This window comes from Legionella sp. D16C41, from assembly GCF_048541585.1.
In the GTDB taxonomy this organism is placed as follows: domain Bacteria; phylum Pseudomonadota; class Gammaproteobacteria; order Legionellales; family Legionellaceae; genus Legionella_C.
This window is the reverse complement of record NZ_CP183303.1, coordinates 1,362,741-1,478,083: the sequence shown is the minus strand read 5'-3', so window position 1 is coordinate 1,478,083 and position 115,343 is coordinate 1,362,741. Positions and strand designations below refer to the sequence as shown.

Genomic DNA, 115,343 nt, shown 5'->3' with positions numbered 1-115,343 from the left:
AAGTATAAGTAAGCTAATTTTTAAGATAAACCGAGGTAATGGTTAATAAGTATTAACTATTAGTTAATAATCCCATTGTAGTTGATAACAGCTGTTTGTTGATGACTGATAAAAATTATCGCTGATTGCATAGTCTGCGACTGCTGCTAACTGTTGATTGATATACATCAAAGGAATTTGATCACGCACCCAGGGAGGTATACACCATTCTTGTAATAATTTTTTTAAATTTTTTGTTTGCCGATGCCAATAAAATTTTTCTCCGCCTTGTCGGAAACGTATTTCAACATGAGCATTTTCAGGAATAACTAATCCTGCCGAGGTAGCAATGGCTTTCAAAAAGCCAAGTGAATAAGGTAACTTTAAAGGCTCTGGAAAATTAGGCCACCTGATTGAAGAAGTATTTTTTGAGGTTTGTTTTTTTACTAAATAAAGCGTATTTTTATAACGATAAATACAAGTATCTTTCCAGGAAAGCTCTGGTATTTTATCTTCACTCGCTTCAAGGACTTCATGAATTAAGCGATTAAAAACCTTAGTGTCAGGTAGATAAGTTATATTTTTCTTAAGCCACGCCCTTAAAACATTTTGCTTCCTAGCCAAATTTAATTTTTTTAGTGGCTCAAGCGCAAGCTTGTTTTTAATTTCGTTTAAATTCGGATAATCAGTACAGGCTAAATCATAGAGATTACTTTGTGCTTGTTGGCAATGATGAGCGGTACGTGCCAAATTAGTATTAAGGCTTAACCAGCGTGTTTGTATTAATGGAATAACTTGTTGTCTTAAAAAATTTCTTGTATAGGAGCAATCTAGATTACTTTCATCTTCAATCCAGATTAACTTCTGCTGCTTGGCGTAATCTTCAAGGATTGAGCGTGAATGAGCAAGTAAAGGACGCGCTACATAGCCTTGGCTAAAAGAACGCCAATCTACCATTGCTGATAACCCTTCTATTCCTGCACCGCGAAATAATTGCAATAATACTGTCTCAGCTTGATCATCCTGATGGTGACCCAGTATTAAAACGTCATTGGCTTTAATAAGGGCGTGAAAAACATTATATCTTGCCTGTCTCGCTTGATCTTCAATATTAGCATTCTGCTTAACATACACACGATGTGCTTTAAAAGCCACTCCAAACTGATGGCAAATTTTTTCACAATGAGCTTGCCACTGGCTAGCATTATGGCTTAAGCCATGATCAATATAAATAGCCGTAATTTTACTAGCCAGTGATGGCTCAGAAATTAGAGCATACAGTAATACCGTAGAATCAAGTCCCCCACTAAAACCGACATATAATGAATTACACTGTTTTAATTGATTAATCCACTTTGCAGGTAAAAGTGCGTTAATTATAAGCCCCCATAGCCATAAACTTATTATAACGTTGCTCTAGTAATTCTTCAGTTGGTAATTCTCTAAGAGCTTGTAACTCTTCAAGGTATATACTTTTTAATCGCGCAGCCATCGCTTCTATATTTCGATGGGCGCCACCTAAAGGCTCTTTAACGACTTTATCAACTAAACCATGTTCAAAGATTTTATTTGCCGTAATTCCCATTGCCTTAGCTGCTTCACTAGCTTTCCCTGCATCTTTCCATAAAATAGAAGCACAACCTTCCGGCGAAATCACTGAATAAATCCCAAATTGCAACATTAAAACCCGATCACCTACTCCAATTGCTAATGCGCCTCCAGAGCCTGCCTCGCCGGTTACTGTACAAATTATTGGCGTTTTTAATTTAGCCATCTCTAGTAAATTACGAGCGATAGCTTCCGATTGATTACGTTCTTCAGCGCCAATACCAGGATAAGCTCCAGCGGTATCAATAAAGGTAAAAATAGGTAACTGAAATTTCTCAGCTAATTTAAATAAACGCAGAGCTTTTCGGTATTCTTCAGGTCTTGCCATACCAAAGTTACGATAAACTTTTTCTTTAGTACGCTTTCCTTTTTGATGACCGAGCACTAAAACAGGCTCACCATTTAAGCGAGCAAGTCCACCAATAATTGCAGGTGCTGCTGAATAGTGTCTATCACCATGTAATTCTTGAAAATCTGTGAAAATATTTTCAATGTAATCTGTCGTTTGTGGACGTAAAGGATGTCTTGCCATCTGGGCAATCTGCCAGGGCTCAAGATTTGCAAAAATAGAAGCAGTTAATTCTTCGCACTTCGCTTCAAGTCGGGCAATTTCTTCGCTTAAATTGACTTCATTATCATTTCCAACCATGCGCAATGCTTGAATTTTTTGATTTAATTCTTCAATAGGCTGCTCAAAATCTAAAAATTGTAGGCTCATACATTACTCGTTGGCGAATTACTTCTCGTGCGCTATGATACCTTTAACTGCCTTTTGATGCTACCTTTGGAGCAATGAACTCATCGTTATTTGAAGCTATGTCTATTAATGATTGCCAATTATCTCCCAATCGTATTGATATTTGGCAATTTCCGCTAACCCACGCGCCTTGCGCTATGGAAGCCATTTTAAATGAAGAGGAATTAACACGCGCAAAACGTTTCTATTTCCCTAAACATCAACGACGCTTTGCTGTCGCTCGTATGATGTTAAGATTTATTTTAAGTCGTTACTTACCAATAGCTCCTGAAGCAATAAACTTTTCTTATAATCATTATGGTAAGCCTTCGGTAGCTAATGATCAGCAACTAGAATTTAATATAAGCCATTCTGATGAATTAGCAATTCTAGCTATAGGCCAGAACTCGCCTTTAGGCATCGATGTAGAATTTTTTTCAGCAAGACCTTATCAAGGTATTGCTAAACACCTATTTTCAAATCAAGAGCAAGAACAGTTAGCTCAATTACCCAATTATTTTAAACCTCTAGCTTTTTTTACTATTTGGTCACAAAAAGAGGCTTTTATAAAAACCTGCGGCCTGGGGCTTAGTTATCCCACAGAGCAATTTTCAGTTAAGGCATTAACAAGCGGCCAAGAGAACGTATTTGACCCCCTTCATCACCACTACTTACAATTAGTATCTTTTATGCCGACTATAGGCTGTTGTGCAGCGCTATGCTGTGACTTAAATATAACTTCAATACATAAGCTTACCTTAACAGACAATACCCTTATCTTAGCTTAACAGTATGGTTTAATGATGCTTTTTAATTACAAAGCTAATTTGTTATAAGAAGAAGCAGTGGTAAAATAGCAATTATTTTATAATACAAAATAATTTTATGAAGCAATTTACCCCTATCCAACTACAATTACTTAATTTTCTTGCTATGGGTGATTGTCAAAGTGGTAATGCCATAGCGAAACAACTTGGTGTATCACGCACTGCTATTTGGAAACAAATTAGTCAACTAAATGACTTAGGCCTAGAAATAAAGCGCAATGCAAGACAAGGTTATCAACTAATGCGGCCCTTTATTGCTCTAAGTGAACCAGCAATTCGTGGTTATCTGCAAGAATTAAACTTTGAAGATGAATTTGCTTTGCATTTATTCGCGGAAATTGATTCTACTAATCGCTACCTAAAAGATTTATCTGATAACTCAGCAATAGCAATTTGTTGTGCAGAAACCCAAACAAAAGGACGTGGCCGTTTTGGTCGTACATGGCATTCGCCTTTCGGTGAAAATATTTATTTTTCTGGACGTTGGCAATTGGATTGTTGTTTATCGCAACTATCTGGTTTAAGTTTGGTGGTAAGTTTAGCAATTCTTACAAGCTTAAAATGGAGTAATATTCATGAAGATGTTCGTTTAAAATGGCCAAATGACTTAATATGGCAACATAAAAAATTAGCAGGTGTTTTAATTGAAATTATTGCCGAGACCAATGGCTGTATTCAACTTATTATTGGTATTGGCATCAACGTTAATACTATTAAGCAAAATTCACTTACAACACCTTGGTGTTCTCTCTATGAAATAACTCATAATTATGCTGATCGTAATCAATTGATAGCAAACTTAATCAAGTCACTAGACATTTTTTTGAAACAATTTCTAATACAAGGCTTTAAACCATTTCAAGAACAATGGCAGGAAGTAGATTATTTAGATGGTCATCATATTAGCGTTTTTCAGCATAATAATTCTTTAAGTGGCTATGCTTGTGGCGTTAATGAACAAGGACAGTTACATCTAATTGATGATAAAGGGAAAGAGCATTTCTTATCAGCTGGGGATACGAGTTTAAGTAGTAAGTTTGCCCCGAGCTAAGCTATTTTACTCGGGGACTGGATGGCTGCGAGGAAAATCGGGTTATACAGCTTCGTCACTATCAGAGGATTCTTTTTCTTGCTGAATACGCAAATAGATTTCTTCACGATGAACAGAAACATCTTTAGGGGCATTAATACCTAAACGCACCTGATTTCCTTTTACTCCTAACACAGTGATGTTGACGTCATCACCAATAATTAACGTTTCACCAATACGCCGAGTCAAAATTAACATGACTAATCTCCCTTAATTGCAGCTAGCAACTTTTCCATAGAAACATCCATGGTGACTAAAGTAGCTGCAGTTTGAACAACAAACAATCATTTTTAATTGTTTGATTGTAATTCTACACAATTTTTCTTAACGGAATATTAAGAAATAATGAATTTTATTTAAGCGAAAATAGATAAGTTATACTTTTTCATTTAAAGTAATAGCCTAGGTAAATACTCTAACTACGGCCAAATTAATTATTACATTTGTAATAAAAGGAATTAACTTAGCATGAAACATTTAACTGAATTGAAAACTTGGCGTGCATTAAAAGAGTATGCACAAAAAACTTACGCTAAAAGCCTTAGTGACTTACAGAGAAGTTCTGTATGCGATAAAACGTTATGTATCACTATACCTGAGCTTACTATAGATTTTACACATCAATTAGTCGATGATACAAGCCTTGAATTACTATTTAATCTTGCCAAGGAGAGAAATCTTCCTGAGAGGATTAAAGCCTTATTTTCTGGCGATAAAATCAACCAAAGCGAAAGTAGACCTGCCTTACACACAGCACTACGTCATCCCAATAATCAGCCTATCTTAGTTGATGGTTATAATGTCATGACAGACATTATTGAAACGCGCGAAGAGATGCGTACTTTATCGAATCAAATTCGCAACGGTCATTGGTTAGGGTATACAGAAAAACCAATTAAAGATATTGTTAATGTTGGAATTGGTGGTTCTGATTTAGGCCCTCGATTTTGTATTAACGCCCTTAAAGATTGGACATTAAAAAAATTAAACTATCATTTTATTCCTGACGTTGACCCACAAAGCACAAAAAATGTTTTAGAAAAATTAAATCCCGAAACAACCTTGTTTATTATTTCATCAAAATCATTTACAACTCCAGAAACCCTTCATACATTAACTAAAATTAAAGCTTGGGGTAATTTTACAACATTTGATGAACGACATTTTATAGCGGTTACTGCAAACTCAGTTAAAGCTAAGGATATGGGATTTCAGAAAATTTTACGCCTTTGGGATTGGGTAGGCGGACGCTTTTCAGTTTGCTCAGCAATTAACTTTATTACAGTTATCGCTGTAGGCTATGAATGCTTTGCAGAGCTTTTAGCAGGCGCTCATACTATGGACAAGCATTTTCTTAAGGAAGAATTTGCTACTAATCTACCTGTTATGCTTGCGCTAATAGGTATTTGGAATAATAATTTTTTAAATATTAATAATCACCTAATTTTAGCTTACGCAAGGCAACTTGAATATCTTATACCTTATGTTCAACAACTAGACATGGAAAGTAATGGAAAATCCGTAACTAACCAAGGTGTAAGAGTTGATTATGCTACAGGGCCAATTGTTTGGGGCGGACTCGGCAATCAAGCACAACATAGTTATTTTCAATTACTGTGCCAAGGAACACATCGGGTTACGGGTGATTTTATTAGCCTTCAATCTTCACAAGCTGAACTTATTAATTATTTTTGCCAAGCAAAAATAAAAGTTCTGACGCAGGGTATTCAAGATCAAGTGGATTTTAATAATCATATTCCTGGTAATACCCCTTTAAGTCATATTAATTTAGTCTCTTTTTCACCCTTTAATATTGGCCAGCTTATCGCACTATATGAGCATAAAATATACATACAAAGCGTTATCTGGGATATTAATGCCTTTGATCAGCCCGGTGTAGAAAGTGCAAAACGCCAATATAATTATAAAAATTCAAAAAAGTCTACATTAACTTATTCTAATTAGAGAAAACTGACATAGATAACAGATTTAGTATAAAGCGCATATAGACTTCTATTTGCGCTTTTATTTTATAATAGGTCAATAAGTAAGATTACTATTATTGTGGTCTTGTTTTTCACTCAAAAATAAAGCCATTAAGACAAGAAAAAAGTAACCTGAGCCAGAATAAAATAATAAAGAATCAGATAAGTTTCCAACAGCAATTGAAACTAAAAGTGCAATAGCAGCAAAACGCCATTCTTTTAATTGCAACGCTTCTTTCAACAAGAAACAATAGAAGGCCGCAAAAATTAATAAACCTATTACACCAAATTCTGCAGCAATTAACCAATATTGGCTATGAGGTTCTAATAATTTATGCCCCCAAGCTGGAATTGGATCTTCTTTTTTAAAGTAATGAATAAAACTTCCTGTGCCATTGCCAATTAAAGGGTGTCTTTCGAAAAGATTTTTTGCATAACTGTGAAACTGCAAGCGAAAACCAATAGACGTATTTTTAGACTGCTGAAAATATTTAAAATTATCACTTAAAGCATTAACGCCTATCTGCATGGTTGAGCTTACCTTATAAGCAAGGCCCCAAAATAATAATACACTGACAATACCAATCATTGCCTGCCGCCAATTTAACATCTGAATAATTAGCAGAATCATTAAAATTGCATATAGTAGATATCCTAGCCGGCTGGCATTAATAAATAAAATTTGATAACTATAAATAATAACTAAACTGCCATAAAAAAAGCGTGATAAATTGCCCTTTTGGCGGAAAAGCAAATAGCCTGATAAGTAGGTAGCAAAGACCATCATCATACTAGTCATAATATGGTTACGAAATACCTGATCAGCATCAAGATAGCTTAGTGTTAAAATATTAAATTTTTTACCAATAGATAACAAAGCTGTAAGGGCCATGGCAACTAAAAAGGCATGTAAACCAATCAAGCGAACTTGTTTATTGCGAAAGCCAACTAAAAATATTGGTAAATACAGCAACTTACTATATTTTTCTAAAACAAATAATTTCACTTTGATGTCTGCAGGGCTCCAGAAACAAGCTACTAACGTTAGACCTACAAAAACTAGAAGCGCTCTACACCATGCTTGGCCAAGAACATGTTTTATCTGTAGACGATATTCTGAAAACATTAAAATAGAAGCAATCGTAAGCACTGCAAAAATACTTTTTCCACTTGAGCTGATTGGAATAGTAAACAGCAAACCAGCTAGTAAAAAGGTAACTACATCTTTCAGAGCATACTTAGACCAAGTAAGTTGAGCTATGGCCATTTTTCAATTCCATTAGAATAAAAACTACAAATAGTAATATAATTAAGAAAATAAACAATTATTTTATTTAGCTAGAATTGGTCTAAAAAAGTTTTAGCTTGAATTTAGTACTATTCTTTGCAAAAGATCAGGTTAAAGCACCTGCCCATAACAAGTATTTAAAACTAATAGTCGCCAATTTTGATAAATTCGAGATATACTATCTTGATGTTTAGAAGGTGGATATCGAATGCCTTTTAAGGCTCATTACAATAATATTTCTGATAACTATGCTACAGCTGATATGTTTAAATCAATCAGTTATAGTCATCAGGTTGCAATTAAGCAAATTAAAAAAGCGCATTTAGGACGACGAATTAATTATAAAGTTCTAGACTTCGGTGTTGGGAATGGCGCTTTTTTAGCAAAATTAAAATCTTATATGCCTGTCGCTGACTTTACAGGTATTGATATTTCAAACAAGCGTCTAGCCTTGGCCAGAAAAGCATTACACTTAACAACTATTGAAGCTAGCGCAACCGAAGCAAGTCGTTACTTGCCTCATCATAGTCAAGATTTAGTACTTGCACATTTTATCAACGCTTATATCCCTATTCAGGTATTGTTTAACCAGGCTAATTTATTGACCAAAAAAAATGGTTATTTTTCTTTAATTACTACAACTTATGAGTCATTTCCTGTAGCTCAGCAACAATTAGCTGAGTTTATTGCTGAAGATTCGCTAGTAAGCACTGTGGTTGGCCATTACTACAAAGCTATGGTAAAAAATACTACTGTTTCTACAGGTTTAGATGAGTTATTGGAAGTTTTTAATCAACATCATTTTAAAGTTATTGAGCACCAACGTTTGCGTATACCTATTACCTTAAATAATATTGATGAATTAGCTCGCTTTGGTATTGAAGGGACATGGTTTTTAAATAGTATTTCAGTAAGAATGTTGCCTAAAAATTTTCTGCTTGAACGTTTAAAACGCTTATTTAGTAAAATATTTACTTTTCCATATCATGATACGCATATTATTGACATCATACTGGCAAAAAAGTGACGCTAAAATAATAGAGCTTTTGCATAACCTGTTTATTTAACTATTGACTGGAACTTTTTATAAGGGAGTTAGTGTGCTTTATCAGGCTATTAAAAATTATTTACCCTCTACAGACTTAAGGCAACAGCAAACTAATAACATTGTATTAATTACATTTTGGAGCCAATTTTCTGTCTATGCACTTAACACCGTTTTAATCTTATTTCTAACTCGTCCCCTCCTAGAACATGGTCTTGGATACAATCAAGCTAAAGCGTATGCCTTCGTTGGTATTACCCAAGCAACTGGCTATTTAATGCCAGTAATTGGTGGCTTTATGGCAGATCACATACTAGGCCTTCGAAGAGCTATCTTGTTAGGTAGCATTATGCTTGCCTTAGCTTATTTATTGGTTATGCTAAGTGGTTATACGTTAACTAGCTTTGGTGATAAGCTATTTATTGCAGCATATGCTCTCATTCCTGCTACAAATTCTCTTTTAATGGGCACTGCTTCGGGGCTTGTTTCTCACATTTACAGTGATGATGCTATTAAAGCTAAGTCTGCCATGACCTATTATTATATGGCTATCAATGTTGGTGCATTACTTGCTACGATTATTGCACCTGCACTTTTAGAAAGCACTTATGGTCCTTTATCTATTTTAACTATAGCTTTTATTGGTAAATCATTAGCAGCACTTAATTTTGCTAAACGTTATAGTCTTTATAATAATGTTATTTATGGACGTGACAAGCTTCCTATGCTAACACGTTCCAAACTGCAACTAGCTATTTATATATTAGGTATTTATATTTTTACCTTGCTTGCATACTCGTATGTATACTTAGCAAGTATTATTATTGGTGTTGGTTGTGCCGCAGGTATTCTTGCTTTTTTTATTACAACGATTCGTCTACCCAACCAAGCCCGACTTAAACAACTTATCGCTTTAATTTTAGTTATTGAGGCTATCATATTTTTTATTATTTATAATCAAATGAATAGCACACTTATTTTATTTGCTGAACATAATTCAAATTTAAAATTGTTAAATTTTCATGTATCGCCTGCCCATTATCAATTATTAAACCCTCTTTTAATAATTGTTTTAGGTTTACAATTGCCACGCTTTTATCGGCGATTCCCAAAATTTACTATCCCTTATCAGTTTGCCATGGGGACACTTTTAGCGGGGTTTGCTTTATTGGTGATGACTTTTGCGGCCTTAACGGCGCAAAATGGGTATGTAAATGGTAATTATATAGGTTTAACTTATATTATAATTACTTTAGCAGAGCTTTGGGTGAGTGCGATTGGCCTTAGTATGATAGGTCTTTATTGTGATAGTCAGAATTTAGCTTTTGCCATGGGCGTGTGGTATTTAGCCTGCTCCTTATCTAATGCTATCTCGGGGAGGCTAGCAGAAATGGTAGCTATTCCTAAGAACGCTCTTTCTGCTATTGAAACCTTACCTATTTATACACATTATTACTTTTGGATGGGTTGTTGTGCCCTAATTTTAGGAGTCTTAATGAGCTTAGGTGCTTATATTATGCAAAGAAAACTTAGTAACGCCAATATTACTATCTATTAAGCTAAAGATCTAAATTATTTCTTTTAAAAACTTTATCAGCTCGATAACTAGAGCGTACTAGAGGACCTGAAGCAACTTCAAAAAAACCTTTTGCTAAACCCAGTTCACGAAACTCAATAAATTTTTCTGGAGTTACGTAACGTGCTACTGGTAAATGATTTTTAGTAGGTTGTAGATATTGGCCAAGTGTAAGGATGTCAACCTGCTGAGCTCGCAAGTCATCCATTGTTTTAATAATTTCTTCATCTGTTTCACCTAATCCAAGCATTAAACTTGTCTTAGTTAGAATATCTGGACGATATTGTTTAGCAAATTTCAACACATTTAATGTTTGCCAATAACCCGCGCGATTATCACGTACCGGATGCGTTAACCGTTCAACTGTTTCAACATTTTGGGCAAAAACATCAACTCCACTATCCAGTAGCGTCATGATATCACTTTCAACACCTTGAAAATCTGGTGTAAGCGCTTCAACTTTAGTAGCTGGGCAACGTAATTTAATAGCTTGGATAGTATCTGCATAATGTTTAGCCCCACCATCGGGTAAATCATCACGATTGACTGAGGTTAACACTACATAATCTAACTTCATTAAAGCGACTGTATTAGCTGTGTTTTCTGGCTCTTTTAAATCTAACCAGCCGTGAGGATTTCCAGTATCGACAGAGCAGAATCGGCAAGCGCGTGTACAAACTGAGCCCATTAGCATAATTGTTGCAGTTCCATGGGACCAACATTCTCCAATGTTAGGGCACTTAGCTTCTTCACAAACGGTTGCTAAACGATGCTTAACGACTTGCTCTTTTACTTGATTATAAGCAGGTGTCGTTTGATTAACTATTCTTAGCCATTTTGGTTTAGGCAAACGCTCAGCCTGGGTAGAAACTGATTTAATTCCATCCTTAATAGCGACTATACCTTGTTCAGTTTTATATTTATAACCACTTTCAACCACAACAGGAATATCGATTAACTTACTCATGACAACACCTATTTCTATAAGAGCATTGATGATCCCAAATCATCACTTTAAGATCAAGTAGGACTTATTTATCTAGCCTTTTTTTTCTTTTCGTTCCTTAATTAATTTTAATAGTAATTTAGCATGTGAGCCATCACAAAACGGAGGAGTATTTGTCTGTTTACAGCCACAAAAATAAACTACATCAGTATAAGGAGCATAATACTCTACAGCCATTTTGCAATCAGATCTATCACACAAAGGTTGAATTTTACTCAACCCGCAACTACACCAACGGTATGTTTTACCAGCCTCAACATCAAGCGCTATAGGAAAATAGTTAGCGCTTATGTCATCTTCCATAGATAGTTTCCCTTAAAGTAAAATTTTTACTTACGGTTTTTGCCCTAATTAGGTTATAAAAACTTATAAATTCAACGATAAAATTATAGTTAATTTTTAAAAATTTTCTTTTGTTAAATAAAACTTTGGAAGTAACCAAGTTATTAATAAACTTAGTACAAGGGTTATAAAAATGAAAAATAAATTATTTAAGCCATAAGGATAGATAATCAATATTGCACCAACTACCAGTAAAAAAGCTTTAGTTAGACGCCTAAAAGCTATTAAATACTTTCGCCAACGAGTTCGGTGAAATAATAAAACTACAATTAAGCCAGCTAAAGTTAATGAAAGTAAATAAATTAAGGTATATGCCAACTGATAAAAAATTTGTTTATCAATACTAAACTGCTGATTAATTAACCACTGCTTAACAATTAAAGCAAAATTAGGTAGGCTATTGAATTGCTCATAACTTTGAACAGCAAAAGCTGCTAAAAGTCCACTAAATACTGTTATACCAATAGGTATCTGCTTTATTTTGTTGCCAATAATTAATGTAAAAGCAACCATACCTAAACCAATAAGTATGGCTGGTAACCGAAATAGGCGCATAAACTCATAAAAAATAGGTAAATAAGCTATTTGAAAATAGCGAGCAAGGCCAACTCCAACTATAAAGCCAATTAAAACCAGAAGCTTTGCCCTAAAATTATCAGGCGCGAGCATGAGAAAACCAATAAAAGTAAAAATTAACAAGGTTGCTGAAGGATTTAAAGCATCAATTGCCGCCAATAATAAGATAAAAAATGATGTTGAAGCTGTTGGCTTAATATTACCTTCATACCAATTTGCTAAAGCCATCTGTTGTAAGGTTTGCACCGTCGTTTCTGATAATTTACCTGTTTTTAATACTTGCTCATGACAATAATTTAAACCTGCAGTTAATTCATCGCTAGCCTTAGTAGTATTCTTAAAACCAATCCAGCGGCTATTGCAAAAGAAAATAGCCGGAACAGAAAAATCATTTACACTTTGCTCTTGTAAAAAATTATTAAGTAATAATAGTGCTGATTTATCTTGATTAATTACGTATTGATGAATTTCAACCCAGGGATTTCGTTTAGCAAAGTCATTAAGAAATATCGTAACATTTTTACAATAAGGGCATGTAGAGATAGTAAAAAGATGAACTTGTATCTTAATGTCCTTATTATTTGCTGTAACCCATTGCGATGGCAAGCTATCAGCCCAACTTAAAAAGCTAATTAAGTAAAGCAATAGACTAGCAATTAACTGTTTATACATTTTCCCCAGCCTTCATAGAAGATATATAGCGCTACTTGATGAATTTTAGCAACCTATTTGGTTAACTTTATTTCTTTTAAACTTAGTAAGTAAACGCTATACATGCAATATTAATTTAAAACAAAGACACTATTTATAGGACTATAAGTTAAAAAGCCTAATTCCAGTCCAGTTGTTACTAGAAAGACATAGCCACCTTGTGTACCAGCAAATATATTACTTAATGAGTCAACAAATAAACTATAAGCAGTCTGCGCTACTAAATTCCAATTTCCACTGAAAGACAAACTAGAATAAACAAATTCATTAACGGTATTTACAAATAGATTATTGTTGTTAACAAAAATATTTCTAATTCCGCTCCCATCTGGTTGCGATGTAATAGGTATCCATGTTGCACCATTATTTATTGAATAATAAACGTAACCATTTTGAGTGCCGGCATAGATAACATTATTAGCTACAAAAACACTGTTTACTGTACTACCATCAGGTGAGGTTGTCATATGCCAATTACTACCATTAGTAATGGAGTAAGCGACATTACCGTTTTGAGTGCCAGCATAAAGAGTATTCGCAGTAGCAAATACACTCATAACAGAACTGCCATCAGGTGGCGTCGTATTGCGCCAACTATTACCATTATTACTTGAATAATAAATAAAGCCATTTTGATTACCGGTATATAGAAGACTTGGGGTAGCAAATACACTATTTATAGAACTACCATTTGCTGGCATAGTTGGTGTTGGTGACCAGTTAGAGGTACCGCTGAATGGATTATAAAAAGCATAATATAAAACACCATTTTGTGCGCCACCATAAATAATACTGCTAGACGTAAAATTTACTGCAACATTATGATTTGCTGTTATATTAGGTAATAAAAAAGTTGTACCGCCTATTTGTGCAACTACTCCATCCACAAGCCATTGATAGACGATATAATCCGCTGCAGGTGTTGCTGTAAATAATAAGTTTGCGCCTGCATTAACATTTAACACGCCACTAGGAAAAATATTACCATTAACGTCAGCGTTACTATTGATACGGTATTGGATAGTAGGAAGAACTGTAATATTAAGTAAATTAGTCGGACTAGGCTGATAACATTGTAAAGGATTAGGCGCACCGTTAGATCCTTGCTGACAAACTATAGGACCACCACTATAAGACCCACTAAGCTGATTGGCGTTAATTTGTAGAGTCAATACACAAGACTGCTTCATTCCTAATACAAACGGATTAGGACAATTTCCAGCATTGGTAATTTGGGTCACGCCTATTATAGGCAACATGACCAGAGTATGCGTTTTACTAGACTGATTTTGTACAAGATATTGTACTGTAGCAGCGCCATTAATAGGTAATTGGATGGTAGTAGCGGTTAAAGGAGTTAAAGTAAAAACAGGTGCAGCTAAGCCAATACTAGATACAAGATAGCTAATGAGAAAGCTTAATAAAGAGGTAATTAACCTTATATTTTTCATAGTAAAAATCCCTATACACTCAAAATTTTTAATTATTATTTCTTATAAACGAGCCAGTGTAGACACAAAGTTTGGAATGTTAGGAGAACCAACGCCAACTACATCATTCCAAAATTGATTTTCAATAATGGTTAATGCAGAATCCCAATTAAAACCTACTAGTTGACTAAAAAAGGGATCAGAAAGCTGAAACGCATAGTTAGGCCCACCAGAAATAGGCTCTGCCCCACTAATAATTAAATGAGGTGGTGTAATTAAATTTAAAGCTCTAGTTTGCAGTAAGTTTAAGTTATTAATATATAGGTAAGGCGCTACTAAACCAATTGGGTTTTGAATACCTCCAGCAACTAAAGCTCGAGCTTGATTTACCAACGCAATCGTTCCTGAGAATAAAGGCGTTGCTAAGCTTGCGCCGCCATCATAACAATTCTCACATCCTGGGGCGTAAGTTAATAAACCTGTATAGAGGTCAGCAAGCATAGCTACATCTGGAATAGCACGTTTATTATATTGACCAACCGTACCCAAAGGGTATCCACCAGCAAAAAAACTACCAATTGTAGTTTGTTGCCATAAAGGTAATGCTTGATATTTACTGATTCCACCCATACTACCTGAATAAAATGCATGATTTACCAATGTCCCCCAGCCCGATTCAAAAGCATAATTCCAATTTTGATCAACAAATAAACTGGTACCACCAACGGCGGTAACGTAGGCAGAACTTACAGGGTATTGGATAGAAGGTGAGGAAGATAATATTGAACAAGTCCAGCCACTATTATAGGTTTGATCACCACAATCGCCGGCAGCAAAATTAACACTTAAACCTTGAGCAGCACTTGCTAATAAAGTCGCATCAAGCGGTTCATGTTGAGCTTCATAAGTATTATCCCAACTATTAGAAACAACATAGGCATTTGTAAATCCACCAATGGTAAAATTATTGTTTGTAATATAATTTAGCGCTTGTGCTACTTGAGCGTTATCAACATCATTGGTTAATACTAAAACAATATTTGCACCAGGCGCGATGGTATGCGAGGCTTCAACATCAAGTAAAATTTCGCCATTCCAGCCATCAGGATTTGGACAAACTCCAGTATAAGGACTACCGGTATGAGTCACTACAGTAAAGTTAGTACTATCTAATGAAGGAAGATTATTAACCTGATTATAGTGATTGGCATGTGAAAGTATTTCTGCTGGGGTCACCGTACCACAGCCATCTATAATAACGATAGTTTGTCCAGTACCATCAATACTGGTGCCATTAATAGGTGGAATGCTCGCAAGATTGTAAGCCGTCCGTAATTGTGCTCCTGTAAATCCTGCTAACGATTGCGTGGTTGGTACTGCCGTTGGTTTAAATGAATTCCAAATTATACCTATTTCCTGGGGCTGCCATTTTGCTCTAAGTTTAGCATCTTGCTTATGAGGCTTATGTTGTAGTTGCGACTTTGTATAAGGAATATTGCTAAGGCCGCTTATGCTTGCTAGGTAAGGGGCAATTTCTGGCACTACCCGTGGTGCGGAAGCATTTCCGTAAAAAATCTTTTGTTGGTAAAGATAGTTATTAATTTTTGTTTGAAAAATTTCTTCTATTTGTTTAACTGTAGCTGTTACCTCAACGTTAGAATAGACAGTTTTAGTCTGCATACCATGCTGCTTAAAATAATTTCTAACTGCATTTATTGCTTCTTGTCTGGGCGCATACTGTTTAGCAAATTGAGCTGACGTTAAAAATTTTTGATAATATTGGCTGCTAGGATCATATAGTTTACTAATCAACTTTTCTAATTGCTCTTTATTATGTAATTTAAGCCAAATTGTAAAGGTAATTTTTTTGTTTAAATCTGTAGGCTCAAGTGGGTAGGCCTGCTTCAAAGCGGTTAATTCAATATTCGGTATACTTACATAGGAATGCTCTGTCTGCGCAAAAGTTGCCGCAATCCCTATCGTCCATGATAAACTAAAAGTTATTAGTCGTTTAATAAACATTAATCACCCTCCAAGGCAAAGCACTCTATTTAACATAGATTTATCTGATGAAGTTGTTAGGACCTGTCATCAATTAATTTTTCGCAACAAAAATTAGGATAATTTAGCTCCAAAGTTAATTTAAGCGAAATGAATAGCTAAGCAAATTTAGAAATTAGCCAGAGCAATGCCTGAAAACTTTAATTGATAATACGCCTCTTACCAAATAAGTAATTGATATTTTGAAATAAAAGTAAATACTACAGTAGAATATTACCCTAAAATATTATTTCTATAAATAAATTAAATTAATAAATGCAAGGTAATTATATTGATTGGGGTATTTTAGACGATAAGTTTATGTATTCTTAAACGAAAATATTGTTTGAGACAAACTATTTACTACCTAATACTTGTAGGTTACTTATTTAAGTATAAAAAGTTTATGAATGAATATAAGATTCTAAGTGCTCTATTAAGCGCGATTTATCGTCAATGAGTGAAAATAAAATATCACCAATTGAAACGATAGCTACTAGTTCATTATTTTCATTAATTAACACATGACGTCGTTTTGTCATGGTAATAACTTCCATAGCCTTCTCAACAGTATCGTTTATATCGAGAATGCTTATATCTTTATAAACAACATCAGCTGCGGTAGCCTTATTAGGATCCAAGCCACGATGTATACATGAACGAATAATATCTCGCTCACTGACTAAACCTATTAACTGTGTTTGATCATGAACTACTAACGCACCAATATCTTTAGTAACCATTAAATCAACACAATCAAAAACTGAAAAGGTTGGCTCGATATAAGCAATTGGACGACGTGGTTTTGGTAAAATAGAATAAATGAGATTAGCCATAACATTTCCCTAACAAGCCCAATTTAATAACAAGTATAGTTGATGAATGTTAATTATGGCATTATTTATACCTCTCACCCATGGCAAAAGGTATAAATAAGAAAGAATAATTTTTTAAAATTAATGCACTTAAATTAGAGATTATTGAACAATACGCCAAGCGCCATCAGCTTGACGGCAAGCCTTACCATAAACTTCTTGACTCTTACCACCAATAATTGCGTGAGTGGTATATTCACGACAAGGTTGTTGATTGTTAGAATAATAAGTCCGCGTTGTTTTAACAGTATACCTATTACCGCTATCTGGATTTCTCCAAGTTACAGGTCTACCAGTTGGCGCAGTCTCAAGAGCTCTTTGCATCTCTAAACGATCTAATCTATCCATAGTGCGGCCAATATTGCCACCAAGATATGCACCTAGTAAGGCGCCACCAGCTGCTGCAGCTACTTTGCCTGAACCACCACCAAATTGGCTGCCAACGAGCCCGCCAACAACTCCACCTGTTAATGAACCTACACCTTCATTATTAATAGGCACACAACTTGTTAAAAGAACAGATGCAGTGAGTGTTGCTAATAGTATTTTTTTCATGCAATTTCACCTGTATAACGTTTGAAATCGGTTGGTATTCTAACATCAAGGTTAGATATTATCCACAATTCCGTTGTTTTTATTAGATTCTATAGTTAAGTTGTTTATTTTAAATAAAAAACATAAAGAGACTAAATCGTTCAGTATACAATAAGTGCAGAAAGCATCTAAAAATTTATAACACAATACTATTTAATAACTATGCTGGGCAAGCGGCCCATTTTTATGCACGCGCGGCAATAATTGACAAAGTAATTCATAAGGAATTGTATTGGCTGATTTCGCAATAGTTTCTACGGGAATATACCTACCCCAAAGCTCAACTACATCACCGATTTTAACATTAGGACAATCCGTAAGATCAACTGTTAGCATATCCATAGATACACGCCCTACAATAGGAACATAAGAGCCATTAATCCAAACTAAAGTATTAGGTTTAATATGACGTGGAAAACCATCGCCATAACCTGCGGCAACAACACCAATGATAGAGGGTCGCTTTGTTTCCCACGTACCTCCATACCCAATTGCGGCTCCAGCAGGATAATTATGAATAGCGCTAACAGCAGAGAGAAAACTTAAAACAGGTTTTAACCCTAACTCTGCCGCTGTTTGATTGACAAATGGCGAAACACCATACAGCATAATACCTGGTCGTATAACTTCGGCATGAGCATTCGGTAAAGCAATAATTGCAGCTGAATTGGCTATACTGGTAATAAAATTGCCTTCAGGTAAATTTAGCGTACCAAATTTAATTAATTGAGCTTGATTAGCAGGATCATCAGGCTCATCAGCACACGCTAAGTGGGTCATTAAGCCAATTTCCGTATCTATCCAGGGGCAATTTTTTAATAATTGAACAACTTCGTACACTTGCTCTGGTGCAAATCCTAAGCGATACATACCAGTATTTATTTTGACCCAAACTTTAATTTTAGTTGCTAGAGGCTTTGCCAATAACCAATTTAATTGGTAAGGTTGGTGCAGTACGCATTGCAGTTTATATTCACTTACTTTTGCTAGCTCATCAGCACTAAAAATACCTTGAAATAAAATGCATTCACTTGTAATTCCAAGCCTACGTATAGCAAGAGCCTCCTCAAGACAGGCTACCCCAAATGCATATATTTGCTTGTTTAACACTGGCGCTACTGATTCTAAGCCACATCCATAGGCGTTTGCCTTAACCATAGCAATTACTTTCTTACCAGGAGCATAGCTTTTAACTTGGGCTAAGTTGTGTAATAAAGCTTCACTATTAAACTGAACATATGTAGGCCTTGCCACCGTCAGCTACTCCTGATAACCATTAAAAGCTAGATCTTCAAAGCGAGTATACTTCCCTAAGAAAGCCACTTTTACACGACCAATTGGTCCATTACGTTGTTTTGCAATAATAATCTCTGCAATTCCCTTTTCAGGACTATCTTCATTGTAAACTTCATCTCTATAAATAAAACAAATAACGTCTGCATCTTGCTCAATAGCTCCTGACTCTCTTAAATCAGACATTACTGGGCGCTTATCATGTCGTTGCTCCAAGCTTCGATTTAATTGAGACAAAGCAATGACTGGAACCTTTAGTTCTTTAGCAAGTGCCTTTAAACTACGTGATATTTCAGAAATTTCTGCAGTACGATTTTCTGCTTTAAAGCCAGGTACCTTCATAAGCTGCAGATAGTCCACTACAATTAGGCCTAATTGGCCGTATTCTTTAGCTACTCTTCGTGCTCTTGCTCTCATTTCAGCCGGACTTAATCCTGGAGTGTCATCCATAAAAAGAGGTGCTTCCGATAACATATGTACGGCAGAGGTTACTCGCGGCCAATCATCATCAGTTAATTTTCCAGTACGTAGCCGATGCTGATCAATGCGACCTAAAGAAGACATCATACGCATAGCAAGCGAATCGGAAGGCATTTCCATTGAGAAAACCAAAACTGGCTTGCCACCTCGGATAGCTGCATGCTCAGCCATGTTCATCACAAGAGTTGTTTTACCCATAGATGGACGCCCGGCAACAATAATTAAGTCAGAGGGCTGTAAACCTGAAGTTAATTCATCTAAATCAGTCAATCCTGTTGCAAGCCCTGTAATGGCATCACCATTATGATAAAGAGCATCAATTTTCTCCACTGCTCTAACAAGGATTGATTTAATACTTTCAGGTCCACCATCGCCACCTGTTTGTTCTGCAATAGCAAAAACTTTTGTTTCTGCCAGATCAAGTAGTTCAGCTACTTCACGGCCTGCTGGATTGTAAGCCGCATCAGCAATATCACCGGCTACACCAATTAACTGCCGCTGTACGGATTTTTCACGAACAATATCAGCATACGCAGAGATATTAGCAACGCTTGGCGTATTATTAGCTAACTCAAATAAATAAGTTTCCCCGCCAGCTTGATCAAGTTCGTTACTCGTTTTTAGTGTATTTAACAAAGTAACTACATCAAAAGGCTGACCTCTACGTGCTAATTCAACAATCGCACGAAATAAAGTTCGATGTTCTGTGCGATAAAAATCTGCTTCGCATAATTTAGTACTTACTTTATCCCAGGCCTGATTATCAAGCATGAGCCCACCAATAATTGACTGCTCTGCTTCTGCTGAATGGGGTGGCCTTTTTAAGGGATCAATGGATTGTTTGTTATTTTTTCGCGCTAATGCTTCAGCCATAATTTTTTAATTTAATATAATAATTTAAAATTAGAGGTAGACTCGATATAACCAGCATACCAGGTTAGGATCTATAATGCCTTATCCTACATTTCACTTTTATTTATGAGTTTCAACCTAATTTCCGCGATTTGCTCTTTAAATTTACTACGCTAAGCAAACTATTGTAATGCGAAAAATAAAAAAAGACACACGATTTGTGTGTCTTTAAATAAAAGTTATCTCTATTTAACTGTTTACTTGACCCATACTTGAGTACGGCCTAAAGCAGAGAAACCTACATAGCCACGTACATATAATTTATTACCTTGTTCAGTGATTTTAGCACGATAAATTTTTCCAGTCTTGGGATCTAAAATCTGACCACCGTCCCAAACACCATTACCCTGATCTTTTAAGCCCCACATAAAAGTTAGACCTACAACAGGCTTGTTTTTAAAGCCGCCAGGACAATTTTGACAAACACCAGTATCACCCGGTTGCGGATAAACTTTAACAATAGTCCCATTTAAGGTACCGCCAGAAACAGACAATCTAACTACAGCTCTTTTTTGCCCTGTCTTATCATCAATAGTTGTCCAAGTGCCAGCTGGCGACTGAGCAGCTATTGCAAGAGGCATAAATAACGCCATTATTATAATCGCAATAAACGATTTCCCTTTGCTCATAGTTATTCTCCAAAAGTTTATCCTTAAAAAGGATAAGCTAGTAATTAATGCTTTGCAAATTAAAAATAATTTCATTAATTAGCATTACTGAGAGGTAGGAAAAACTGCTCTATATCTTCTTCTGTTAATAGACTTAAGCCATTAAGGTTTTCAGTTAAAATACCTTCAACTAATTGCTTTTTCCTATTTTGAATAGTAAGCATTATTTCTTCAACCGTTCCAGACGTAATTAATTTATAAACAAAAACTGTATTTTCTTGACCAATTCGATGGCTTCGATCGGTAGCTTGATTTTCAACCGCAGGATTCCACCATGGATCATAATGAATTACCGTATCAGCTTGAGTTAAATTTAGTCCTGTACCACCAGCTTTAAGACTAATTAAAAAGATAGGAGTATTTCCTGTTTGAAATTTTTCAACAAGCTGGTGACGATTAATAGTTTGACCTGTAAGTTTGAGGTAATTATATGAGCGCTTAATTAGTTCTTCTTCAATGAGTTTTAACATAGAAGTAAATTGTGAAAAGACTAAAATACGCCTATTTTCAGTAATTAAATTATCTAACAAAGCCATTAGCGCCTTAAGTTTAGCTGAGCTATGATAGGCAATTTCTGCACCGGGCGTAGAAATAAGCCTTGGATCACAACATACTTGCCTTAATTTAAGTAAGGCATCTAAAAGCACAATGTGACTTCGCTTTATACCTAATTCAGCTATAGCTGTGCGAACTTTCTGCTGCATACTAATCCGAATAGTTTCATAAAGATCTCTTTGTGCACCGGTAATTTCTATTCTATGGGTAGTTTCAATCTTTGCAGGCAGCTCACTGGCAACTTGATTTTTAGTTCTGCGCAACATAAATGGTCGGATACGCTGCATAAGTAATTCACCACGCGCTAAATCTGAATGCTTCTCAATAGGAGTTTTAAAAAATTGACGAAATTGTTTTGCCTCGCCTAACAAACCAGGCATAAGAAAATGAAAGAGCGACCAGAGTTCACCTAGATGGTTTTCAAGTGGTGTGCCTGACAAACAAAGACGATTAAAAGCTCTTATTTGTAAGATAATTTGTGTTACCTTTGCGCGACTGTTTTTAATAAACTGAGCTTCATCAAGAATAGCATAATAAAATTGCTCAGATGTAAATTTAGCTTTATCTTTTTGAATCAAACTATAAGTTGAAATAACAATATCATAATTAGCGAAATTATTTTGTCGTTCGCTACCATGAAAAACTAAGACATTGAGCTCTGGTGTAAAGCGCTTGGCTTCTTCATACCAATTGGTAATAACGCTAGTTGGAGCAATAATTAAGGAGGGATGGCTCATACGGCCCTGTTCTTTTTCTAATTGCAAATGTGCCAATGTTTGTAACGTTTTTCCTAAGCCCATATCATCTGCTAAAATACCACCAAAATTTCCTATTCTTAAAGCCTGCAACCAAGATAAACCTTGTTGTTGATAATCGCGTAAAGTAGCTTTTAAACCCTTTGGCAATACAGTTGTTGCAAAAAATTTATTATTAATAAGCTGTTTTAATTGATGATAAATAACGCTACTTGTTTGCCACCGTAAGGACACTGCCGCAAGTGCTTGTTCGTTTTCAAGCATTAATAGAAGTTGATAACGTGTAATGCACAATTGATCTAATGTCGTATTTTGCTCCATATTATACTGCAATAAGAAACGTAAAAGTGGTTTAATTCGACCTAAAGGAATTTGTATATATTTTTTATTAGGTAGTGATAAAGTAAGCGTCTTATCATCAGGGAGTGCTTCTAAATCGTTATACTTTAATTTGGGTAATAACTTAGCTATAAGTGGTATAATATTGATAGCTTGTCCATCAATTAAGACACCTAAGCTATAGGCAAAAAAATCATGTTTTTGCTCATGAATCTCAGAGAACCATTCCACAGAAGCTAAATCAATAGCTGGCTCAAATATAGGTTGCTCATATCTAACCTCCCACCCTTTGGCTTTTAACTCCGAGATAAGAGTTACTTGTAACTTGGGTAAGTCAGTAGCATAGATATAATCGTTTAAAATGAATGAGTTTTTTAGCTCGAGATTTTCAGTTAATTGATTATTATTTAAACTATAATTTGCTAATATTGTGTCATATTCTGTTAATATGTTTTGCTCTAAGCTTAAGTCTCTTTTTACTTCAATTAAAAAATTCCCTTTTTCATAAAACAACGTAAGAAAGTCTTCGTGACCGGTAATTTCTATATCCGCATAAGTAAAAACTAATTTACAGGTAACGCAATAATTTTTTAGCTCTAATTCCGTAAACGACGAAGCCATATCATGAACTTGTATTTCTTCTGCGTCTAAAATAATTATTGGCTTAGGTTTTAAATTATGAATTACTTTATCTACATAGATTTTAGGTTTAGGTAAATCATTATTAACTTTAGCAATTTTTGCAGCAAGTTCAGCTGCGTTATTTAGTGCAATAGGAGGCAACGTTAGAAGCCATTTGGTATGGTCAATTTCACAAGGACTATCAACTAGACCTAAAACCTGGTTGTAATAATCGTAAAACCAAATTTTATCAAGCAATAAAAGCTTTAGAGCTCGCTGCTTATTGCCAATAGCCAATTGCTGTGTCCCATCGATATTTAAGTGCCAATGAAGCTTTATTTGTTCAGGGCTAAAGCTAATAAGCTTGTCTGGCTCAGACTTAAGACCTACTCTTTGAGTCTCTAGAATCTTTTTTAAGAGGGAGCTTGTATGAATAGTTAAATAATCAAACCAGCCTTGTACGTTGTTTCTTAGGGATAAGGTAGTGATAATTTCCTCATCGACTTCCGTAAAAAACTGTTTGCGAGCTAAAGTAATAGTATGAAAGCTAGCTTTTTTACCCACCCTGTTTCGTTTTAGTTTTTTTGCTAGCGCTAAAGTAACTGTCACTTCCTCAATTGACTTTAACTCAAGTAAATAAAAAATGTCATAATCTTTTTGCAATACTACAGGCGCACTACTTTTAATAGCGTCTGCTGTAAAAGGAGGAAAATTAGCTATATTAATCGTAATATTTTCTTTTACTTGCAAGGCAAAAAGGCTAGCTGCTGCATGTTTACAATTTTTACCAACTTGGCAATTACAACTAGCAGGTTGTTGTGGCCACACTTTTAAATCAATATAAACATTATAAATATGACTTGATAAATCTTTTACTCTAGCCCTCAACAAGCCTTCACTTAAACGAATATTGAGTACAAATGTTTTTCGCTGATATTCTAAACCTTGCATTAAAACGGTAGGTGAGAAAACATCAGCCATCCGTGATAACGCGTCCTTTAACATAATTTACATCGCATTTAAAATAAACCAATCATTATAATAAAATAGTAGAAATATTAAAATTAATTAAAATGTATTTAGAAATATTATTAAAGCAATGCTATCTATTAAAGATAAAATTTATTTTTTACTTGCACAAGTTTAAAGCAAGCTATATTGTTCGAAGTAGACGAGAATTAATTTATATATAACTATTATGACTAAAAACTTAACGGTACTAATGGCACAGATTAATACGACTGTTGCTGCTATTGATGCTAATACTAATAAAGTTATTGAAACGATTATCCGTTACCAAGATACCCATGACATTATTATTTTTCCTGAGCTAGTTATTTCTGGCTATCCTGCTGAAGACTTACTCTTACGACCTGAATTTCATAATCAAATTATGCAAGCGCTAACTAAAATCACCAATGTAGTTAAAGATTGCCATGTTATTCTTGGTCACCCCACCCCGCATGAATCACGTTGTTATAATTCTGCAAGCGTCTTCTTTCAAGGTAAAAAAATTGCTACTTATCATAAACAAGCGCTACCTAATTACGGTGTTTTTGATGAGATTCGCTATTTTATTTCAGGTCAAGCAAAACCTTGTGTGCTGCCTATTAAAGGTTATCAAGTCGGTATTTGTATTTGTGAAGATATATGGCTTAAAAACCCTGTTAATGATTTAATTGCTGCAGGTGCTGATACGATTTTGTGCTTAAATGCGTCTCCTTTTGAGTATAATAAGTACCCATTACGCGAAAACTTAGTTCGTGAACATACAGAAAAAGGTGTATCACTTCTTTATGTTAATGCTATAGGCGGTCAAGATGAATTAGTCTTTGATGGCCAATCATTTGCTATGGATAAGACTGGAAGAGTTTCTGCACGCGCAGGAGCCTTTAAAGAAGAATTTTTAACTGTTGAGCTTTCTGATGATAAGCTATCAGGTCCTATTACGCCTTTACTCGAATTAGATAATTTAATTTATAATGCCTTACTCTGTGGAACTAAAGACTATGTTGAAAAAAATAATTTTCCAGGCGTTATTTTAGGGCTTTCTGGTGGAATTGACTCAGCTTTAACATTAGCCATCGCTGTTGATGCATTAGGTCCTGAGCGGGTGCAAGCAGTCATGATGCCTTCTCGCTATACAGCACAAATGAGCATTGATGATGCCAAACAACAAATTAATGCCCTAGGTATTAAAAGTGAATTGTTATCCATTGAAGCAACCTTTAAGAATATTTTAACAACGCTTGAGCCAGTATTTGCAGGTTTGCCGCCTGATACTACCGAAGAAAATATTCAAGCGCGGATTCGTGGTCTATTTTTAATGGCCTTATCAAATAAAAAAGGCAGTCTCGTATTAACAACTAGTAATAAAAGTGAAACAGCCGTAGGTTATGCTACATTATATGGCGATATGGCTGGTGGTTTTGCAGTTTTAAAAGACGTTTTAAAAACGCAAGTATATGCACTTGCGCATTACCGTAATCAATTATCACCTATTATACCTGAGCGAGTTTTAACACGTGCTCCGTCAGCTGAGCTAGCCATAAATCAAACTGATCAAGACAGCTTACCTGATTATGCAACTCTTGATAACATTATTACGGCATATATGGAAAATAACCTTGATGCACAAGGAATTATTGCTAAAGGATATAGTGCGGAGATGGTTTATAAGGTTATGCGTCTTATTAGGCGAAACGAATATAAACGCCGCCAAGCAGCACCAGGTATTAAAATTAGTTCACGGGCATTTGGTAGAGATTGGCGCTTTCCTATTACCTCAGGATTTAAATAATATTAGTCTTCTTTACACTATCTGCTACAGCAAAAGTTAAAACATGCAAGTTTGACTAAGTTTTGATTAACTCGAGAAAAATCAAAGCTATCGAGACTAATTTGAGCATTCTTAATAGTATTTTAGCGAATAGCGCTTTGATTTAGTGAAGAATTTAAGAGATCCTTAGCAAAAATTTGCGTTATTAATTTACTCAATACAAAAGCTGCTTGCAAAATAAAAGTAAATCGCTAACATGAGATGTCTTAAAGAGATTAATAATAAAAATAATTAAGAAGGGATGTCATGAAAATTGCATTTTTTTCAAGCGCTTTACTAGTTGCAAGTACTGCAATGGGCGCGACACCGATTAACGGTTGGTATTCAAGTATTTTTAGTGGTGCTAACTATATACCTGACAATCTAAGCGTAACTCGACATTTTGCTCTAACTGATACTTTTTTTGATCCAGGATATAAATTTACATTAACTAATGCTGCTTATGATATAGGTTATGATGTCGGCTTAAGATTAGGTTTTCAATGTAATCCAATCCGTTATGAAGCTGAAGTAACTTATTTAAATGCCGAGGTTGAACATTTTTCAATTAATAAGCTTCGTCAAAATCGCGCTAGCGGCGACATAGACTCATTCTTTGCTATGGCTAATATCTATTATGATTTTCCAGATATGGTTCCCGCCATTTCGCCATTTCTTGGTGTGGGTCTTGGCTATGGCTGGATCTCAGGAAATTATAATAAAAATTTTTATTATTATCCTACGTCTTATAGCTTGCCTCTTTACTATGCAATTAATTATTCTAGCTCAAATAGTGTTTTTGCCTATCAAGTAACTGGAGGACTTACATATAATTTTTCTGAAAACTATGCTTTTACACTCGCTTACCGTTATATAGGGACAGACCGGGTAGAAGGTTTAGGTAAAGTTTTTCAAGCCCATTTAGCTACCGCAGGTGTTCTCTACCGTTTTAACGAAATTAATTATAAGTAAGGGACAGGTTATGAATTTAATTAGGCGCTTAAGTATTATAAGCACTCTACTTGTTAGCACTACAACATTTGCTGCCGACCCAGATGATGGCTGGTACGCAGGGTTACTATTTGGTGCAAGTTTTTTAAACAATATTGGCGTTAATTTTGGTAATAACTTTCTCTTCAATACCTTTGGAATTAATTTGCCAAATACAACAGGACCACAAGTAGACTATTCAATAGGTGGCGATATTGCCGGACAAGTTGGTTATCGATGGTGTGGAAATTATCGTTTTGAAGGTGAACTCTACTTTAATTTTAATCCCATTGAAAAATTGCAAATTCCTACTTTACAGCCAATAAGAAAACATCAAAACTCTTTAGGCTATAGTCTTAAAGGAAGTACAGGTTTATTAGCCGGCTTTTTTAATGCTTATTACGATTTCTATACACCAGGTAGTGATTCAAATTTTGTACCCTATATTGGACTAGGAATAGGATATGCTTATTTCCGCACAAGTGTTAGTTTATATTATTTAGGAACTTATGTAGGTGGTTCTCGCTTTCAAGATTCTACAACGACACCTATTGGTCAAGGTATATTAGGTGCAAGTTATTTTATTGATGAAACGCTTTCAATTGGCTTAGATTTTCGCTATTTAACCACTCGAAATATTAGTGATTTAAATGGTCGAGTAACGCTTGAATCTATTAATTTCTTAATTAACTTTGGGTTTGATCAACCTGAGTAAGCTAATATAACTGCTAACAAAATACTGCAACTTAAGTATTCTGTTCTTTCTGCGTAGGCAAAAATCTATCTTCCTACTGGCACTGAGCCTAACTAGAAATGGATACCCGCCTACGCGGGTAAGACAAACAGCGCTGGTTTTAAATTGATACGATTACGAGTTCACATCAACTATGACCATTCAACTTAAAAATTCTGTCATTTCCGCGTAAGCGGAAATCCATCCTCCTACTGGCACTGAGCCTAACTAGAAATAGATAGGCGCCTACGCGGGTAAGACAAACAAGGCTGATTTTAAATTGATGCGATTACAGGTCCACATCAACTATGACCATTCAACTTAAAAATTCTGTCATTTCCGCGTAGGCGGAAATCCATCCTCCTACTGGCACTATACTCAACTAGAAATGGATAGGCGCCTACGCGGGTATGACGGGACTTTTTTAAGTCGACCTACTTAATTGCTCACATAAACTAGTACAATCTAGCTTAAAAATTCTGTCATTTCCGCGTAGGCAAAAATCTATCTTCCTACTGGCACTGAGCCTAACTAGAAATGGATACCCGCCTACGCGGGTAAGACAAACAGCGCTGGTTTTAAATTGATGCCATTAAGTGCTCATAGAATATGCTTGTTTATTGATTAACGGTTACAGTAAAATTAGTTAGTATTCTAAAATAGTATTGCTTAAACTTACTTACCTAAACTAAAATTATTCTAATTCTATTCCATTAAATTCATTACTAGCTGTAATGTACAGTGCGACTATTTCTAACAAAAATAATTAAACTTTGACATAAATAAAAGGTAAAGCTTAGATATAATAAGCTTAATTTATTTCATTTTATAAGATCTCATTATGACATTTTTAATTGCACCTTCTATATTATCTGCAGACCTAACGCGTTTAGGTGACGAAATACAAAATGTAATAGCTGCTGGTGCAGATATGATTCACTTTGACGTAATGGACAATCATTATGTACCTAATCTAACTTTAGGGCCTTTTGTTTGTCAAAGTATTATACAACGATTTCCTGAGTTAATTGTTGATGTACATTTAATGGCTAACCCAGTAGATGAACTTATTAAACAATTTGCAAAAGCAGGCGCGAAACGTATTAGTATTCATCCTGATGGAACTATTCATTTAGATAGAAGCCTTGCCTTAATTCAAGAGCTTGGTTGTAAAGCAGGGCTCGCCTTAAATCCGGCTACTTCACCTGAATGTATTGAATGGTGCCTGAATCGACTTGATTTTGTATTAATAATGACCGTAAATCCAGGTTTTGCTGGTCAGCGACTTATTAGTCAAGTTCTACAGAAAATAGCCTTTATCCAAAAACACTATCCAAATCTCTCAATTTCTGTTGATGGAGGCGTAACAGCTGAAAACATCAAAATGTTAGCGCAACTAGGTGCAACGCACTTTGTTGCAGGTTCTGCTATTTTTAATAAGGATAATTATCAAGATGCCATTGACGATATGCGATTACAACTTGCCTCTTTATAAGTAAGCATAACTATGAAAATATTTTTTCTCTTACTGACATTGTGGCCTTATCTTACTCATGCGATTTCTGGTGAGGCTTATATGATGCGGTTTGCAACTTATAGTAAGTGGGCTCAGAATCTACCAGAGCAGCCTATGCAAGAGTTTTTAGATTTTATTGACAATGATACACCTTTAGCAAACAAACTGCGGGAAAAATGGCTTTATCGTTTAGCACAAAAAAAAGACTGGGTTAATTATGAACATTATTATAAACAGTCAGAAGATAAAAATTTACAATGCTTCTATCATCTAGCGAATTACTACCAAGGCAAAATGGATGTTGCTCTCACTGGAGCTAAAAATTTATGGCTTACCGGAGATTCCGAACCTCAAGCCTGTAATCAATTGTTTAATTTGCTTTTTACAAACGGTAATTTTAATGAAAGCCTCCTGACCAAGCGAATTATTTTAGCTCTTGATAAGTATAACTTACCACTTGCTCGTTACCTGCTGAAACAATATAAAATACCTAGACTAAAAGATGAACGGCAATTGATTGCTATTTATCAAAATCCTCTGCGAATACAACAACTTAAACCTAATGATTTATACAGTCATTTTTATTTATTTGGCTTAAAACGTATGGTTTCTCTTAATAAAATTAGTGAGGCTATTAAATTTTGGGAAAAAGCCAAACATAATAATCTTTTAAACTCTATGCAGAATCAATCCTTTTTAACTCATATTGCTTTATATAAAGCAATGCGTAATGAAAAGGACACATGGATTTGGTTTACTAAAGTTCAGCCTGCTTATTACAATGACGTATTATTAGATTGGCAAATTCGCTTTGCATTAAAGCATAAGCAATGGCAACAAGTGATAACATTAATAAACTATTTCCAAGATAAACAAAATCCATGTTGGCAATATTGGCTAGCTCGCGCAAGAGAAGCTATTGGACAGCGTAATCAAGCAAAAGAAATTTATCAAGAACTGGCAAAAACAAGACAGTATTATGGTTTTTTAGCGAGCCTTAAATTAAATAAGAAGTTTTCTTTTCAAAATGAAAACTCCATTAATGATAAAGCTATTTTAAAACCCTATGAAGCTGTTATTGATAGTATAAAATCACTTTACCAAAATCATCAAACGCTAGAAGCATCTCGACTATTAAATGATTTTACATCTGAGCTACCTAAAGAAGATAAGAGCGCACTTTTATCTTGGGTTGCAAGCGATTTAAAATGGCATGGTAAATCAGTAGCATTAAGCAACACAAAAGAATTAAATAACCAATTATCACTACGTTTTCCAGTACCTTATAATAAAACAATTAATTCTTACGCTAAAAACTATCAAATCCCTCAAGAGTTTATCTATGCCATTATTCGGCAAGAAAGCGGTTTTAGAGATGATGCGGTTTCTCATGTAGGTGCGCGCGGCCTTATGCAAATTATGCCATCTACTGCAACAAGCGTCGCTAGACAAGCTAAAATTGATTATAAAGATAAAGTACAACTGTTTTCTTGGGAAAAAAATCTAAATATTGGGGTTGCCTATTTAAAGCACTTAGGTAAGCGGTTTAATGATCATCCAGTTTTAGTTGCTGCAGCTTATAATGCAGGGCCAAGGCAAGTTAATTATTGGCTTAAAAATCATCCTACAAATGAAATGGATATTTGGATTGAAACACTTCCTTGGCGAGAAACACGTAATTATTTAAAAAATGTTATTTCATTTTATGCAGTTTATCAGTACCGTATGCAGCAAAGGCCTAATATTGGTAGCTTCTTAAAGCCTATTTAATTAAGCTAAAATCTTAGCTTAGTTAATACAGGCTTGATTATTACTTATCAATCTAGTTAACGCCCAAGATAACTGATTTATAATCTATCGAGGACTAAGGGTACTTTCATCGGTTACAACAATTTCGGTCAAGGTTTCAGAATTTTTATCCAATGATAGGTTAAAAAATCCTAAACTAGAATTATCTATAGTTAAGGAGTTCTCTTCAGTTTGCTCTAATTTTTCATCGCTAGTAATTTTTCCATAAAGAATAATATTATGCATAGTAGTTACAAGCTCGTGAGATGAAACTAAAGATAAATGCCCATGTCTTTTAAAAACCAGCATCGATTCAGGATGCTTGTTGACATACTCTTGTATAAATGCGCCTGAGCGAACGACTTCATCACTGCCAGCTATCATAAAATAATGGGGTATGTCTGATTTTAAAATCTCATTCGTCAATTCTTTTAAATAGGCACTACCTACCTCCATTTCTTTTACTGAAGTTGAAAACCAAGTAATAGGAGGAAGTGCTAAATAGGAGCCATTAAAAGGAGTTGCTAAGGAAATCACAGCTTTAACTTTAATACCCAATTTTGCTGCCATCAGGGCTGCTTTAGCACCAACCAAACCACCACGAGAATGCCCTGCTATGATAACGCTCTCTTCCTTATTTTTTACCATTTTGTCTACAAGTTCTTGCGCAAAATCATCAATACTTTTTCCTTGAAAGCGATTTAGAAATGAAACTATAGTAAAATCTTTAATGTTATGTAATTTACCTTTCGCTATTAAATTGTTTACCAATCTTAGGAGTGAAAGAGGAAAATCACCTGTTCCAGGTACAACATAAACACCTGTTTTCTTAGGCTCATCACTTACATCATTGCCTGTAATATTACAAATATAGTCTTCGGTTTTAGACATCAACCAGTAGTAAGGATGAACTAAAGCACCGGTCCAGTTTACAGGCTGGTTTTCTTGAACAAATTTTTTTGCAGTATTAAAAAAATCCCAAATATTTGGCATAAATCGCCTCCCTACTTAATGACACATCCTTTATTTTTCTAATTCAATTCTAGCTCACCTTACTATTACTATTTTAAAAAAATTTCTCAAGTAAATTTCTAAAAAATAGACTTTTTTTATACTGTCTACAAAGGCCAAAGTCAGTTGGATTAAGATATTGAAAAAGGTAACGTAGAAGCCTATTTAAAATACATGCTTATTTAAGATTGGCCATGAATAATTGTGAGGAAAATCCAATAAATAGGCCATTTATTGGATTATAAATGGCCCTAAATTAATTTTATTACTATAAAGTTAAATTAAAAACTAATATTGTTAAGAACAATTACCTGCTTGATGCGCACAAATATTGTTAAGTAAAGTAGTAAAGCGGCTATCAAAAATCGAACTTCCTTGTGCTTTCGGATCTTGACTTACATAACCGTAAGAGGTAACGCCGATGATTCTATTAGGTCCTGAGTTTAGCCCACCTGTTTGTCCAATGGCAAAAGCGCCAAAGTTTTGTATCCATGGGCCACCGCTTGAACCACCAGTCATATCAGATCCATATTCTGCATTATTAGGAGCAACACTACGTGCACTTTGAGCTGTAACTTGATGCATTTTTTGACAACTATCGAAGTTACAAGGATAACCTAACAAATGAGCATGATTAGGAAAAAGTGATTGAGTTTGATAACCTAAATAGCCTGTAACGCTACCAATTTTGCTTGGACTACCATTGATTGTGTTATCACGTAATTCAATCATGCCATAATCAGCAGCATTAGGTACTGTACCATTTCCAGTTGCCCAGGTATTTGTAACCATTACATAGGAAGAGCTCCAAGTCTGAAAAGGTGCTGCGCCATCACGAAATGCTGGTACAAAGCGCCAATTAGTGAAAAAGCCAGCATTTCCTCCAGAACCTTTATGTAGACAATGCCCAGCAGTTACAATAATTCGTTGCGACAATACAGAAGCTGAACAAACATAGTCGCCTTGACCGGGAATAGTAAAAAATAACTTACCAACAGCTCTATAAGGATAGGTAAGATCAGCAGTTAATGGCACTAAACGAGAGCTGGTATAATTATAGTTAAATGTTCCCCTATCAAAATTTGCTACTTTGGATTCTAAATTACTAGTTTTTGATAAGATATCAGGCATATAAAGTTGCTGAGCTTGCGGTGCAATATTTCCATCTAATGGCGGAGCGCCATCAGCTGACTCAACCTTATCTGCAGAAGGCTCTATCATAGGTGCTTCTTGAATGTTTTTTTTATTGACTAAAGGCAGTGGCATCTCTTTAGCATTTTTCATTCGTTCAGGGGTCCAATAATTAATTAAAGAAGATGGCTCATTAATTTCTTTGGCCAAAAATTCTTCGGCATAGCTTTCTATTGAGACTGTACTAATAGCTAGTAAAACACCTGTTGTTAACACTACTTTCAAATGCATATTTAACTCCTTTTAAATAGCTATTTCGATACGATAGTTTAAATACGACATAGTCAATTAAGGTATGTTATAACCAGCATTTAATGCTTAATGTTATGACTGATTAGTTTAAATACCTAGGCAGAATATGAGTATAAAAATCGTCCTTAGTGTTAAGAAAAGATACGCTTAACATGTTTAAACGTAGAGTAGGATTACTACAAAGTCAAAAACTAAATTATTTAAATTTGAGCAAGGTGATGAAATTATTTCAAAATTATTTTGAGAGCTCAGTGAGTAATAGAAATGATTTTTTTAGAGAATAATAAATAAAAACAAGCGCATGTCCATCTCTGGCCATACGCTTGTCCAACCCGTTACACTTATTGTATTGCTTGATTTGAAGCTGCATATTCAACTGTATTAGCAGCATGTTGTAATTCTTGTTCTCTTGCAAGTTCCAGTCTACGGTTGCAAGCAATCAATAAGCCATCAAACATCTTACTAAATGCATCATAGCATCTATCTACCATTTTTAAGGCTTCACGACGAACTTCTACAGGAACAGCCCTTGAAAATAGTTGTTTTTCCATTTCTTCTTCAAATAATGCATGTGCCATTTCAACTTCTAGATGCGAACTTGAGAAGTATTTTAAGTTCTTATCTTCACCAGTTTTTTGTACTTGCTTAACTACTTTTTCAAAGAATACATGTCCTGATGATTCCAGAGTCAGTAATAGGGCAATATTTATAATTTCATCATTTGCTTTATAAATTTCAGACATTATTGCATAAGCTGCATCGCGTGTAAGCTGCGTTTCTTTGCTGTATAACCAAGATACATCATCATTATTACAAGCCTTATTTTCACTGATTTCACCTAGATATTTTTTATCATGGATGAACCATTTTTCATGACCTGCATCTTCTAAGCGGTGATGCCGAGCAACCTTCTTTAAATAAGGATCAGTTACTCTTTCTTCGTTAAGTCTCAAAATATCTTGGAAGGTCATAGCCCAGAAAGTTAATTCAGGTACAAAGTAACTAATCTCTTCGATAGTATCTAACTGTTCTAAAACTTCAAAAAAAGGATGATTCATAAACTCTTGTTGTTTAGAATCGATATATGCTTGTATAGTTTTCATAACTGTCTCCACGACATAAAATTGTTGGACAACTTTAATATTGCAGGAGGCATGCCACTTTTTTTGAGCACTTTTAGCAAAAAAAGCTAAAAATCTATGAATTTCTGCCTGTTTTACTCCTTAAATTCGGGCAAAGTGACAAAAAATTGTCCTTAAATTTCTTACTTTTGCCAAAGTTTTGACAAAAATGCCGTTGTATTCAATATGTATTTTAATGAAAGTTTAAATTCGCCAATTTTTTGTCATAATCATCCATTAAGGTATCAACTTCTTTCCAATCTATATCTTCTATAGTATGCAAATTAACACAAATTTTATTTAAAAAGTTACTTTGTATCTCACCAATTGCTAAAGCCTGGGCATACGGGGTGTTCGTAAACATCACTAGAACGTGTTTAGAGATATAACGTTCTGGATAGCGATTCATTAAAATATGTTCTAATTGTTTTTTTAAATTAAATTGCTTATCACATATATCACTTTGAATTTCATGAAAATTATCCATTGACATTTTCGCAACAGCATCGGTGTTAATTTTGCGTGCTTGAAAAAAAGCAGGCAGCGCTTTATGCCAATCATCTTCATAACGATTCAGAATGTCATTAAAGATTCGACAGTCTTCAAAGGCACTATTCATCCCTTGCCCAAAAAAAGGTACTAAACCATGTGCAGCGTCTCCAATTAATAAACATTGATCTTGATAATACCAAGGCGAGCATTTAATTGTACTCATATTACCGGTAGGATTTTGTAAAAATTCTGTAACTAAATTAGGTGTCTCATCATACGCGTCAGGGAAAAATTTTCTAAAAAAAACCTTTATTGAACCTTCATTAATTAAGTTTGCAAAACTATTTCTACCTTCATGAGCTAAAAATAGTGACCCAGTTATAGAGTGATCACAATTTGGGTTTCCTAATAAAAGAAAGGAATCACGCGGCCATAAATGCAGATGTTCATAGGCCATTTTCTTTGAGGAAGCACACTTATTGAAATTTCCTTGTAACCATAATTTAAGTAATCTCTTGTAAATTGAATTATCTCTTTTTCATGCATAATTTCTCGTACTAGTGAACCTGCGCCATCTGCACCAATCAAATGATCATAGGATTTAGTAAATTTATTTCCTGACTCGTCTGAGAAAAAAATTAATTTCTCTTTAAAATCAATATCTAGCAATCGAGTCGAAAACATTAATTGAACATTCGAGAAAGCTTGAGCTTTATCTAGTAGAAGCTTATTTAAATCAGTTCGTTGTATAGCATTGATATATTCATTAGCATGCCTTCCAAAAGGTTGATATTTAATTTCTCCGTTCATTTCATGAATAGCTCGAGCACGCATAGGGACCATAATTTTCTTAACATCAGGCAATAAACCTATATTAGTTAAGCTTGTTAATCCTCGACAAGACATAGCAAGATTAATAGAACGTCCCTTATCAATTTGGCTTAAACGAATATCTGGGCGCAGTTCAATAAGGTTAAGATTATACCCCCTTTTAGCCAGATATAATCCCAATAATGCACCTGATAAGCCTGCACCAATAATAGTTACATTTCTCATCCTGCTCTCCTTTGAAGTAGGACTGCCTGCAGCTAACAAATTTATAATTTAGGTTAATAAGAACTAACCTTAAATTAATGAATAAGCTCAAACTTATTAATTTAAAAATATAAGATCCTTTTAACTCATAGTGTTACTCCTACGAAATTTATTAACTTAACTAATTTATATAGTATTTTTTCATTCAATAAATTTAAAACAGCAAAAATCATACCTATTCTTAACTATTGTCAAGTCGCAAAATAAAAAAGCTTTTACTTTTTTTGACTTAATTTATGATTAAAGCTTGCTATCAGGTAAATTTATGTGCAGTAAACTTGAGGAATTTTAAATCTTCATACTAACTTCAAAGTCATAACCTTCTCATAAAATTAGAAAAGTTATTTAATTGATACTATTCGAATATATCAGAGTGTTTTACAATCAAAATGCAGCCATTTAATTTCAGAATTAAAACTAAAGATTTGAAGTGGCTGTGTAATCTTAAACAATGTAAGGAAACATTACATGAAAATTATAAAAATAAGTTGTTCACTTGTGCTCGCCTTAACTTTGGCAGTAAAAGGTTATGGTAGTGATAGTAACTATCAAGCTAACTTAGATAAAAATCATGATGCAAATGCGACTCCTCCTCCTGTACAAATAACTCAACGCTTGCTTTTATCCGGTCAGAATAATAATGAGGCTTGGGATAATTTGCAGGCAATTTTAGCAGATGGGCAAACGCCTGATGGCGGTTCTATTTATTATCAATCCAGACCTAATAATGCCTCCGAAACTTCAGGCGACTTATTAAGTAGCGCTAAAGATAACTTTGCATTTTTAGTTAATAAAGCTAATCAAGCAAAAAAAGATATATACATACAATTGGCAATAAGTGTAAAAGATAATCCACCAAACAGTACACGCTGCCCACATGGGGGGTACAGCCAGGTGAGTGTACATCGCTTGAAGCATCTGTTGCTGCTGTTCACGACATTGCAGATGGTAAGAGTGATAGATTATATGATAATTTAATTAAATATATTAATAATAATCCCAAACCTATTTACCTATTACGTCTTGACTATGAGGTTAGCTCAAACTTTTTTTGCGACCCCAATGTAGATCCCAAAATAGGTTGCGAAGTGTATAAAAGAATGTTTAGACATTTACGCGATTTAATTAATACTGGGACTAAAAATAGCGGTGCAAGAGTATATTATATTTATCACCCCGTGAGAGGTGAATATCAAATTTTATATCCAGGAAATGATGTTGTTGATTGGATAGGGCTAAGCGTGTTTGAACATGACTTATGTCTGCCTCACTTTGATGGCTCAGCTTATGGTTACAACGGGTTTCCTGCGACGAGCTTTGTTCCTAATTCGACTTGTAATATTGGCGATGGGCGCTTTATCATTGATGGCAATATTCTAGGCGCAGTAGCTTTTGCAAATGCCATGAATAAGCCTGTTATTATCTCTGAATCAGCCATTACCAATTATGTTGATCGCTCTCAAAGCCATCCCCACGATGGTAGTAGCTTTTCTTGGCAAAGCGCTTATAGACAAGCTTCCAGGACCTGGGTCAATAGATTGTTTAGCTTAATCCATTATAATGGAGTAGTGCCAATAAACTGTAACCCTGCTAATCCTAATCGTTCTCCAGCATGTAAGTCAGACAAAGATAACCCTGTAATTAATTAATTTGTCTTCTACGATTAAAGCGGTAGTTTATATTAATAATGACTTTCGCTATGGTTTCGATGGCTCACAGCCCTCTTCACCAGACTGTAAGCTAGAGACTAAAACTGAGAGTAACATACCAGGTTGTGTACCTTTTAATACGGGCTGGTTTAATGATGCAAGATTGTATAATGACAGTAATGCCTATAAGGGTAATAGCTTTATTTCCTTAAACGCTAAAGCAAAAGATGCTTTTTGTATAGGCTTAAAAAAGTCTAAATTTACAGTGACTTGTAAAGAAACTTACACAGAATAAGCTTATCTTTTAGTTACTTCATTACATGTATTTTTAATAAGTTGTGATGAAGTAACTTTTTAGGTTGCAACGCAAAATTTTTCATTTATTAATAGAGTTAGTATTAAATTTAATGAATTGAATCTATTTAATAATGATTTAATTAAGTTGCATCAAGCTGCGGTAAGCTGTTTTGCTCTAAAAATTCTTTAAGTTCGCTAGGTCTGTTAGGTGGTTTAAAATAATAACCTTGCGCATAATCACAACCATGTCTTATTATAAATTCTCGCTGTAATTCATTTTCTACACCTTCAGCAAGCACTTCCAAATTAAGACTATGTCCTAAATTAATAATTGCTCTAGCAATAGCAGCATCATTTTCTTCGCTAACTAACTCGCTAATAAACGAACGGTCAATTTTTAATTTATTCACTGGAAATTGCTTTAAATAAGATAATAAGTTGAATAGCCTGTGCCAAAATCATCGATAACTAATTTTGCACCCATTTCCCTTAATTGGTACATAGTCTCTACGGCATGTTTCACATCATCCACTAACAAGCTCTCAGTTAACTCAAGCTCAAGATAGGTTGCCGGCAAGCCTGTTTTCATTAAAATTTCCTGAACTAACTCAGGTAGCCTTGTTTGTCTAAATTGTCGGCCTGATATATTTACAGCAATAGTTAAATCTTTATACCCTTCTTTATGCCAACAAACTAGCTGTTTACATGCCTCTTCTAAAACCCATTTACCAATTTCTACAATCAAGCCATTTTCTTCTGCTGTACTAATAAAATCAGCTGGAGAAACTTGGCCTAATAGATGGCTATTCCAACGAATTAAGGCTTCAAAACCTATAATAACATTTTTTCTTAAATCCATTAGAGGTTGATAAACCAAATAGAATTCATTACGTTTTAACGCATCTCTTAAGGCATTATCAAGCTGCATACGATTAATCACGCGTTGATTCATTTCTTGATTAAAAATACGATAATTATTGCGGCCACTATCTTTAGCATGGTACATCGATAAATCAGCATTTTTCATAAGTGATTCGTAATCAAGTCCATCTTTTGGATAATAGCTAATACCGATACTACCTGTGACTTTTAAATTATGTTGACCAATTTGAAAGGGCTTTTCAATCGATTCTAATATTTCGTTAGCTGTTTGCTCTGCTTGCTCTTCAGTATGGATATCTTGTAGTAAAATAACAAATTCATCTCCGCCTAAACGAGCCACTGTGTCAAAATCATTGGTGGAAATAAGCAGGCGATTTGAAACTGCTTGCAGTAACTTATCGCCAATACTATGACCTAATGTATCATTTGTTAATTTAAAGCGGTCTAAGTCTAGAAATAAAAAGCCAAGCATTGAGCCTTTTTTCTTTGCTTGTAAAATCGCTTGCTCGACTCTATCCATGAGTAGGACACGATTAGGAAGCTCTGTTAATGACATGAGTTGCCTGTCTTAGCAACTGCTCTTCCATTTCTCGGCGCTCTGTTATGTCATTAATTATAGATACATAATGCTTAACTTTACCCGAAGGATCAGAAACAGGAGCTACACTCATTTCACACCAATAAACTTCTCCTGAGCGTCTTGAAGTTTCAAGTTCAACTGTTTCCTCACGTAATTCTTTAATAGCTAAAATAATTCGCTTATGATTCGCTTGGTCTATTTTTTTTCCGTGAATATAAGCTAGATTTTGCCCTAAAATTTGCTTTTCATTAAAGCCTGTAATTCTTTCAAAAGCTTTATTAACATAAATAATAGGTAAGTTTTCTTTTAAAATATCGATAATGGCCACACCATGAGTACTTGCCTCAATGGCTCGTTGTCTAATTCTAAGCTCTTCATCGGCCATTTCACGTTGAGTAACATCACGAAAGCTATAAACTCGGCCGACAATTTCAGTGCCAATACGTTGCGGTTGAGTATAACGAGCAAAAATACGCCCATCTTTAAAATAAATAAGCGGAAGCTCTCCCTGCCAATCAGGATTTTCATATAAATACTGAACATCGGAAATAACTGCCTCAGGATTGCTTAGTTGATCTAATATATACTCAAAGCCAATACTTTCTGTCCCAGATTCGAGCATATAAGAGGGTATACGCCACATTTCTACAAATTTTTGATTCCAATCAACCACTTGCCCTTGACCATTAACCATCATGATACCATCAGTTGTACATTCCAGCGTGGCGCGTAATAAAGAGAGTGACTTCTCAAGCTCAACATTTTTTTCAACAATAGCATTCGTGCCCACTTTAATGTTTTCTGATAGCGGAGCAATTTTTTTGCGTTGGAATTCAGGTTGAGTGTGATACCACTTCTCAAGTAAGGTAGGTAAATTAGGGGTAATCGTGACAATCCCTAACTCTTCACAAACGTTGGTTAAAGATGGCTCTTTACCGCGCTTTTTTACTGTCTCAGCCGCTAAGGCAACTTCTGGTAATCAATTTCTTGCCTGCGCATTGATCCCTCACTAAAATAACAACCTTGTTAGCGCTACTAAAATATTTAACAAGATATGCATTGAATATATCAATTAAAGTATATACTGCATTAACAATTTTTGCTTAACTAGCCGAAAGGATAATAATGGATAAGATTCATTTTGACACACGTGCTATTCATGCAGGGCAACAAGCTGATCCCACAACTGGCGCAGTCATAACGCCTATTTACGCGACATCAACCTATAAACAATCCTCGCCAGGGGTTCACTTAGGCTATGAATACTCACGTACTAAAAATCCTACTCGTCTTTCCTATGAGCAATGCTTAGCAAGTCTTGAGTCAGGTAAAGAAGGCTTTGCTTTTGCATCTGGTATGGCCGCTATTAATACGGTAATCGATTTGTTAGATAAGGGCGCCCATGTTATCGCAACAAACGATTTATACGGTGGTACCTATAGACTATTTGATAAAGTCAAGACACGTACCTCTGGCTTAACCTTTACCTTTGTTGATATGGCAGATACTCAAGCTATTGCAGACGCCATAAGGCCTGAAACAAAAATGATTTGGGTTGAAACCCCTTCAAATCCTATGCTTAACTTAGCAAATCTTCAAGAAATTGCTTTATTAGCTAAAAAGCATAATTTATTAGCTGTTGCCGATAATACTTTTGCTACACCCTGGATACAGCGACCTATAGAGCTTGGCTTTGATATTACTCTTCATTCAACAACAAAATATATTAATGGGCATTCTGATGTAGTTAGTGGTGCTGTCGTTGTTGGTGATAATCCTCAATTAATAGAACAACTTGCATTTTTACAAAATTCTTGTGGGGCTATTGCAAGTCCCTTCGATAGCTTTTTACTACTGCGGAGTTTAAAAACTCTATCTGTTCGTATGCAGCGCCATTGTGAGAATGCGTTAGCACTTGCTATATGGCTTGAGAAGCATGCAAAAGTTAAGCAAGTTATTTATCCGGGCCTTCCCTAGTCATCCTCAATATGGTCTAGCTAAAAAGCAAATGCATGCTTTTGGTGGTATGATTTCTATTGTTTTAGATGGTGACCTAGCCTTTACTGAGCGTTTTTTACAGCGTTGTGAAATTTTCACCCTGGCTGAAAGTTTAGGTGGTGTAGAGAGTTTAATAGAACATCCAGCTATTATGACTCATGCCTCTATCCCGCCTGAAACGCGACAAACTCTAGGTATTGTAGATGGTTTTGTTCGACTTTCGGTTGGTATTGAATATATAGAAGATTTAATTGCAGATTTAGATTATGCGTTAACCTAAAGGAGTATTGCATGCGTCAAAAGAAAGGTGGCCAATGGCGTGGAATTTTAGCTATTTTTATACTGACTATCTCTACGGTTATCTTTTTTATACCTGTACTTGTGGTTGGTTTATTGAAGTTATTTCCCAATTTTCGCTGGCGAATTTTTTGTACCAAAATTATTGATAAAATAACCACGTATTGGAGTAGTACGAATAACTGGTATATTAACTTAAATAAAGCGGTGCAATGGGAAGTAAGCGGCCTAAATGAGTTAACTAGTAATGATTGGTACTTAGTAATTGCCAATCATCAAAGTTGGTTAGATATAGTTGTTTTACAATATTTATTAAATCGACGGATTCCTGTTTTAAAATTTTTTATTAAAGATCAATTAAAATGGGTTCCTTTGTTAGGATTCGCTTGGTGGGCTATGGGTTGCCCTTTTATGAAGCGCTATTCCAAAGAGTATTTAGCTAATAAACCACATAAACGTGGAAGAGATTTAGCTTCTACAAATAAAGCAATGACTTTATTTAAAAATACACCCTCAGCAGTTATGAATTTTATTGAAGGTACACGCTTTACTAAAGAGAAAAAAACTAAGCAAAATTCACCTTATAAATTTTTATTAAAACCCCGAGCAGGCGGAATTAGCTTTGTAATAACCACCTTGGGCAATCGAGTTAAGGCTATTACCGATCTTACTATCTTATTCTTGCAAAAAGCCAACTCTCTGGGATTTTCTCTGTCACCGTATAGACACTATTTACGTAAAATTACGTCAAATTCCTATTCCTACTAAATTCTTCGATCAGTCCTTAGCTTTTGACGAGCATAAACAATTAGAGTTTCGTCATTGGCTAAATCAACAATGGGAAGAAAAAGATAAATTAATAGGTAGCCTCCAGTCGTCAGCTTTATAAAGTAATAATAAGTAGTTTACATGGGTTCTTTTCTTGATAAGAGCCCATTTCCATAAACGACTTACGCAAAGTTGTACTCAGTACTAAAATCTCTACTTCATTCTTAAATAAGATTGAGTATACTAAGGTACCTATTTTTTTATAATTTTTATTATGAATTCATTAGAAAAAATCATTAATGAGGGATTTGAAAAACGTCACGAACTAACTTTAAATAATATTCCTGCTACTCTTTTGACTGCGGTTAATGATGTCTTAACTGGGCTGGATGAAGGTTATTACCGAGTAGCTGAATTTATTAATGAGCAATGGTTTGTGCATCAATGGCTTAAAAAAGCTGTTTTGTTATCATTTCGCCTATACCCAAATCAAGTAATTGATGCCGGATTTAGCCAATTTTATGACAAAGTACCACTTAAATTTTCCGAGTATACGCTTGGGCAATGGCAAGAGACACAAATTCGCGTTGTGCCACATGCTATAGTTCGTCGTGGTGCTTATATTGCTAAAAATACAGTTTTAATGCCTTCTTACGTTAATATTGGTGCTTATATTGATGAAGGTGTTATGGTAGACACTTGGGCTACTGTAGGTTCTTGCGCACAAATTGGTAAAAACGTTCATTTATCTGGTGGAGTTGGCATCGGAGGCGTATTAGAACCTTTACAGGCCAATCCTACTATTATTGAAGACAATTGCTTTATTGGCGCCCGCTCTGAAGTGGTTGAAGGCGTTATTGTAGAAAAAAACTCAGTCATATCAATGGGTGTATTTTTAGGACAAAGCACTAAAATTTATAATCGCTTAACAGGTACTATCAGCTATGGCAGAATTCCTGCAGGTTCTGTAGTTGTTGCAGGTAACCTGCCGAGTGAGGATGGCAGCCATAGTTTATACTGTGCAGTAATAGTTAAACAGGTTGATGAAAAAACTAGAGCTAAAGTAAGTATTAATGAGCTATTAAGAGATTATCAATAAATGACGTCTATTCGTACTATATTAAGCAAGCTTATAAAGTTTGAATCCATTACACCTAGTGACAATGGGTGCCAAAAATATATGATGGATTTTTTTAATCAGCTGGGCTTTACTTGTTTAACTTTTAATAATCCACCAGTTGCTAACTTTTTTGCTTATTCGGGCACCGAAACACCTTTATTAGTTTTTGCAGGACATACAGATGTTGTGCCTGTTGGCGATAAACAAAATTGGGATACTAATCCTTTTGAGTTAGAGGAACGCAATGGTTTAGCTTATGGGCGAGGCACAGCTGATATGAAGGGAAGCTTAGCCGCTATGATGGTTATGGCAGAACGCTTTAGTAAGACTAAATTTAAGGGTAGTTTAGGTTTTTTAATTACCAGCGGCGAAGAAGGCAACCTATTTGATCTAGGTACACCTTATGTAATGAGTGAATTAAAAAAACGTAACATTCATATTGACTACTGTATAGTAGGGGAACCTTCAAGTAGAGATACTATTGGCGATGTTATCAAAATTGGCCGCCGAGGCTCATTAACTGGTAATTTAAATTTGCGTGGTAAACAAGGCCATGTTGCTTACCCTCACTTAGCAAAAAATCCTATTCATCAGTTAGCACCTATTTTAAATGAACTAGTAAGCAGACGCTGGGATGAAGGAAATGAGTTTTTTCCTCCTACCTCTTTTCAAATTACTCATATTCAAGCTGGCGGCCATGCGGAAAATATTATTCCTGGTGATTTGCTATTACAATTTAATTTTCGTTTTTCTACTGAACAGACAGCAGACAGTCTTAAAGCTTTTGTAACTCACTGCTTTGAGCAATATGGTATATCTCCTTTATTAAATTGGCGTCTCAATGGTGAACCTTTTTTAACTCGCCAAGGTCAATTGATTACAAGTTGTGTTGAAGCTATTACCAATGTCACAGGCCTTGCACCGGAGCTCTCTACTGATGGCGGGACTTCAGATGGGCGTTTTATTGCGCCTTATGGCGTAGAAGTTGTCGAACTAGGTCCTATTAATAAAACTATTCATCAAGTTAATGAATGTGTTTCACTTGCCGATTTAGAGACCTTAACAGAAATTTATTATGCTATTTATACCAAGCTATTAGGTAATAGCCTTCTCTAAAGAATTTTATAATTGAAATAGCTCTTTGCACCGAGGCCCATCTTAATTTCGAACAAGCTAAGATCAATAATTTATGAACGCCCTCCTAGACATGTTTCTTTTCGAGGGCACTGTAAGTTGAGTTATTAAATGTAGAAGAATACTTCTCTTACAAGAGCTATTTTTTAAATTAATTCTATACTAATAGATAATTCTTTTTGAAATTATAAAACTAATATGCAGGAAAACTTTATTCAGGCTAAAGATGGAAAGCTTTTATTTACTAAAGATTTTTTTGAAAACTGTATGCGAAAACAGTTCAGTGATCCTAATTTAACTGTTACCAAAGCTAACTATATACCTTCTTTAAGTGAAAAAATGACACTTGAATTGAAACATCCTAAAAAAGGTGACCGGCCAATTGGTGTCCAACATTATCAACTTTCCTATATAAGACAAAATAAAAAAGAAATTAGAGAAGTCCTTGTAAAATCTAAAATTAGTGAAAAGAACTACTTACAAGCTATTTCACAAGCATTTGAAAAATGTGGTATTTCAACCGCAGAGCCTCTAATTAATTATCTATCCCAATTAGAATTTATGGGAGTTAATCACAAAGAAATTGCAATTTATAAGATGCAAAAGGATTACTCGGCATTTCAGAAATTTACCCCAGCCTGTTATGGTTATTATTTTAATGAAAAAGAAGGCGCCTGCATTCTTCTACTGCAGTATCTTGATAATGAATATTTATCGCTTGATACTTTTAACGTAGAAAAGTGGAATCAAACAGCTATTGATTACTATATTGATGCACTTAGCCAGTTACATGCGGTCTGGTATGGAAAAACGACTACCCTAATGTCTAAATTCTCATGCTTTCGAAACAGATTAAATGCAGATAAAATGCAAACTCTTATACCTTATTGGTTAGCTTTAAAGTTAGCTGTTGAGAAAGCAGCTTTGCCTTTTTTAAAAAGTGATGATCATGCTTTTCATCAACAATTAATTAATCAGCTACCTACTTGGCGCCCACAGCTTGACTTGATGACACAAACCTTAGTCCAAAATGATTGTGTTCCTAAAAATGTAGGACTTAAATTAAATAATGAACAAAAAAATGTTTACATCTATGATTGGGAAATTGCTACTATTCAAGTCCCGCAACGTGATTTAATCGAGTTTTTGGCCTACGTCTTACCTGATTCTTTCGATGAAGCATTACTTAAACACTATATAGAACATCATCAACAACAAGTAATGAAAAATAGTCAGCAAAATGTTGCTATAAAAGAATGGTATCTTGGGTTTCTCTACAGTGCTTATGATTATCTAATTCAAAGGGTTTTACCACAATTAGTTTTTGAAAAACTAGAAGCAAGAAATATTCAGAAAATTTATAAAAACACCCGCAAAATGATAAGCATTTTAACTCAAGGAGAGTGACGTGACCCATATTCGAGTGATTTTACCAGGTTATAATACTAAAGCTTTGAATATGGATATGTTAAAGCCTTATATGAGCTCTGAACTAACTATAAGTATTGCCTACGTTAATTTAGCGGTTGATGCTGTTCGCCATGAGTTTGACATGGCGCTACTTGCACCTGGATTAATTCAGCAAGCTATAAGAGCTGAGAAAGAAGATGCCTCTGCCATTGTCATTGATTTAATGGCTGAAATTGCGCTAGCTGCTATCCGTGAGGCCGTTTCTATACCTGTTGTGAGCTTACCTGAGGTAACCATGCATGTTGCAGCTATGATGGGCCGAAAGTTCGCTATTATAAATACCACCCATGAGCTAACTGCTATTCAAGAAAATTTAGCAAGGAATTATGGTTTGTGGAATCACTTAGCTTGTGTACAGGGTATTCAACTTCACCCGCAAGATAACTATGCTGCGGATGAAACTATTCAAGGGCTTATTAATCAGTGTTATGACGCTGTTGTAAATAAAGAAGCAGATACTCTTATTTTTGGCTCTGGCCGACTTATCGCTTACCGAGATAAAATTAATCAAGGTTTAAGAAAAAAAGGGATTAACGTTACTATTATTGAGCCCTTACCAACAGGAATTTATTTTGCTAAATTTCTTGCTGATGCAAAAATAGCGCATAGCAAACAAGTTTATTGCTCCCCTAGTGAAGACACATTAAAAACTTACGCTAATATTCTCGCAAGCTTTGACACTTCAAAAATGTAGCTATGTATTAACTTACAATGCGAATTAATCTATGTTAACTGCAATTAAACTTTTCAATTTTTTGAGTAAAACTCATACGCCTTCCCATAATTTCTATATCTTGATTAGTTATCGGAGGTGACACGAGTTTAAATTTTCCGGCAATTGCTGCTTTACGTATTTGCTCACTACATTGGTAAGGAATTAGCCAATGACCTATGGCTGTCCATTGATTACTCCTATTTTTTTTAAACCCAGTGAAGGTAGAGTTTTCTAATACTATGATAAGCGAATTTTTTTGTAAATCTTCTACTTGCCAAGCGTCACATTTACCCATTCCCCTTAAACAAAAGGGAATAGTTATTGAACCATCCATAGATGACCAATGTTGGCTAAGAAAAGAGGATGGTAGTTTACCCTTTGATGTATGCACAATAAGAGAGGTGGTTGTTTCTTTAGCTTTAGCCTGCAAGTATTGTGTACCTTGCCCAGTAGTAGTTTGTAATTTTTGTAATGCTTGTTGGCCAAAGCGTAAGCCTTTAGATTGCAAGGCCGCAAAATCAAATTTCTCTGGTGTAACTTTTCCTGATTGTAAGCGAAATAATTGATTAGCTACAAAAAGACGTGCTGGATCAACAAGGGGTGTATTTAAAGCTAGAAGAATAATAAGAATTAAAAACGCTGTCGCTATATTGCCATAAGTAAATAATATAAATCTTTTTTTAGGAAGCATGGCTGCTAATGCATAACTAATTGCATAAGAGGTACCAATTACCATGCACGCAACTGCATAAATGCGTTCAACCGATAAGCCATATTGCTGTATCCGTAAATACAACGCATAAATAGCTAAGCCTATAAGTGGAACTAACAAATAACAAGACAATATAGCTGCCCAATATTGTCTAGAGAATAACGATTGTTCATAAATACCTTCTCGATAAACTGCATTAATAAGAAGAATTAATATAACCGCTGCTAAAAGTAATAAAGCACCAGCATGGCCTGTTTGCCACAATGGCGCCAGCCCTGTAAAAAAGAGACTTAATAAAAATAAGCTCGCAATAACTGCAACAAGGGGCAAAAACCAAGATAATAAAGTTAAACAAAGCGCCCGAATTCCATGGATAACTCGCACATTTATATCTGTAATATGTAGCGCGATTGCTAAAATAAGCGTTGTGGCGGTAAAAATAAAATAAGTATTCGTGATTATATTTTGGAAAAAGGTTAAATGAATTAAATTAAATAAAGCGCTCCCTAAAAAAAGTAATATCCAAAAGAAACCTACAAAAGCTAGGGTAAATAGAACTTGTACACCTAACTTCCACGCTATATTAAAATAAGTAGGATAAGTTGCTATAAAGCGACGCTCTTGCTCACCACTTAAGGTCAATGCTTGAGTAATAAACAAAGCAATACTAGTGAGAAAAAATAACTTCGGTAAAAAAACAATGCTCACCAATGATACCTGATTATGATTTGTTAGCACCTGCCTATAAATAGCATAATCAGCAATTCCTACGATAGTTAGAGCGATTAAAAGATTTGCAATAATAATAGTTTTAAAACGTATGCTAGCAATACCTTGAATAATAAGCAGCGGAACAAAAACTGTAACCATGAGCATTGGTAAAAAAATAAAAGGCTCGCTAGCTGGCCATTGAATTTTATTTTGACTTACTGTAAATAGAAAATAGAGTATGGTTCCTTGAAATATCCCTATTATACAGCGTTTTGTTACTGTATTTAAAAAGAGGTGTTTCACAATTTCACGCCTTGGCTTAATACAAAATCAAATTGTCCTTAATTTTATCTTATAAGCTTTTCAAAGTACAAGTGAGAAAATATCCTAAGTGTAAAGCAGTGATTTTTGTTAATAATTACTTTTTATTAAATCTCAGGAAACTATCAGCTATCTAACTACATTGCTATTTACAATATAAAGTCGTATTAACAATAGTTTCCGAGGATGTCTAATATTTATAGATAATACTTTAACCTTAGCAGTTTTTATAATTTCAATTATGGTTACTAAAAAGTACGATGATAAATTAAATAACTTTTAATTTTAAATTAGCTTCTTTAGCAATACCTGTATTTACATCAGCTATTCGCAATTTCTCATCGACAACTTTAGCAACACAGGAGTCAGACCAGACATTTAATGCCGTTTCTAACATATCTATTAAAGTATAAAAAGGCAAAATGATACCCATTAATGTAATAGGTACATTCATACTTGCCAGTAAACTTGCACTTAAGAAAAAACAACCCATAGGCACACCAGCATTGCCTATCGCTGCCACCGTGGCAATTACAACCCAAAGTGCCATAGTTGGAATGGAGATGACTATGCCATGATTTTGCATAAGATAAATAACCGTTGCAAAAATAAAAGCAGCACAACCATTCATATTTAAACTTGTGCATAAAGGTAAGACAAACCGACTAACCTCAGGCTTAACATTTAAATTTTGCTCCGCTGTACTCATAGTGACAGGCAAAGTACCCACCGATGACTTTGAGAAAAAAGCAACTGACAAGGCAGGCAACATCCCGCGCATTGCAGTAAAAGGCTTTATACCTTGTAATTTTAACCACAGTGGTAAAACAATAAATCCTTGAATTAAATTAGCTAATAAAATAATGACTAAGTATTCGCCAATTCCTTTAATAGACATGCCGTCACGTAACTGAAAAATCGTAGTTGTTATAAATCCATAAAGCCCAAGTGGAATAACTTTAATTATCCAACTTGTAATGACCATAAACATACTATGCGCACCTTTAAAGAAAGCAGTGATGGCTTGGCGCGAGTCAGGTTCAGGAATAAAGCGAATAGCAATGCCAAAAATAATTCCTAGCAAAAGTACACCTAACACTTGCTGTTCTAAAAAGGGAGCAAAAATGGTTGAAGGAATCAAATGACTAACATAACCCAGATAACTCATCTGATTGCTATCATTTGTTAAGCTTTGCTGAGTAAGAGATTCCACTAAACCCGGTTTAATTAAGATATATAGTAAACAACTTATTGCTGCAGCAACTAACGTGGTTCCTAAAGTGTAGGTCATCGCACGCCGCCACACAGAACGCATAGAGCCATCAGTGCGATAATTAGATAAAGTTACAATAATAGATAAAGCGATAATTGGCAGACTAATGCATTTAAATATGCGAATAAAAACATCAGAAATAAATAAACCAGCTGCTTTTAACTCAGGATTACCTGACCAACCACTTAACAAACCTAAAATTATCGCTAATGAATATAAAAAAAGGGGACTTAACCAAAAACTATGTCTTTGAGTTTGATTTTGAGCACACATGAAGATTACCTATAATAGTTAATAAATTAATTAATGACTTAAAATTTAGCAGCAGCAACAACAGCAACAACAACAGTAAGCAGGTGTGCAAGCAAAATAGTTTGTCATTAAATTAAATTTATCCATAGAAACCTTCTTGGCTTAAATTTGAACATTAAGCCCATATTTTAACATAATTAAAATTGAGATCAAGCGTAATTTTTAAACTGTAACTAATTTAGCTTGTTTTAAATGTTTAATTCGATGGTAAGATTCGGTAATTCTTGCTAATGGAATAGCTTTTTCAATTACTAAACGTTCAATAATATCAATAATTTCTACTGCATCATGGCTACCTAACTGATTAGCAAAAATAAGCATATCAGCACCAGCATTTATTGTGAGACAAAGTCTTTCTTCAAGAGAATAATATTGACTAATAGCATGCATTTGTAGATCGTCACTAATAATAACGCCTTTAAAACCAAATTTTTCACGCAATAAACCCGTAAGTATAAGCTTTGATAAGGTCGCTGGGAGCCCACTCGGATCTAAATGTCGATTAATAACATGAGCAGTCATGACCATTACTGGTAAAGGTTGGGTAGCAAGCACTGAATAAGGATAAAGTTCTTCTTCTTGAAATGTATCGGTTACATCGACAAAATTTTTGTGCGTATCTCCTACTGCGCTACCATGACCTGGAAAATGTTTATAACAGCAAGTAATAGCATAGTTAGCAAAAACATTAACAAATAACTTTGCATAGTTAACAACAATTTTAGGATCAGCAGAAAAACATCGCCCTAACTTACCTATAATTCCTTCATCTTTTTTAAGATTTAAATCCACTAACGGCGCAAAATTTAAATTAAACCCTAAATGTTGCAAAATAGAAGCCATTTGCCTAGCTTGCTCGATAAAATGTTGCTGTGGCAATTTAGCCATTTGCTCAGGCGCACTAGTTAATGGACAATTAACAACATTTTTTAACCTATCAACCGCGCCCCCTTCATAATCAATGCCGATAAACAAGGGTAATTCACTATCTATACTATTATAACTTGCATAGTATTTAAGTTGCTCTGTTAATTTGATAATCTGTTTAATACTTACTAAATTTTTTTGTAAAGTGTTATTGGCAACATCCTTATCAAATAATATAACACCACCTAAGCCATCGCCTGTTAGCCATTTGACGACAGAACTGTCTGAATCTATGGTTAGTCCATTAAAGCCCATAATAAGCATTTGGCCAATTTGCTGTCTTAATGTTAGCAAGCATTATCCTAGGTAATAATAAAATAGCAAAATAATACATAACTCCTCTTGATAAAGCTATGAATTATTCTAAGGAGTTTGTAATAAGGTTAATCAAGTTTTTTAGGCGGTATAGGCGGAATATTTTTAAAATCACATGTACAATTATTTGTCGCTTGTGGAGGAAGTGGTACTTCTGAAAATGCTCTAGGATAGCAAACTGGTATTTCCCAAGCTGATTGACCTGTTTTAATTGCAGGTGGTAAAGTCCAGTAATTTATAGCATTATAAACCTCACCTTTTTGATTTTCCCAAATAGAAGGTTCAAAAGAGGCCTGATAAAGTAATTTTTGGTTTGGTTGGCATGTAAACGGCAATCTACCCCATGCTTGACCTTTAGGTACTGTAATTGTTAATAGATTATTATCATTATTTAAAGCATCCAATACTTTTACAGTAACCGCATAATCAGTCCAGCAAGAATCCTTTACTAATGTAAAATAACACTGAAAAGCGAATAGCTGACTAGAAAATATAAGACCACCTAATCCAAAAAAAATTCGTTTTTTCATAACTATAATCTTTCTAGAACTTTTAAAGTAAGTATAAACTAAAAGTCATTAAGTAGCTTATTTTAGCTTATAAAAATTTTATAAATAAACCTTTATATACATACGGGATTGATTTTAAATAACTAACCGGCTATTCTTTGCGGCAAAGGAGAGGTGGCCGAGCGGTCGAAGGCGCACGCCTGGAAAGTGTGTATACGGTAAAACGTATCGAGGGTTCGAATCCCTCTCTCTCCGCCACTCTTAAATATTTTAAGCTTTGCAATCTAATTAAAAATCTACCTTCTAGTATATTAATAAGCCCTTTTACAACAACTTCAGTAAACCATCATTTAAATAATTTAAATAAATCTTGCGTTCTTGAGATTTTTCTTATAAAAATCACCTTTTAAAGCCGTACTTCAGGAAAATGTGGACAATTTTGATAATTATTGTACAATTTGAACCCCAACAATTCAGAGATTATACAGTTAGTGATTGAACAAGACATATCTATTAAAAAACCACTTAATGATGGCGGCTACAAGCGCGGCTTGAAAGACCGACATGTACAATTAATTGCCTTGGGTGGAATAATCGGCTCAGGCTATTTTTTAGGCACTGGTGCGGTCATTAATCAGGTAGGGCCATCAGTTTTTATTGCCTATATTTTAGGTGGATTAATTATCTACTTAACCATGCTCTGCATGGGCGAATTAGCAGTAGCTATTCCTATTTCCGGTTCATTTATAACCTATACAGCTGAATTTATTTCACCAGCCATTGCGTGCGGAGTTGGTTGGTCTTACTGGATAAGTTGGGTAGCTTATATTCCGGCAGAGTGTATTGCCGGCGGTATTATTATGGAGCATTTTACCGGAATAAATGGTTATCTTTGGGCCGTTTGTTTTGGCTTAATAATTACCTATGTCAATATTGCTAAAGTAGGTACTTTTGGTGAAATAGAGTTTTGGCTAGCTGTAATTAAAATTTTTGCTCTTCTAGCTTTTGTCTTTTTAGCCATGTTAATTTTCTTAGGTATTATTCATGGCCCTCAACCTAATACTATTATTGGTGGTAAATTTATTTTTGACCAAGGTGGCTTATTTCCCAATGGTATTTTTGCCTTGCTAACGGCAATGGTACTTTTATTAGTTAATTATCAAGGTTCAGAAATTATTGGTCTTGCTGCTGGTGAATCTATTGATCCGGCGCGGATGATTCCTAGGGCTATACGCAATGTAACTTATCGAATCCTCTTTATCTATATCATTCCTGTTTTTTGTTTAGTTTTAATCTTTCCCTGGCGCCAAGCAAGTTTAGATAATTCTGTATTCGCTGATGCACTTAATTTCTATGGTCTACATTGGGCAGGTGCCGCTACAAGTTTCGTAACGCTTACTGCTGCACTATCTTGTTCAAATTCGGGCGTTTATGGAATTGTACGTTCTTTAAATGCCCTAGCTCGAAATGGTATGGCGCCCCACCCGCTTAGTAAATTAAATCGTAATTTTGTTCCGCAAAATGCAGGAATAGTGACTTTAATTTCAATTTGGATTTTACTCGCCACAAGTTATTTTTTTGGGCAATCAATTTTATATATTGCTTTGCTCTTAGTTTCAGGCTTTACCGGTGCTACAGCCTGGATTTCTTTATGTTGGGCACAAATTAATTTTCGTCGTCGTCTCTACAAGGCGGGTTATACAACAGATGATCTGCAATATAAAACACCTGGCTCTCCTTATACAGGAATAGTTGCCATCTTATTAATGGTTGCGTGTTTAATCTTTTTATGTATGAACAAAGATCCTACTTACAAAATAGCCTTTGTCATGGGAGTTGCTAGTTTTGTTGTTCCTATTTTAATCTATAAATTAGGTGGCTTTCATAAGCGCAGGCCAGAAATCATGGAGCGTAATCAACATATTCAATTTAAGGATATTTTTCCTGATAAAAATTAAGTATTTGTGAGGTTTGGGCAGGCTCTTAGTCAACAAGAGTTATTAGCCTAAGCAATCCTTGCAGCCGCACTTAATTTTAAGCCTTTTCATGCCTAAAGCAGAGGTGGATTTGAGCACTTTTTGGAATGTTGTTAGATAAGGGCTTCTGGCCCGAGGCGCAAAGAGGGTTTCGGCGATTTCAAATAAAACTCAAATGCGCCTCTGCCTGCTCCGCTCTTAAAGCTTAGCCCAACTTACCTATCAGTAAGAAATTCATTACCGCTCTATAATAACTCCCGCGTGGAAGCACTTTTTCTTTTATGTCGGCGCTCACGTATTCTTTCGATTACTACATAAAACACAGGCACAACTAAAAGGCTTAGAATAGTGGCAACTAGCATGCCGCCTAAAACAGTTGTTCCTATTGAATGACGACTAGCCGCACCAGCACCTGTAGCAACTGTTAGAGGTAAAACGCCTAATATAAAAGCAAAAGCAGTCATTAAAATGGGTCTTAAACGCAAGCGAGCTGCCTCTAGAGCAGCTTCTACAATACTTGCACCCGCTTCGTGTTTATCTTTAGCAAACTCAACAATTAAAATAGCATTTTTAGCAGCAAGGCCAATTAACAAAACCAAACCAATTTGAGCATAAACATCAAGTGCTAAAGACCTTATCATTAAGGCAAGACCTGCGCCAAGTAATGCTAAAGGTACTGCAAGTAAAATCATAAATGGCATGGACCAACTTTCATAAAGTGCTGCTAAAAAAAGAAACACAAACACGAGGCAAAGTATAAAAATAAGTGCTGCCAAATTACCCGCTTGTAATTGTTGATAGGTAATACCAGTCCATTCATAATTAATGCCTGTTGGTAGAACCTTATTTGCTACATCTTCTATTGCAGCTAGCGCTTGACCTGAACTATATCCTGGAGCAGGACTGCCAGTAATCATTGCTGCATTGTAGAGATTATAATGAGGAATATTAAAAGGGCCATTAATTAGTTTCACTTTAACTAGGCTTGATAAAGGCACCATATTACCTTTATTACTTTTCACATATAATTTGGTGATATCAGCAGTTTCTTCACGTGCAGTTCCTTCTGCCTGAATTTGAACTCGATAAGTTTGTCCGTATTTGGTGAATGTATTGACGTAATAGGCACCTAAATAAGTTTGTAGAGTAATAAGTAAACTTGAGATTGAAACATCAAGCGCTTTAGCTTTAGTTCTATCTATGTCTAAGTAAAATTGCGGTACTTTAGTATTTAAATTAGAAAAAAGTGACTTAAGCTCTGGCCTTTTATTTGCTTCAGCTACCATTTTATCAACTGCTTTAGCTAAGAACTCTACACCTTGATAACTTCTATCTTCAACTTCTAATTGAAAGCCGCTTACTGAACCTAAGCCGGGAATAGCTGGTGCATTCGCTGTAAAAATCATTGCTTCGTTGATATTATTAAATTGTTTTTGTAACTTTGCCATAATACCAAATGCACTTAATTCTGCCGTTTTGCGCTCCTCCCAAGGTTTTAAAATAACAAATATCACTGCTGAATCTGGCTCATTAATTGAATCAATCACGTTATAGCCATTCACAGCTATGCTACTAGCTATACCTGGTGTCTTACCCAAAAGAGCTTGCACTTTGCTAATAGTCTGCTCGGTGCGATAAAGCGAAGAACCATCTGGGCCTTTTAAAATAACCATAAAATACCCTTGATCCTCATCTGGAATAAATGAAGTCGGTAAGCGATAAAAAACAATTGCGGTTACTAAACCCAAAATACCAAAAATAATTAATACTAATTTACTATGACCAATACAATATCTGACAGCAAGCTGATAATAGTACAGTAGTTTTGCATACCCTATTTCAAACCAACGAAGAAGAAAAAATTTATTTTCTTTTTTTTGTTTTAAAAGAAGCCCACATAATGCCGGCGTTAACGTTAATGAATTTATACCAGATAAGGCAACAGAAAAAGCAATAGTTAAAGCAAATTGATTATATAAACTTCCTGTCATTCCAGGAATAAACGCTACTGGAACAAATACTGCTAATAGAATTAAAGTTGTAGCAATAATAGGCCCTTGAACTTCTTGGGTTGCTGCAAGGGTTGCTTCTTTAATATTTGTAATGCTCTGCTCAAGTTTTTTCTCAACATTTTCAACTACTACAATTGCATCATCTACTACTAAACCAATAGCTAATACGAGACCTAAAAGGCTTAATGTATTAATAGAAAAGCCAAAAATTTCTAATAGAGCAAACGTTCCAATTAATGATACGGGTATTGCAATACAAGGAATTAAGGTAGTACGCCAATTTTGAAGAAATACAAAAACTACAATGAATACTAAAACAATAGCTTCCAATAATGTTTTGACAACTTCTTTAAGGGATTCACGCACGAAATTAGTAGTATCGTAGGCAATAGTGTAAGTCATGCCGGGTGGAAAATTTTTTGATAAATTTTGCATAACCTGGCGAATATTATTTGCTACTTGGATAGCATTTGATCCAGGTAGTTGATATACACCGATACTAGCTGTTGGTTTACCGCTAAAATTAGACGTTGTAGTGTAGGTTTGCGCGCCCATTTCTACACGACCTAAATCTCTTATCCTCACTATCTGGCTATTACTATTAACGCGAACAATAATATCTTCAAACTGACTAACTTCATTTAGTTGACCAAGTGTTGAAAGTTGATATTGAAAAGGCGTATTTTTAGGCACAGGCGGCTGGCCTATTACACCAACCGCTGCCTGCTGATTTTGTTCTGCAACAGCTTCAATAACATCTTGCGGTGAAATACCCATACTAGCTAATTTATCTGGATCTAACCAAATTCGAATTGAATATTCTAATAAGCCAAAATTAGTTACATTCCCTACACCATATACACGTTGTAGAGCTGGAGTTATTTGAATTTGTGCATAATTACTTAGAAAAAATTCATCAAGGCTATTATCTTTACTTAGTAAATTCACGACCAAGACCATATTGGTAGAGGCTTTTTTAATGGTAATTCCAGATTTACCTACCGTTTGAGGAATTAAGGGAGTTGCAGTGTTGACATCATTTAAAACATCTACTGCAGCAATATCAATATCATAACCGACTCTAAAAGTAATATTGATATTGGAGTTGCCATTATTTGTACTAGAGGAAGTCATGTAAATCATGCCTTCCACACCATTAATATTGGTCTCCAAAGGCGTTGTTACTGTATCAGCAACAACCCCTGCCCCTGCACCTAAATACTGTGCGCTCACTTGAACAACAGGAGGAACAATTGAAGGATACTGAGCTACCGGTAAAATTAAAATACAAATACCGCCAACTAATACCATTAAAATTGCGATTACCATGGCAAATATAGGGCGGTATATAAAAAATTTAACCATGTTATTCTATCCCTATTTACTAACCAAATGCGGTATAACATCCATGCCAGGCTGAATCTTTTGTAAGCCATCTAGAATAAGCCTATCTCCTTCTTTAAGTCCTGAAGTAACAATATAATTTTCACCTTGTTGACCTGAAATGGTAACAGTACGCGATTGGACCTTATTATTGGAAGTCACAACATACACAGAGCGCATTTCTTGAGTTTGTAATACAGCAGCAATAGGTACTAAAATAGCAGGACTTTTATCGCTAAGAGCTAATCTTACATTAACATAAATACCTGGTAAGAGAAGGTTTTTAGGATTATCAATAATAGCTCGCATTAAAATTGTGGAAGTTGATACATTTGCTTGATTGTTAACTAAATTAACTTTTCCATAAAAACGAGTTTTTTTATCATTAGGCAAAGTTACTTCAACTTTAAAAGGCATATTAGCCTGATATTTTAAAAACTCAGTAAAATCAGTTGTACTTGGGTTAAATTCCACATAAATAGGATTAAGTTGCACTACATTGGCTAATAACGTATTCGAACCGCCACCAACTAGATTACCAACATCGACATATTTATGACTAATAATGCCATCGATAGGAGAATACATTGAGCAATAACTTAAATTAATTTTTGCTTGTTCAACCTGCGCTGTTTGAATTTCTACTTGAGCAGTTGCCTCTCTATATTGTGCTGTAACTTGATCAAAATTAGCTTTCGCTACATCCCCTTTAGCCACTAAATCTTTTAATCGTAAGAATTGAATTTGTTGAAATTCCTTATCTGCAATACTCCGTGAAAGTTGACCTTGTGCTAAATTTAATTGTGCTTCAAATGGGCGTGGATCAATAACAAATAATAATTGATTCTTCTTAACCATTGCACCTTCAACAAAATTCATTTTAATTAAAAATCCTTGCACACGAGCACGAATATCAACACTTGCTATTGAGCGAGTAATTCCAATGTATTCTTTATAAGTAGGAACGTAAGATGTTTTAACTTTACTAACCTGCACTTCTAGTTTAGGCTGGGCAGGTGGAGATTTATTATCTGAACAGCTGATAATTAATAGGATGGGTAAAGTAATTTTAGCTATTTTTTTTAATTGCCAATAGATTTGATAAACTCTATCTATCATGCGATATATTCCTTGAGTTACAAGTAAACTTCTTGTAAGGGATCATCTCTTTCTCACCGAAAAGCTGGTTTTGATGCCGTTTAAACTAAAATTACGCTTCAAAACTTATGTAAAATGCTACATTGCGTTTTTCAAGTATCATTTGAGTCTAAATTGCACGCTAATCAAACTTTTCATCAAGATTTAAGATAACGCCTAATCTATTACAACTTTTCCATTTTGATACGATTAGTATATTAATTTCGCAAACTCAATATTTATAATGAGTTAAAAATTTCTAGTTAATGACCTAAAAGACAGGATCCAATTGAGATTTAAATTCAGGTACTAAACTTTTTAACAAAATATGTAACTCATCATTATTATGTTGTTCGCAAGCATCTGCAAGTAATCTAAGTGTATGAGTTAACTCACTCCAATCAAGTTTACGAAATTTTGCTTTAAATAATTTTTCATGTTCGGTTTGCGTCAATTCTTCTGACTCATGAAATAATTCTTCAAATAATTTCTCACCGGGCCTTAAGCCTATATATTTTATTTGAATATCTTGCCCGGGTACTTTGCCTGCTAAGCGAATTATTTGTTCAGCTAAGTACCTAATGTTTATTAATTCACCCATATCTAAAACAAAAATTTCACTACCAAAACCATTAATCATTGCCTGTAAGATAAGTTGACATGCTTCTGGAATGGTCATAAAGTAACGTTGAATATCAGGGTGAGTAACCGTTAGAGGTCCACCTTCTTGTAACTGTTTTTGAAATAATGGTACTACACTTCCTGTAGAACCTAAAACATTGCCAAATCGCACAGTTATAAACTGGGTTTCTACACGTTCATTTAAATTTTGACAATAGATTTCAGCAACTCGTTTTGTGGTACCCATTACATTAGTTGGATTAACAGCCTTATCAGTAGATATTAAAATAAATTTTTTAGCTCCTGAATTAACACTAGCTTCAGCTACAATTTGAGTACCTAAAACATTATTTTGCACAGCAACTCGAATTTGATCTTCAAGCATTGGAACATGCTTGTAAGCTGCTGCATGAAAAACAATATATGGTTTAAATTTATTTAAATGAAAATTAATTCCCATATAATCCGTTACCGAAATTAATACGGGCATGATGACTGCATGTGGATAAGTATTTCTCAGCTCGCGCTCAATAGTGTATAAATTAAATTCTGAATTATCTATAATAAGCAGCTTGCTTGGCTTTAACTTCATAATCTGGCGACACAATTCAGACCCAATAGACCCTCCACCACCAGTAATAGCAATCGGTTTATCATAGATAGCAGCCCCAATTTTACTCCAATCTAGATGTACTTGATCTCGGCCTAATAAGTCCTCAATATTAACTTCACGCAAGGCATTAACCTTAACTAACCCTGAAGCTAAATCAGATAGACTTGGAAGAGTACGGAAAGGAATTTTGCATTTTTCACAAAGGTTAACAATTCGCCGCATTGCTGCTGAACGTGCTGATGGCAAAGCTATAAAAATTAAATTCACCTCATGCTCTAATACAAGCTCTGGTAACTCTCGAGTAGAACCTAAAACTCTAATGCCATGAATTTCCATACCACGTTTATTAAGATTATCATCTACAAAACCCACCGGGGCATAGGTGGTTGTTCGCCGCATGTCTCGTGCTAAACCTTCACCTGCATGACCTGCACCAATAATTAAAACGCGGTAAACACACTTATGTGCTAAATTTTGATTATGTCGCTCCCGATAAGTACGCATAAACAATCGGCCGCTACAAAGTAACGTCGTTAAAATAATACTATATAAAGGTAATACAGAGCGTGGAATATGCCCCAAGATGGAAGTTAAATAAAGACCTGGCAAAGTTAATATGATTGCTACTGTAACGGCTTTAATAATCCGCATAACATCATTAATAGATGAAAAACGCCATAGGCCTCGATAAACTTTAAAATAATAATAACAACCTATCTGAAAAACTAATAAAATAGCAAGCGCTGCTAAAGAATGTTCATTTTTGAAATGGTTCGGCAACGGATTCATATTATACCGTAACCAATAAGATAAATACCAAGCTACAGGGATTGCTAAAATATCAAAAGTAATTACAGGCAATTTCTTATAAAGTTTCCATAAAACTAATTTTAGTGTCTGCATTGATTATTTAATCCTATCATACTGTCTATCAATATCAGTTACCTCACGAATGATTTGCTTAGAAGTTTGAATTGCCACTTTAAGCGGTATAATAAATAATTCTACCTTACTATAGCTTTAATGCAATGCAGTATAAATTTCATAATAATATGTAGCATTTGATGCACCAGTTTGAAAGGCTATTTTAAAAACATAATTATTACTTGATTTTATATATTTAAGTAAACAAGCATCTACGGGTGGATAAGTACTTTTTTTATCTCTTAATGAAGAGACAATAATAACCTTAGGCTTTTGCTTAATAATTCGCATACATTCCTGTTCAGCTGAATTTTTGTCAGGGTTTTTAGCCATTTCCTTATTATTTAAGCAAAAAGAATCAATAAAATTTAAAGAACTATAATAAGGAATAAGCCCACTATCAGCCAGTACAACTTGACTTTTAGGTGGTATATTCTTTTCAAGCCAATACAATATTTGCTCTCGTAATAACTGCCCTCTTTGTGGATTAATAGTAAAATAGGCTAAATTACTTAAACTTAAAGCTGGGATAAAGAAAAATCCTATCCAAATAGCAATAATTATTACAATAAAATGAAAATAGTTATCTTGACTTCCATTTTCAAGAAAATAATTAACTATAATACCTATTCCTTTTAAGCTTAGAGGTAGAAGTAAAATAAACGCTGGTAAAAATAGGCGATTTTCAAAAGCCACAATGGGATCTGCACTAATTAAAAGTAATAAATAAGTAACACTGGGTAACCAAAAGTAATAATGAAGACGATCTTTAGCCTTCCATATAGCTAGACTAATTAACAATAAAAATGGCCAGGCAAGTTGTAAATAGCTTTTATCAAGTTGTCCAAAATAGGAGGCTACCAAGCCCTTACAATGAATAGAATTAGGGAATAATTGGCCAAAATAGTATAGACGCCAACCAAAATAAGGAATATAAATAAGAGAAAAAACTAAAAGGCCTAAGAATAAAAAAGGCTTACTGTCTCGAAAGCTATCAAACCAAGCAATAGTATAAAATAATATTATAAAAAATGGCCCTTCTGGCCGAGTTAAGCTAGCAAAAGCAAGTAATAATCCACTAATAATAAAACCAAGTTGACTACTTTTTGCTCTAATCTTAGGATAATTTTGATAACCAAGCCCCCTGAGTAAAGCAAAGAGAGAAAAATAGAGCAAGGCTTGGTAAGTTGTTGTCTCAAAACCACTAACTGCCCAAATAATTTGTCCACGGTAAAGTACCATTCCAAAACAAGGAAGTAAGGATAGAAGAGGCGAAAACCATAGGCGAGTGAGTAAATATATACTGCAAGTTGCACATAATAATCCTACTAAACCCATCATTTTAAGAGTAACCACAGGATTTAGGCCAAGCTTAATCGCTAATACTGCAAACATTACAAAGCTAAAATTAGAGTAGCCCTCCACGGGCGGCTCATTAACATTCCATAATAAACCTTGACCGTTTGCCAAATGCTTAGCATAACGAAGGCTAATATACATATCATCTACCGTAAAAGGCCAAATAGTAGTTATTTGTAAGACGATTAAGTATGCAAAGCTAATTGTTAAAAATAATAATAGCCAAGTTTTTTTACCCATTTGCCAAGGCCACCCATGTAAGTGATAAAAAAACTAATAGGTTTAGTCGGGAGAGCGGGTCATGAATAAAAACTGAAATAGGATCATCATCATAAACAGTCCTAGAAGAAAGCCAAGCAAAACGCCAAATTCCAATTGCTGCAAAAGGTAGAGTTAACAAAAAATAAAAAGATTCCTGGCGCGCGAGTATTGTATAAAGAAAATAAGAAAGAAAAGATCCAGCTGCGGTTAAAATTATTAAACCATCTAAGGTAGCTTGTGAATATTTTTTTAATACGGCTCTTGTGTCAACATGTACAATTAATTGTTTTTCTAGTCTTCGCTTACAGAAAGCAATAAATAGACTAATTAAGGTAGCTGTTGAAGTTAACCACCAAGATATTGGCAGGCCAATACCTAATGTCCCTGCAAGTACACGAAGCATAAAACCACTTGCTATACAGATAACATCTAAAACAGGAATTTGTTTTAAACTATAGTTATAAGCTAAATTAATAACTAAGTAGCAACTTAAAATTAGCACCAACGTAGTGGATATCTGCCAAGCTAAAAATAATCCTACAAATAGTAAAAAAAATAGGACAATTAGTGCCCAATTTAAAGAAATTTCACCACTAGCTAAAGGCCGCCTACATTTTTGCGGATGCATTCTATCATGTTCGCGATCTTGTAAGTCGTTATAAATATATACAGCACTGGATAACAGGCAGAAAGCCAAAGCTGCTAAAAAAGCATAAACTATATAAGATGTTAATCCCGAATAAATTACGCCTAAAAAAACAAAGGCGGATTTGCTCCACTGCGGAATTCTTAATAAATAAGCAATTTTTTTCAATAAATACATCCTTTTGAACTTTTATTGAAATTCTACTATATCATTTGCCATATTTTTTCAAAATATTGGCTAAAATTTGAAGGAAGAATTATTACAAGAAAATTTGAGCACTGCCGCAACTTAGCAATTGGTTGCTGCAATAGCGTTTAGAAAGAAGTCTATTGCATTTTTTGAACAAACGCTCTTAATATACTAAAGACCACTTCTCAACAACGGACGTGAGGTAAAAATGCACCTAGTACTTACCGATAGTTTTTTAAAAAAATTACAAACCCTTCGCACAGATTATGAAAATCGAACCAAGTTAAATTTAGAGTCTTCACCACATCCTTATAAAGTATCATTATTTTTTGGTAAAAAAGATATAAAGACACGTCTAAAGCAAATAACTTTTATCGAAAATTGGTTAACACTACTTAACGATAAGTTAAAGCCTAATTTAGATTTCCATACTGCAGAAGAACTTCAAGAACATTTATTAGCCTTAAGAATTTTAGTTGCTGTCACTTTTTACATACGTAATCAAATTGATGAAACTTATACAATTCGTAGTGGTAGTAGTGCGATACTGGTGCAATTATTAGATGAAGCACTATCTTTAAATAAAAACAATCTCGTAGATGACGAATCTTATGCCTGTTCTTTATTGGCCGCCCAAAATTTCATATTTACAACACCATTAAATAAAGTTAATAGTCTATTATCAGCCACAGTAAGTAACACTAAGAGTCACTATATAAATGATTTAGAATGGAATAAATTTAATCTTTTTATTAATAAAGAATGTAACCGTCCAGATCGAAACTGGCGCAAACAATATCCTATTACAGCTGTTACTATGCCTTTATTTGGTTTACCTTTGCAAGCTGCAGGCACTTCTGTAGGCTGGTTATTAGGTGACCTTACTTCTAAATCTTATTCTCTATTACCGATGCGGCAAGCTTTTACAGCTGTTTTTGCTAGTGGTTTAGTTTTACTGTTGGGATCAACATCGAGTATGGGTATTTTGCTAATTGCACCAACTTATGCAGGCAAATTGCTTGATACTTTTTTTGGTGTCTCATTTGCCTATCTTTTAGGCTCTGCTATGCGTTTATTAGGTAATGGAATAGGATGGGGCATTGGAATGTCGCTTGATGTAAGTTGGAAATTACTTAGTAGCGCATGTACGTTAATTGCAACCGCTTATAGCGGCAAAACAAACACTCTTCCTACAGGTTTTACACTAACAAACGGCCACCGCGTCTTAAATGGTAATGAATTAAAAGTTATGGAATTACCCGAATTTGAAAAAATTACTGCAGCCGATTATGAAAAGAAGCCTATTATAATTAGCAATACAGAAGAAGGATTTATTATAAAAATTGGTGATGAAGAAGCTAAAATTAAATGGGCGGTTCCTTCCGAGCAAGAGTTACCTCATTTACAAGAATTAATGAATAAATTAAAAGAAAAACAAACAGTTACTATTGAAGAAGTCTCAGATAAGCAAGAGGAGATTATAGAGGATGAACAAGGAATAAAATTTATAACTTAATAAGCTTCTAGTTAAAACTGCTACTAAAAGATCCAGAATATCTTTTCTGGATCTTAACTATAGAAAACTTAAAGTTTTTGCTTTGTATTAGATAAAATTTTCTGTATCAATAAATTGATGTGTTAAATTAAATTTTTCTGCAAGATGTTGTCCTAAAGCTTGAATACCGTAACGTTCAGTTGCATGATGCCCACAAGCAAAATAGTGAATGCCTAACTCTTTCGCCTGATAAAAAGTTCTTTCTGAAATCTCGCCACTTAGATAAGCATCTACTTTTAGCGCATGCGCTTCCTCTATCAAATCTTGAGCTGCCCCACTACACCAAGCAATTGTCTTAATTGATTTATCATTGCCAGGTATATGGATAGGTTTTTGCTTTAATTGCTGAGTTAATAATGATAGAACTTCATCACTAGTTTTATTCAATGAAAACGAACCTGACCACAATAGATTTGGTGTATTTCCAATACGATGTTGTTTTAAATCTTGCAAATCTAATAATTGACCTAAACAGGCGTTATTGCCTAATTCCAAATGACAATCTAGTGGTAGGTGGTAAGCTAATAAATTAATATCGTGGTTTAATAATTTAGCAATCCTTACGCGTTTCATTCCCGTAATGGTTGGTTTTTCACCACGCCAAAAAAATCCATGATGAACGAGCAATGCATCAACCTGCAAATTAATAGCTTCATTAATTACACTCTCAGAGGCAGTCACGGCAGTTGCAATAGATGATATTGCCTCCTTACCTTCTACCTGCAAACCATTTGGCGCATAATCATTAAAATTGGAGCAAGTTAATAACTCTTGAATATACTGAACCAACTGTAAGCATAAAATCATCTGTCTGACTCGCGTTTAATATCTGCACCTAACAATGATAACTTCTCTTCAATACGTTCATAACCTCTATCGACATGATAAACGCGCTCTATTTGCGTCTCCCCTTCAGCAATTAAAGCTGCAAGGATAAGGCTTGCCGAAGCCCGCAGATCAGTAGCCATAACTGGCGCACCTGTTAAATGTTCAACTCCATTAATTAAGGCCGTATTACCATTAAGTTGTATTTGAGCACCCATACGTTGTAATTCTTGAACATGCATAAAGCGATTTTCAAAAATGTTTTCCGTAACGGAAGAAGCACCTTCAGCTACTGCATTTAACGCCATAAATTGTGCCTGCATATCGGTAGGGAACGCGGGATAAGGTGCGGTAGTAATATTCACTGATTGAGGTCGAAAACCATGCATGTTTAAACATATCCAATCTTCACCCATGTTTAATTCAGCACCTGCTTCTTCAAATTTACATAACATAGATAATAAATTTTCTGGCTTAACTCGCCTTACAGTAACTTTACCACGTGTAATTGCAGCAGCAGCTAAATAGGTTCCCGCTTCAATTCGATCAGGCATAACCGAGTATGCCCCACCACCTAGTGCTTCAACACCCTCAATTTCAATTGTAGCTGTACCAGCACCAGTTATTTTTGCACCAATTTGGTTCAAAAAATTTGCTAAATCTACTATCTCAGGCTCACGAGCTGCATTTTTTATTGTCGTTTTTCCCTCAGCTAGTACCGCTGCCATCATAATATTTTCTGTACCCGTTACAGTCACCGTATCAAATAATAAAGGTCTACCTTGTAAGCGCCCTTTTTTGCAGCGTGCCTTAATAAAACCATTCTTAACAGTAATATCAGCACCCATTGCTTTTAATGCTTTTAAATGTAAATCAACTGGCCTTGTGCCAATAGCACATCCGCCAGGTAAAGAAACATCGGCTTTACAAAAACGTGATAAGAGCGGACCTAGCACTAAAATAGAAGCACGCATTGTTTTGACTAATTCATAGGGTGCAACCATTTTATCAACGTAACTGGAATCTACTTGGATACTCATATCTTCACCAAGTACTACCTGCGCACCTAACTGCTTTAGTAATGCTATCATGGTATTGACATCACGAAGCTGAGGTACATTGCGAATTGTTACATTATCTGTAGCCAATAACGTGGCAGCCAAAATGGGAAGTGCTGAATTTTTAGCACCTGAAATAACAACTTCACCATTTAAAGCTTTGTTACCATTAATAATTAATTTATCCACGTTTTTTCTCCCATTCTTCTTTTGTCCAGGTTTTCATACTTAAAGCATGAAGCTTCCCTGAAGTAATATATTCTTTTAATTTTCCATAAACCCATTGTTGTCGCATAACAGGAGATTTATCTATAAAAGCATCTGAAACTACAGTGATTTGGTAATGGTAACCATCACCTTCAACTTTGGCATAATGGATATCTTTAATATTACGTAGTTGTTCTTCTAAGGCATCATTAGTCAACATAACATCTCACTTAAGGGTATTCTTATTTTTATTAGCCGAAGCTGCCCAATTTAGTAGCAAGAAAAATAGCACTCGTCCATTTTATTGCTGCTCCTGCTTAAGAGCATCGGCAAATAATATAAAAGACTTGAGATTAATTTATAAAAAAATTAGCAAGTTTATGCTTTAAAATTGGTAAAGTACAGTTTCTGCTTAAATCAACTATGCAAAATAGTAAAGAATAATTTTGTGATTTAAATAGGTGAGCTCAAATTTAAATAAAACGATTAGTTATTTCTAACTAAATAAATAATAAAATTCGATTATTTGTCGGGCCTTAGCCTAATGGCGCTGCCTTAAAGCTTTTTGACTCAATCTACATCCCTCGGCTCGTCCGAGAGAGCCAAGCATCTTAGTCAAAGACTAGAATTTTGGATCACGTGGACAAGTCACGGGATGTAGGCGCTAGAACCTTAGCTATTAGACCTTGGCCCGACCTACAGGTACTAAATTATACTATAAATAACCTGATAGAAGCGGTAGGTTGAGCCAAAGCCCAACCCATTATGTTTTAATCTATCTCATTAGTTATCAATATTTTATCTACTCCATAAAACTCTGCTAGCGCCAAAATGGTTTCTGTAAAACCTTCTATTTTACTCTGTTTATTATATTTTCGTGCCAGCCTTTTAAAATCAATCAAAAAAGCAAGTCCGGCACTATCGCATAAAGAAACATTTTTAAGATTAAGACATAACATCTGTTCTTCGTTACTACGACAATAATTTAGCAACCTTTTCCTTTCACTTTCAATTGTTGAAAATGTTAAATTTTGCCCTGGTATAAACGAAGAACTATTCATTTTTAAGCTGCCTTTTTACTACGCTCACGCATTTCTTTGATTAGCGTTTGTATATCTGATGACTGCAAAGCTTGAGCAAATTGTGAACGGAAGCTTTGTAAAAGACTTACTCCTTCAACGCTTAAATCGTAAATTTTCCATTCACCATTTTTTGCAACCAAACTGTAGTTAAGTGGAATATTATTGCCATTAGGTCGAACAATTAAACTGTTTACTCTAATGAAACGTTTATCTAATGAACCTTTAACAGGTAAGAATTTTATTGTTTCACTAGTGTATTCTGCTAATGGATTTGCATAAGTACGAATCACAAGTTGAGTAAAAGCTTGAGCAAATTCATTACGTTCAGCAGGTGTAGCTTTAGTCCATGCTTGACGTCCTAAAACCGAACGTGCCATTCCATTTACATCAACTTTTGGTACTAAATGTTGCTCTACAGCTTGATAAATAATAGTATGATCTTTCTTAAGATTGGGTTTATTTTGCTTAAGTGTAGCAATAATCTGATCAGCTGTAGCTTGTAACATAGGAATAGGCGACGACTGAGCCCATATATTTTGCATTAAAGATAAAAAAAGGCCTAAAATAACTAATTTTATTACTTTCATGAGCTCCACCTATTTTTTGATGTTAAATAAAAGTTGACCAATTAAATTTTCAAGAATAATTGCTTCTTGCGTTTTAGGAATTTTATCTCCGTCTCGCAAATAAGGATGATCGCGATCACTGTCATCATCAAAGCCAGGCACAATGCTAATATAATTAGAACCTAATAACCCTTCTGTTAAAATACGCGCAGTAGTATCTTCAAAAGGGATAGATTTATCAGATCGTAATAACATGGTAACTTTTGCATTCAACTCACTCGGTTGCAGTTCAATTTTTGTTACCTCTCCCACTTTAACGCCTGCGATAGTTACAGGAGCTCGTACCTTCAAACCGCCTATATCCGTAAATTCAGCAGTAATATGGTATCCTTTACTTAGTGCAAGCTCAGAAATGCCACTTACTTTCATTACCATAATCAATAAGGCTAGCAAACCAAGCAGCATAAAAAAGCCAACGCTGACATCAATATAATGTTGCTTACTATTCATTTACCAACCTCCAATCATCATGGCTGTTAGAAGAAAATCAAGCCCTAAAACGGCTAACGATGAATAGACAACCGTTCTTGTTGTAGCTTGACTGATACCGCCTGCTGTTGGAATGCAATTAAATCCTTGAAAAACTGCAATCCAAGCAACGACCAAGGCAAACACAATACTCTTGATAATTCCGCTTAAAACATCTGTTTTAAAACTTACAGCAGACTGCATGTTAGACCAAAAACTTCCTGCATCAACACCTAACCAATCTACCCCAATAAAATAACCGCCATACACCGCAACTGCTGAAAAAATTAAGGTTAAAATTGGAAGGGAAATTAAGCCTGCTAATAAACGAGGGTATAAAACACGCCCTAAGGGATCAACTCCCATCATATCCATACTAGCTAATTGCTCAGTAGCTTTCATTAAACCAATTTCGGCGGTCACGGCCGAACCTGCACGTCCTGCAAAAAGTAATGCGCTTACAACAGGACTTAATTCCCGAGTAATACTTAATGCAAGCAATTGCCCTAACTGACTAGCAGCACCAAATTTTTGTAAAGTGTTATAACCTTGTAAGCCTACAACCATTCCTATAAAAAGTGCTGAAACAACAATAATTAAACAAGACAAAAAACCAACAAAATGAATCTGATTTAAAAGTGCTGGCCACAGTCGGCGAATATCCGGTTTACGAATAAACACACTACAGAGAAAGCGGCCTGAATTACCAATGGCTTGAAGTGTATTTAAACCCCATTGTCCTGCCTGCGCTAATTTATTAAGCATCTAACAGTTCCTCGATATAAGGCTTTGCTGGATAATGAAAAGGCACCACACCATCAGGTTCTCCATACATAAATTGTTTAATTTGTGGTTCTGATGATTCTTTTAAGTCTTGTGGTGTCCCATGCCCTATAATATGTCCATCAGCAATTAAGTAAATGTAATCAGCAATGGAACATGTTTCTTCAACATCATGAGAAACAATAATTGTAGTTGTATTTAATAATTCATTTAAACATTTAATTAATCGTACTAAAACGCCCATTGAAATTGGATCTTGGCCTGTAAAGGGCTCATCATACATCATTAGCTCAGGATCCAGAGCGATAGTTCTTGCTAAAGCTACTCGCCTTGCCATGCCGCCTGATAGTTCTGCAGGCATCAAATCAGCCGCGCCTCTTAATCCTACAGCTTCTAATTTCATAAGTACAATATCACGTATCATCACTTCGTTGAGCTTAGTATTTTCTCGCAGAGGAAATGCTACATTATTAAACACTGATAGATGTGTAAATAATGCGCTTGATTGAAACAGTAAACCCATTTTTCGCCTTACTTTGTAAAGCTCTTTACGCGATAATTGATGAATGTTTAAACCATTAATTAGTATTTTTCCTGCCTCTGGCTGAAGCTGAGCACCAATTAATTTTAATAGAGTAGTTTTGCCACTACCACTAGGTCCCATAATAGCAGTAATTTTACCTTGCGAAACAGTCATATTAACCTTGTTAAAGATGACTCGAGTGCCTCGGCTGAATGTTAGATTGGTGATTTTCACCAAACTATTCTGCATAATGAAACTCTCTTAGTAAGTTAAAGAATTAGTATATAGGCGCTTAAAAAAAAATACTATTTTTTATAATAAATATTTCATCTATAAAGAAATTTATTATAAAAATAAAAACTTTTAAGTTTTAACTTCATCATTTTAATTATTAAAATTTATTTTTAAAATAATTTGATATTTAAATAAACAAACTGAGCTCTATAAAGGCACAAAATAATTATAAAAGTTAAATTTTTTTCTTTAAAAATTAATTTTTGTTAGGTAAGAATTTGTATGATAAGCTCCTCAATTTGCTTACTAGAATAAGAAAATGAATTTCGGCAAATTAGCATTAGCTGTTATTGAAACAGAAGCACAAGCCATACTTGAATTAACCCAACGTATTGATGAACGCTTTGAGCAAGCTTGTAATTTGTTGCTTAATTGTCGTGGGCGAGTTGTTGTTACCGGAATGGGAAAGTCAGGTCATATTGCTAATAAAATTGCTTCTACTTTATCAAGTACTGGCACTCCATCATTTTTTTTACACCCCGGCGAAGCAAGTCATGGTGATATGGGAATGATTACAGGTGATGATACAATCATTGCCCTTTCAAACTCTGGTAATACTAATGAAATTGTTACCCTATTGCCTCTACTTAAACGCTTACGGGTTCCTATTATTGCTTTAACTGGAAATAAGGAATCACTCTTAGCCAAGACGGCAGATGTTTCTCTTGACGTTAGTATTAAACAAGAAGCATGTCCACTAGGACTTGCGCCTACTACAAGCACTACCGTTTCATTAGTTATGGGCGATGCCTTAGCTATAGCTTTGCTACAAGCCAAAGGTTTCAATCAAAATGATTTTGCTTTATCACATCCTGGTGGAACACTCGGACGACGCCTTCTATTGCGTATTGATGAGCTTTATCATGTAGGGGATGCATTACCTTTAGTATCAGAAACAGCTACAATAAGTGAAGCATTAATTGAAGTAACTGCCAAAAAACTAGGGATGACTTGCGTAATTGATAAACGAGGTTTCTTAACAGGTGTCTACACCGATGGCGACATTAGGCGTACATTAAATCAACAAATTGATATAAATACAACGCCAATTACTGAAGTTATGAGTAAAAATTGTAAAACTATTTCTAAAGGAGTTTTAGCAGCTGAAGCTTTAGCTATGATGGAAAAATTCACTATTACTTCTTTAGTTGTTATTGATGAAGAAAAGCGTCCTATTGCGGTTATCCATTTGCATGATTTACTTAAAGCAGGCGTTTATTAGGTTTCTATGTTAAAATTTCTGCTATAGTTCAGTACAGAGATTACCTATTAGACTTCGTTAAATACTAACTTTTAAAAGAAGCCTAATATTAAGAAGTGAGAATTAATAACAATGAACTTAATAGAAAGAGCAAAAAAAATAAAATGTCTAATTTGTGATGTAGACGGAGTTTTAACAGACGGACAACTTTATTTAGATAATTATGGTAATGAACTTAAAGCATTTCATGTTCAAGATGGCATGGGCTTAAAGCTCTTGATGGCAGCAGGTATAGAAGTCGCTGTTATTACTACTTCGCGTAATGCTGTCATCGACTATCGTATGGAACAATTAGGTATTCAGTACTATTTTAAAGGGCAGGTTGATAAAAATAACGCTTTTTCACATTTAAAAGAACGCCTGGGCTTTGCTAATGAATATTTTGCTTATATTGGTGATGACCTGCCTGATTTAGCTATCATACAACAAGTAGGTCTAGGTATTGCTGTAGCTAATGCTGTAGATCAAATTAAAGAATTCGCTATCTGGCAAACGCAACAAGCTGGAGGTTATGGTGCGGTTCGCGAAGTTTGCGATCTTATTTTAAATGCCCAACAGAAGCAAGAAGAGGCCCTAGCTAGGTATTTATTATCATGAATGCTGCTAAACAATCTGCTTGGATTTTTTGCTTATTAATTGTGCTTTCCTGCTCAGGTTGGTACTTTGCAAGCTCTCCCAAAGGAGAAAAACTTGATACTGCTACACTTGCAAAAACTCCTGACTCCATTGCAATAGGTCTTAAAGTTCAACAGTTTGATTCTAAAGGTGCCTTAGCCCATTCCTTAGAAAGTCCGCAAGCCAAACACATTCCAGAAAAAGATATTTATATTTTCGCTACACCTCATATTGTTCTTAAACAAGAGAATGAGCCTAATTGGGACATCCATGCGCAAAAAGCGTTAGCTTTTGAAAAAGGAAAGCAAATTAATTTAAGGGGTAATGTAGTCATTCATCAAGAAAAAGGACTTAAATCTCCTGAAAGTACTTTAAAAACCGAAGAGTTAACTTATTTTCCTGAACAAAAATTTGCTACAACAAATCTTGCTGTTATATTTAGGCAACCAGGTAGTGTCATTCATTCTGAAGGAATGAATGCTTATCTCGATCAAAAAAGAGTTGAATTATTAAATAATGCACATGCAACTTATGAACCTAATGTATAAGTCCAGACTTGTTAGACCTATTGCAAAAATGCGAAAGATAGGCATTCCATACTTGCTTATGCTTGCTAGTTTTCAGGTTTTGGCTTTAGAAAAAGATCGTACTGCAATTGCCAAACTAGGTGCTGATTCAGCTGATTTAAATCAGCAAACACATCAAGGCAGCTACAAAGGAAATGTGCAATTTGATCAAGGAACCACTCATTTACGCGCTAATGAAGCAATTACTATAGGTAACGAAGAAAATAAGCTTACCTTTGCAAAAGCCTTAGGAACTGAAAAAGAACCTGCTCATTTTTGGACTCAAACTGATGACAATAAACCTCCTTTACATGCTTATGCTTTAGAAATTCACTATTATGCTGAAAAACATTTAATTGTATTAATCGGTAACGCACGGGTAGAACAAGGTGAAGACTCTTTAGCTGCACCCAAAATTACTTATGATACAGAAAAAAAACATGTTGTTACGTATGGTAATAAAAAATTACGTACCACAATTATTTTTCACTCAGGTAAAAAAACATGAATGAGTTATCAGCATTACACTTAAAAAAATCTTTTAAAGGTCGAGTAGTTGTTAGCGATATTAGTATTAAAATAAAACGTGGCGAATGTGTAGGTTTACTAGGTCCTAACGGAGCTGGTAAAACGACTTGCTTTTATATGATAGTTGGTTTACAGGCTTGTGATGAAGGGAAAATTTATTTAGATACTCAGGATATAACCATAGCACCCATGCATCAGCGTGCTCGGCTTGGCATTGGTTATTTACCGCAAGAAGCTTCAGTATTTCGTAAAATGTCTGTTGCTGATAATATTTATTCTATTTTGCAATTGCGCAAAGATTTAGATAACCAAACCCGCAAGCAGAAGTTATCTAAATTACTTGAAGAATTTAATATTACTCATTTAGCGAATAATTTAGGCTTAAGTCTTTCAGGTGGCGAAAGACGTCGTGTTGAAATAGCACGAGCATTAGCTATAGAACCTGCTTTTATATTATTAGATGAACCTTTCGCAGGCGTTGATCCTATTTCGGTTATCGATATTAAACGGATTATTTCTCATTTATGTGAAAAAAATATTGGTGTTTTAATTACCGACCATAATGTTCGAGAAACCTTAGATATTTGCGAGCGAGCATATATTGTTAATCAAGGAAAAATTTTATGTGAAGGTACGCCAACTGAAATTCTAGCTAATCAACAAGTTCGCACTGTCTACCTTGGCGAAGAATTTTCATTATAACTACTTGTAGCAAGAATTAAAATTAAGAAGCTTTGAAGTAAAGAGAAACAAAGAATTAGCATTTAATTTGAGCATAATATCTATTCTTAATTCATCAATTGTTGATTTAGTAGAGTTTTTAGGTAATTCTTATGCAAAATTCGTATTTAAAGGTTGATGATGCTACTGTTAATTGATAATTATGACTCCTTTACCTACAATCTAGTCCAGTATTTTCAAATATTAAATCAAGATGTCCGAGTATTTAAAAATAATGATTTAACTGTTGCAGATATTGAACAATTAGCACCTGCTTATATTGTTATTTCTCCCGGCCCTAAAGGGCCCTTAGATGCAGGGATTTCGCTAGCTACCATTGCTCATTTTTACCAAAGCATTCCTATTTTAGGTATTTGCCTGGGTCATCAATGCCTCGCACATGCATTTGGGGCAAAAATTATTCGCGCTACAGAAACTATTCATGGTAAAACTTCATCCATTACTCATCATAAGCAAAAATTATTTCATAACCTACCCAACCCCTTTCAAGCGATGCGTTATCATTCATTAGCCATTGATGTTGCCAGCTTACCAACAAGCTTTGCTATTGATGCTTGGGCAGATAATACAATTATGGCAATTTCTCATCGTCAATATCCTCTTTTTGGTCTACAATTTCACCCAGAATCAATCTTAAGCGAACATGGCTTACAATTATTAGCAAATTTTTTAAATTATGAAACTCACAACGATTTTTGAATATTTAATTAGTGGGAAAGACCTAACTTTTAGTGAAATGCAGCAAGTAATCAGTGCTTGTATCAATGATCAAGTATCCGATGCAGAAATTGGCGCTTTTCTAGCTTTAATGCGTGCTAAAGGAGAAACAATTGAAGAACTTACTGCAGCTGCTAAAACGATTCAAGCGTCCATGCATACTGTTGATTTAGGCGAAGACTTAATTGATCTAGCTGGTACAGGCGGTGATGGCAAACACACTTTTAATATCTCTACAGCCAGCAGTATTGTTGCTGCTGCAGCAGGCGCTAAAGTAGCTAAACATGGCAATCACTCAGTTTCTAGTTCAAGTGGTAGTGCTGATTTACTATTAGAAGCAGGTTTTAATATTGAATTAACGGATGAACAATTAAAGCATTGCTTGCAACAAACTAATATTTGTTTTCTTTTTACCCCTCATTTTAATCAAGCAGCACGTCGAGTTAAGGAAGTACGCAGACAATTAGGTATTAAAACATTTTTTAATTTACTAGGTCCTGTTCTAAATCCTGCAAAAGTTAAAAAACAAGTAATAGGCGTATTTTCTAAAACTTGGCAAGAAAGTCTATTACACGTATTAATTAATTTAGGTAGTGACCGCATAATTATACTTCATTCAGAAGACGGTTTAGATGAAATTAGTATTAGCGCCCCTACACATTTACTTGAATATCGTGAGGGTAAAAAAGTCGCTTGGTCAATTAATCCTCGCGACTTTAATTGTTACCATGCTGATTTAAATGACCTTATTGTTCACTCGGCTGAGCAGAGCTTAAAGCTAATTGAAGCTGTATTTGATGGCGCTAAAGGTGCAGCTTATGATAGTATCGTATTAAATACCGCTCTAGCACTGTATTGCGCTGATATAGTTAATAATTTTCCAGCCGGTTTAGAAATTGCAAAAACTACTATCAATAGTGGCGCAGCTAAACAGCAATTTTTAAAATTTCGCAATTTTACTCTGAACCTTACTGATTATGACAACTAGTATATTAAAAAAAATAGCAGCCCATAAATTATTAGAAATAGAGCTTGCAAAAAAAGAAAAGCCCTTAGAAACTTTACGTGAATTATGTAGCGACTCCCCACGAAATTTCGTTGCTGCAATCAAACAGTCTCATCCAGCTATCATTGCTGAAATAAAGAAAGCCTCTCCTAGCAAGGGTACTATTCGCAATGATTTTGATGTTGCAGCAATTGCTAAAATTTATGAGCAAAATGGAGCGAGTTGTTTATCAGTTTTAACTGATACGAATTTCTTTCAAGGTAATAATTCTTATTTAACTTTGGCAAAAGAAGTAACCACTCTACCGGTTTTAAGAAAAGATTTTATTATAGATAGTTATCAAATTACTGAAAGTCGCGCCTTAGGCGCAGATTGTATTTTACTTATTGTAGATTTGCTAAGTGATGCTCAATTATTAGATTTTTGTCAAGAAGCACAGGCTTTAGAGATGGCAGTTTTAGTAGAAAGCCATAGTAGAGAAGAGTTAGAACGAGCACTTAAACTCCCTACTCCCTTAATTGGCATTAACAATCGAAGTTTACATACTTTTGTTACTGATTTAATGGTAACGCTTAACTTAGCAAAAGATATACCAGCTGATCGCATCGTTATTACTGAAAGCGGTATTAATACAGCTGCTGATATTAAATTGATGCTAGAAAATAATATTAATACTTTTTTAATTGGTGAGAGCCTAATGCGCTCGGCAGATATTGGTCAACAGTTACATACTTTAATTGAAGTTAAACGATCTTAAGCAGCCTCTATTTAAGTGTTAATTGTAGTTAATTCTGCTGGTCTAAGCTATGTCAAACTATAATTAAAGCTTTTCTACTTCTTAATTATTTGTTTTACTGTGCTAAATTTAAGATAATGACTATTTTTTGTTATAACCTATCTCAATGTCTAAAAATATTTCATTAAAGTTATTAAAAAAAATCGTTGAATTTGCACAAACTAATCAAGATGGTCAGACAGCTAATTATATTCCAGAGCTGGCAAATGTAGACAAAGACTTAACAGCTATTGCGGTAGCCATTTTAAATAAAGAAAGCCTCTCTTACAGCAATAAGCCACTTTTACCAATTACCCTACAAAGCACCGGGAAATTAATACCACTCATTGGGTTACTTGAAGAACTTGGCCCTGAACAAGTTTTTGAATGGGTAAAAGTAGAGCCTTCTGGAGATGATTTTGCCTCTATTACACGCTTAGAACAATTTGGTCCAAAGCCTTCAAATCCTATGCTAAATGCCGGCGCGATAACGCTTTGCTCTCATATTCCTGGTGAAGGAGAGCAACAATTTGCTTGGCTAGAGCATTGGGTACAGAAACTTTTTAATCAACGCTTAAGTATTAACCCACTCGTTTTTGCTTCCGAAAAAAGGACAGGTAACCGGAATCGTTCTCTGGCTTATTTATTAAAAAGCCGTAATAATTTAAAAACTGATGTTTATGAAACGTTAGACTTATATTTTACTCTTTGCTCTTATGAAGCAGTATTAGAACAAATGTTATATTTACCTACTCTATTAGCAAATGCAGGTCGCGATCCTATCACTAACGAACAGATTATCTCGCCTTCTACTTGTAAAATAACTTTGGCTATTATGGCTACGTGTGGCCTATATGATGAGACGGGAACTCATATGGTAAGAACTGGGATGCCAGCTAAAAGCGGAGTGTCCGGTTATACCATTGCTGTGGTTCCAGGTAAAGCCGGTATAGTAGTTATTAGCCCGAGGGTAAACGCTAAGGGTAACAGTATACGTGGGGAAATTATGTTGGAAAAGTTATCGCAGGAAATGAATTGGCACTTTGCTCTACCTTAATTTAACCTACTTCTATCATAAATTGGGCTAATTTAACCAGTTGAGGATAATGGTTAAACTAAATTATTTAGCACCTATCCATATGAAAATAGAATTAAATTAATTAAAAGTCTTTTAACAGCAAGTAATTATGTATAAATTAGTTCTCACTTAACTTTTAAAGTATTAGTGAAAAAATTGACAATTTTAAAACAAGAATTAGCGCCAATAACTGTGACTGAATTAAATCAACAAGTTCGCTCCTGGTTAGAGCATGAACTGGCTAATGTTGCTGTAGTAGGTGAGCTTTCTAATTTAACTCAGCCAAATTCAGGACATCTCTATTTCACACTGAAAGATCAAAATGCTCAAATACGTTGTGTTTTTTTTCGCAACTACCAAACTTATGCCAGTCGACATTTTAAAGACGGTCAACAAGTTATTGCTAATGGTAAGTTAAGTTTATATGAAGCCCGAGGTGATTATCAACTAATAGTACAAAACTTGATCGAAGCAGGTATTGGTGAATTGTATCAACAATTTGAACAATTGAAAAAAAAGTTAGAACAGCAAGGCTTATTTGCTGTGCACTTAAAAAAACCAGTTAAACGATTTCCTACTGTTATTGGTGTTATTACCTCACAAACAGGCGCTGCGGTTCGCGATATTTTAAGTACCCTAGCTAGACGCTTCCCTTTAACTGATGTCATTATTTATCCATGCGAAGTACAAGGAAAAAGAGCCGCAGAGCAACTTATTAACGCTATTTTACAGGCAAATATTGATAAGCACGCAGATGTGCTCCTACTAGCTCGTGGCGGCGGCAGTATAGAAGATTTATGGCCTTTCAACGATGAGCAACTAGCTTTTGCAATTAATAAAAGTGAAATACCCATTATTTCTGGGGTTGGACATGAAACCGATTTTACTATTGCTGATTTTGTAGCTGATTTACGAGCCGCTACACCTACTGCCGCTGCTGAAGCTGCAACGCCTGATAAAATTGAATTACTTAACTTATTAGTTACGCTTGAAAAAAGAATGCATGTAGCTATTTGTCGTATTACTCAACAACAACAATTAATTTTAGCTCATAAAACAGCAAGCCTATCCTCACCAGAAAAACTAATTAGCCAACATTGGCAAACGATAGACTATTTAGAAAAACAATTAAATCAGCAAACTATTAAAATTATCCATAATTATCGCCATAAAATTAATATTCATCTAACGACCTTAATGGCTAAAAATCCAATTTCTGAATTACAACATTTAAAATTAAAAGTACAAAAGATTAAACAAATGTTAGATAATCTAATTCTGCAAAAAATTGAACAATTGAGACAGCAATTAATTCATCATATGGCAACATTACAAGCTGTTAGCCCGCTTGCAACGTTAGATCGAGGTTATGCTATTGCAACTTTTAAAAAGCAGATTTTATTTAGTACCGAACAAGTAGAAGTTGGCCAAAAGATTAAACTTCAACTGGCTAAAGGACAACTTCTCTGTAATGTATTTGCTAAAGAAGAACCTGAAAATGCTGAATGAACTTAATACAAGTCTTAACAACATTATTAATAATACCCAAGCTAACCTACCCATTTTAATCGGTATTATGTTGGTAGTATGGGGTATTTTTTTTATAAATTTATTAGTCTTTAAGCAACAACTTTTATATCTTGGCATTATTCCTAGACATTTAAGAGGCCTGCCTGGTATTTTATTTGCACCACTGCTTCATGCCAATTTTAACCATTTATTTTTTAACTCTATACCTTTGTTGGTACTTAGTGATTTTATCTTAATTAATGGCTTTCTTTATTATCTTATAGTTACTGTTGTAATTACTTTAGCTAGCGGTTTATTGATATGGCTTTTTGCTAAGCCCGGTATTCATATTGGCGCCAGCTCGTTAATTACCGGCTATTGGGCTCTACTTGTAAATAATATTTACTCACAAGGTAGTGTCACAGCAATTATCTTAGGCATCATTTCCGTTTATTATTTTGCTGGTATTTTTTTCGGTATTTTTCCAGGCAAAAAAGGCGTTTCTTGGGAAGGACATTTATTTGGCCTTTTAGCAGGCTTGGCTACTGGTTATTTTCTACCTTATATTGTTAATTTTATTGTACACTTAACAATCAATTATTATACTTAGCAAAAGCTGAGGAAATAACTTATAAAACCTTTTAAACTATTTTACCAAGAAATTCTAAAACTTAACTGTCTAGTAAAGTGCCAATTTAAGAACAGCCCTGTCTTTCTCGCGCAGGCGAGAATCTATTGCTATGTTGGCACTGTGCAACTATGAAGATGGATTTCTGCCTACGCGGAAATGACAAAGTTTTTAAGCTAGATTGTACTAGTTTATGTGAACAATTATGTAGGTCGACTAAGGCCCTGTCTTTCTCGCGTAGGCGGGAATCTATTATTATGTTGGCACCGTGCGAATATGAAGATGGATTTCCGCCTGCGCGGAAATGACAGAGGCCTTAAAAAGTACCAACATTAAAATGGATTTTGATGCTGTCATTCCCACGCAGGCGGGAATCTATGTTTAGGTTGGCGCCGTGCAAATATGAAAATGGATTTCCGCCTGCGCGGAAATGACAAAGTTTTTAAACAGCATCAACATTAAACTAGATCTTCATACTGTCTTTCCCGCGTAGGCGGGAATCTATTGCTATGTTGGCACTGTGCAACTATGAAAATGGATTTCCGCCTGCGCGGAAATGACAAAGTTTTTAAACAGTACCTACATTAAGATAGATCTTTATGCTGTCATTCCCGCGTAGGCGGGAATCTATTTTTATATCAGCACAGTGCAAATATCAGAATAAATTTTAGCCTACGTAGAAATGATAAGATTCTTCATTTAATAGCATAAGGATGAACGCTTACCCAAAATCTACGGCATGGCGTACAGCCAGTGAACGTTTACGTTTACTCTGCTCTATTATAAGCAAAGTAAGGAAACCAATGACTCCAATACTTAAAGTAACAGGAATAACACTTATTCCATAAATAAAAGGATGCGGAAAGTTTGCTTGCTTAAAAATATTTATTACAAGCCCTATTAAAGTATGGATCCCGTAACCAAAACTCATAATAATCATATTAGCAATAGCTGTCGTCAACCCAGCAACATGTTCAGGTGTATAAGTAGATGCTTTATAAATAGCCAGAATTTGATAAGCACAACAGACGCCAACAATAGTAAAAGCAAACATCATACTTTCAATTGTAAATAATCCTGTAATTAAACCAATAAAATTTAATAACATAATTAAACCGGCAATCGTAATAACCAGCAAATAATTTCCTACTTTCTCCGCAACAAAACTTAAAGCTGGAGCTCCAAAACACATTCCTAAGAAAATTAAAGAAGGTAAGTAACTTGCTGTACTATTATTTAAGCCATAGAATTGTTTTAAAAATGCAGGGCCCCAAACATCAGCAAATCCTTCCAGAGGTCCTACCATAAAGCCAGCAAATAGGCATAATAAAATTACTTTCTTATTGGTAATTACAATTTTAATATTACTTAAAACTGTAGTTTGCTCTGTTTCTTTTAAATTAGGAACAACAAAATAGGTTAGCAAAGTCAATAAAATACCGAAGAAGGCAAAAATTTCAATAATATTATTGTAGCCAACTAGTTCATATAAATAGCGTAATGGTCCACCGCCATAAATAGCACCTAACAATCCAATCGTTACAGAAAGACTCAACATACGAGTAAAATGCTGCTCATTAAATGTCATACGAATTATTTTAAAAATTCCTAAAATTGCAGCTGAAGAGCCCATACCTATTAGGGCTCGCCCTATAACAGGATATATCCAATTCTCTGCATAAATTAAAGGTAATAAACCAACAACACTTAAAAAAATACAACCTGTTAAGACACGTTTTGGGCCAAACTTATCAAGCATAATACCTATAGGCAAATGCATTAAAGAATAACCAATATAATAGATACCAGAATATTGACCATACAACGTTGTATCAATATGAAAATGCTGCGTAATATTATCAAGCATGACGCTTGGCATCACTCTTAAGATATACTGATAAGCATAAAAGATGGATGCTAGTAACCAAACAATCCAAGCTATTGAACGAGTACGCATGAATTATTCTCCATTTTAAGAACAGACTTAGGAGATTTCTGAAACTGAGAAATCTAAAACTTAATGATATAAATAATGTATATATTTATCCGCCGCAGCGGAGGAGAATATTCAAGGATAATAAAATTAACAAAAATGCATTAGTTTTTTTTAGCCTGTGATAATGCATACTAACTTCCTAAGCCAAACTACTAACAAAATTTAACGCAGTTTATCCATAATAAATGCATCCATTATAAAATGCAACTAAATTGATACCTATTGTCCTTAACTAATTGACAATTAGTTCAATTTTCAATTTTCTTTACTTCATCATTAATCATCAGAAAGAAGACCATTTCTTAAAACAAACTCAATAGAGTTCAATATGATTATAAAATTTCCTTATATCTATATTAATTAATGTTATCTTAAGTTCAAATAGATAAAATTAGCAAATATAGAATCAATTTGTTTAAAAAATAGTTGCCACCGCTTGACTCTATATAAAAACTAAGTTTATAACTTATTTGATTTCTAAAATGGATGAACTAAATTATTTTCAAGCACAACTAATTATAGGGAAATTTTATGAAAATAAAATTGCTTACCAGCACAGTTATAGCCTTAGCATTAACCACATTTTCGGTACAAGCAAATTGGGTATGCAACGTTGCTAATTTAAAAGGACAACACTGGACTTTTACAGCGCCTACTCAGGCAAGTGCACAAGCCATGGCAAAAAATGCTTGTGATGCAAATAGTGTTAACGCTAATAATTGCAATCCTATTTGCGCTGATAATGGAATTACTGGCGGTCGCTGGCATTGTGTAGTTAGTAACTTAAAAGATGAACATTGGTCATTTTTCGCACCTAGTCAAGATCAAGCTTTTTCAATGGCAAAAAATGCTTGTGATGCAAATAGCATTAATCCTAATAATTGCAATCCCACGTGCCTACCTGAATAAAACAAAGCTATCTTTATGCCTATAACCTGCGGCTTACCGTAGGTTATAGCGATAATTATTTCATAGAATAAAAATAAGTCGCGATATGCTAGCCTAAAATCGAAGTGGTTTTTAATTTTTCTCAAAGGCATGCGCTTAGATTATCGATAAATAATAAGAAGCTTCATTGATTGCCATTTAAAAAAACATTTTTTTATAAATTTACACTATTTATAGTATACTGCTCACTTATTTTTTGCTTAACAACAGTAGTATTATGCTAATATCTATTCCTAATCCCGGCAAAAAGCAAACTTGGGGTCAGCTATATGGTTCAAGCCTTCCATTAGTACTAGCTCAATATTGTCAAAATTATGCAGGCGTTAAATTAATTATTACGCCTGATAATTTAACCGCAGGCCAATTACTTGCTGAACTACAGTTTTTCCTTAGTGCCACTTCTAATCAGGAAATACTTTTTTTCCCAGATTGGGAAACACTACCTTATGATCAATTTTCACCTCATCAAGATATTATCTCTGAACGTCTATCTACTTTAAGTCGCTTACAACAAACGACTAATGCTATTGTAATAAGTTCTGTTGCAACCTTAATGTATCGCCTGGCGCCGCCACAATTTCTCAATCAATATGCTTTTATTCTCAAAGAGCAACAAAAATTAGATTTATCCCAGTTTCAATACCATTTACAAGAAGCTGGCTATTATGCTGTTAACAAAGTTCTTGAGCACGGCGAATTCGCTGTACGCGGCTCTATTATTGATGTTTTTCCTATGGGGAGCACCTATCCTTTTCGAATTGAACTTTTCGACGATTACGTAGACAGCTTACGTCAGTTTGATACCGACACTCAACGTACTATTACAAAAATTGCAGAAATTAAATTACTGCCAGCACGTGAATTTCCTCTTAATGATACAAGTATTACTTTATTTCGCCGATCTTTTAGAGAGCAATTTCCTGGTAATCCTAGCTTAAGTCCTATTTATGAAGCCGTTAGTAATGCCCAATTTCCTGCAGGTATAGAATACTATTTACCTCTATTTTTCACGCAAACTGCTACTCTTTTTGATTACTTACCTGAAAATGCCACTATTTTTGCCCTCAATGACATCTCTACTCAAGCAGAAACATTTTGGCATGAAGTTGCTTTACGATATGAACAGCGACGTTATGATGTTTCGCGACCATTACTGCCACCTGAAAAAGGTTTTATTTCACCTAACGAAATCCTCACCCAAGCTAATCTTTATCAACAAATACGCTGTTACACTAGCAAAACAGAGAAAAAAAATGCATTTAACTTTCCTATACAAGCAGGACCTAACCTATTTATAGACCGTAAAGCGCCCAATCCATTACAAAAATTAACAGCTTATGTAACAGATACTAATTACCGCTACCTTATTATTGCTGAAAGCGCTGGCAGACGTGAGGTATTGCTTGATTTAATGAAACAACATAGTTTATCAGCTACGTCCTATTCCACTTGGGATGATTTTCTAGCAAGTTCTGCGCAAATTGGTATTATAATTGGCCCTTTAGCTGATGGTAGTGAGTTAGTCGAAGCAAAAATTGCTCTTATTACCGAGGCACAATTATATGGGGACTATAGCACACCACAAAGACGAACTACCACTAAGTCAGTTGATCCTGATTTAATTATTCGCGATTTAGCAGAACTCCAACTGCACGCGCCTGTTGTACATTTACAATTTGGCGTTGGACGATATCAAGGTTTAAAAACGATTGCCAATGATGGTGCTGCAAATGAATTTCTTGTTTTAGCTTATGCAGGTGACGATAAAATTTATGTACCTGTTACTTCACTGCATTTAATTAGCCGCTATACTGGTTTAGATAGTGATCATGCTCCTCTACATCGCCTAGGTAGTGACCAGTGGCAAAAAGAAAAGCGAAAAGCTGCTGAGAAAATTCATGATGTAGCAATTGAGTTACTTGAAATATATGCTAAACGTGAAACTAAGCCCGGGTTTGTTTATCAAATCGATAAAGAGGAATACCTTCGCTTTGCAAGCGGCTTCCCTTTTGTGGAAACACCTGACCAAACTCATGCAATCGACCAAATTATGCAAGATATGCAATCACCTCGCCCAATGGATAGATTAATTTGTGGCGATGTAGGTTTTGGAAAAACTGAAGTGGCTATGCGTGCTGCCTTTCTAGCGGTACAAAATAGTAAACAAGTGTGTGTTTTAGTACCAACAACCTTACTCGCAACCCAGCATTATGAAAACTTTCGTGACCGTTTCGCTGATTTTCCAGTTAATATTGAATTACTTTCACGCTTTCGCAGTCAAAAAGAAACAACAAAAATTATTACTGCTTTAAAAGATGGGCTTATTGATATTATTATTGGAACGCATAAGCTTTTTTCTAAAAATATACAATTTAAAAATTTAGGCTTGCTTATTATTGACGAAGAGCATCGTTTTGGAGTCAAGCAAAAAGAACATATTAAATCCATGCGTTTAAATGTTGATATTTTATCTATGACCGCCACCCCTATTCCGCGAACATTAAACATGGCTATGGCAGGTATTCGTGACATTTCTTTAATTGCCACCCCGCCTGCAAAACGACTTACTATTAAAACATTTTGGCAAGAGAAAAATGATTCTATTATTCGTGAAGCATTATTGCGCGAAATTCTACGCGGTGGGCAGGTATTCTTTGTTCATAATAATATTGAAACCATTGACCGAATTGGCCAAGATCTACAGCAGCTAGTACCTGAAGCAAAAGTACGCTCAGCACATGGCCAGATGCGCGAACGTGAGCTTGAAAAAATAATGTCAGATTTCTATCATCATCGCTTCAATGTTTTAGTATGTACAACCATTATTGAAACAGGTATTGATATTCCAACCGCAAATACTATTATTATCGACCGAGCTGATAAATTTGGCTTAGCTCAACTACATCAATTACGTGGCCGTGTAGGTCGCTCTCATCATCAAGCCTATGCTTACCTTCTTACTCCGAATCAAAAGTTATTAACTTCAGATGCTGTAAAACGTCTAGAAGCTATTGTTTCCCTTGAAGACCTAGGCGCTGGCTTTACACTTGCGACTCATGATATGGAAATTCGTGGAGCTGGAGAATTATTAGGTGAAGAGCAAAGTGGTAATATGCAGGCTATTGGTTTTAACTTATTTATGGATATGCTAGATAAAGCAGTTGAAGATTTAAAAGCTGGAAAAACACCCGAACTTACTGCCCCATTTAATCAAGGTCCTGAAATCGATTTACGAATTAGCGCTATTTTACCTGAGGATTATATCAATGATATTCATACTCGATTAATCATGTATAAGCGTATCGCTAACGCAACTGATAAGGAACAATTAAAAGATTTACAAATTGAAATGATAGACCGTTTCGGCTTATTACCGCCAGCTGCTAAAAATTTAATTTTGGTGACAGAGCTTAAATTATTAGCAGCCAACTTAGGGATCAACAAAATTACAGCGGCCCAACAACAAGGCAAACTTGAATTTAGCGAAAACCCTAAAATTAATACTGCATCCTTAATTAATCTTATTCAAGTACATGCTAAACGTTATCAACTAGAAGGCCCGACCAAATTAAAGTTTATGCTTGATAAAACAAGCGCTGAGGAACGTATTTTCGAAATACAGGCACTTTTATTGAAATTAGCTAGTTAGAATACACTTTACCCATTACTGTCAAAATTTACTTAACTTTTTACTTCGCTTGTCGATATAGAAAAAAATTTTGCGGAGATAGGTATGGGGTATCGTGACGGATTAAAATATAGTTATACAAAAATGGACGCTCTCGCTGCCCTAGGACAGCCTGTTTCTGCCTTATTAGGTATATCTACTGAAGTGGAGCAAACGCTTAATAAACTAGGCATAAAAAAAATATACGATCTCGCAAACTCTTCTCTTTTTAAATTAGCTTTTGAGATTGCTAATGCAGCCAATGGCGCAGGACTCTCAGTCATAGCACGTTTAGGGCGCGTACCAAGTAGCTTTATAGATGACGATTCTCCAGCAACACCTTCATCCTTGGTAGAAGCAGATATTGCTTTACTTAGAGAAATTAATACACCACTTGCTACAGAAATTAAAAATAAGTTACAAGTAGAAACAGTAGGTGATTTAGGAAGATGGCCTCCCTTTTGTGCAGCCCAGGTTATATTAAATGCCGCCATACTACCAATTAATGAGGGTGAAGAGGCCAGCGAACTTGTACCTCGTTTAGGGGAATATCCTACAGAAAGACATTATTATCAAACGGTAGTCATTGATCAGGTTACTCCCGGGGAAACAACTGATTTAACTTCGGCAGGACCTATTGATATTTCTCCTACAGTTTCTGCAGATTTCGGCTTTAAAGCACCCGCTGTTGGCGCACTGCTTACCTTTTCTCAATCATGGTTTGCCCAGGGTGTAACACTGGGTAATTTACTACACAGTGTAGCGCTTGCGCCAGGAGAAAGCACACGTATAGCTGTTTTAGATTGGTCCCGCCGTACTAACGCAACAGGTGAGGAAAATATTACTGAGTCGGAACAATTAACAAATACGAGTACTCATAATCGTGCCATCAGTGAGGTACAAGATGCCGTCGCTTCAGAAGCACAGACAGGCTTTTCGCGCACCAATGGCAGCTCAACGACAAGTGCTGGCGGTGGTGGATTAGGCTTAAGCCTAGGTCCATTAACGCTTGGTGGAAGTGGCTCATCTGCTACAACGACCTCCAATGCAGAAAGTTTTTCTTCTTCTTCAGGCACACGTAATTTAGCAGCAACAATGAATCAACGCGTTTCTGACGCAACTCAACAAGCCGCATCATCCGTGCGTGATCGCAGAGCATCCATAGTCAAAGAGGTTTCGGAAGAAGAACATCAAAGTGTTTCAACTCGCATTCTAGCGAACTATAACCATATGCATGCCTTAACAATTCAATATTTTGAAGTTATTGAAATTTATCGTGTTAATGTGCAGTTACAGCAAGTTGAGCGCTGTCTATTTGTGCCAATGAAATTAATAGAGTTTAATCGTGCCATTATTGAACGCTATCAAGGTGTATTAGCAAATGCAGCGCTAAATCGACGTATAAAGGAATTGCTAAGTGTAGAATTTGGTTCAGTTATGATTAAGCCAACTTTACCCTTAAGACCTACAAAAACTATTTTTGATAGATTCACAGGCCTTGATCGTTTACCACTAAAAGCAGCAGCCACAACTACAATTTCTCGTAGTTTAAATGCATTAGAAAGTGAAAATATATCTTCTGCAACTAGTACAAATACTGAAGTTGCGCCCTCATCAGCAGCTGCTGTAACGAATTCTTTAGATCAGCTATCTTGGGTTAAGGAAGAATTAGTAAGGGCCTCTCGAATTACTTTAGGAAGCGTTGTGCGGCCCGGAACAAGTGATCTATTTTTACCGGGTGAAACAGAGCTTAGTGGACTTTCTTTTGAATTACGTGCCCAAGGGAATGCACCTATTACAATTAACGGCGTTAAAATACAACTTCAGTCTGGAAGTTCGCTTGCTATGACAAGCTTAAGTATTTTAGAGTGGGTAACAAATGATGTAATTCCTATTCAAGAAATTAGTGAAATTCGCGTATCTTCTACTAGTACAAATTATTTAATTGGAAAATTAACGCTACAATTAGGTTATGGAAGTGCCAAATTTCCACTTAGTATTCCTATTGAAATTACCCCTAATGCACTAGATTCCGCCGTATGTAGTTTCGTAACTAACGAAAGTGAAGCCGAATTACGCATTCACCTTGAACAAAATCGGTTGCACTATAGTAAGGCCATTTGGCGATCATTAGACCCATCTAGTATTGCTTTACTTCTCTCAGCTTATACCTTTGAAGGTAAACCTATAGCTGATTTGATTGATCCCAATCCTGTTATGGTTGCTAGTAATTATTTGGTATTTCGCATGCCAAGCTTTATAGAAGCAGCAGGAATTTCAGAAAATGAAGTTAACAGTAACGATGAAGCACATAACAATTGGAAAGCTTGGCTTAAAGAGCGTGGTTTAATCTTAGGTGCTGCTACGGCAGCAGAGCAGCTTGTTCCTATTCCTACCGGTGGTGTATTTGCAGAAGCAGTATTAGGCCGCTCTAATTCTGCAGAAAAACTCGACGCAACTCGATTCTGGAATTGGCAAGATTCTCCTATTCCTTTACAGCCCCCTGAGATTGCAGCAATTCAAATGGAATCTAGAGCACAACCTGTTGATGCTACACCAGGACAGTTAAGCGCGCCGGTGCTAAATATTATGAATCCGACTACTTTACCTGATCCAACCGGCGTTGGTGCTATTTTAAATGCAGTCCAAAATGGCAATATGTTCCGTGATATGTCAGGACTTGCAGCTACAGCATCACTCGCTCAGAATCTAGCTGGATATGCTACTAGTGCAAGTACCGAAGCAGGTAAACAAGCTGCTGCTAATTTAGTAGTTGCTGCTCAAAAAGATATTGAAGAGAAAAAGATTGCAGCTCAACTTGCGCTAGCTGCTATGGGTCTTCCAGCTGGCAATGCAGGCTCTAGCAAAAATATTTCAGAAGGTGGCGCATTACTAAATACTGCCGCTGAAATGGATAAAAATTCGCCTCGTATTGGGAACTCCTCTACTAATGGAAGTAGTACAGTAGACAGTTCAACATCACCTGGGCCAGGTGGCACTAGCGGAGGTGGAGCTGGTAATTCAACGGACGGCTCCTATATGCCTGGTGTGCCGGAAGAATATCGTAATATGTTTAATGGTAATACTAGCCGTGCAGATGATGTACTATCAAAAATGAATTGGGGTAGTTTAGGGCAATCAGGTGCTAGTATCATCCCTGCTACTCAAGGATCAAGTAAGGCTGGTTCCAGTTTAAAAGTCAGTGGGGTTATTAGCTATGAGTTAGCTTGCTATGCTAATTTTCCTCGTCCCTGGCCAGACGACGCTGCTGAAGTACAGGGCTTAATGAATGATAAATGGCGCCCAGCTGCAGAAGATTTTGAAGTAATTAGTCCGGCTGCGACAAGCGCTAATAATCAGGCCACTAAACCTTTTGGCCAAGTGATAAATTCCGTTGCAGACTTAATCAGTGTAGTCAATTATTTTGCTCCTAAAGTAGCAGGTTTTGGTCAAAGTTACCCTGCTAGAGTAACCCGCCTTAATTTATTCTTATATGCAGGAACAAATAGTATAGGTTTTATGGGTACCTTAACTACTCAAGGTAAATGGGGTACTACCCTTCCTAATCAAGCTGATATTGATTCGCCTGGAATTGATACATCCATTATTACCACTATTTTAAATAATCCTGCTAATAAAGCTGCTTTAGCAAATTTAAAAAAGGCATGGGCTCCTAATGCTGAAATCTGGTTATATACCTGTGATGGAGTTGTAAGTACGGCTTTTGGGAAAAAATTTGCTAAGTTAATGGGCGCTAATGTTCGAGCATTTGATGATCCGTTTTGGGTATTACCTACCTATGATTCGAATCAACAAATAATCTTATCCCGTAATGAATTTGGTATTGGTTCAGACTTTGCAGATGCCGCAAACCATAGAACTAAAGATTTACACAGCCTTGATTCTTTAGCTACAAGAACATTTAAACCTTAAAATGAATACTCTACTCTTTAAACCAAGAGTAGAGTACTTAGTTATTAAATTAGTTAAAGTAAATTTTTGCTGGTTAAAAAAGCTAAACCTAAATTTATAGGTGATAGTGACAGTTATACCTAAGCCAGACCAAATTACTTTACCTCGGTATACATGCCAAAGAATCTAATTTTTGCTCTATACTTTTATGTGCAGCATGTTTTAGTAAATCTCTAAATAAAGTATTGGGATTAGAGAAAAACTTTTTTCCAATTGATTTATTAAATTCAGAGCCTAGTAAGAAGCCTTCGATTAAATCCTCTTTAATATCTATCTTGCTCATCAATTGAGGTAGCGTTTCGACATAATAAACACTTCGATTTTGCATATCGTTGTCATTTACACTTAAGTTAAATTTACTAAATAAACTTTCAAAGTACTGCGTCATAGGCTCACCATCTCTAGGACCATGCGGGCCTACAATAAGAGCACGCGTAAACATTAACTGAGGACTATTTTTTAGATTCCATTTGTCTATTTGCTCGTCCAATTCATTAATAATAGCTTCGCCGCCTAAATCAATATTTTTGTCTAATAGATGTTTTATTGTCGCTAAATAGACCTTAAGCTGTTGTGATGTGTGTTTAAGATTCTCATCTTTAATAAACGTTAAAATTAAGTTTTGTGTTTCTATTAAAATTTGGCTTTGATTTTCTATATTTTCAGCAGTAAAGATAGTTGGTAAATCTTTTAAAATAAGCGACAAACAATTGTGTATGTCGGTCATTCGCTTTTTAAATTCCGTCATATCAATTATACCTGCATTAAATTCCTTAACGTATTCTGCAATAAGTACAGGGATATGTGAGATTTGTTTTAATCTAGTATAAGATCCTTCTGGGGACGGAATAGTCGCTTCATCCTTTTTTATAAATCCATTATCTTGTTTAACCCACAAAGAGAGCTTGCCACATAGATTAACAATAACATGAGTTAACTTTTTTTCTTTTGCTTGTGCAGCTTCGTGATGCTGAGTTAGAAATTGATTATTAAGCTCTTCTAAAAGAGTCCCAGCTGGCTTCGTTAAATTAGAATTATCATTGTCTATATTACTTCGAAATCGCTGACTTACCGCCTTCATTGGATACCTATTAAACAGCAAAAAGATTTGAATTTTAACAAATAGTTAATTTATGAGCAAATATTGTTAAATAGATGCGCCAAGTTCGTATGACCTAGTAATCTAATTGTTGCAATTAGCCCTAGCCAAACTGTAAACCATTGACCTGGCAAAAAGCGCCTTTCAACAGCGGCTAAATTACCGTGTACCACCTACTGTTAAAGCGTCTATTTTTAAAGTAGGTTGCCCAACCCCAACGGGTACGGATTGTCCATCTTTGCCACACACACCAATACCGGCGTCTAGTGACAAGTCATTACCTATCATACTAATTTTTTTCATTACATCAGGACCATTGCCGATAAGCGTTGCCCCTTTTACAGGTTTAGTTATTTTACCATCTTCAATTAAGTAAGCTTCACTGGCCGAAAATACAAATTGTCCTGAAGTAATATCAACTTGCCCGCCACCAAAGTTAACAGCATAAAGGCCTTTTTTAACCGAGCGAATAATTTCTTCTGGGTCATGTTTGCCTGCAAGCATATACGTATTGGTCATGCGTGGCATAGGTAAATGAGCATAAGACTCACGGCGACAATTTCCCGTAGGCTGCATCCCCATTAAACGCGCATTTAATTTATCTTGCATATAATTAACAAGCTTGCCGTCTTCAATCAATGTTGTACATTGACTTGGCGTCCCTTCATCATCAATAGTTAATGAGCCACGGCGATCAGGTATGGTGCCATCATCAACCACTGTAATGCCTTTAGCTGCTACTTGTTGACCAAGTTTGCCTGAAAAAGCTGATAATCCCTTACGATTGAAATCACCTTCTAACCCATGTCCTACTGCTTCATGTAATAATACGCCAGGCCAACCTGGTCCAAGCACAACAGGCATGGAGCCTGCAGGTGCTGCCTGGGCTTCTAAATTGATTAATGCTTCGCGTACTGCTTCACGAGCATACTCTAGCGCTTTTTCCTGCTGTAAAAAATAAGAATACGCTACTCGACCACCACCACCCGAACGTGCTGCTTCACGTCTACCATTTTTATCTTCAACAATGACACTAACATTTACACTGACTAGCGGTCTAATATCAGCAACTAACTCGCCATGTAGGCCTGCAATCATTACGGCTTCATAGCAACCATTTAATGATGCATTGACTTGAATAACACGTGGGTCAAGTTTCCTTGCTTCTTTATCAATAGACTCTAAAAGAGCAATTTTTTCTTGTTTAGTCATGCTATCAATTGGATTAATTCCTGCATATTTCGCAATAGGTGCACCTTTAATAGCAACCGTCTGTAATGGCTTTGCACTCGTTAAAGCAATTGACCGAGCCGCTTCTGCTGCTCGCTCAATCGCTGATAGCATAATATCGTCACAATAGGCATAACCAGTCTTATCACCACTGATTGCCCGTATTCCGACACCACGGTCAATAGAATAACTACCACTTTTTACCGCTGAATCCTCTAAATACCATGATTCATAAATGCTACTTTGAAAATAAAGGTCAGCATCGTCAATATGTCGCCCCATAAATGAATGCAACAATTTTGCAATTGCTGTCTCATCAAGCGATGCAGGTTTTAAAATAATATCTTTAGCAATAGCCAGTGCCTGAGTCATGATAGCCTACCTATTAAACACAGGCTCATGTAGAGACATGAGCCAAAAATTAACTAATCTTTCAGCAATTTAACTTATTAGTTACCGTTAAACAATTGATGTAAATTTACAATTTATGATGTTGATTACAAGGAAAACGTTGCCTTAATTGTTCTAACTGCTCTAAATCAATGGTTGCTTTAATTATACCAGGATCAGAAGAAAGTTGTGCCAATATTTCTCCCCAAGGATGTATAATCATACTATGTCCATAAGTTTGCCGGCCATTTTCATGTAAGCCACCTTGGTTAGGCGCTAAGACATAACATAAATTCTCTATTGCACGCGACCGTAACAATACTTCCCAATGAGCTCGACCTGTAACTGCAGTGAAGGCTGAAGGAACTACAAATAATTGCGCACCCTTTTTTTCAAGCTGTCGATACAATTCTGGGAAACGCACATCGTAACAAACTGATAAACCTATACGGCCAACCGGGGTATCTATAACAACAAGTTCATCGCCTGGCTCTACTGTAGCAGATTCAAGATAAGCTTCCTTTTCAGTGACAATAACATCAAATAAATGAATTTTATCATATCTCGCCTGACATTTACCGGTATTATCAAAAACTAAACAAGCTGCACGTACTCGATTAGCTGCTGCTTTAATAGGTATAGTTCCTGCAATAATCCATAAATTATATTGCTTAGCCAATTCACTTATAGCAGTCTGAATTTCACCATCCCCAAACGGTTCGGCAATAATTAATTTATCAGTTTCTTTAACTCCCATAAAGGCAAAGTTTTCTGGTAATACAACAAGATCTATGTCTTGGTCAGCAATTTGTTGCAATAAATCCTTAATTTGCGTGAGATTAGCTTTTACTGAGCTTGATGAAGTCATTTGTATCACTGCAACATTAGGCATAATTTTCCTATTCATTAAATTTTTGATTCAATTTCTTTCTAGTTACAAACTCTTTAAGACTTACCTCTTATGTGGTATTTTAAGTATGTATAGACTTGAAAAACATAAAAATTAACCATATATATGCTACAATAACATTATAAATTATTTTGGAGCGATACATGAAACAGAATGATGTAACGATTTTAAGCCAGCGCAACGAATCGGTACTAGCCACCAATAAAGTATTACGAAATACTTACCTCTTATTAGGTATGACATTTCTATTTAGTGCATTTACAGCCTATACTGCATTTGCGCTTAATGTAAGACCTATGAACCCTATCTTAATGATTGTAGGTGTTTATGGGTTAATGTTTTTAACTCAAGCGTTAAGAAATAGCGTTTTTGGCTTAATTAGTGCCTTTGCCTTTACTGGATTTTTAGGCTATACCCTAGGTCCCATTCTTAATTTAGTTATTTCTCATTATTCTAATGGCCCTCAGCTTGTCGCAACTGCTTTAGGTGGTACTGGAATGATTTTCTTTGCTTTATCTGGTTATGCCTTGGTAACACGTAAAGATTTTAGCTTTTTAAGTGGTTTCTTATTTATTGGTGTAATGGTTGCTTTCTTAGCAATGATTGCTGGTTTATTCTTTCAAATTCCAGCTTTACAATTAGCTATTTCAGCAGCTTTTGTGCTAATTTCTTCAGGATTGATTTTATTACAAACTAGTGAAATTATTCATGGTGGCGAGACAAATTATATCTCGGCAACAATTTCACTTTTTGTTTCAATCTATAATCTTTTCATTAGCCTATTACAACTTTTAAGTGCGTTTTCAGGCCGTGATTAATCGCTTTCTCCGCTACTCATCCCGGCAAATGCCGGGATTTTTTTATTATTAGATTATCCCACGTGCTACGAACGGCTACATTTGGCGTAGGTTAAGTTTAAATTAGGCATTCAAAATGCTCATGTAGAAAACTACACTGCGCTTTTTCAGCCTAATTTAAACTCAACCAACACTCAAATCTAACCGTTCCCCAAGATTTAACCTATTCCTCTGAGCAAAGATTACTTTTCTCTAGCCTAAAATTTTTGCTTAATCTATAAACAAGCCAGCCTGTAGCCTGGGTGTAGGCCTGTAGGCCGAAACCCGGGTTTCACTTCGTTTCACCCAGGCTACATTTTATTGCGTATTAAAAGTTTGCGACCTTGACTATGCTAGCTTAGAGCCTTAACTATTTTATCAATGTTAATCAATGACTCTAGTAAAGGTTTAATTTCATGTAATGGCCAACTGTTAGGCCCATCACTTAATGCTTTATCTGGATTTGGATGAGTTTCCATAAAAATACCAGCAATACCTACCGCAACAGCAGCTCTTGCTAAAGCGGGAATAAACTCTCGCTGGCCACCAGAGCTCCCATTATTACCTCCTGGAAGTTGCACAGAATGAGTAGCATCATAAATTACAGGGCATTCAGTCTCTCGCATAATTTGCAGTGAACGCATATCAGAAACTAAATTATTATAACCAAAACTTACTCCCCGCTCACATACCATAATTTGATTATTGCCACATGCTCTAGCTTTATTAACAACATGTTTCATTTCCCAAGGAGATAAGAATTGCCCTTTTTTAATATTGACTGGTTTTCCCATTGCCGCAACATTTTGAATAAAATTAGTTTGGCGACATAAAAATGCTGGCGTTTGCAAAACATCAACTACACTGGCTACTTCGAGTAAGGGCGTATCTTCATGCACATCCGTTAAAACTGGAACGCCAACAAATTTTTTAACTTTTTCAAGTATTAACAAACCTTTTTCGAAACCAGGGCCGCGATAACTTGCTATGGAAGAACGATTAGCTTTATCAAAAGAAGATTTATAAATGAAAGAGATTTTAAGACTTTCACAAATCTCTTTTAAAAATCCTGCAGTCTCTAAAGCTAATTCTTCACTTTCAATTACGCAAGGTCCAGCAATTAAAAATAGAGGGCTTTCTAAACTTGTTTCAAAATGACATAATTTCATAAAGCGTTATCCTTTTGCTCATGATAAGAACGAGTCGCCGTTACAAACTCCTTAAATAAAGGATGACCATCACGTGGTGTTGAAGTAAATTCAGGATGAAATTGGCAACCAATAAACCACGGGTGCTCTGGTAACTCAATCATTTCAACTAAAGCCCCATCAGCTGAACGGCCAGAAACAACTAGTCCCTTGCTTATCAAAGCTTCAATGAACTTATTATTGACTTCATAACGATGGCGGTGCCGTTCAATAATAGTTGGATTTTTATAAATCGCAAAAGCTTTCGATTGTGTGTCAAGTTGACATAATTGCGCCCCTAGACGCATTGTTCCACCTAAATCAGTATTTTCATCACGCATGTTAACTCGACCATCCTCTTCCATCCACTCAGTAATTAAACCAATAACGGGATAAGATGAGTTTTTATCAAATTCAGTTGAATTAGCATTAGATAAACCAACAACATTACGTGCAAATTCAATGACAGCTGTTTGCATACCAAGGCAAATACCTAAGAAAGGTATTTTACGCTCACGTGCATATTGAATTGCCTTAATTTTTCCTTCTATACCACGCTCCCCAAAGCCGCCAGGTATTAAAATACCATCAACAGATTGTAGAAGTTCGGTACCATGTTTTTCAATTAACTCTGCATCAATATATATAATTTGCACTTTGGTTTGCGTATGAATACCGGCATGACACAATGCTTCATTAATTGATTTATAAGCATCATTTAGCTCAACATATTTACCAACCATAGCAATTTTAACCGTCATGGATTGTTTAGCCTGTGCATCAACAACTGCTTGCCATTCACTTAAATTAGCTGATTCTAATTCTAAACCTAATTTTTTTATTACACTTTCATCTAGGCCTTGCTCATGAAGTATAATCGGGATTTGATAAATACTTTGCGCATCTTCTAAAGACACAACAGCTTCTTTTTCTACATTAGTAAATAGAGCAATTTTTGCTCTATCAGCAGCTGATAAAGCCTTTTCTGAACGACAAATTAAAATATCAGGCTGTATCCCAATAGAACGTAATTCTTTTACTGAATGCTGAGTGGGCTTGGTTTTAGTTTCACCAGAGGTAGCTATGTAAGGAACTAGAGTTAAATGAATAAATAATGAACGTTGCATACCAAGTTCAATACGCATCTGTCTTATTGCTTCGAGAAACGGCAATGATTCAATATCACCTACAGTCCCTCCAATTTCTATCATCGCAATATCAAAACCTTCAGCACCAAGCTTAATAGAACGCTTAATTTCGTTGGTAATATGGGGAATAACTTGAACTGTTCCGCCTAGATAATCACCACGTCTTTCTTTCTTGATTACTGTTTCATAAATCTTTCCAGAGGTAAAATTATTGCGCTTAGTCATAGTAGTACGTACAAAACGCTCATAATGCCCTAGATCTAAATCAGTTTCAGCGCCATCAGCAGTTACAAAAACCTCACCATGTTGAAAGGGACTCATGGTGCCTGGATCCACATTAATATAAGGATCTAGTTTAATTAAGGTTACTTTTAAGCCACGTGCTTCTAAAATAGCAGCAAGAGAGGCAGCTGCAATACCTTTACCTAATGAAGAAACGACGCCACCGGTAATGAAGATATACTTTGTCATAAAGACCCCGTTTAGAACGCTAATTCGCTCATAGCAATTTTATATATAAACGGGATTAAATTTTAACAAAATTAGACAGGAAATAATACCCACTTTGGAAAACTAAATGCTAATCTTTTGTTTATACCAAATTAAATTAATCAACACTTATCAAACAATCTAAATAAATTGTTTTGTTCTTAAGTAAATGCAGGTCAAGCCTTGGCCCATAGCAGTCAAGTTAGGCAATTTTGTAGCTGCGATTATTTTTAAATCTTCTTACCTCCAAAGCAGAGGCGCGTTTGAGCTCTTTTTGGAACGTTGTTGGACATGGATGTCCAACATCGAGCCGCAGGGATGGCTTCGGCGTTTCCCAAAAGGGCTCAAATGCACCTCTGCATGCTTCGATCTAATCGTGTGATTACTTAGATTGACGGCCATGGCTCGACCATAGCGAAATAATTGTTGGGCTAAGGCCCAACCTATAATTACTACAAGTACTGCACTTAAATTTAATCTTTCGGTGCATAAGGTGTGAACGTCTGCATCGAAATTAATCAACCGTTATTAAATGACCTAATTTAAGTTGTTTAGTTTTTAAATAATGATGGTTTGTATGCGATGGTTTAATAGTTAAAGGGATACGTTCGCTAATAATTAAGCCATAACGCTCTAAAGCTTCTATTTTTCTAGGATTATTAGTTAAGAGTCGCAACACATCAATGCCCAATAACTTTAAAATTTGAAACCCAATAGCATAATTACGAGCGTCTGCAGGAAAACCAAGTTGAAGATTAGCATCAACGGTATCTAATCCCTGCTCTTGTAGAGCATAAGCTTTTAACTTATTAGCAAGTCCAATACCACGACCCTCTTGACGTAGATAGATTAATACGCCGCCTTGCTCACTAATTAAAGATAAAGAATCTTGTAACTGCATGCCACAATCACATCTACATGAGCCAAATACATCACCTGTTATACATTCAGAATGAATACGCACTAAAGGTACTTGATTGGGGATTTTAGGCTCCTTAACAAGACAAAAATGTTCAGCATTATCAAGGCTATTAGTAAAAACTGTCATTGAAAAATCACCATGTTGATGCAAAGGAATGGTTGATCTTGCTGAAACTTGGACTAGTTCTTCATGGCTAATTCGATAATCAATTAAATCTTTAATAGTGACTAAAGGAATGTCATGTTTTCTTGAAAAATGGACTAAATCTTCCCGGCGGCTCATACTTCCATCATCATTAATAATTTCACAAATAACTGCCGCTGGTATTAAACCACTTAAGCGAGCTAAATCCACACTTCCTTCTGTTTGCCCAGGTCGCTCTAAAACTCCTTTAGCTCTTGCTCTTAATGGAAAAACATGGCCTGGAGAAATAATATCAGCGGGGCTACTCTGAGGATTAATTGCAACTTGAATTGTATGAGCCCTATCATGAGCTGAAATACCAGTCGAGACTCCTTTTGCAGCTTCAATAGATAAAGTAAAAGCCGTGCCATAAGGAGAACGATTAGTTGTAGCCATTAAGGGTAATTGTAATTTATCAATTAATTCTTCAGCCATAGGCAAACAAATCAAACCACGCCCAAAACTCGCCATAAAATTAATAGCTTCAGGAGTTGCAAATTGAGCAGCTATGACTAAATCACCTTCATTTTCGCGATTTTCATCGTCCATTAAAATAATCATGCGGCCTGCTTGTAATGTAGCAATAGCCTGTTTGATGGTGGCAAAATCTGTCATGCTAAACCTCAATTTTTAACTGTCCCGAAACAGCAAGCTGATGAGCTACAATTCGGGTAAAATAATCAAATTCTACATTTACTTGTTGACCAACCTCCTTTAGGCCAAATGTTGTTTTTACTAATGTATGGGGAACTAGCATTAGTTTAATATTCCCTTTATTAACTTCATTAATTGTAAGACTTATACCATCTAAGGTAATACTTCCTTTAGGAAGCAAATAGAGATAGGGTGCTATACCAAAATTACCTACAGTAATTTCATAAAACTCGCCAATTGGCTTTTTTGATAAAAGAGTAGCCATAGTATCAACATGGCCACTGACATAATGCCCACCAAATCGGCTACTAGCTAGCATTGCTCTTTCTAAGTTAACTTTATCACCTACTTTTAATTGACCTAAAGTAGTTAAACTTAATGTTTCTGGTGAGACATCAAACTGTAAATACTTATCATGACTATTAGGAAGAAGAGTTAAACATACACCATTTACGGCAATACTTTCGCCATGCTGCAATTCTTTAAAGGAAGCGTTTAGAATTAAGCGATTAGCTACTTCCCCTGCTTCATTACCAACAACCTCCCCTTGCTGCTCGATTAAACCGGTAAACATAATTCTCCCCATGTTAAACAAGCAATCATATTATCTTCTTGCTCTATCCAAGAAACTTTATGTGGTTTGTTAAAAAAATTATCACCGTGATAAGCTTGAGTTGCTTCTTTTTCTAAAAAACTTGGCACAAGATAGAGATAAGTTTTTTGTACTAATGATTGCTGATGTAGAGCAGAGAAAAACTTCCCGCCTGCCTCTACCCAGATGTCATGATAACCTAACTCGCCTAAATGAGTAATCACAGCATTTAAATCTAATTGACCTTGTACTGCTGGCATTGCATGATAAGTACAATTAGCTCTTAGTTCCTCAACTTTAATTTTTTCATCGTGATATATATGACAGTGTTTTGCTGTCTGAAAAATTTTAAGTTCTGTTACAGCTTTAGCAAGAGATAAGTTTGTATCCACTATTGCAATAGGTTTTTGCTGGCTAATAGCTGGTAAACGCACGTCCAAAGCGGGGTTATCATTAATAACTGTTCGTGCTGTAGTTAATATAACATCTGTATATAAACGCTGATAATGTGTAAATTCCTTACATTTTTCATTTGATAGTTGAATTTGTTTACCTTGTAATCCAGCTATTTTACCATCTAAGGTTTGCGCAAGCTTAGCTGTCACCCAAGGTCTTTTAGTATTTGTCCAGTAATAATAACTTTGATAAAACTCATCAATTTCAGGTAAGGGAAAGTGTTCTACTTCAATTCCCTGTTCTCTTAAAATATATGGCGTATCATTTGCTGCAACAACCGGATTTGGATCACGAAAGCCAAAAACAACTCGTTTAACATTTGAGTTAATAATAGCTGCAACGCAAGGAGGTGTTCGACCCCAATGGTTACAAGGCTCTAATGTTACGTATAAAGTAATGTTTTTTAAAGCAGCCGGTAATTGTTGTATTACACTTTGCTCAGCATGAGCATTTCCTGCACCTTGATGCCAAGCTCGAGCAATTATTTGATTATTATGCACAGCTACTGACCCAACACTTGGGTTAGGGGCACAAATGCCTCGGCCTAACCAAGCTTGTTTGAGGGCAGCAAGCATAAACTCTCTGTACATAATTAAATCAACGCGCTAAAAAGGAGTTATAATAGCAAATTATTAATTTTATGAGTAGAGCGCTTATTAAAAATACTAAGTTTAGTAACTTGGTTAACTATTAGGTCTAAATTAAAAACAAAATTATTTCATAAATTGCATGTAATTTAATATTTGTTAATATAAAGTAATTATTATCCTACTTAAGTTATTCTGTTGTGCTATGAGTTAGCTAGTAGACCAGAGCCAATTTTTAAATAAGGCCTATGATAAAGACTATGAAAGGATCACTAGAAAAAGCTTTTAAGGTATTAAAAATAATTAAAACGTTGCTGTTAGTTATAAGTTTACAGCTTTATGCTCATAATACTTATTCCTTGACACCTTACTCAAATAAACAATTAGAAGAGCTAGAAAAGGAATTTGTTCAACAAATAAATCAATCTGACAGTATTGTTCGCAATCCCTTAGCTAATCAATACATTAATTATTTAGGTAAACAATTAACAAAAGAACTGCCATCCTTTTTGTCTTATTTCTTTATTGTTAAATCCGAAGAAATCAATGCCTTTGCAGGGCCAGGCGGTTATATAGGCCTTAATTCGCAACTTATTTTAGCTACAGAAAATGAAAGTGAATTAGCTGGTGTGATGGCACATGAAATAGCTCACGTACGTCTTCATCACCTATATCGTTTATTAGAACACGAAAAGCAAATGCGAATCCCTTTACTGGCTTCCTTACTGGCTTCTGTAGCTTTAGGCGCAGTAAATCCTACTCTAGGTAGCGGTGCTTTAATGGCATCGTTGTCAGGCTTTGCGCAAGATAATATTAATTTTATTCGTGCTAACGAAAAAGAAGCCGATAGGATTGGTATTAAAATGTTAATTAGCTCTGAGTTAAACCCCCAAGGTATGGCTAATTTCTTTAGAAAATTACAACAGCACTCTCGTTATTTTTATACTGCTAATGTTCCAGCCTTATTACGTACCCATCCTCTAGATGATGATAGAATTGCTGAAGCGGAAAACCGTACAGCTCATTTAAAATATAAAAAATATAGTGATAATCTTAATTATCGATTATTCAAAGAGTTAATACGTACTACAGTTGTGCAAAATCCACAGCTTTTATTTAACTATTATCAACATGAATGTCAGCGGCATAATTTAAATGTAGCCTGTCAATACGGCTATGCCCTTACTTTTCTGCGTGTTAGTAACTTTAACCAAGCTCAAATGCGCTTATTATCCTTAATTAACACTGATCGTAATAATTTATTCTATCAAATTGCTATGGCTCAAACCGAAGCAGGTAATAAACAATTTTTAGCAGCATTGAAAAGACTACAAGAATTACAATTAAATTACCCTGAAAACTATGCAGCCACAATGGCCTATGCTCAAACATTGCGCTTAGCAGGACAGGCGAAGGAGGCCGTAGGTATTTTGTTAAAAGGCTTCAGACAATTTAAAAATGACTTACCTATGTGTGAAGAATTAGCACAAGCACAAGCTGCAGCACAACAAAAAGGCTATGCTTATTTTACTGAAGCTCAATGTCATCTCCTACAAGGTAGACAACGTGACGCCCTACGGCAATTAAAATTAGCACGAGTTTTAGCGCAAAAAGATAATTATTTAATTGCTCGTGCTGAAGCATTAATTGATGATATCAAATATATGGCCAAAAATTAAAACTGACAGCGATAAGGGATATTAGTCAAGAATTAGGAGAAAAGTACCGTGTATATGAGTGCTTTAAGGTGGTTTTTGGTAAAGATCGGCCATTAGTCTAAACCTAATTTCTTTAAACGATACCGCAGCGTACGAAAACTTATGCCTAAGAGTTTAGCCGCAGCAGTACGATTCCATTTAGTTTGCTCTAAAGTTTTAAGAATGAGTTCTTTTTCATGTTCATACAGCAAATCATTTAAATTGCTATTAAATTGTTGATATCCTATAGCGGAAGGTATGGCTTGGGGCAACTGAATTTCTTCAATAGTAATTGTATCTCCTTCGCACATCGCTACCGCCCTTTCTAGAATATTTTCTAATTCACGTACATTCCCTGGAAAATAGTAACTTTGTAGCTTTTGAATACATTCTCGTGATAAGGGCAAAATTGTGCGGTTTTGTTTGCGGCCTAAATTGCTTAATATATAATCTGTTAGTATTGGAATATCGGTTAACCGTTCGCGAAGTGTTGGTACGCGTAATTCTATAACGTTAACCCGATAATAGAGATCTTGGCGAAAATGGCCTGCCATGATTTCATCTTGTAAATTTTTATGACTTGCACTAAGTAAACGAATATCAACCGGAATTTCGCTATGTTCGCCTATAGGTTTAATAGCTTTCTCTTGAATCGCTCTTAATAATTTTACTTGCATTGATAATGATAATTCAGCGATTTCATCAAGAAATAAGGTTCCACCATTGGCTGCAACAAAAAGTCCAACCTTGTCAGTAATCGCGCCAGTAAAACTGCCTTTTTTATGGCCAAAAAATTCAGACTCTAGCAATTCATTGGGAATTGCACCACAGTTAACAGGAATAAAAGGTTTTTCTGCACGCGGGCCTTGACGATGAATAAGCTGAGCAACTAATTCTTTACCTACTCCAGATTCTCCTGAAATGAAAACCGGCGCTTGATTACGTGCCAACTTATCAATATTCTGCCGTAACTCTTGCATCACAGTACTTTTACCTAATAAAACATCATCTTTAGCTTGCTCTTTTTTTTCTTGCATTAATAAAGCAGTTTTAACTAAGTCTTTTAATTGTTTTAAATCAACAGGTTTCGATAAATAATCAAATGCACCAGCTTTTAAAGTATTTACAGCTCCTTCAACGTTACCGTAAGCGGTAATAACTGCAACAGGAAGTTGATTTTTAGTTTTTTGAATATATTTAACTAGTTCAATTCCATCACCATCTGGCAAACGCATATCTGTTAATACCAAACTATAAATATTACTATTGAGCTTTTCGATGGCTTGCTGATACGTATATGCTAAATCACAACTATACCCCATATGTACTAGAGTAAGAGATAGCAATTCACAAATATCAGGCTCATCATCTATAACCAATATATGCGCTTTATCTATCATAATATTCCAATGGCTTGCTCAATAATAATTGCAAAACAAGTACCTATTTTAGAAGGCATTAAAACTAACCTTGCTTGATTAATTTCACAAAGTTCTTTCGCAATAAATAAACCCATACCAAAACCACTTCTTTTTGTACTAAAAAATGGTTCAAAAATAGCTTCTTGTAAATGAATTGGCACACCCTTGCCATTGTCACAGATAGTAATTTCGGTTTTTATAGCAGTTTGTTTAATAGCTATTTTAATTAATGTATCACCCTTAGCGTGACTATGTTGTATAGCATTTTCACACAAAATTACTAAAATCTGCTCTAACTGGCTCTTGTCAAACATAAAACTTATTGTTTTCATTTCTGGCTTCTCTATGACCATATTACATTGATTATAGACAGAAAAATCTTGCTTAAATTGATTAATGAAAGCAATAAAGTTAATTACTTGGGGATTTGCAGCCTCCCTCCTTGATAATTGCAACACATTTTTAATCACCCCATTCATTCGATTACAATTGTTAATAATTAACTGCTTTAAGCGTAGATCTTCAGCACTTAAGGGATTAAATTCGCCCATAAGCTGAATAGCGTGAGAAATAGCACCTAGGGGGTTTCTTAATTCATGCGCAATACTTGCCGAGAATCGGCCTAAAGAAGACAGCTTTAACTGTTGCGCTTGCTGAGCAATAATAGATAAATCATCTAAGAATATAAGTACAGCTATTTCTGAGACAAAAGAAGATGCAAGAAAATGGATACGTAGATGCGGTACTTCCATGATAGTTTGTAAAGGCTTGTTATCAAAAGATTTTTTTTGTAAAAACTGCTGACATTTATCATCTAATGTAACTGATAATTGCTTTAATTCGGTAATTTTTTTGGCTGGCTCTATATTGAAAAACTGCTTGGCTGCGCTATTTATAAAATAGATATTACGATTTAAATCTACATAAATAACGCCAGAATGTAAGCGCTCAATAATATATTTATTCATCCGCTGCATATTGGCGAGCTCATTGCTACGATGATAAGCAATACCTTCACTAATCCGTACGCGGTAAGCTAAATACCAAACAGCAAGGGCCGTAGCAAAAATACTAATACCATGTAGGCCACTATTGTAAAAACTGGTAATAGAAGATAAATCGTAGCTATATTCAATAATATTTATAAGTAATAATAAAGTACTAGCAAGTGCTGCAAAAAACAGTACTAATGCGCCAGGAACAAGCACACTTAAAGCAGCAACTGTTATATTTAATAAAATAGCAAAACTTGAGCGAAAATCATTTGTAAAACTACTTAATCCTGCTACAAATACAATGTCTAAACTACCAAATAAAAGAACTTGCTTTTCAAAGAAGGGAAATTTAAATTTGGTAAAAATAACGCCAGCTAAACTCAATAAAAAATAGCTTAAAAGGATAAAAAAATATAACCAGCCTTGCCTATCTAAGGTTGGCTTATAAAGAAAAATTATTATAAAAATAATAATACAAAGCAGGCGAAAAAAATTATAAAGTTGTAAAAGCTGCCATCGCTTTAAATCAACGCTTTGCATTCTTTGCACTGCCATTTAAGCTTGTCCTTTTACGCAACGTTAACTTTAAAGAAATAAGATCTAATTTAATAAAGTATAGAGGTATTTACAGCGCTTATTTATAAGTAATAGATCACCTGATGACTTCAAGGACTCTGTGATTTGCGCGCAGGCGGAAATCCATCTTCATGATTACACTGAGCCTATATAAAAATAGATACCCGTCTGCACAGGTATGACAGAGCTGTTTTTAAGTCGACTTACTTAATTATTTATATAAACTACTACAACACGGCTTAAACATGCTGTCATTTCCGCGCAGGCGGAAATCAATCTTTAGACTGGCACTGTGTTATATAGAATCCCACCTACATGACAGTGACAGTCTTAAATCTGTAATTTAAAATTTTAAATTAAAGACTTATAAATATGTATTACGTTAAGAAAATCTATATCTTATGATTACTTCTTACTTTTTTTCATTTTCTATTTGCTTTATTGCGCTTAAAAGCCTCTGGTCATCGACTGTAAGTAAATTATCACTATAGGTAGGATTAGCTTCATACCACCACTGTTTGTTAAAATAATGCTGTAACTTACTGTCTTGAAATTGCCGTCCATATTGAGCATAAATAGTATTTCTTATTAGCCCTAATTGAGCTTTAGTCATTTTACGTAAATGAGTTAAATCTTCTCGTAATAAGGCATAAACCACTTGATAACGAATATAATTTCGTCCTGTTTGTATACATAAAGAAAGATCATCATTAGGGGAGAAATTTTTTAGTTTCCAAATATAATGTCTATTCTTACCACTACCAACAATTTTCATACCTTTAGGCTTAGGCACTGTATAATGCGCATTTTTACTGAGTTCGCTACATAGGCGGGTAGGAGTATTTGGAATAATATCTATTTCTGTACTATCAATCTTACCGCTTTGCCATAATTTACCTGTTTTTAAGACGTAAGATACCCAATTATAACCCATCACATCAAAGGTGGCGCCAGTATCATATTGGTGATTAATGCTAACAACTTCCTTAGGAGAAAAAGTTAATAGCCATACAAAAGCATCTTTATAGAATAAATCTTTTTCTTTATTAGGCGTAATTTTTTGGCGCTTAACGGCAAGTGGCTTATTGCGAGCGCTAACCGTAAAGTTATAAACCAAAGCAGCCCCCTGTCTAGACTGTTGGCCAGCAGGAACTGCCACATTACTAAATTCATTGTTAATAGGAAAGGGAAAACCCATTTGAATCGTTATAGGTTGATTTAAATTATTTTTAAATAGATAGTTACATTGATAGTGCCAAGAGCCACCTAAATTTGTTTTATTGAGATTTTGGCCACTTATTACTATTTTTTCAGCAACCATTTTAATATTGGGTTGTTCAATTGGATAAGGAGAAGCACCCGTTCCACCAAAAGCAGTATCATTTGCTTGCGCGGTTATAACAATCGCTCCTAAAGAAAACAATGCTAATTCTTTAATAAATCTTGTAGCCATAATCCTATCTCTACTCCTGGTAATCACTTAAAATTTTTAAACCTATAAATACTTGGCACAGAAAAGAATGAAAAATATCTTTTAACCCTTCGTCATATAGCACCTAGTTTGCTTTATTTAGCAATCCAATCTTACAGTGCTCTATTTCATGGGTAAATCATAAGATATTAGCCTGGCAAAAAGCCGCTTAACCAGTTTTCGATTGTTATCCTGTGTAGAGTTATTAATAATACAACTACGTAGCTATAATATTGTGATAATGCCGTATTTTCTCTGGCTTTATTAAACAATAAATTACCAGCATAAGCAAAAATAATTCTTATTTTAGAAAGTTTTTTTTATAAAAACTGTAAATTAGCGTTATTTAACTCTACTTTTGCTAGAATGAAGCATTTATCAGCTTCTCTTTTTGCATTTGTTTAATGAGACTTTAAATTGTTAAGAAAACTCTTTTTGTTTACATTAATTTTATTAAGCTTATTTAACTGTCATGCTAAAGGCCATAAAATTGCGTTGACAATTGACGACTTACCTTTTGTAGGTCATAAAAAAAATTTTCATTTAAATATGATTATTGCAGCTCTTAAAGATAATGGCATTCCTGCTACCGGTTTTATTATTGCAGGAGAAATAGAACATAATAACTGGGTAACGCTGAAAAAATTTCATGATGCAGGCTTTAGCTTGGGTAATCATACTGTATCTCATGCTGATTTAAATAAGTTAAATATAGAAGCTTTTATTGAAGAAATAGAGTTAGCCGATCAATTGTTACAGCCCGTTTTGACTAAACCTAAATATTTTCGCTTTCCTTATATGGCGTCTAGTAAAGGAGAAAAACTAGATAAAGTAATAGCTTATTTAAAAACACAGCACTATAAGGTCGCGCCTATTACTATAGATAGCCAAGATTTCTTATTTAATAAGCAATTAGTTTCTAAACCCAAAGAAGAACGTCAAGCCTATTTAACAGAGAATTTAAAGTCCAAATATTTAGATTTTATTTGGCAACAAACTTTAAAGGCTGTAGCAAAAAATTGTCGAGCACATAATCCGAATAAAGCTCAAATTCTATTAATTCATGCTAATTTAATTAATGCCTATACCTTGCCTGATATTATTAAACTCTATCAAGAACACGGATTTACCTTTGTTAGTCTTGAGCAAGCCTTAAAAACATTTAGAGATCATATTATTGTTGTAGCCGATCCAGATAAAGTAAATAGGAGCCGTAACAAAGTCCTTGATAAAGATTGGGAAATATAAATCTATTTGTAATTAATTACTTGCAATTTTAACTAAACCAAGTATTCTTATTTATGGGCCGTTAGCTCAGCTGGTAGAGCAGGAGGCTCTTAACCTCTGTGTCATAGGTTCGAACCCTATACGGCCCATAAGTCAAATCCAGCATTTTTTAAATTATCTTAATTTAGCTATTTCTTCGATTTTTTAGTATTAATTTTATTTTTAAATGATTTATCCTTCCAAGCTCGATTAAAAAGCTCTTCTAATAAAAATGTAGCTAAAGCAATAGGAAAGCCCCCTTTTAGTAAAGCGCCCTTCCTACCTGCTAATAATTTTAATACCATTTGAATAAACTTCAATTTCATATAATTTCTAAGTAAATTCGCAATCATCTTTACTCCTTACAAATAGCATTCTAAGCGTGTTTTTTAAACAAAATATTCTCTTGTAGAGAACACAAAAATCCCTTTATTAAAAAAACTAAAGTATTTCTATTAGTGTAGGCTAATATATCTATTATGATGATAATAACACTAATTATTTTATGAAAACATTATTTCACCTTGCTTTCCCTAGTCATGATTTTAGCTTAGCTAAGTTTTTCTATCATGAACAATTAGGTTTTTCTATTGGCCGCGAATCAGAACATGCATTAATTTTTGAGTTTGCCAGCCATCAACTTGTAGCCCATTTAATTGATGAACCCCTGCCTTTACAACAGGGTATCTACCCACGACATTTTGGCTTAATCTTCCTTGAAAAAAGTGAATTTGATAACTTTTATAAACACTTAATCGCCAAAAAAACTCCCTTTGAAATCCCGCTAAAAACTCGTTTTTTAAATACTAAAATCGAGCATCAAACCTTTTTTTTAAAAGATCCAAGTAATAATTTATTAGAATTTAAATATTATACCCATCCAGCGGCTATTTTCGGCGAAAAAGACTATAAAAAAGTAGGCGATACACAGTAAATAATGGTTTGCTTTTTAATATAAAAAATAATCAATTTTTTTACCTAAATTACTTAAATTATTAGCTTTTTAGGCTAAAATTAATAGAGTATTTATTTTCTTTGAAATGAATAAATTAATTTAATAGATTTCTGTTGCAACTGTCAAAAATGAGACAAGACTTATAGAGAAAGAGTCGTATAAGTATTTAGAAGCTTTTTTATAGAAATTATTTATCTATGGCGGTTGAGAAAAGAACTTAATTTAAAAATATTTTAGGAACTGATTATGTCAATTGAAACTCGGCTCGCAAAAGCCATACAGAAGCGACATCCTATTTACTTTACTTATAATAATTTACCGCGTTTAGTAGAGCCTCATCATTTTGGTATTTTGAAAGGCAAAAAGCAGTTACATGCTTTTCAGTATCAAGGACAAAGTGTAAATGGCCCTTTACCTCAATGGCGTAATTTTAAATTACGTTTAATTAAAGATTTAACAATTAATGAAAACCAATTTTTTAATATTCGTCATTCTTATAATCCTAGTAATTGCAAGTTTTCGCGTATCGATAGATCTGTTTGGGATTTACAATAATTTAGTTTAATTTCCAAGGTAATTTTTCTTTTTTCTAAATGATTTTTATAAATTTTAAAGACCTATTAGCAGAATATTTTTATACATCATCCATCTTTACGAAATCTTATAAAATACTTGTTAAAGATACATTAACTAACTATTAATAACTAAGTATCTACAATGACGTAAAATACGCTCTGACTCTGGAGGTAGAATTTGGTAATCGCCATACTCTTTCTGAAGAATTGATTCAGCATTCTGCGGAATATTAAAATATTTATTTTCAAAAAGACTGCGTTTAAGAGGATAAACTTCGGCAAACTCTATAAGTGTTACTTTTTTACAATGGTAACCCCTTCCTAAGTATGGGCTATTTAGCTTTTTAGAAGTATACACTAAATAATCTAAGCCTTTGTTAAGTACAATTTTAGGAAAAATATAGCCCAAAGCGCGATATAAGTTGTGGCTGCGTCCCATTGGAAGAGGTGAATGTTTAGTGCCAAGCATACGTAAGAGTTTACGTGATATTCGTTTATAAAAACGCCGCTTCCAAGGTGTTACTATCATTTTGTCATATACAAAAATATCAATAAATATTCCTTGCACGTAAGGTTCATTTCCCTGTTCATGTCTTTCTAAATAATAACTACGACGGTCACGAATTTTTAATGGGGTGCCTAAATTATAATAACCAGGCTCAATTCCTGCGCGCTGCAAATGCATATCTTCAGGAAATTCAGTTGGCGCAATTTGCAAAAATTTTTCGTAACTTTCTCGAGGCATGGCAATATCCATATCATCATCCCAAGGAATAAAACCTTGATGTCTGATAGCCCCAAGTAATGTGCCTGCATCAAGCCAGTAATCTAATTGATATTTGATACAAATAGAATCAATAACACTTAGCATTTCTAACATTCTCAATTGAGCTTGACGCAGGCGGCCATCAGTAAGAATGTCTGCAGAAGAATGATTATTTATTTTATTTAATAATTGAATTGATTCCACTTAGAAAATAGCTATTGTTACCATATGGCAAAGATATCATTAATGCTTTCGTTCGTATAGACTCCCTTTTTGTACTAGCTAAGCCCATATTGCTAATAATAATTGAATTAATTATTATGTTTTTTCTTAATTGTAAATTAACCTGATTGTCGAATATTAATTACTTAAAAATTTACTAATCTAGTGAGAATCATCATGGCCATTTGGTTTAAACCTATAACTATTGAATATATTCAGCAACGTAACCAAAATACGCTTGCAGACTTTCTAGGCATTCAATTCACTGAAATAGGTGATGATTTCCTTACTGCTACCATGCCTGCTAATGAACGCACAAAACAGCCTATAGGGATTATTCATGGCGGTGCCAATGTTGTTTTGGCTGAAACCTTAGCTAGCGTTGCAGCAAATTCGGTCATAGATTTAAGTAAATTTTATTGTGTAGGTTTAGAAATTAACGCAAATCACCTACGTGCTATAAGCAAAGGTTTAGTTACGGGAACCACTCGCCCTATACATATAGGCCGCACAACACAGGTATGGCAAATAGATATTTATAATGAAGAAGGTAAAAGAAGTTGTGTTTCTCGTATGACTGCTTCTGTTATTGCTCGTTAAATAAACGGCTTATGATTTAACCTAAAAAGTAGATATATTCTTACCTAGTAATTATCGAGTTGAAAACTGAGCATTTTGTGCTTTTTTTCGAGGGGAAATAGGCGTTACTCTAGTATGACAATTTTGCATGGATGCTAAGCGGGCAAGTAATTTGGTTTTGTTAACAGCAATATTATAAATTTCTTTAATAGTATCATTTTTTACCTTATCAAAAATTAAGCGCATGCGTTCTAACTTATCTTTCTCAGGAGTATCAATTGTAAATCTAGCTATCAGCTTGCGCATTGAGTTAAAATCATAGGTATTAAAAGTGTAAAATAAATTATTTTCGTATATATGTTTTGGAAAAACCAAATTTTTTGCTATATCACTTAAATTAACTTGAGTTAGATACTTGCTTGAGTTAGTTTTCATAAAATTGACTTGATTTAGAATAAAAAACTCTTGAGATATTCCCGTAATTGATCGATCGGTAATAGAGCAATTTATAAGAGGTAAGCCTAATCCCACACAATTTAAAAAAAGTAAATTAAAAATATTACTTATATAGCTTTCAAAATCATGGTCTCTATGCTGTCTGAGTGCGTCCCAAATAAAGTTGAAATCGAGTCCTCGTCCACTTTGCCCATGGTTTTTATGATAATACCAAATTACATAATAATATCCGTCCCAGGGTGAGGATAAATATCGGTCGATTAGCATTTTTTGTAAATCGCAAATTTGATTAATCAAAGTGGGGGTAAGAACCTCAGGTAACCTAGGCTTTAAACAAACTCTCATACCATTTCTTTGATTATCTTCCACTACTAATAACTCTAATTTTTTCACACTAACTCCAACTTTAATTAATAAAGTTATAATTCTTAGTTAAAATTCAAAAATAATAGTTCCCCAGGTATAGCCAGCACCAAAGGATACTAATAAAACTATCTCTCCTTCTTTGATAGAGCCTTGATTAAATAAATCATCAAAAGCTAGGGGAATGGAGGCTGCCGAAGTATTCCCATGTTTATCAAGCGTTACCTGAATTTTATTTAAAGGAGCCTCTATGGCAGCAGCTACTGCATTAATAATTCGAGTATTCGCTTGATGAGGAATAATATGATGAATATCTGTAATGGTTAGTTGCGCCTTTTGCAGCGCATTTTCTATACATTCCGTAAAACGATTAACAGCATTCTTAAAGACTTCTTTACCATTCATCACTAAGTAAGGAGAAAATTTAGTGATTAAACTATTACCCTTTGTAATTCCCCAAGGAATTTCAAGAGCACTTTTTCCTAAACCATCCGCACCAATATCGCAATAAAAAATACCTTTCTTTTCAGAATTAAGGTTTTCTAGCAAAAAAGCACCAAAACCATCGCCAAATAGCACTCTTGTTGATCTATCCGCTGGATCAGTTAGGCGAGTAAAAGCATCACAGCCCATTACTAAAGCATAACGAAAACTGGGATTGGACTTCAGCAGGTAATAGGCATTTGCTAGCGCATAAACAAAGCCACTACAAGCCGCTTGCATATCAAAGGCAATACAGTTTTCAATACCTAAAAGCTGCTGAAGCATTACCGCGGTACTAGGCATTAACTGATAGGGTGTAGTAGTGCCTATAATGATTAAATCAATTTTTTGAGGATTAATGTCAGCACGTTGAATCGCTATAGAGGCAGCTTTAAAGCAACACTGTAGATAATCTTCTTCTTCTCCTAAAAAGTGCCTATCTTTAATCCCTGTCATTCGCTCAATCCACTCATTAGTTGTATCCAAGGTTTGCTCAAAATCTTTGTTATTAACTATTTTTTTAGGAAGATAACTTCCTGATGTTATAACCTGGATGCCCATTGAAACCTCTTTTAAAAACGGGATTATGCTAAAGGATTAGATATTATCGTTCAATAAAAGGTATTTTAGTTTAAAATTTATACAATTTCTATTTTTTTAAGAATAAATTTTAGATAAAAAAATTGATTGGAATTTATTTATTTTTTAATTTGTCGATTTATTTTTAAGATTAAATACTTTTAAATTCAAAGACTTTACTTACTAAAGAGATTTAAATATGGTACTAAAAATAACCTTTTATATCTTTAAGAATAAATATTATTGAGGGTTTTAAGTATAAATAACATAAATACAATTAAAGCTTATAAATTTAGCGGTCATCTCATGGCGTTGAAAATACTCTAGCAATAGCTAAGTAAATGTTTTTTAAGAAAAAGCAGCAAATTTCATCAAGAATTGCTTTTAATTAGCTTGATATATTTAAATTAAATAATTATCTCAAATTATAAAAACAAACCTAGACTTGAAAACTTATTATTAGCCTTGCAGCTTCATGTAATTAGACCTCTTACATAACCTATTTATTTTATGTGAGTGCAAGGTACCAGGGTTTTGAGGAGCGGAGTTTACAGGGCGTAAATGAGCACTAGAGAAAACCTTGCAACATAGCAATCGCGTAAAATAAGTAGGTTATGCAGAGGTCTATTGAAGCTACAGAGGCTATTTTTCTAGCTCATATCCTTTATCAAGCCAGCCTTGTAAACCTTGATTCAATGAATAGACATTAGTATAACCCATCTCTTGTAAACTTTTAGCAACTAAAACGCAGCGAAAACCGCCACTACAATACACAATAATGGGTGTAGCAAAATTTGTGACGGTTTTTTCTATGTCACGCTCAATAATACCTTTACCCATATGAAGGGCTGTGGGAATATGCCCAGATGGCCATTCACTTTCTTCACGTACATCTATTATATACATAGGTAGATGTTTATTAATTTTTTCTCTAAGTGCCGGTGCATCAATTTCTTTAATAGATTTTTTTGCTTCTGCCACTAAGTTTAAAAATTGCGGTGAATGTTGCTTTGCCATAAGCTTACTCCTTAAGCGTTATAAAATGATAGTTCTTTTAGAGCCCTTTCATAATCTACAGATTCACTTTAAGGCGAGGGCTTGATTGTCTGCTGGCTGCTCTTTTAACCAAACCAGTAATAAAGCGCCTATTATTAAATAAATAGGCAAAATTATTAAAGCAAATCGATAACTATGCAATGAAAATACATGAATGTCATTAACTATTTTTCCATCCCAATTTAAATCAAGTAATTTACCGATAAGAGGCTCAGTAAGTGCATCTAAAATTGCATCACTAGTGTTAATCATAGCGGCAATAGTTGCTGTTAAAGCTAAGGAATTAATCTCCTTACCTATAGCAAAAACAAGCATAAATGCCC

At 35.0% G+C, this 115,343-nt stretch carries 95 protein-coding genes, 2 tRNA genes and 2 pseudogenes (1 of these 99 only partly in view); 43 read left to right on the top strand and 56 right to left on the bottom strand.

Annotation, left to right across the window (positions count from 1 at the left end):
* Window positions 1–63: 63 nt before the first annotated feature.
* Together tilS and ACNVED_RS06480 are read right to left on the bottom strand one after the other, a co-directional pair.
* Entirely contained in the window at window positions 64–1,329 is a 1,266-nt protein-coding gene (tilS, locus tag ACNVED_RS06485; RefSeq protein WP_419421152.1) for a tRNA lysidine(34) synthetase TilS, read from the bottom strand.
* A gap of 22 nt (window positions 1,330–1,351) precedes the next feature.
* Entirely contained in the window at window positions 1,352–2,305 is a 954-nt protein-coding gene (locus ACNVED_RS06480; protein ID WP_419420940.1) for an acetyl-CoA carboxylase carboxyltransferase subunit alpha, read from the bottom strand.
* A 74-nt stretch (window positions 2,306–2,379) separates the two neighbouring features.
* On the opposite strand from ACNVED_RS06480, the gene ACNVED_RS06475 reads away from it, so the two are divergent.
* Together ACNVED_RS06475 and ACNVED_RS06470 are read left to right on the top strand one after the other, a co-directional pair.
* Window positions 2,380–3,111: a 4'-phosphopantetheinyl transferase family protein gene (locus ACNVED_RS06475; protein WP_419420939.1), complete on the top strand. Its 732-nt coding sequence runs from the start codon at window positions 2,380–2,382 to the stop codon at window positions 3,109–3,111.
* A 97-nt stretch (window positions 3,112–3,208) separates the two neighbouring features.
* Window positions 3,209–4,201 (top strand): biotin--[acetyl-CoA-carboxylase] ligase, encoded by a 993-nt coding sequence (locus ACNVED_RS06470; protein ID WP_419420938.1) that lies wholly within the window; start codon window positions 3,209–3,211, stop codon window positions 4,199–4,201.
* A gap of 42 nt (window positions 4,202–4,243) precedes the next feature.
* On the opposite strand, the gene csrA is transcribed toward ACNVED_RS06470, so the two are convergent.
* A complete protein-coding gene (gene csrA / locus ACNVED_RS06465) occupies window positions 4,244–4,438 on the bottom strand; it encodes a carbon storage regulator CsrA (RefSeq protein ID WP_419420937.1) in 195 nt (64 codons plus the stop codon).
* A 270-nt stretch (window positions 4,439–4,708) separates the two neighbouring features.
* Between csrA and pgi the strand changes: the two genes are divergently transcribed.
* The gene (pgi, locus tag ACNVED_RS06460; protein ID WP_419420936.1) at window positions 4,709–6,205 is read left to right on the top strand and encodes a glucose-6-phosphate isomerase; all 1,497 of its coding nucleotides are present in this window, start codon (window positions 4,709–4,711) and stop codon (window positions 6,203–6,205) included.
* Window positions 6,206–6,280: 75 nt separating this feature from the next.
* On the opposite strand, the gene ACNVED_RS06455 is transcribed toward pgi, so the two are convergent.
* On the bottom strand, window positions 6,281–7,492 hold the full coding sequence (locus ACNVED_RS06455; protein ID WP_419420935.1) for an O-antigen ligase family protein: 1,212 nt from the start codon (window positions 7,490–7,492) through the stop codon (window positions 6,281–6,283).
* 229 nt (window positions 7,493–7,721) lie between these two features.
* On the opposite strand from ACNVED_RS06455, the gene ACNVED_RS06450 reads away from it, so the two are divergent.
* Window positions 7,722–8,540 (top strand): methyltransferase domain-containing protein, encoded by an 819-nt coding sequence (locus ACNVED_RS06450; protein ID WP_419420934.1) that lies wholly within the window; start codon window positions 7,722–7,724, stop codon window positions 8,538–8,540.
* A 73-nt stretch (window positions 8,541–8,613) separates the two neighbouring features.
* Window positions 8,614–10,116 (top strand): peptide MFS transporter, encoded by a 1,503-nt coding sequence (locus ACNVED_RS06445; RefSeq protein WP_419420933.1) that lies wholly within the window; start codon window positions 8,614–8,616, stop codon window positions 10,114–10,116.
* Between the two features lies 1 nt (window position 10,117).
* Here the strand turns inward: ACNVED_RS06445 and lipA are convergent, their stop codons facing one another.
* The 11 genes from lipA to ACNVED_RS06390 form a co-directional block, all read right to left on the bottom strand.
* Complete coding sequence (lipA, locus tag ACNVED_RS06440; protein ID WP_419420932.1) at window positions 10,118–11,101, bottom strand: lipoyl synthase; 984 nt, start codon at window positions 11,099–11,101, stop codon at window positions 10,118–10,120.
* Between the two features lie 72 nt (window positions 11,102–11,173).
* Entirely contained in the window at window positions 11,174–11,443 is a 270-nt protein-coding gene (locus ACNVED_RS06435) for a CDGSH iron-sulfur domain-containing protein (protein WP_419420931.1), read from the bottom strand.
* A 96-nt stretch (window positions 11,444–11,539) separates the two neighbouring features.
* The gene (locus ACNVED_RS06430; RefSeq protein WP_419420930.1) at window positions 11,540–12,730 is read right to left on the bottom strand and encodes a hypothetical protein; all 1,191 of its coding nucleotides are present in this window, start codon (window positions 12,728–12,730) and stop codon (window positions 11,540–11,542) included.
* Window positions 12,731–12,840: 110 nt separating this feature from the next.
* Window positions 12,841–14,220: a WD40/YVTN/BNR-like repeat-containing protein gene (locus ACNVED_RS06425; protein WP_419420929.1), complete on the bottom strand. Its 1,380-nt coding sequence runs from the start codon at window positions 14,218–14,220 to the stop codon at window positions 12,841–12,843.
* Window positions 14,221–14,262: 42 nt separating this feature from the next.
* A complete protein-coding gene (locus tag ACNVED_RS06420) occupies window positions 14,263–16,221 on the bottom strand; it encodes a S53 family peptidase (protein ID WP_419420928.1) in 1,959 nt (652 codons plus the stop codon).
* Between the two features lie 422 nt (window positions 16,222–16,643).
* Window positions 16,644–17,075 carry a CBS domain-containing protein gene (locus tag ACNVED_RS06415; RefSeq protein ID WP_419420927.1) on the bottom strand — a complete coding sequence of 144 codons (432 nt, stop codon included), beginning with the start codon at window positions 17,073–17,075 and terminating at the stop codon, window positions 16,644–16,646.
* Between the two features lie 141 nt (window positions 17,076–17,216).
* A complete protein-coding gene (locus ACNVED_RS06410; protein WP_419420926.1) occupies window positions 17,217–17,669 on the bottom strand; it encodes an RT0821/Lpp0805 family surface protein in 453 nt (150 codons plus the stop codon).
* 192 nt (window positions 17,670–17,861) lie between these two features.
* A complete protein-coding gene (gene alr, locus ACNVED_RS06405; RefSeq protein ID WP_419420925.1) occupies window positions 17,862–18,962 on the bottom strand; it encodes an alanine racemase in 1,101 nt (366 codons plus the stop codon).
* Between the two features lie 6 nt (window positions 18,963–18,968).
* Window positions 18,969–20,354, bottom strand: a complete 1,386-nt coding sequence (gene dnaB, locus ACNVED_RS06400; protein WP_419420924.1) for a replicative DNA helicase — start codon at window positions 20,352–20,354, stop codon at window positions 18,969–18,971.
* 236 nt (window positions 20,355–20,590) lie between these two features.
* On the bottom strand, window positions 20,591–21,022 hold the full coding sequence (locus ACNVED_RS06395; RefSeq protein WP_419420923.1) for a DUF2147 domain-containing protein: 432 nt from the start codon (window positions 21,020–21,022) through the stop codon (window positions 20,591–20,593).
* 74 nt (window positions 21,023–21,096) lie between these two features.
* On the bottom strand, window positions 21,097–24,336 hold the full coding sequence (locus ACNVED_RS06390; protein ID WP_419420922.1) for an SNF2-related protein: 3,240 nt from the start codon (window positions 24,334–24,336) through the stop codon (window positions 21,097–21,099).
* Between the two features lie 193 nt (window positions 24,337–24,529).
* Here ACNVED_RS06390 and ACNVED_RS06385 point away from each other — a divergent pair, with 193 nt between their 5' ends.
* The 5 genes from ACNVED_RS06385 (at window position 24,530) to ACNVED_RS06365 (ending at window position 31,158) form a co-directional block, all read left to right on the top strand.
* A complete protein-coding gene (locus tag ACNVED_RS06385; protein WP_419420921.1) occupies window positions 24,530–26,131 on the top strand; it encodes an NAD+ synthase in 1,602 nt (533 codons plus the stop codon).
* Between the two features lie 285 nt (window positions 26,132–26,416).
* Complete coding sequence (locus ACNVED_RS06380) at window positions 26,417–27,121, top strand: outer membrane protein (protein WP_419420920.1); 705 nt, start codon at window positions 26,417–26,419, stop codon at window positions 27,119–27,121.
* Between the two features lie 10 nt (window positions 27,122–27,131).
* Window positions 27,132–27,854 carry an outer membrane protein gene (locus ACNVED_RS06375; protein ID WP_419420919.1) on the top strand — a complete coding sequence of 241 codons (723 nt, stop codon included), beginning with the start codon at window positions 27,132–27,134 and terminating at the stop codon, window positions 27,852–27,854.
* A gap of 859 nt (window positions 27,855–28,713) precedes the next feature.
* Complete coding sequence (gene rpe, locus ACNVED_RS06370; protein ID WP_419420918.1) at window positions 28,714–29,367, top strand: ribulose-phosphate 3-epimerase; 654 nt, start codon at window positions 28,714–28,716, stop codon at window positions 29,365–29,367.
* Window positions 29,368–29,379: 12 nt separating this feature from the next.
* Entirely contained in the window at window positions 29,380–31,158 is a 1,779-nt protein-coding gene (locus tag ACNVED_RS06365) for a transglycosylase SLT domain-containing protein (RefSeq protein WP_419420917.1), read from the top strand.
* Between the two features lie 84 nt (window positions 31,159–31,242).
* On the opposite strand, the gene ACNVED_RS06360 is transcribed toward ACNVED_RS06365, so the two are convergent.
* The 5 genes from ACNVED_RS06360 to ACNVED_RS06340 form a co-directional block, all read right to left on the bottom strand.
* Window positions 31,243–32,169, bottom strand: a complete 927-nt coding sequence (locus ACNVED_RS06360; protein ID WP_419420916.1) for an esterase/lipase family protein — start codon at window positions 32,167–32,169, stop codon at window positions 31,243–31,245.
* Window positions 32,170–32,484: 315 nt separating this feature from the next.
* Window positions 32,485–33,609: a trypsin-like serine peptidase gene (locus ACNVED_RS06355; protein WP_419420915.1), complete on the bottom strand. Its 1,125-nt coding sequence runs from the start codon at window positions 33,607–33,609 to the stop codon at window positions 32,485–32,487.
* A 362-nt stretch (window positions 33,610–33,971) separates the two neighbouring features.
* The gene (locus tag ACNVED_RS06350) at window positions 33,972–34,733 is read right to left on the bottom strand and encodes a hypothetical protein (RefSeq protein WP_419420914.1); all 762 of its coding nucleotides are present in this window, start codon (window positions 34,731–34,733) and stop codon (window positions 33,972–33,974) included.
* A gap of 211 nt (window positions 34,734–34,944) precedes the next feature.
* Window positions 34,945–35,700: an FAD-dependent oxidoreductase gene (locus ACNVED_RS06345; RefSeq protein ID WP_419420913.1), complete on the bottom strand. Its 756-nt coding sequence runs from the start codon at window positions 35,698–35,700 to the stop codon at window positions 34,945–34,947.
* Entirely contained in the window at window positions 35,649–36,299 is a 651-nt protein-coding gene (locus tag ACNVED_RS06340) for an FAD-dependent oxidoreductase (protein WP_419420912.1), read from the bottom strand. Before ACNVED_RS06340 ends, ACNVED_RS06345 begins: the two co-directional genes overlap by 52 nt.
* A gap of 507 nt (window positions 36,300–36,806) precedes the next feature.
* Here ACNVED_RS06340 and ACNVED_RS06335 point away from each other — a divergent pair.
* The 3 genes from ACNVED_RS06335 (at window position 36,807) to ACNVED_RS06325 (ending at window position 38,282) form a co-directional block, all read left to right on the top strand.
* Complete coding sequence (locus ACNVED_RS06335; RefSeq protein ID WP_419420911.1) at window positions 36,807–37,316, top strand: hypothetical protein; 510 nt, start codon at window positions 36,807–36,809, stop codon at window positions 37,314–37,316.
* 110 nt (window positions 37,317–37,426) lie between these two features.
* Window positions 37,427–37,987: a hypothetical protein gene (locus ACNVED_RS06330; protein ID WP_419420910.1), complete on the top strand. Its 561-nt coding sequence runs from the start codon at window positions 37,427–37,429 to the stop codon at window positions 37,985–37,987.
* 1 nt (window position 37,988) lies between these two features.
* Window positions 37,989–38,282 (top strand): hypothetical protein, encoded by a 294-nt coding sequence (locus ACNVED_RS06325; protein ID WP_419420909.1) that lies wholly within the window; start codon window positions 37,989–37,991, stop codon window positions 38,280–38,282.
* Between the two features lie 142 nt (window positions 38,283–38,424).
* Here ACNVED_RS06325 and ACNVED_RS06320 read toward each other — a convergent pair.
* Window positions 38,425–40,745, bottom strand: a pseudogene (locus ACNVED_RS06320) (EAL domain-containing protein).
* Window positions 40,746–40,871: 126 nt separating this feature from the next.
* On the opposite strand from ACNVED_RS06320, the pseudogene ACNVED_RS06315 reads away from it, so the two are divergent.
* From ACNVED_RS06315 to ACNVED_RS06290, 6 genes and pseudogenes are all read left to right on the top strand, one after another.
* Window positions 40,872–42,024 (top strand): annotated as a pseudogene (locus ACNVED_RS06315) (trans-sulfuration enzyme family protein).
* An 11-nt stretch (window positions 42,025–42,035) separates the two neighbouring features.
* Complete coding sequence (locus ACNVED_RS06310) at window positions 42,036–42,809, top strand: acetyltransferase (RefSeq protein ID WP_419420908.1); 774 nt, start codon at window positions 42,036–42,038, stop codon at window positions 42,807–42,809.
* Between the two features lie 274 nt (window positions 42,810–43,083).
* Window positions 43,084–43,908, top strand: coding sequence for a 2,3,4,5-tetrahydropyridine-2,6-dicarboxylate N-succinyltransferase (gene dapD / locus ACNVED_RS06305; protein ID WP_419420907.1), 825 nt, complete (start codon window positions 43,084–43,086; stop codon window positions 43,906–43,908).
* Window positions 43,909–45,045 (top strand): succinyl-diaminopimelate desuccinylase, encoded by a 1,137-nt coding sequence (gene dapE, locus ACNVED_RS06300; RefSeq protein WP_419420906.1) that lies wholly within the window; start codon window positions 43,909–43,911, stop codon window positions 45,043–45,045.
* A 216-nt stretch (window positions 45,046–45,261) separates the two neighbouring features.
* Window positions 45,262–46,470, top strand: coding sequence for a 3-hydroxy-3-methylglutaryl-CoA reductase (locus ACNVED_RS06295; RefSeq protein WP_419420905.1), 1,209 nt, complete (start codon window positions 45,262–45,264; stop codon window positions 46,468–46,470).
* Window position 46,471: 1 nt separating this feature from the next.
* Complete coding sequence (locus ACNVED_RS06290) at window positions 46,472–47,227, top strand: aspartate/glutamate racemase family protein (RefSeq protein WP_419420904.1); 756 nt, start codon at window positions 46,472–46,474, stop codon at window positions 47,225–47,227.
* 34 nt (window positions 47,228–47,261) lie between these two features.
* On the opposite strand, the gene ACNVED_RS06285 is transcribed toward ACNVED_RS06290, so the two are convergent.
* From ACNVED_RS06285 to ACNVED_RS06270, 4 genes are all read right to left on the bottom strand, one after another.
* Window positions 47,262–48,974 carry a DUF4153 domain-containing protein gene (locus tag ACNVED_RS06285; RefSeq protein WP_419420903.1) on the bottom strand — a complete coding sequence of 571 codons (1,713 nt, stop codon included), beginning with the start codon at window positions 48,972–48,974 and terminating at the stop codon, window positions 47,262–47,264.
* 286 nt (window positions 48,975–49,260) lie between these two features.
* The gene (locus ACNVED_RS06280; RefSeq protein WP_419420902.1) at window positions 49,261–50,538 is read right to left on the bottom strand and encodes a dicarboxylate/amino acid:cation symporter; all 1,278 of its coding nucleotides are present in this window, start codon (window positions 50,536–50,538) and stop codon (window positions 49,261–49,263) included.
* Window positions 50,539–50,739: 201 nt separating this feature from the next.
* Entirely contained in the window at window positions 50,740–51,798 is a 1,059-nt protein-coding gene (locus ACNVED_RS06275; RefSeq protein WP_419420901.1) for a glycoside hydrolase family 3 N-terminal domain-containing protein, read from the bottom strand.
* A gap of 89 nt (window positions 51,799–51,887) precedes the next feature.
* Complete coding sequence (locus ACNVED_RS06270; RefSeq protein WP_419420900.1) at window positions 51,888–52,349, bottom strand: hypothetical protein; 462 nt, start codon at window positions 52,347–52,349, stop codon at window positions 51,888–51,890.
* A gap of 147 nt (window positions 52,350–52,496) precedes the next feature.
* Between ACNVED_RS06270 and ACNVED_RS06265 the strand changes: the two genes are divergently transcribed.
* Together ACNVED_RS06265 and ACNVED_RS06260 are read left to right on the top strand one after the other, a co-directional pair.
* Window positions 52,497–52,586, top strand: a tRNA-Ser gene (locus ACNVED_RS06265).
* Between the two features lie 233 nt (window positions 52,587–52,819).
* Window positions 52,820–54,286: an amino acid permease gene (locus ACNVED_RS06260; protein WP_419420899.1), complete on the top strand. Its 1,467-nt coding sequence runs from the start codon at window positions 52,820–52,822 to the stop codon at window positions 54,284–54,286.
* Between the two features lie 263 nt (window positions 54,287–54,549).
* Here the strand turns inward: ACNVED_RS06260 and ACNVED_RS06255 are convergent, their stop codons facing one another.
* The 5 genes from ACNVED_RS06255 to ACNVED_RS06235 all read right to left on the bottom strand — a co-directional run bounded on the left by ACNVED_RS06255 (window position 54,550) and on the right by ACNVED_RS06235 (window position 63,437).
* The gene (locus ACNVED_RS06255; protein ID WP_419420898.1) at window positions 54,550–57,681 is read right to left on the bottom strand and encodes an efflux RND transporter permease subunit; all 3,132 of its coding nucleotides are present in this window, start codon (window positions 57,679–57,681) and stop codon (window positions 54,550–54,552) included.
* A gap of 12 nt (window positions 57,682–57,693) precedes the next feature.
* On the bottom strand, window positions 57,694–58,818 hold the full coding sequence (locus ACNVED_RS06250) for an efflux RND transporter periplasmic adaptor subunit (protein WP_419420897.1): 1,125 nt from the start codon (window positions 58,816–58,818) through the stop codon (window positions 57,694–57,696).
* 289 nt (window positions 58,819–59,107) lie between these two features.
* Entirely contained in the window at window positions 59,108–60,973 is a 1,866-nt protein-coding gene (locus ACNVED_RS06245) for a polysaccharide biosynthesis protein (RefSeq protein ID WP_419420896.1), read from the bottom strand.
* A 117-nt stretch (window positions 60,974–61,090) separates the two neighbouring features.
* Window positions 61,091–62,593 (bottom strand): protein LphB, encoded by a 1,503-nt coding sequence (locus ACNVED_RS06240; RefSeq protein WP_419420895.1) that lies wholly within the window; start codon window positions 62,591–62,593, stop codon window positions 61,091–61,093.
* Window positions 62,586–63,437 carry a decaprenyl-phosphate phosphoribosyltransferase gene (locus tag ACNVED_RS06235; RefSeq protein WP_419420894.1) on the bottom strand — a complete coding sequence of 284 codons (852 nt, stop codon included), beginning with the start codon at window positions 63,435–63,437 and terminating at the stop codon, window positions 62,586–62,588. The genes ACNVED_RS06240 and ACNVED_RS06235 overlap by 8 nt, the downstream gene beginning before the upstream one ends.
* A 220-nt stretch (window positions 63,438–63,657) precedes the next feature.
* Between ACNVED_RS06235 and ACNVED_RS06230 the strand changes: the two genes are divergently transcribed.
* On the top strand, window positions 63,658–64,965 hold the full coding sequence (locus ACNVED_RS06230) for a hypothetical protein (RefSeq protein WP_419420893.1): 1,308 nt from the start codon (window positions 63,658–63,660) through the stop codon (window positions 64,963–64,965).
* Window positions 64,966–65,052: 87 nt separating this feature from the next.
* On the opposite strand, the gene ACNVED_RS06225 is transcribed toward ACNVED_RS06230, so the two are convergent.
* The 8 genes from ACNVED_RS06225 to ACNVED_RS06190 form a co-directional block, all read right to left on the bottom strand.
* Window positions 65,053–65,811: a Nif3-like dinuclear metal center hexameric protein gene (locus ACNVED_RS06225; RefSeq protein WP_419420892.1), complete on the bottom strand. Its 759-nt coding sequence runs from the start codon at window positions 65,809–65,811 to the stop codon at window positions 65,053–65,055.
* Window positions 65,808–67,076 (bottom strand): UDP-N-acetylglucosamine 1-carboxyvinyltransferase, encoded by a 1,269-nt coding sequence (gene murA / locus ACNVED_RS06220; protein WP_419420891.1) that lies wholly within the window; start codon window positions 67,074–67,076, stop codon window positions 65,808–65,810. Before murA ends, ACNVED_RS06225 begins: the two co-directional genes overlap by 4 nt.
* On the bottom strand, window positions 67,069–67,314 hold the full coding sequence (locus ACNVED_RS06215; protein WP_419420890.1) for a BolA family protein: 246 nt from the start codon (window positions 67,312–67,314) through the stop codon (window positions 67,069–67,071). The genes murA and ACNVED_RS06215 overlap by 8 nt, the downstream gene beginning before the upstream one ends.
* A gap of 550 nt (window positions 67,315–67,864) precedes the next feature.
* Window positions 67,865–68,155 (bottom strand): STAS domain-containing protein, encoded by a 291-nt coding sequence (locus ACNVED_RS06210; RefSeq protein WP_419420889.1) that lies wholly within the window; start codon window positions 68,153–68,155, stop codon window positions 67,865–67,867.
* Between the two features lie 2 nt (window positions 68,156–68,157).
* Window positions 68,158–68,763: an MlaC/ttg2D family ABC transporter substrate-binding protein gene (locus ACNVED_RS06205; RefSeq protein WP_419420888.1), complete on the bottom strand. Its 606-nt coding sequence runs from the start codon at window positions 68,761–68,763 to the stop codon at window positions 68,158–68,160.
* Window positions 68,764–68,772: 9 nt separating this feature from the next.
* Window positions 68,773–69,252, bottom strand: a complete 480-nt coding sequence (mlaD, locus tag ACNVED_RS06200) for an outer membrane lipid asymmetry maintenance protein MlaD (protein ID WP_419420887.1) — start codon at window positions 69,250–69,252, stop codon at window positions 68,773–68,775.
* The gene (mlaE, locus tag ACNVED_RS06195; protein ID WP_419420886.1) at window positions 69,253–70,035 is read right to left on the bottom strand and encodes a lipid asymmetry maintenance ABC transporter permease subunit MlaE; all 783 of its coding nucleotides are present in this window, start codon (window positions 70,033–70,035) and stop codon (window positions 69,253–69,255) included.
* Entirely contained in the window at window positions 70,028–70,825 is a 798-nt protein-coding gene (locus ACNVED_RS06190) for an ATP-binding cassette domain-containing protein (RefSeq protein WP_419420885.1), read from the bottom strand. The genes mlaE and ACNVED_RS06190 overlap by 8 nt, the downstream gene beginning before the upstream one ends.
* A 304-nt stretch (window positions 70,826–71,129) precedes the next feature.
* On the opposite strand from ACNVED_RS06190, the gene ACNVED_RS06185 reads away from it, so the two are divergent.
* From ACNVED_RS06185 to ACNVED_RS06135, 11 genes are all read left to right on the top strand, one after another.
* Entirely contained in the window at window positions 71,130–72,092 is a 963-nt protein-coding gene (locus ACNVED_RS06185) for a KpsF/GutQ family sugar-phosphate isomerase (RefSeq protein ID WP_419420884.1), read from the top strand.
* Window positions 72,093–72,203: 111 nt separating this feature from the next.
* Window positions 72,204–72,728 (top strand): KdsC family phosphatase, encoded by a 525-nt coding sequence (locus tag ACNVED_RS06180; RefSeq protein WP_419420883.1) that lies wholly within the window; start codon window positions 72,204–72,206, stop codon window positions 72,726–72,728.
* Window positions 72,725–73,294 carry an LPS export ABC transporter periplasmic protein LptC gene (gene lptC, locus ACNVED_RS06175; RefSeq protein ID WP_419420882.1) on the top strand — a complete coding sequence of 190 codons (570 nt, stop codon included), beginning with the start codon at window positions 72,725–72,727 and terminating at the stop codon, window positions 73,292–73,294. Before ACNVED_RS06180 ends, lptC begins: the two co-directional genes overlap by 4 nt.
* Window positions 73,287–73,820: a lipopolysaccharide transport periplasmic protein LptA gene (gene lptA, locus ACNVED_RS06170; RefSeq protein WP_419420881.1), complete on the top strand. Its 534-nt coding sequence runs from the start codon at window positions 73,287–73,289 to the stop codon at window positions 73,818–73,820. Before lptC ends, lptA begins: the two co-directional genes overlap by 8 nt.
* Window positions 73,817–74,542, top strand: coding sequence for an LPS export ABC transporter ATP-binding protein (gene lptB, locus ACNVED_RS06165; protein WP_419420880.1), 726 nt, complete (start codon window positions 73,817–73,819; stop codon window positions 74,540–74,542). Before lptA ends, lptB begins: the two co-directional genes overlap by 4 nt.
* A 159-nt stretch (window positions 74,543–74,701) precedes the next feature.
* Entirely contained in the window at window positions 74,702–75,280 is a 579-nt protein-coding gene (locus ACNVED_RS06160) for an anthranilate synthase component II (RefSeq protein ID WP_419420879.1), read from the top strand.
* Complete coding sequence (gene trpD, locus ACNVED_RS06155; RefSeq protein WP_419420878.1) at window positions 75,258–76,286, top strand: anthranilate phosphoribosyltransferase; 1,029 nt, start codon at window positions 75,258–75,260, stop codon at window positions 76,284–76,286. The genes ACNVED_RS06160 and trpD overlap by 23 nt, the downstream gene beginning before the upstream one ends.
* Window positions 76,276–77,061 (top strand): indole-3-glycerol phosphate synthase TrpC, encoded by a 786-nt coding sequence (gene trpC, locus ACNVED_RS06150; RefSeq protein WP_419420877.1) that lies wholly within the window; start codon window positions 76,276–76,278, stop codon window positions 77,059–77,061. Before trpD ends, trpC begins: the two co-directional genes overlap by 11 nt.
* Before the next feature lie 145 nt (window positions 77,062–77,206).
* Entirely contained in the window at window positions 77,207–78,136 is a 930-nt protein-coding gene (gene glsA, locus ACNVED_RS06145; protein WP_419420876.1) for a glutaminase A, read from the top strand.
* A gap of 177 nt (window positions 78,137–78,313) precedes the next feature.
* The gene (gene xseA / locus ACNVED_RS06140) at window positions 78,314–79,666 is read left to right on the top strand and encodes an exodeoxyribonuclease VII large subunit (protein WP_419420875.1); all 1,353 of its coding nucleotides are present in this window, start codon (window positions 78,314–78,316) and stop codon (window positions 79,664–79,666) included.
* Window positions 79,656–80,276 carry a rhomboid family intramembrane serine protease gene (locus tag ACNVED_RS06135; protein ID WP_419420874.1) on the top strand — a complete coding sequence of 207 codons (621 nt, stop codon included), beginning with the start codon at window positions 79,656–79,658 and terminating at the stop codon, window positions 80,274–80,276. The genes xseA and ACNVED_RS06135 overlap by 11 nt, the downstream gene beginning before the upstream one ends.
* 739 nt (window positions 80,277–81,015) lie before the next feature.
* Here ACNVED_RS06135 and ACNVED_RS06130 read toward each other — a convergent pair.
* Entirely contained in the window at window positions 81,016–82,251 is a 1,236-nt protein-coding gene (locus ACNVED_RS06130; RefSeq protein WP_419420873.1) for an MFS transporter, read from the bottom strand.
* Between the two features lie 570 nt (window positions 82,252–82,821).
* On the opposite strand from ACNVED_RS06130, the gene ACNVED_RS06125 reads away from it, so the two are divergent.
* The 3 genes from ACNVED_RS06125 (at window position 82,822) to ACNVED_RS06115 (ending at window position 90,838) form a co-directional block, all read left to right on the top strand.
* Window positions 82,822–83,199, top strand: a complete 378-nt coding sequence (locus ACNVED_RS06125) for a hypothetical protein (protein WP_419420872.1) — start codon at window positions 82,822–82,824, stop codon at window positions 83,197–83,199.
* 256 nt (window positions 83,200–83,455) lie between these two features.
* Entirely contained in the window at window positions 83,456–86,887 is a 3,432-nt protein-coding gene (mfd, locus tag ACNVED_RS06120) for a transcription-repair coupling factor (RefSeq protein ID WP_419420871.1), read from the top strand.
* 84 nt (window positions 86,888–86,971) lie between these two features.
* A complete protein-coding gene (locus ACNVED_RS06115; protein ID WP_419420870.1) occupies window positions 86,972–90,838 on the top strand; it encodes a hypothetical protein in 3,867 nt (1,288 codons plus the stop codon).
* A gap of 139 nt (window positions 90,839–90,977) precedes the next feature.
* Here the strand turns inward: ACNVED_RS06115 and ACNVED_RS06110 are convergent, their stop codons facing one another.
* The 3 genes from ACNVED_RS06110 to ACNVED_RS06100 all read right to left on the bottom strand — a co-directional run bounded on the left by ACNVED_RS06110 (window position 90,978) and on the right by ACNVED_RS06100 (window position 94,488).
* Window positions 90,978–91,958, bottom strand: coding sequence for a hypothetical protein (locus ACNVED_RS06110; protein ID WP_419420869.1), 981 nt, complete (start codon window positions 91,956–91,958; stop codon window positions 90,978–90,980).
* 177 nt (window positions 91,959–92,135) lie between these two features.
* Window positions 92,136–93,578 (bottom strand): metalloprotease TldD, encoded by a 1,443-nt coding sequence (gene tldD / locus ACNVED_RS06105; protein ID WP_419420868.1) that lies wholly within the window; start codon window positions 93,576–93,578, stop codon window positions 92,136–92,138.
* 106 nt (window positions 93,579–93,684) lie between these two features.
* Window positions 93,685–94,488, bottom strand: a complete 804-nt coding sequence (locus tag ACNVED_RS06100; RefSeq protein WP_419420867.1) for a carbon-nitrogen hydrolase family protein — start codon at window positions 94,486–94,488, stop codon at window positions 93,685–93,687.
* Between the two features lie 161 nt (window positions 94,489–94,649).
* Here ACNVED_RS06100 and ACNVED_RS06095 point away from each other — a divergent pair, with 161 nt between their 5' ends.
* Window positions 94,650–95,324: a Bax inhibitor-1/YccA family protein gene (locus ACNVED_RS06095; protein ID WP_419420866.1), complete on the top strand. Its 675-nt coding sequence runs from the start codon at window positions 94,650–94,652 to the stop codon at window positions 95,322–95,324.
* 371 nt (window positions 95,325–95,695) lie between these two features.
* Here ACNVED_RS06095 and kdsA read toward each other — a convergent pair whose 3' ends face one another.
* The 5 genes from kdsA to ribD form a co-directional block, all read right to left on the bottom strand.
* Window positions 95,696–96,511 (bottom strand): 3-deoxy-8-phosphooctulonate synthase, encoded by an 816-nt coding sequence (kdsA, locus tag ACNVED_RS06090; protein ID WP_419420865.1) that lies wholly within the window; start codon window positions 96,509–96,511, stop codon window positions 95,696–95,698.
* Window positions 96,508–98,148: a CTP synthase gene (locus ACNVED_RS06085; protein ID WP_419420864.1), complete on the bottom strand. Its 1,641-nt coding sequence runs from the start codon at window positions 98,146–98,148 to the stop codon at window positions 96,508–96,510. The genes kdsA and ACNVED_RS06085 overlap by 4 nt, the downstream gene beginning before the upstream one ends.
* Window positions 98,149–98,680: 532 nt before the next feature.
* The gene (ribB, locus tag ACNVED_RS06080) at window positions 98,681–99,886 is read right to left on the bottom strand and encodes a 3,4-dihydroxy-2-butanone-4-phosphate synthase (RefSeq protein WP_419420863.1); all 1,206 of its coding nucleotides are present in this window, start codon (window positions 99,884–99,886) and stop codon (window positions 98,681–98,683) included.
* A 1-nt stretch (window position 99,887) separates the two neighbouring features.
* Window positions 99,888–100,499: a riboflavin synthase gene (locus ACNVED_RS06075; protein ID WP_419420862.1), complete on the bottom strand. Its 612-nt coding sequence runs from the start codon at window positions 100,497–100,499 to the stop codon at window positions 99,888–99,890.
* Window positions 100,484–101,563: a bifunctional diaminohydroxyphosphoribosylaminopyrimidine deaminase/5-amino-6-(5-phosphoribosylamino)uracil reductase RibD gene (gene ribD / locus ACNVED_RS06070; protein WP_419420861.1), complete on the bottom strand. Its 1,080-nt coding sequence runs from the start codon at window positions 101,561–101,563 to the stop codon at window positions 100,484–100,486. Before ribD ends, ACNVED_RS06075 begins: the two co-directional genes overlap by 16 nt.
* 257 nt (window positions 101,564–101,820) lie before the next feature.
* On the opposite strand from ribD, the gene ACNVED_RS06065 reads away from it, so the two are divergent.
* Window positions 101,821–103,239, top strand: coding sequence for a M48 family metalloprotease (locus ACNVED_RS06065; protein ID WP_419420860.1), 1,419 nt, complete (start codon window positions 101,821–101,823; stop codon window positions 103,237–103,239).
* A 92-nt stretch (window positions 103,240–103,331) separates the two neighbouring features.
* On the opposite strand, the gene ACNVED_RS06060 is transcribed toward ACNVED_RS06065, so the two are convergent.
* The 3 genes from ACNVED_RS06060 to ACNVED_RS06050 all read right to left on the bottom strand — a co-directional run bounded on the left by ACNVED_RS06060 (window position 103,332) and on the right by ACNVED_RS06050 (window position 107,702).
* Window positions 103,332–104,657 carry a sigma-54-dependent transcriptional regulator gene (locus tag ACNVED_RS06060; protein ID WP_419420859.1) on the bottom strand — a complete coding sequence of 442 codons (1,326 nt, stop codon included), beginning with the start codon at window positions 104,655–104,657 and terminating at the stop codon, window positions 103,332–103,334.
* Window positions 104,654–106,228, bottom strand: a complete 1,575-nt coding sequence (locus tag ACNVED_RS06055) for a sensor histidine kinase (RefSeq protein WP_419420858.1) — start codon at window positions 106,226–106,228, stop codon at window positions 104,654–104,656. Before ACNVED_RS06055 ends, ACNVED_RS06060 begins: the two co-directional genes overlap by 4 nt.
* 433 nt (window positions 106,229–106,661) lie before the next feature.
* On the bottom strand, window positions 106,662–107,702 hold the full coding sequence (locus ACNVED_RS06050; protein ID WP_419420857.1) for a YARHG domain-containing protein: 1,041 nt from the start codon (window positions 107,700–107,702) through the stop codon (window positions 106,662–106,664).
* 453 nt (window positions 107,703–108,155) lie between these two features.
* Here ACNVED_RS06050 and ACNVED_RS06045 point away from each other — a divergent pair, with 453 nt between their 5' ends.
* Together ACNVED_RS06045 and ACNVED_RS06040 are read left to right on the top strand one after the other, a co-directional pair.
* Window positions 108,156–108,968: a polysaccharide deacetylase family protein gene (locus ACNVED_RS06045; RefSeq protein WP_419420856.1), complete on the top strand. Its 813-nt coding sequence runs from the start codon at window positions 108,156–108,158 to the stop codon at window positions 108,966–108,968.
* A gap of 55 nt (window positions 108,969–109,023) precedes the next feature.
* A tRNA-Lys gene (locus ACNVED_RS06040) sits at window positions 109,024–109,096 on the top strand.
* A gap of 39 nt (window positions 109,097–109,135) precedes the next feature.
* Here ACNVED_RS06040 and ACNVED_RS06035 read toward each other — a convergent pair.
* On the bottom strand, window positions 109,136–109,339 hold the full coding sequence (locus ACNVED_RS06035) for a hypothetical protein (protein WP_419420855.1): 204 nt from the start codon (window positions 109,337–109,339) through the stop codon (window positions 109,136–109,138).
* A 152-nt stretch (window positions 109,340–109,491) separates the two neighbouring features.
* On the opposite strand from ACNVED_RS06035, the gene ACNVED_RS06030 reads away from it, so the two are divergent.
* Complete coding sequence (locus ACNVED_RS06030; RefSeq protein WP_419420854.1) at window positions 109,492–109,920, top strand: VOC family protein; 429 nt, start codon at window positions 109,492–109,494, stop codon at window positions 109,918–109,920.
* Window positions 109,921–110,187: 267 nt separating this feature from the next.
* The gene (locus ACNVED_RS06025; RefSeq protein WP_419420853.1) at window positions 110,188–110,496 is read left to right on the top strand and encodes a hypothetical protein; all 309 of its coding nucleotides are present in this window, start codon (window positions 110,188–110,190) and stop codon (window positions 110,494–110,496) included.
* Window positions 110,497–110,631: 135 nt separating this feature from the next.
* Here the strand turns inward: ACNVED_RS06025 and ACNVED_RS06020 are convergent, their stop codons facing one another.
* Entirely contained in the window at window positions 110,632–111,486 is an 855-nt protein-coding gene (locus ACNVED_RS06020; protein WP_419420852.1) for a LicD family protein, read from the bottom strand.
* A 195-nt stretch (window positions 111,487–111,681) separates the two neighbouring features.
* Here ACNVED_RS06020 and ACNVED_RS06015 point away from each other — a divergent pair, with 195 nt between their 5' ends.
* On the top strand, window positions 111,682–112,104 hold the full coding sequence (locus ACNVED_RS06015) for a hotdog fold thioesterase (protein ID WP_419420851.1): 423 nt from the start codon (window positions 111,682–111,684) through the stop codon (window positions 112,102–112,104).
* A 51-nt stretch (window positions 112,105–112,155) separates the two neighbouring features.
* On the opposite strand, the gene ACNVED_RS06010 is transcribed toward ACNVED_RS06015, so the two are convergent.
* The 4 genes from ACNVED_RS06010 to ACNVED_RS05995 all read right to left on the bottom strand — a co-directional run.
* The gene (locus tag ACNVED_RS06010; protein WP_419420850.1) at window positions 112,156–112,932 is read right to left on the bottom strand and encodes a hypothetical protein; all 777 of its coding nucleotides are present in this window, start codon (window positions 112,930–112,932) and stop codon (window positions 112,156–112,158) included.
* 39 nt (window positions 112,933–112,971) lie between these two features.
* Window positions 112,972–113,946 carry a beta-ketoacyl-ACP synthase III gene (locus ACNVED_RS06005; protein WP_419420849.1) on the bottom strand — a complete coding sequence of 325 codons (975 nt, stop codon included), beginning with the start codon at window positions 113,944–113,946 and terminating at the stop codon, window positions 112,972–112,974.
* Window positions 113,947–114,606: 660 nt separating this feature from the next.
* Entirely contained in the window at window positions 114,607–114,981 is a 375-nt protein-coding gene (locus tag ACNVED_RS06000) for a rhodanese-like domain-containing protein (RefSeq protein ID WP_419420848.1), read from the bottom strand.
* 63 nt (window positions 114,982–115,044) lie between these two features.
* Window positions 115,045–115,343, bottom strand: the final stretch of a protein-coding gene (locus tag ACNVED_RS05995; RefSeq protein WP_419420847.1) for an MFS transporter. The gene runs 979 nt beyond the window's last position; only the last 299 of its 1,278 coding nucleotides appear in the window; its start codon lies off the right edge, out of view; it ends in the stop codon at window positions 115,045–115,047.

Bases quoted from the DNA above. Each gene is read 5' to 3' on its own strand.
- ACNVED_RS06345 (WP_419420913.1), bottom strand. From the start codon at position 35,700: ATGGCCTATGAACATCTGCATTTATGGCCGCGTGATTCCTTTCTTTTA.
- dapD (WP_419420907.1), top strand. From the start codon at position 43,084: ATGAATTCATTAGAAAAAATCATTAATGAGGGATTTGAAAAACGTCAC.
- ACNVED_RS06065 (WP_419420860.1), top strand. From the start codon at position 101,821: ATGAAAGGATCACTAGAAAAAGCTTTTAAGGTATTAAAAATAATTAAA.
- ACNVED_RS06450 (WP_419420934.1), top strand. From the start codon at position 7,722: ATGCCTTTTAAGGCTCATTACAATAATATTTCTGATAACTATGCTACA.
- ACNVED_RS06270 (WP_419420900.1), bottom strand. From the start codon at position 52,349: ATGAAAAAACGAATTTTTTTTGGATTAGGTGGTCTTATATTTTCTAGT.
- ACNVED_RS06230 (WP_419420893.1), top strand. From the start codon at position 63,658: ATGCACCTAGTACTTACCGATAGTTTTTTAAAAAAATTACAAACCCTT.
- ACNVED_RS06470 (WP_419420938.1), top strand. From the start codon at position 3,209: ATGAAGCAATTTACCCCTATCCAACTACAATTACTTAATTTTCTTGCT.
- trpD (WP_419420878.1), top strand. From the start codon at position 75,258: ATGAAACTCACAACGATTTTTGAATATTTAATTAGTGGGAAAGACCTA.
- ACNVED_RS06355 (WP_419420915.1), bottom strand. From the start codon at position 33,609: ATGCATTTGAAAGTAGTGTTAACAACAGGTGTTTTACTAGCTATTAGT.
- ACNVED_RS06050 (WP_419420857.1), bottom strand. From the start codon at position 107,702: ATGGCTACAAGATTTATTAAAGAATTAGCATTGTTTTCTTTAGGAGCG.
- ACNVED_RS06095 (WP_419420866.1), top strand. From the start codon at position 94,650: ATGAAACAGAATGATGTAACGATTTTAAGCCAGCGCAACGAATCGGTA.
- ACNVED_RS06190 (WP_419420885.1), bottom strand. From the start codon at position 70,825: ATGCAGAATAGTTTGGTGAAAATCACCAATCTAACATTCAGCCGAGGC.
- ACNVED_RS06395 (WP_419420923.1), bottom strand. From the start codon at position 21,022: ATGAGCAAAGGGAAATCGTTTATTGCGATTATAATAATGGCGTTATTT.
- ACNVED_RS06375 (WP_419420919.1), top strand. From the start codon at position 27,132: ATGAATTTAATTAGGCGCTTAAGTATTATAAGCACTCTACTTGTTAGC.
- ACNVED_RS06310 (WP_419420908.1), top strand. From the start codon at position 42,036: ATGCGTCAAAAGAAAGGTGGCCAATGGCGTGGAATTTTAGCTATTTTT.
- kdsA (WP_419420865.1), bottom strand. From the start codon at position 96,511: ATGAAATTATGTCATTTTGAAACAAGTTTAGAAAGCCCTCTATTTTTA.
- ACNVED_RS06205 (WP_419420888.1), bottom strand. From the start codon at position 68,763: ATGAAAGTAATAAAATTAGTTATTTTAGGCCTTTTTTTATCTTTAATG.
- tldD (WP_419420868.1), bottom strand. From the start codon at position 93,578: ATGACTCAGGCACTGGCTATTGCTAAAGATATTATTTTAAAACCTGCA.
- ACNVED_RS06215 (WP_419420890.1), bottom strand. From the start codon at position 67,314: ATGTTGACTAATGATGCCTTAGAAGAACAACTACGTAATATTAAAGAT.
- ribB (WP_419420863.1), bottom strand. From the start codon at position 99,886: ATGACAGATTTTGCCACCATCAAACAGGCTATTGCTACATTACAAGCA.
- ACNVED_RS06385 (WP_419420921.1), top strand. From the start codon at position 24,530: ATGACTAAAAACTTAACGGTACTAATGGCACAGATTAATACGACTGTT.
- lipA (WP_419420932.1), bottom strand. From the start codon at position 11,101: ATGAGTAAGTTAATCGATATTCCTGTTGTGGTTGAAAGTGGTTATAAA.
- ACNVED_RS06430 (WP_419420930.1), bottom strand. From the start codon at position 12,730: ATGTATAAACAGTTAATTGCTAGTCTATTGCTTTACTTAATTAGCTTT.
- ACNVED_RS06415 (WP_419420927.1), bottom strand. From the start codon at position 17,075: ATGGCTAATCTCATTTATTCTATTTTACCAAAACCACGTCGTCCAATT.
- lptB (WP_419420880.1), top strand. From the start codon at position 73,817: ATGAATGAGTTATCAGCATTACACTTAAAAAAATCTTTTAAAGGTCGA.
- ACNVED_RS06085 (WP_419420864.1), bottom strand. From the start codon at position 98,148: ATGACAAAGTATATCTTCATTACCGGTGGCGTCGTTTCTTCATTAGGT.
- ACNVED_RS06060 (WP_419420859.1), bottom strand. From the start codon at position 104,657: ATGATAGATAAAGCGCATATATTGGTTATAGATGATGAGCCTGATATT.
- lptC (WP_419420882.1), top strand. From the start codon at position 72,725: ATGAATGCTGCTAAACAATCTGCTTGGATTTTTTGCTTATTAATTGTG.
- ACNVED_RS06125 (WP_419420872.1), top strand. From the start codon at position 82,822: ATGAAAATAAAATTGCTTACCAGCACAGTTATAGCCTTAGCATTAACC.
- ACNVED_RS06335 (WP_419420911.1), top strand. From the start codon at position 36,807: ATGAAAATTATAAAAATAAGTTGTTCACTTGTGCTCGCCTTAACTTTG.
- pgi (WP_419420936.1), top strand. From the start codon at position 4,709: ATGAAACATTTAACTGAATTGAAAACTTGGCGTGCATTAAAAGAGTAT.
- ACNVED_RS06005 (WP_419420849.1), bottom strand. From the start codon at position 113,946: ATGGGCATCCAGGTTATAACATCAGGAAGTTATCTTCCTAAAAAAATA.
- ACNVED_RS06295 (WP_419420905.1), top strand. From the start codon at position 45,262: ATGCAGGAAAACTTTATTCAGGCTAAAGATGGAAAGCTTTTATTTACT.
- ACNVED_RS06390 (WP_419420922.1), bottom strand. From the start codon at position 24,336: ATGTTAAAGGACGCGTTATCACGGATGGCTGATGTTTTCTCACCTACC.
- ACNVED_RS06245 (WP_419420896.1), bottom strand. From the start codon at position 60,973: ATGCAGACACTAAAATTAGTTTTATGGAAACTTTATAAGAAATTGCCT.
- ACNVED_RS06180 (WP_419420883.1), top strand. From the start codon at position 72,204: ATGAACTTAATAGAAAGAGCAAAAAAAATAAAATGTCTAATTTGTGAT.
- dnaB (WP_419420924.1), bottom strand. From the start codon at position 20,354: ATGGCTGAAGCATTAGCGCGAAAAAATAACAAACAATCCATTGATCCC.
- glsA (WP_419420876.1), top strand. From the start codon at position 77,207: ATGTCTAAAAATATTTCATTAAAGTTATTAAAAAAAATCGTTGAATTT.
- ACNVED_RS06240 (WP_419420895.1), bottom strand. From the start codon at position 62,593: ATGGGTAAAAAAACTTGGCTATTATTATTTTTAACAATTAGCTTTGCA.
- csrA (WP_419420937.1), bottom strand. From the start codon at position 4,438: ATGTTAATTTTGACTCGGCGTATTGGTGAAACGTTAATTATTGGTGAT.
- trpC (WP_419420877.1), top strand. From the start codon at position 76,276: ATGACAACTAGTATATTAAAAAAAATAGCAGCCCATAAATTATTAGAA.
- ACNVED_RS06130 (WP_419420873.1), bottom strand. From the start codon at position 82,251: ATGCGTACTCGTTCAATAGCTTGGATTGTTTGGTTACTAGCATCCATC.
- ACNVED_RS06100 (WP_419420867.1), bottom strand. From the start codon at position 94,488: ATGCCTAATGTTGCAGTGATACAAATGACTTCATCAAGCTCAGTAAAA.
- ACNVED_RS06435 (WP_419420931.1), bottom strand. From the start codon at position 11,443: ATGGAAGATGACATAAGCGCTAACTATTTTCCTATAGCGCTTGATGTT.
- ACNVED_RS06425 (WP_419420929.1), bottom strand. From the start codon at position 14,220: ATGAAAAATATAAGGTTAATTACCTCTTTATTAAGCTTTCTCATTAGC.
- ACNVED_RS06350 (WP_419420914.1), bottom strand. From the start codon at position 34,733: ATGAAAACTATACAAGCATATATCGATTCTAAACAACAAGAGTTTATG.
- ACNVED_RS06360 (WP_419420916.1), bottom strand. From the start codon at position 32,169: ATGCCAAATATTTGGGATTTTTTTAATACTGCAAAAAAATTTGTTCAA.
- ACNVED_RS06410 (WP_419420926.1), bottom strand. From the start codon at position 17,669: ATGAAAAAAATACTATTAGCAACACTCACTGCATCTGTTCTTTTAACA.
- ACNVED_RS06480 (WP_419420940.1), bottom strand. From the start codon at position 2,305: ATGAGCCTACAATTTTTAGATTTTGAGCAGCCTATTGAAGAATTAAAT.
- ACNVED_RS06455 (WP_419420935.1), bottom strand. From the start codon at position 7,492: ATGGCCATAGCTCAACTTACTTGGTCTAAGTATGCTCTGAAAGATGTA.
- ACNVED_RS06025 (WP_419420853.1), top strand. From the start codon at position 110,188: ATGTCAATTGAAACTCGGCTCGCAAAAGCCATACAGAAGCGACATCCT.
- ACNVED_RS06235 (WP_419420894.1), bottom strand. From the start codon at position 63,437: ATGTATTTATTGAAAAAAATTGCTTATTTATTAAGAATTCCGCAGTGG.
- ACNVED_RS06475 (WP_419420939.1), top strand. From the start codon at position 2,380: ATGAACTCATCGTTATTTGAAGCTATGTCTATTAATGATTGCCAATTA.
- ACNVED_RS06115 (WP_419420870.1), top strand. From the start codon at position 86,972: ATGGGGTATCGTGACGGATTAAAATATAGTTATACAAAAATGGACGCT.
- mfd (WP_419420871.1), top strand. From the start codon at position 83,456: ATGCTAATATCTATTCCTAATCCCGGCAAAAAGCAAACTTGGGGTCAG.
- ACNVED_RS06185 (WP_419420884.1), top strand. From the start codon at position 71,130: ATGAATTTCGGCAAATTAGCATTAGCTGTTATTGAAACAGAAGCACAA.
- ACNVED_RS06000 (WP_419420848.1), bottom strand. From the start codon at position 114,981: ATGGCAAAGCAACATTCACCGCAATTTTTAAACTTAGTGGCAGAAGCA.
- ribD (WP_419420861.1), bottom strand. From the start codon at position 101,563: ATGTACAGAGAGTTTATGCTTGCTGCCCTCAAACAAGCTTGGTTAGGC.
- ACNVED_RS06420 (WP_419420928.1), bottom strand. From the start codon at position 16,221: ATGTTTATTAAACGACTAATAACTTTTAGTTTATCATGGACGATAGGG.
- ACNVED_RS06015 (WP_419420851.1), top strand. From the start codon at position 111,682: ATGGCCATTTGGTTTAAACCTATAACTATTGAATATATTCAGCAACGT.
- lptA (WP_419420881.1), top strand. From the start codon at position 73,287: ATGTATAAGTCCAGACTTGTTAGACCTATTGCAAAAATGCGAAAGATA.
- ACNVED_RS06340 (WP_419420912.1), bottom strand. From the start codon at position 36,299: ATGAGAAATGTAACTATTATTGGTGCAGGCTTATCAGGTGCATTATTG.
- mlaE (WP_419420886.1), bottom strand. From the start codon at position 70,035: ATGCTTAATAAATTAGCGCAGGCAGGACAATGGGGTTTAAATACACTT.
- rpe (WP_419420918.1), top strand. From the start codon at position 28,714: ATGACATTTTTAATTGCACCTTCTATATTATCTGCAGACCTAACGCGT.
- ACNVED_RS06110 (WP_419420869.1), bottom strand. From the start codon at position 91,958: ATGAAGGCGGTAAGTCAGCGATTTCGAAGTAATATAGACAATGATAAT.
- ACNVED_RS06135 (WP_419420874.1), top strand. From the start codon at position 79,656: ATGCTGAATGAACTTAATACAAGTCTTAACAACATTATTAATAATACC.
- mlaD (WP_419420887.1), bottom strand. From the start codon at position 69,252: ATGAATAGTAAGCAACATTATATTGATGTCAGCGTTGGCTTTTTTATG.
- ACNVED_RS06075 (WP_419420862.1), bottom strand. From the start codon at position 100,499: ATGTTTACCGGTTTAATCGAGCAGCAAGGGGAGGTTGTTGGTAATGAA.
- ACNVED_RS06250 (WP_419420897.1), bottom strand. From the start codon at position 58,818: ATGATAGATAGAGTTTATCAAATCTATTGGCAATTAAAAAAAATAGCT.
- ACNVED_RS06160 (WP_419420879.1), top strand. From the start codon at position 74,702: ATGCTACTGTTAATTGATAATTATGACTCCTTTACCTACAATCTAGTC.
- ACNVED_RS06255 (WP_419420898.1), bottom strand. From the start codon at position 57,681: ATGGTTAAATTTTTTATATACCGCCCTATATTTGCCATGGTAATCGCA.
- ACNVED_RS06280 (WP_419420902.1), bottom strand. From the start codon at position 50,538: ATGTGTGCTCAAAATCAAACTCAAAGACATAGTTTTTGGTTAAGTCCC.
- ACNVED_RS06210 (WP_419420889.1), bottom strand. From the start codon at position 68,155: ATGAATAGTTCTTCGTTTATACCAGGGCAAAATTTAACATTTTCAACA.
- ACNVED_RS06055 (WP_419420858.1), bottom strand. From the start codon at position 106,228: ATGGCAGTGCAAAGAATGCAAAGCGTTGATTTAAAGCGATGGCAGCTT.
- ACNVED_RS06380 (WP_419420920.1), top strand. From the start codon at position 26,417: ATGAAAATTGCATTTTTTTCAAGCGCTTTACTAGTTGCAAGTACTGCA.
- dapE (WP_419420906.1), top strand. From the start codon at position 43,909: ATGACGTCTATTCGTACTATATTAAGCAAGCTTATAAAGTTTGAATCC.
- ACNVED_RS06365 (WP_419420917.1), top strand. From the start codon at position 29,380: ATGAAAATATTTTTTCTCTTACTGACATTGTGGCCTTATCTTACTCAT.
- ACNVED_RS06225 (WP_419420892.1), bottom strand. From the start codon at position 65,811: ATGATTTTATGCTTACAGTTGGTTCAGTATATTCAAGAGTTATTAACT.
- ACNVED_RS06035 (WP_419420855.1), bottom strand. From the start codon at position 109,339: ATGATTGCGAATTTACTTAGAAATTATATGAAATTGAAGTTTATTCAA.
- ACNVED_RS06030 (WP_419420854.1), top strand. From the start codon at position 109,492: ATGAAAACATTATTTCACCTTGCTTTCCCTAGTCATGATTTTAGCTTA.